The organism is Pseudonocardia ailaonensis, assembly GCF_039531635.1.
GTDB classification, from domain to species: domain Bacteria; phylum Actinomycetota; class Actinomycetes; order Mycobacteriales; family Pseudonocardiaceae; genus Pseudonocardia; species Pseudonocardia ailaonensis.
Genome location: NZ_BAAAQK010000018.1, coordinates 324158 through 438693 on the forward strand (window position 1 = coordinate 324158; position 114536 = coordinate 438693).

Consider the following 114536-nt stretch of genomic DNA (forward strand, 5'->3'; position numbering starts at 1 on the left):
TGAAACACACGTTCACGACGCGACGTGGTCCGGCCGGACCACGTCGCAGATGTGTGTTTCGGCCTACGGAAAGTGCCGACTCGCGGGTGGGTCAGAAGTCCATGGCGGGCGGTTCGGCGGTGGCCTTCTCGGGGCCGTCCGCGATCACCGCCTCCGTGGTCAGGAACAGCGCCGCGATCGAGGCGGCGTTCTGCAGGGCGGAGCGGGTGACCTTGGCCGGGTCGATGATGCCCGCGTCCACCAGGTCGACGTAGGTGCCGGTCGCGGCGTCGAGGCCATGGCCCGCGGGCAGCCCCCGCACCCGCTCGGCGACCACCCCGCCCTCCAGCCCGGCGTTGACCGCGATCTGCTTGAGCGGTGCCTCGCACGCGACCCGCACGAGCGCGGCACCGGTGGCCTCGTCCCCGGTCAGCCCCAGGTCGTCGAGCGAGGCGGCGGCCTGGATCAGCGCCACCCCGCCGCCGGCCACGATTCCCTCCTCGACGGCGGCCTTGGCGTTGCGCACGGCGTCCTCGATCCGGTGCTTGCGCTCCTTGAGCTCCACCTCGGTGGCCGCGCCCGCCTTGATCACCGCGACGCCGCCGGCCAGCTTGGCGAGCCGTTCCTGCAGCTTCTCGCGATCGTAGTCGGAGTCGGCCCGCTCGATCTCCGCCCGGATCTGCGCCACGCGCCCGGCGATCTGCTCGGGCGATCCGGCCCCGTCGACGATCGTCGACTCGTCCTTGGTGACGACGACCTTCCGCGCCCGCCCGAGCAGCGGCAGGTCCGCGGCCTCGACGGTCAGCCCGACCTTCTCCGAGACCACCTCGCCGCCGGTGAGGACGGCCATGTCCGCGAGCATCGCCTCCCTCCGGTCGCCGAAGCCCGGCGCCTTCACCGCGACCGAGGAGAACACCCCCTTCAGCTTGTTGACCAGCAGCGTCGCGAGCGCCTCGCCTTCGACGTCCTCGGCGACGACCACCAGCGGGCGGCCGGTCTGCATCACCTTCTCCAGCACCGGGACCAGCGCCGCGACCGAGGAGATCTTCGCGGCGACGAACAGCAGGTACGGATCGTCGAGCTCGACCTCCATCCGCTGCGTGTCGGTGACGAAGTGCGGCGCCAGGTACCCCTTGTCGAACCGCATGCCCTCGGTGTGCTCCAGCTCGAGGCCGAAGGTCTGCGACTCCTCGACCGTGATCACGCCCTCCTTGCCGACCTTGTCCATCGCCTCGGCGATGAGCGCGCCGATCTGCGGGTCCGCCGCGGAAATCGACGCCGTGGCCGCGATCTGCTCCCGGGTCTCCACCTCCCGGGCCGAGGCGAGCAGCCGGGCGGCCACGGCGGCGACGGCCTGCTCGATGCCGCGCTTGAGCGCGAGCGGGTTCGCGCCCGCCGCCACGTTGCGAAGGCCCTCACGGACCAGTGCCTGGGCCAGCACCGTTGCGGTCGTCGTACCGTCGCCTGCCACGTCGTCCGTCTTCTTCGCGACCTCCTTGACCAGCTCGGCGCCGATCCGCTCCCACGGATCGGACAGCTCGATCTCCTTCGCGATCGACACACCGTCGTTGGTGATGGTCGGCGCGCCCCACTTCTTCTCCAGGACGACGTTGCGCCCGCGCGGACCGAGCGTCACCTTCACGGCGTCGGCCAGGGTGTTCATGCCGCGCTCGAGCCCGCGGCGGGCGTCCTCGTCGAATGCGATCTGCTTAGCCATGCGACGCACGGTACACAAACTTGCGTGCACGCATCTATGCGTTCGCGCACTTTTCTCGTAGGCTCGGGTCCATGACCGGACGACGGGAACAGAAGAAGCAGGCCACGCGCGAGGCGCTGAGCGCGGCGGCACTGCGGCTCGCGCTGGACCAGGGGGTGGCGAACGTGCGCGTCGAGGAGATCGCGGACTCGGCGGGGGTGGCCCCGCGGACCTACAACAACTACTTCGCCAGCCGCGAGCAGGCCGTCGCGGCGGCGATCGCGGCCGAGCGGGCACTGCGCGTGGGGGCCGCCCTGCGCGGGCGGCCGGACGGGGAGGAGCTCGCCGCGGCCGTCACCGCCGCGGTGGTCACGCAGTACGTCGACCACGAGCCGGACCAGCGGGTCCTCGCGCTGCTCGCCGGTAGCGACGCCATCCGGGCGGAGTACCTCGACGCCGTCGCGGGTTTCGCCCAGCCGCTCACCGCCGCGCTGGCCGACCGGGCGGGCACGGACCCCGCCGACATCGCGCCCGAGGTGCTCGCGGCGGCGGTCGCCGCCGCGTGCCGGGTCGCGGTGTCCCGCTGGCTCGACCACACCCCGCGGGGCGGCGGCCTGGTGGCGGTCACCGGCCGGCCGCTCGAGGAGCTGCTCCGCGAGGCGCTCGCCCCGCTGGAGCCGGCGCTCACCAGGTGGGCAGGGACGTCGGGTACAGCGTCGTGACGATCTTGCCCCAGAGCTCCATCGCCGGGACCTGCTCGCCGTCCGCGGCGTTGACCATCACGACCACGGAGGCCTTCGCCGACGACAGATAGGTCACGACGTCGCTGTAGCCGAAGATCGACCCGTTGTGGCCGACCCAGTCGCCGAGCTGCGTGATCCCGAGGCCGTACTGGAAACGGACGCCGGTGTCGTTCAGCGGGCCCCAGGTCAGGCGCTCCCGGAAGGTCGCGGGCGACAGCCCCGCACCGGTGCCGAGCTGCGACGCGTACCGCAGCATGTCCGGCACCGTCGAGACGACCGCGCCGGCCGTGTACGGGTAGATCATGTTCGAGCGGGTGACGTCGCGGTCCGGCCCCGGGTCGGTGGGCAGCAGGTAGCCGTGGACGTAGGGCTTCGGCATGTCCGGCGTGGTCGGGAAGCTGGTGGAGGTCAGGCCGCTGCGGCGGGCGAGCCGCTCGATCGTGCGCGGCGCGGGCTCACCGGTCACCTTCTCCATGATCAGGCCCAGGAGCAGGTAGTTCGTGTTCGAGTAATGCGTGACCGTGTCCGGCGCGGCGAGCGGCGCGTGGTCCCGGATGACCTTCAGCGCGGTGTCGTTCGTGTAGCCGGGCAGCAGCGGGTCCTGCTGGTACGGGCCGTAGATCGACGGGTCGTCGGCGTAGTCGTAGAGACCGCTGCGCATGGCGAGCAGGTCGCGGACGGTGATCCGGTCGCCGTTCGGGATGCCGCGGACGTACCTCGACAGCCGGTCGTCGAGGGAGAGCCGGTGCCGGTCCACGAGCTGCAGGACGGCGGTCGCGGTGAACGTCTTGGTGACGCTCGCGATGCGGTAGTGCAGGTCGGGCGTCATCGGGGTGCCCTTGCGGTCCGACGTGCCGTACCCCGCCAGCAGGTTCCCGTTGACCGGGTCGCTGATCCCGACGATCACGCCGGTGACGCCGTTGCCGATGGCGGCCTTCGCGAGGGCGTCGATCCGGCTGCGCAGCGCCGGATCCATCGTGCCCGGTGCGGGCCGCTGCAGGGAGGTGGCGGAGGCCGGGGCGGTGCCGAGGAGCACCGCGCCCACGGCGACCAGCGCGGACAGGACGAGCTTCACACGCACAAGGGCCCCCAGCGAACAGCTCCGCCGATCAACTCCGACGACCACCGACTCGGCCGCGGGGACGCCGCCGTTACCCCGTTCCGGCGAGAACCGGTTCCGGACGAACCGGACCGGGATGCTTGCGCACGGAGAGCAGCACCACCCCGGTGGCCGTGACCAGCGCCCCGACGACCCCGAACACGAGTGCGAGCGGGGTGGCACCGAACGGCTCGCCGAGGACGAGGACGCCCATCGCCCCGGCCGTGACCGGGTCCATCAGGGTGAGCACCGCGAGGGGGGCACCGAGGCCGCCGTCGCGGTAGGCGTGCTGGGCCAGCAGCGTGCCGAGCAGCGCGGCGACGATCATCACGCCGAGCCGGATCGGCCCGAAGTGTCCGAGGAAGAGAGTCTTGGCCGTGGTCGAGGCGACGCCGAAGCACATCGCCGCGCCGAGGGCGTAGCAGATGACCTCGGCGCGCGGCCGGCTGCGGCCGAGGATCACCGCGGCGAGCGTGGCCAGCACGACCAGCCCGGCGACGATCGCGGTGACGGGGACGAACCCCAGCGCGTCCTCGGTCGGGTGGAGTGGGCCGCCCGCGTGGTGCGGCACGGCCGCCAGCACGGCGGGCAGGCCGAGGACCACGCACGCCGCCCCGATCCAGGACCGCCGGCCGACGGGCGTCCGGTGCACCCGGGAGCCGATCACCAGCGCGATCGCGAGGCAGGACACCCCCAGCGGCTGGACGACGACGAGCGGCCCCGCGGCCAGCGCGCACAGGTGCAGCGACGCCCCGACGAGGGTGGCGAGCACCGCGGCCCACCAGCCCCGGCGCCGGGCGAGCCGACCCAGGAGCGCGAGCCCGCCCGCGTCCTCCTGCTTCGACGCCTCCCGCTCCTGCAGCACCGCCGAGATCGCGTAGAACAACGCCGACGCGAGGGCGAGACAGATGGCGGCCGGGATCACAGGACCACGCTAGCCCGACGGAGGGGGTGTTCCACGGCCGCGCCCCTCCCACTTCGCCAAAAGCGATGATCCCGGGCCTAATGTCCTGTTCCATGACCGGCTACTCCGGCACTCCCCTGGCGAAGAAGCTCGGCATCCGGGCGGGCTTCGCGCTCATCGGCGCTCCCTCCGGCTGGGAGATCCCGGACCTGCCACCGGAGGCCGAGCCGGCCGAGGCCACGGACGCCGGGGTGGTGGTCGCCTTCTGCCCGGACCGCGCGGCCCTCGCCGGGGTCCTCGACGACCTCGCCGCCGCGGTCTTCCCCGATCGCGCCCTCTGGATCGCCTGGCCCCGCAAGGCCGGCGGCCACATCAGCGACCTGGACGAGAACGGGATCCGGGAACACGCCCTGCCGGTGGGCCTGGTCGACGTCAAGGTCGCTGCGCTCGACCAGGACTGGTCCGGCCTGAAACTCGTGTGGCGCAAAGAGCTCCGAGTGGTTGCGGCCACACGGAAGGCGTGACCGGGGTGCCGTCGGGGCGTTGGGTCCGTATGACGCGTCCTGTCGCCGGAGTCGGTTTCGCCCTGCTCACGGTCCTCCTGCTCGCCGGCTGCGGCGGCACCGCCTCCCCGGCCACCACGTCGACGACGGCGGTGGCCACCCCGCCCGTGACGACCGCCACCAAGCCCTCCGCGGCCGCGGGAGCGACCAGCTGGACGATGCCGAACCTGGTCGGGTCGAACCTCCAGGACGCGCAGAACGCGATCCAGCACCTGACCGGCTTCGCCATCTCCCTCACGCACTCCCACGACGCCACCGGCCGCGGCCGCCACCAGGTCCTCGACCGGAACTGGAAGGTGTGCGACCAGAACGTGCCCGCCGGCCGGACGATCACGACGGGGACGTCGATCGACTTCGGCGCGGTCCAGCTCGACGAGACCTGCCGAACGTCGTGAGTGCGGATAGTCGCTCCGGCGACTATCCGCCCTCACGGGGTGGGGTCAGCGGCGGCGGAGGGTGTCGAGGCTGTAGCGGCCCCCGCCGAAGGCGCAGAGCAGCAGGAAGATCCAGCTGTAGAGGGCGGCGGGCTCGCCCAGGTTGAGCAGCGGGTTCCAGCCCGCCGGGGCGTGCATCAGGAAGTAGGCGCCCGCCATCAGGCCGGAGAGCAGGAAGCCGGCGATCCGGGTGCAGAGGCCCACCGCGACGAGCACCGCGCCGGCCACCTGGAGCACGCTCACCCACCAGTACGCGGACCCCACCGGGAGCCCGGCACCGTGGCCGTCGACCCCGCCGAAGGCACCGAAGCCCATGACGGCGTGCAGCAGGTACAGGAACCCGACGACGACGCGGAACGCCAGCAGCACCACGTCCGGTGCGGCTCGACGAGCGGTGGCGGTGGTATCGGTACGGATGTCCAGTGCGGTCATGTCTGCCTCCCCGTGGGCGGAACATCGTCTCGGGAAGGTGGACCGGGCGGGAGCCCGGAAGTCATCGGGCGGCGGGAGAATCGCAGGTCAGACGGCGTAGGGCTCGGACCGCCGGGGGATCCGCGAGCGAGCCGAGGCGCGTCCGGGCGAGGGTGCCGGCGCCGGCCGGGCCCGCCGGGACCCGACGAGCGCGAGCCCCGCCCGCAGGGCGCTGGCGGCGTCGAACGTGGCGTCGTGCGCGGCGCGGCTGATCGCCGTGAAGGTGGCGTAGCCGTGGATCAGCCCCGCGAACCGGCGGGCGACGACCGGCACCCCGCACTCGCGCAAACGCTCGGCCAGCTCCTCGCCCTCGTCCCGCAGCGGGTCGAAGCCGGCGGTGGCCAGGTAGACGGGCGGCATGGCGGAGAGGTCCTCGGCACGCAGGATGGCGCCGCGGGCGTCGTCCGTGGGCACGCCCTCGGGCAGGTACATCGACTCCAGCTCGAGCAGGTACTCCGCGGTGATCCCGAACCCGGTGCCGAACGTGACGCGCGATCCCCCGCGGCGCTCGGCGTCCGTGGCCGGGTAGAGGGCCACGACGAAGGCCGGCGGCTGCTCGGTGGCCTCGTGCGCCACGACGAGGGCGAGATTGGCCCCCGCGCTGTCCCCGCCGACCGCGACCAGGCCCGGATCGGCGCCGAGGCCCTCGGCGTGCGCGCGGGCGTAGCGGTAGGCGGCGATGGCGTCGTCGAGCGCGGCAGGGTAGGGGTGTTCGGGGGCGAGCCGGTACTCCACCGAGAGCACCCGCACGCCCGCCTGCGCGGCGAGCAGCCGGCACAGCGGGTCGGCCGAGGCGATGCTGCCGAGCACGAACCCGCCGCCGTGGAAGTAGACGAGCAGGCCGGACGGCCCGTCCAGGCCCGGCGGGACGTACAGCCGGGCGGGGATCGCCCCGTCCGCGCCGGGCACGGTCAGGTCGCGGACCACGACGTCGTCGAACAGGCCCTCGGCCACCAGCTCGGCGGCGACGTCCGCCTGCCGGCGCTGCTCGTCGAGCGCGGCCTGGCCGACGGGCGCGGCCCGGGAGAGGAGCTCGCCGGCCCGGTTCAGCAGCTGGAGGTCCAGATCGAGCAGCTGCCCGTCGAGGCGCACCGCGCGCCCCGCGAGCAGGCGTTTGACCGGCCTCGGGAGGCCGAAGAGAGCCCGGAGCGCGAGCCGGAGGAGCCGGACCCGCAGGGAGCGCGCGATCACTCCCCCAGGTTACGCCCGAGTAGCTTTCACGAGAATGTGTAGCGCAACACCGGGAGCATGGCGTCCGGATCGGTGCGCGACTCCCCGTCCGCGACGCAGGCCGCGAGCTCCTTCCCCAGCCCCGCCGCGTCGATCCCGGAACCGATCAGCACCAGGCTCGTGCGCCGCGGCTCCCCAGCCGGCCAGCGCGTCTTCCGGAACCGGACGTACCGGCCCACCGTGTGCAGCACGTACCGCTCGCGATGCCCGGGCACCCCGAACGCGACGATCCCCTTGACCCGGTAGACCCCCGCCGGGCGCCCGTCGAGCAGGTCGCGCAGCCGCTGGGGGTCCATCGGCTCGTCGGAGGTGAAGGACACGCTGTCGTAGGCGGCGTGCAGATGGTCCGCGTGGTCGGTTCGCTCGCCCAACATCAGCTGCCGCCCCGGAACGACCTCGATGTCGAAGAGCAGCCGCGGATCGACGTCCCCGTGGGTGGCCGGCACGATCGGCGCCGTCGCGTTGGCCTCCCGCAGCAGCCGCCGCACCCGCCAGACCTTGCCCGGGTCGACCCGGTCCACCTTGTTCAGCACGAGCAGGTCGGCGAGACCCACGTGCTTCTCCAGCTGCGGGTGCCGGCGCGAGGTGGCCTCGTACTCGGCGGCGTCGATGACCTCGATCAGCCCGCCGAACACCAGGTGCGGGTTCGCGGCCTCGAGCACGAGCTGGACGAGCGTGCCCGGCTCGGCGATCCCGCTGGCCTCGATGACGATGACGTCGAGCTCGTCGCGGCGCCGCGACAGCCGCTCCAGCAGCGGCGCGACGCCCTCCTCGCCGACCGCGCAGCAGAGGCAGCCGTTGCCGAGCGACACCATCGCGTCCGCGCCACCGACCAGCATCGCGTCGATCCCGACGGCGCCGAAGTCGTTGACCACCACGCCGATCCGGGCGTCGAGGGAGTTGCCGAGGAGATGGTTGAGCAGCGTCGTCTTGCCGGAGCCGAGGAACCCGGCGACGACGACCACCGGGATCCTCCGCACCGCCTTAGAACTACCAGGCGGGACCGCTGCGGCAGGATGGGGGCATGGCACAGGTGACCGCGACCGCCGAACGTATCGTCCCCGCACCCGTCGACAAGGTCCTCGGGGCCGTCGCCGACTACGCGCAGACCCGTCCCAGGATCCTCACCGAGCAGTACAGCGACTACGCCGTGCTCTCCGGGGGGCAGGGCGAGGGCACCTCGGCCACGTGGAAGCTCGCCGCGACCTCGAAGCGCACCCGGCACGTGAAGGCCGACATCACCCAGCCGACCCCGGACACCGTCGTCGAGTCCGACGAGAACTCCTCCATGGTGACGACGTGGCGGGTCACCCCGGCCGGCGAGGGCGCCAGCACCGTCTCGATCACCACCACATGGAACGGCGCGGGCGGCATCGGGGGTTTCTTCGAGCGCACCTTCGCGCCGAAGGGGCTGGCCCGGATCCACAGCGGCGTGCTCGACAAGCTGGAGAGCGTGGTCCGTGGCTGAGTCCGTGGGTGACGGGGTGATCGCCGTCGCCGGCGAGGCACTGGTCGACGTCGTCCCCGCACCCGCCGAGGGCTACTTCGAGTTCGCGCCCGGGGGCAGCCCCGCCAACGTCGCCGTCGGGCTGGCCCGGCTCGGCGTTCCCGCGCGGATGCTCGCGCGGCTGGGCACGGACCTCCTCGGCCGCCGGCTGCGCGCCCACCTCGCGGACAACGGCGTCGACCTGACCCACGTGGTCGAGGCGACCGAGCAGTCGTCGCTCGCCCTGGTCGAGGTCGACGCGGCGGGGGTGGCGGACTACGACTTCCGGATCGACGGCACCGCGGACTGGCAGTGGACGGCGGCCGAGCTGGCCGGGGCGCTGGACGGCCCGGTCGTCGCCGTCCACTCGGGATCGCTGGCGCTCACCCAGGAGCCCGGGGCGGCCGCGCTGCGGGGTCTGCTGCGGTCGGCCACCGGCAGCGCGACGGTGAGCTACGACCCGAACTGCCGGCCGCGCCTGATGGGCTCCGCGGCCGACGTACTGCGCGGCGTGTACGAGATGCTCGAGGTCGCGGACGTCGTCAAGGTCGGGGACGAGGACCTGCGCTGGCTGCTGCCGGACCGGGAACCCGGCGAGGTGCTCGACGACTGGTCGTCCCGCGGGCCCGCGCTGGTCGCGATCACCCTCGGCGCCGAGGGCGTCATCGCCGCCACGGGCGCCGGGTTGCGGACCAGCCAGCCGGGGCGCGCGGTCGAGGTGATCGACACCGTCGGCGCCGGGGACAGCTTCTCCGCCGCGCTCCTCGCCGGTCTGCACTCGCGCGGCCTGCTCGGCGCGGCCAGCCGGAAGGCGTTGCGGGACATCGAGGCCCTCGTGCTCGACGAGGTGCTCGAGGAGGCCGTGACCGCCTCGGCGATCACGTGCTCGCGGCGGGGGGCGCAACCGCCCACCGCCGCGGACCTGCGGGACCTGCTCGGCTGAACGCCTCCCGTGGACGGCTCCTCCCGCGGACGGCTCCTCCCGTGGACGGCGACGAGGGCTCCCCAGTCATCGCCGCCGTCCACGAGGCCGCGGGCAGCGGGACGGCCCCAGTTCCTTAACGCCCCGCTGCCCACGAGTCCGTGGGGACTCAGGTCGTGCTGCCCGCCGTCCCCGCGCCGGACGCGGCAGGAGTGGACGCGGACGGGGTGGACGCGGACGGGCCCGTGGCCGGGACCGAGCCGGTCGGCGGGGTGACCGCGGGGTCCGGCGCCGGGTCGGAGCCGGCCGTCGCACCCTGGTCGCTCCCCGTCGCGGGTGCCGCCGGGTCGGCGGCAGGCGCGGTCGGGTCGGCGGGCGCCACCGGGTCAGTGGCCGTGGCCGGAGTCGGGGCCGGGTCCTGGATCTGGTCCAGCGGTCGCGGCGCGCGGTCCGGGTGGAGCTGCGACTGGCCGGTCGCCGGCTCGCCCGGGCCGAGGGACAGCTGCGCGGGCTCGCTCTCCGGCAGCGCCCACTGCTTGGCCCAGTCCATGTGCATCGCCGTGGGACCGCCCGCGGGTCGGAAGTAGTCGAGCTGCATGGTCATGTTCATCGCGCCGGGCGGGAAGTGGCTGGTGTCGGTGGAGGAGAACCACTCCTTGCCGTTGACGAACCCGGTGATCTTCTCCGGCGTCCACTCCAGCGCGTAGGCGGTCCACTCGGTGGAGTCCTGCTTCACCGAGCCGTACTCCTGGTCGTTGTTCGCGCCGTAGTGCAGGAAGAAGCTGGTCTCCTGCCGGTCGTCGGACATGATCTCCATCCAGTCGACCTCGCCGCCGACCGGCCAGTCCTCCTTGACCGGCCAGAGCAGGAAGAGCGCGTTGTAGCCGCCCGCGCCGGGATCGGCCTTCACGCAGCCCTCCCAGCGGCCGTACTTCTGGCCGGGGTGCCAGCTGATCGCGCCGGTGTTGCCCTCCTCGTCGCCCGAGATCGTGACCGCCCCGTCCTCGACCGTGACCGCGTCGGGCGAGCGGGTGCCGTCCTCCATGTGTCCCGGTTCGGGACCGTAGGCGTGCCAGTCGGGCGGGAGGGTGGTGCCGTCGAAGTCGGACTCACGGGTCGGCGGGCCCCATTTCAGCGAGTCGCCCGCGGTGGTGTCGCAGTGCGACTCCGTCTGTCCCGCAACGGCTTTCCCGGCCACGGCCTGACCTCCACCGGCCTGCGCCGCGCCGGCCCGGGCCGGCTGACCCGCACCTGCCTGCACCGGGGCGGTCTGGGTGCCGGGGGCGCTCCCGGTGGCCGCGAAGGCGGGGGTGGCGGTGAGCGCGACGAGCGCGCAGCCGCTCACCGCGACGGCCAGCGTTCGCGACAGAACGGTCTTTCGCATCGTTCGCACCTCTCGTCACATCAGCCTCAGGACTGCGCTCATTTCACCGCAGATCGTGAGCAATGCGAGCGCTGCCACCCCAACGAGTGGCCCCCGAACGTGCCGGAACCTGACGGAGACGGGTCACGCCGTCACGGCTCGTGACCACTTTCCGACTACGAGACGTGACAGCCACCGTGCCGGCCGGGAGACTGGGCCCGTGTCCCGACCCGCGCTCGCCACCGCCCACGACCTGGCTCCCCACCCCGAGGGCGGCTGGTACCGGCGCACCTGGACCTCCCCAGTCACGGTCGAGACCGACCACGGACCGCGACCGACCGCGACGGCGATCCTGTACCTGCTCGACGCGGAGTCACGATGGCACCGGGTTCGCTCGGCGGAGCTGTGGCTGTGGCACTCCGGCTCCCCGGTCGCGCTCCGCACCGGCGGGACGGGCCCCGCCCCCGCCGGCCCCCTGGAACGGTTCCTCGGCCCGGAGCTCCCCCAGATCGAGGTCCCCGCGCACCACTGGCAGGCCGCAACCCTCCTGGGTCCCGAACCCGCCCTGGTCTCCTGCGTGGTCTCCCCCGGCTTCGACTTCGCCGATTTCGAGCTCGCCTGAGCCGAGCGCGCCCGTCGTGATCGACCTCTGTGTCCGCCCAGCCGCCGTTCCCGGCGGCGTTCGGACACAGAGGTCGATCACCGACGTCCCTTTTGCCGCTTTCCTCGGGCCACTACGGTCGAGCCCATGACCGTCGACCCCGTACCCGAGGACCTCGACGACCGCCGCCGCGCCGCCCAGCAGCAGCTGGAACGCGCCGTGGGCGAGGGCCGCCTGACCCTCGACGAGTTCACCGACCGGGCCGGCACCGTCTGGGCCGCGGGATCGGGCGCCGAGATCGAGCGCACCCTCTCCGACCTGCCCGTCCCGGTCGTGGGCGGCACGCAGCCGGGCCGCTCCACGCTCATCGGCGTGATCGGCGACGTCACGCGCCGGGGCCGCTGGACCCTCCGCCGCCGCACCACGGCGGTCCTGCTCATCGGCGACGTCGACCTGGACCTGCGCACGGCCGTCGTCGAGCAGGGCGACGAGCCGGTGGTGATCGACACCTGGACGGTGATCGGCGACGTCACGGTCACCGTGCCGGACGGCGTGGAGGTCGAGACCGGCGGCTTCACCCTGCTCGGCGACCGCAAGCTCGACCTCGCGCCGGTCCCCCGGGTCCCCGGCACCCCCCTGGTCCGGGTCCGCGTCTGGTCCCTGATCGGCGACGTGTCGGTCCGAAGCGCCTGACCCGCCGCGCTGTCCCCCCGGCGCTGTCCCCCCGCCGCGTTATGGAGCCACAACTGTCGTTTTCGAGGCCCGGAACGACAGTTGTGGCTCCATAACGCCGGGTCAGGTGAGGAGGGACTCGGCCGCGCGGGTGTTGCGGACGCGGTCCGCGGGGACGCCGCACAGGGCGGCTCTCGTGCAGCCGTTGTCTAGCCAGTCCAGCTGGCCCGGGGCGTGGGCGTCCGTGTCGATCGTGAACTCGCAGCCCGCCTCCACCGCCAGGCGGAGCAGGCGTTTCGGCGGGTCCAGCCGCTCCGGCCGCGAGTTGATCTCCACCGCGGTGCCGTACTCGGCGCAGGCGGCGAACACCGCCTTCGCGTCGAACTCCGACTCCGGGCGCGACCGCTTGCCCGTGACCATCCGGCCCGTGCAGTGGCCGAGGACGTCGACGTGGGGGTTCGCGATCGCCGTCAGCATCCGCTCGGTCATCTCGGCGTGCGGCATCCGCAGCTTGGAGTGCACGCTCGCCACCACGACGTCGAGCTGCGAGAGCAGCTCCTCGTCCTGGTCCAGCGCGCCGTCGTCGAGGATGTCCACCTCGATGCCCGTGAGTACCCGGAAGCCCGTGAGCCCCTCGTTCAACGACGCGATCTGCTCCAGCTGCGCCCGCAGCCGTTCCGGTGACAACCCGTTGGCGACGGTCAGGCGCGGCGAGTGGTCCGTGATCACCAGGTACTCGTGGCCGAGGGTGATGGCGGTCTCGACCATCTCCCAGAGCGGGGAACCGCCGTCGGACTGGTCCGTGTGGCTGTGGCAGTCGCCGCGCAGCGCGGCCCGCAGGTCCGCCGCCTCCTGCCCGATCTCGACGCCCTCGGTCGCCTCGAGCCGCCGCAGGTAGACGGGCACCTCCCCGGCCAGGGACTCCTCGACGCAGCGCGCGGTGACCTCACCGACGCCCTTGACCTTCTTCAGGTCGAGCGTGGCGAGGTCCTTCCCGCGCCCCACCTCCGCACGCAGCGCGGCCGCGGCGGTGCGGAAGGCCCGGACCCGGTAGGTCGACTCATGGGCGCGTTCCAGCAGGAACGCGATCCGTCGCAGATCGGCCACCGGGTCTCTGACGTCCACGCCCCCATCCTGCCCCGTGAGTGGCGATAGTCGTCATAGCGACCATCAGCACTCACGAGTGCCGCTCACGGCGGGGTCAGAGTGCGGCGGAGATCCGGGCCGCCTCGGCGGAGATCCGGCCGTGCAGGAGGCCGAAGGTGAAGCCGTTCTCACCCTCCGCGTGGGCCCGGGCGCCGAGGTCCCGCAGCGCCCCGAGCGCGACGACGGCGTCCTGGTGGGCGCCGAGCTGCTTCTGCACCCTCTTGAGCCGGCCAGTCTTTCCGCCCGTCACCTCGAGCGCGTAGCGCAGCCGCTTGGCCGCCTTGCGGGCGTCGTGGATCCCCTCGCCCGATCGCGCGGCCCGCAGCCGCCGGTCGAAACGCCGGCGCGCCTTCCGCTCCAGGGCAGCGAGCCCGCCGCGCGCACGGGGGTTCGCGACCGGCGGGTCCTGCAGGAACCGCTCCAGCGCGCCGCGCAGCGCCGCGTACCGTGCCCCGTCGAGGGCCTCCAGCATCGCGGCCCGCGCCTCGGCCCGCGAGCGGGCGAAGTGCCGCGTGACCTGCGCCCGGACGGGCCCGAGCACCAGCTCCGGGGGCAGCCCGGCGATCTCGCGGCCGATCCGCTCCTCCAGCACCTCCAGGTCGCGGGAGGGGGCGAGCACCTGGCCGAGCCAGCGCAGCTCCGCGACCAGCCCGCCGGTCCGGACCGGGTCGAGGATCGGGCGGTAGGCCTGCAGGGCACTGCGGATCCGGCGGGCCGACACGCGCAGCTGGTGCACCGCGTCGTACTCGTCGCGGCGGGCCCGGATGTCCTCGGCGGCGAGGACGTCGACGTGGCGGGCCACGTAGGCCAGCACCGGACCGCCCGGGTGCTTCCTCCTCAGCGTCGCGCGCTCCGGGCGCGGCGCGGCGGCCTCCCGAAGGAGCCGGTCGAGCTCCGCCTCGGCGTCGCCGCCGGTGGGCGTCGCGCCGGTCTCGCCGAGCGCGTCCGCCAGGGCGCCGCCGAGGCCGGCGGGGGCCACGAGCGTGAGCCGGACGGCCGTCTCGGTCCAGTTCTCCAGGCGGGCCGCGGCCCCGAAGGTGGCGAGCTGGACCTCGTCGCGGGTCAGCGTCGCCGTCTCGCGTCGGCGGCCGTCGCGCAGTACCTGCTCGTGGCGGACCCGGCGGATCCGGCCCACGGGCCCCACCGGGGCTCCGCGCAGCACGCCGTGGACGACGTCGAGCAGCTCGGCGGGCAGGTCCGGGTCCACCCCGGGAGCAGGCCGCTCGAGCCGCTCGCCGTCGACGGCGTCGGGCAGGTCGAGGCGCCAGACCGCCCGCTCGTCCGTGCGGTGGATCGCGAGCACGATCCCGGAGGTGGCGAGCCGCAGGTCGGCGGTGTCGTACCGCTCGAGCTCGACGACCCGCGGCGCGGCGTCCTCGACGGTCGTGGCTCCCCGGATCCCGGTCAGGCGGGGCGCCCCCGCCTCGGCGGGTGCCCGGTAGGTCTCGGTGTTCTCGCGGACAGAGGTGTGAGTGGGGGCAGACATAGGGGGTGGGGTGCCCGCACCGGCGTGCCGTCAACCATCAGGGTGACAGGAGCTTCTTCTGCACCTTGCCCATCGCGTTGCGCGGCAACGACTCCACGAACCGGACCTCGCGCGGGCGCTTGTGCGGGGACAGCAGCGCCGCCACGTGGTCGATCAGCTCCTTCGGCTCCGGCGCCTCCCCCGCGGCGACCACGAAGGCGACGATCCGCTCACCGAGGTCCTCGTCCGGCGCCCCGATCACCGCGACCTCGGCCACCGCGGCGTGCTCCAGCAGGGCGTTCTCGATCTCGCCGGCGCCGATCTTGTAGCCGCCGGACTTGATGAGGTCCGTGGCCTGCCGGCCGACCAGCGCGAGCAGCCCGGACTCCGTCCAGCGGCCGATGTCGCCGGTGCGGAACCAGCCGTCCGCCGTCGCCGCGGCGGCCGTGGCCTCGGGCAGGTCGAGGTAGCCGGAGAACAGCTGCGGCCCGCGGACCTCGACGGAGCCGAGCCCGTCCCCGTCGGGCACCGGGACGAGCCGGACCTCGGTGTTCGCAAGCGGCCGCCCGACCGTCCCCACCTCGGGTTCCTCGTCCGCCCGCGCGGCGGTGAGGATGAGGGTCTCGGTGAGCCCGTAGCGCTCGCGGACGGCGAGCCCGGTCGTCTTCTCGATGCGCGCATGGTCGACGGCGGTGAGCGCGGCCGAGCCGGAGATCAGGAGCCGGGCCTGCCCGACGGCGCGGCCCGCCTCGGCGTCGGCCTCGAAGTCCGCGGCCAGGCGGTGGTAGTGCGTCGGCACCCCGAAGACCATGGTCGCGCCGCCGGTGACCGCCGCGGCCAGCCGTGCGCCGTCGATCCCGCCGAGGTGCAGCAGCGAGCCGCCGCGGCGCAGCGGGCCGATCGTGCCCAGCACCAGACCATGCACGTGGAAGATCGGCAGCGCGTGCGTGAGCCGGTCCGCGCCCGTCCACGCCCACGCGTCCGCGAGCGCGTCGAGGTCCGCGGCCAGCGCACCGCGCGAGAGCACCGCGCCCTTGGGCGGCCCGGTCGTCCCCGAGGTGTAGACGACCAGGGCCGGCGCCGCGTCGTCCGGCTCGGCCGGAAATCCTTGCGGCACAGGACGATCCGTGACATCGACGTCGAGACGCGGCAGCCCGCCGATCTCCGCCGGCAGGTCGGTCCCCGGTGCCGCGAGCACCACCTCCGGGCCCGAGTTGGCGACGATGTGCGCCAGCTCCTTGGAACCCGCCTTCGGGTTCACCGGCACGACCGGCACCCCCGCCATCAGCCCGGCGACGATCCCGGTGGCGGCGGCGAGCGTCGGCTGCGCCCACACCGCCACCCGGGTGCGCCCGGCGATCCGTGCGCCCAGGTCCGCCGCCAGGGCGGCGAGCTCGCGATAGGTCACCGCACCGTCGGGGAACTCCAGCGCGGGGGCGTCGGTCGGCGAGTGGAGGGCGGGCAGCAGCATTCAGAGCACCTTGCCGGGGTTGAGGATGTCGTCGGGGTCGAGTGCGGACTTGATCGCCTTCTGCAGCGCCAGCGATCCGGGATCGAGCTCGCGGCGCATGCCCGCGCGCTTGAGCAGCCCCACGCCGTGCTCGCCGGTCACGGTGCCGCCCAGCTCGATGGCGGCGTCGACGATGTCGTCGAAGGCCCGTTGCGCGCGCTCGCGGGCGGCGTCGTCGCCCTGCGGCACCATGATCAACGGGTGCAGGTTGCCGTCGCCGACGTGCGCGACGTTGGCGACGAGGGTGTCGCGGCGCGCCGCGATCTCCTGGATCCGGCCGAGCATCTCGGCGACCCTGGTGCGCGGCACGCACACGTCCTCGGTGAGCAGGGCGTCGCCGCGCTGCTCGAAGGCCGGGTAGGCGAGCCGGCGGGCGTCGAACAGCGCGTCCGCCTCGACGGGATCGGTGGACATCAGGGTGTCCCTGGCGCCGTGGGCCTCGAAGGCGGCGAGGATCCCCCGCGCCTCGATCTCCGCGGCGGGCTCGGGCAGGTCCGTCTGGGCCAGCAGCAACGCGGCCGCGTCCTCGGGCAGCCCGGCGTTGCGCCACTCGTTCACCGCGTGCAGGCAGTGGTGGTCCACCAGCTCGAAGATCGACGGCTGCAGGCCGGCGGCCGTCACGGCGGCGACCGCGGCCCCGCAGTCCGTGAGCGTGTCGAAGAAGCCGACGACGGTGCGCGGCGGGGTCGTGCGCAGGGGCCGCAGCCGCACGGTGATCTCCGTGATCACGGCCAGGGTGCCCTCGGAGCCGACCATCAGCGCCGCCAGGTCGTACCCGGTGACCCCCTTGGCGGTCCGCCGTCCGACCCGGACGATCTCCCCCGCCGCCGTCACGATCTCCAGCGCGAGCACGTAGTCCTTGGTCACGCCGTACTTCACGCAGCACAGGCCGCCGGCGTTGGTCGCGACGTTGCCGCCGATCGTCGACCACGGCGCGCTCGCCGGGTCCGGCGGGTACCAGAGGTCCTGCGCGGCGGCCGCCGCGCGCAGGTCGTCGTTCACCACCCCGGGCTGGACGACGGCGAGCCGCTCCCCGCCGTCGATCTCCAGGATCTCGCGCATGCGCTCCAGCGACAGCACGATCCCACCGTCGACGGCGTTCGCGCCACCGGAGAGCCCCGTCCCCGCCCCGCGCGGCACCACCGGGACCCGGTGCCGGGCCGAGGCTCGCACCACCGCCGCGACCTCGGCGGTCGACCGCGGCCGGACGACGGCGAGCGGCGATCCGTGCTCGGCCCACTCCGCCTCGTCGTGGAAGTAGGGACGGGCGGTGTCGGCGTCGGTCAGCACCCGGTCCGCCGGGAGCGCCGCCGCCAGCTCCGCCAGGAGCGCCCGCCCCGCGTCGTCCGGCTCCGCCATGCGTACCGCGGAGGTGCGGTCCCAGCCGAACGGCCGCGCCGCCGTCGGTGTCTCGCTCATGGGTCGACGGTAGCGCCCCGCTCGCTCGTGACGAGCCTCCGGGACACCTCGCGGCCGAGGAGCGTGCCGGAACGCCAGGCGGTCTCGATCCGCGAGCTGCCCCAGCCGTCGCCGGCCAGCCCGATGCCGTCCGCACCCAGGTGGAAGGCGACGTCGCGGTCCAGCTCCGGGGCGGCGTAGCGCCAGCGGTGGGCCGCGGTCCACAGCGGCGCGTCCTCCAGGCCGAGCAGCTCGCGCACGGCCGCCACGACCTGCGGGATCGCCGCGTCCGGGTCGCCGTCGTGGGCGCGGGCGACCTCGGGGGTCGTGTGCGCCACCAGGACCGGGACGCCGTCGCCGCGGCGGACCCCGTCGTCCGCGAGCAGGGTGAGCACCGGATGGTCGTTGACGAAGGCCGCGGACAGCTCCGGCCAGGCGCGGCGCGGGTAGCCCGCGGCGACGGTCAGCACCGGCCGCCACGGCCGCCCGGACGTGAGCGCGACGGCCCCCAGGCCGGGCGCCAGCACGCGCAGCGCCTGCGGGTCCGGCATCGCGAGGACGACGACGTCCGCGGGCTCGCCGTCGACCGTCGGCCCGGCGCCGACTCGCGTGACCTCGTGGTCGAGCCGCACGTCCAGCCCCTCGGCGAGCGCCGCGACCAGGCTCCGCAGCCCGCCCGGGGCGGCCCAGCGCATCGGGCCGGGCGAGCGGGTGCGTTCGCCCTTGCCGAGCACCGCGAGCTCGGCGGTCCAGGGCCGGGCCAGCCCCGCGGACCGCCACCCGGCCACGACCTCGGCGAACTCCGGGTCCCGCACGGTGAAGTACGCGGCGCCCATGTCGACGGGCCGCCCCGCGTGCTTGCTGCTGGCCATCCGCCCGCCCACCGAGTGGGCCCGGTCGAACACGGTCACGGGCAGCCCGGCGCGCGCGACCTCCCGGGCGCACGCCACGCCCGACAGCCCCGCCCCGACCACCACGACGCCCATGACCCGCGCAGCCTAGAACCGCCACACCCGAACCGCCGAACCCCCTCCCGCGAGTCGGCACTTCTCGCAGGCCGAAACACACGTCCACGACGTCGTGAACGTGTGTCTCGGGCTACCGAAAGTGCCGACTCGCGGGGGTCAGTAGCGGTTCTCGGCGGCGTCCTCGGCGAGCATCGCGTCGATGTCCGCGGCGGGGACGTCCAGGGACCTCATCGCCTTGGCCATGGCGCCCTGGCTGGGCACCGCCTTCGGGTCCGGCCAGGACTCCGGCTCCCACAGCCCCGCGCGCAGGAAGGCCTTGGCGCAGTGCAGGAACAGCTCCTCGACGGTGACGACGACCGCGAGCGCCGGCCGGGTGCCCTGCACCTCGAGCCGGTCGAACCACGGCGCGTCCCGCACGATCCGGGCGGTCCCGTTGACCCGCACCGTGTCCGGCCGCCCCGGGATCACGAACAGGAGCCCGACGTGCGGGTTCTCGAGGATGTTGCGGATCCCGTCGAGCCGCCGGTTGCCCCGGCGGTCCGCGATCACCAGGGTGTGCTCGTCGAGCACCAGGACGCTGCCCGCGGGGTCGCCGCGGGGTGTGACGTCGCAGGTGCCGTCCGGCGCCGACGTGGCCAGGAGCACGAACGGGGAGGCCTCGACGAACGTCCGGGCGGACTCGTCGATGCACCCGATGTCCTTCTCCCACAGCGACACGTGCGGCTCGGGGACGAGCTCGCGCAGCTCCTCCAGGGTGCGGACGACGTCCACGGCTACCTCGCAATTGCCTGCGCCAGCTGGGGCGCGATCAGGTCCGCCGCGTACGGCAGGCTCAGCGGGCTGGAGAAGCCGAGGGCACCGGCGAACGGGGTCTCGAACCCACCGGGGTAGATCACGTGCCGGGCCTTGGTGGCCTTCATGTTCGCGAACACCGGATCGGCCGTGAACTGCTGCTCGGTCTGCCCCATCGCGACCACGACGTCCTTGTCGATCGGCTCGAGGTTCTCCGGGGACAGTGCCGCGGACGTCGGGACGGGCACGAAGCCGAGCCCGGCGAAGAGCTGGGTGCGCAGGTCGTCGGCACCGATCGAGTAGAGGCCCTGGATCGGGAAGACCATCGACATCGACCTGCCGGCGAAGGCCGCGTTGGCGTCCTTCACCGCCTTGATCTTCGACTCCGCCTCGCCGATGACCTGTTCGGCCCGGTCGGAGCGGCCCAGCGCCTTGCCGGTGATCCGGGTCTGGTCCTGCCAGGTCGCGGCCGCGCCCTTGCCGCCGTCCGTGGGCGGGGCGATGGTCGGGGCGATCCCGCTGAGCCGGTCGTAGGTCGCCTTGTCGATGAACGAGTAGACGCCGAGGATCAGGTCCGGGCGCAGGGCCGCGACCTGCTCGATCGACAGGTCGCTGCCGGACAGGACCTGCGGCTGCTGCCCCTGCTTGGCGGCGGTCGCCCAGGGCCGGTTCTGCCAGTCGAAGTCGCCGATGACCTGGCGTTCCCCGACCGGGACGACACCGAGCGCGAGCGGGAAGTCGCCCTCGTTGTACCCGATGGTCACCACGCGCTTCGGCTCGGCCGGGATCGTGGTCTGCCCGTAGGCGTGGGTGATGCTGACGGGGAAGGCGGTCGTCGAGGCGCCCGGCGAGGGCGCTGCGGGGGCCGCGGTGGACGGCGCCTGGGAGGCCGCGGAGCAGCCCGCGAGGGCAACCAGCGTCACGGCCAGTGCGGGGAGCAACCGGCGAAAGTTCATGGAGACGTCCCGGGTCGAGGGTTAGGGTTGCCTCACCTTGTCACTCGGCCGCTGTTCGGGCAAACCGGGATGAATTACTCACCTCTCGGTGAGGCGCTCCAGCCGCTCCCGCCACCACGCGGCCCGGTCCGGACCCGCCGCGACCTCGGCCCGGCGCACCGGCTCGGGGGCCGTGCGCAGCACCGGGAGCGCCCCGTCCCGCGGGATCAGCCGCTCGTCCTCGGCCACGACGTCCGTGGTGAAGAGCCGTCCGGTACCCAGCCCGCAGGCATAGTCCAGCTCCGGGAGCGCCGCCGCCAGCGCGATCTCCGCCGCCAGCCCCACGCTCGACTCCAGCGCCGAGGACACCACGCAGGGCAGGCCCACCGCCTCCGCGACCCGCAGCGCGCGGCGCACCCCGCCCAGCGGCAGGCACTTGAGGATCGCGACGTCGGCGGCGTCCGCGACCGGCACCGCCAGCGGATCGACGGCGCGCCGGATGACCTCGTCCGCGGCGATCCGGACGTCGACCCGCCGCCGCACCGCGGCGAGCTCCTCCAGCGCCGCGCAGGGTTGCTCGACGTACTGCAGCCCACCGGCCGCGGCGTCGAGCGCGCGGATCTCCCGGACGGCGGTGTCGACGTCCCACGCGGTGTTGGCGTCGACCCGCACGAACCCGGACGGTCCCAGGGCGTCCCGGACGGCGGCGACCCGCTCCCGGTCCTCCCCTGCCGAGCCGGGATGGTCGGCGACCTTGACCTTCGCCGTCGCGCATCCGCTGGCGCGCACCATGTCCGCCGCGGTCGAGGGCGCCACGGCCGGGACGATGCAGTTGACCGGCACGCTGTCCCGCCGGGGCTCCGGCCAGCCGTCGAACGCCGCCTCCCGGGCCGCGGCCAGCCAGGTCGCGGCCTCCCGGTCGTCGTACTCGGGGAAGGGGCAGAACTCGCCCCAGCCCGCGGGCCCGCGGAACAGCAGGCCCTCGCGGGTGGTGATCCCGCGGAACCGGGTGGTCAGCGGGATCGAGTAGACGGCGACCTCGTCCATGCCGCGCAGGCTAACGGGCGGTGCGGTCCGGGTCGTCGGCGCGCGGTCCGGCGTCGTCACCGGCGGGTCGTGGGATCGCGGCGTCGACGAGGACGGCGGCGATGGCGGCGGCCGTGGGGAAGGCGTCGGCGTCGAGGACCCGGGTGCGGGCGGCGGCGCCGTCGAGGAGCAACGCCAGCTGCTCGCCGAGCCCCTCGGGATCGGTGGCGCCGGCCTCGCGGGCGGCCCCGGCGAACCGCACGGCGACGGCCCTCTTGTAGTCGCGTGCGTAGCGGGACGCCGGGTGGTCCGGGTCGTGGATCTCGACGGCCGCCGCGATGTACGGGCACATGGGCGGGGTGTCGCCCGACCCGGCCGCGGGCACCTCGAAGGCGGCGAGGAGCCGTTCGCGGGGCGTGAGGTCGGCGCGGTCGAACACCCCGGGCATGACGTCGGGATCGAAGCGGCGCAGGTACTCGGCGACCAGCTCGTCCTTCGTGGTGAAGTGCTGGTAGGCCGTCCGCTTCGACACCTGGGCCACCTCGCAGAGCTGGTCCATGCCGGTGCGGTGGATGCCCTGGTCGCGGAACAGCTGCAGGGACGCGCCGAGGATGCGCTCACGGGCGCCCCGGCCGCGCCGCCGGCCCTGGGGCCCCTTCTCCAGCTCCGTCACACCGCCAGCGTAGCGCGAGCGGGTAACGCTCGGTGTACATAGCTTGCGGCCCGGCGATCCCGTCGCTACGTTAAGAACACAGATCGGTTTACTTAAGACTCTCGACGGTGGGGCTCGTGGCCGGCGGCGGTCCGAGCGGAACCCGGCAAGAAGGAGCACATCCGCCTTGAGCAACATCAGCATCATCGGCACGGGGAACATGGCCCGCACCCTCGGCACGCTCGCGGTGGCGGGCGGCGACACCGTCGAGATCATGGGCCGGGACCGGTCGAGGGCGGCCGATCTGGCCGAGGCGATCGGCGCCTCGACCGGGGAGTGGGGCGCCGTGCCCGCCGGCGACATCGTCGTCCTGGCCCTGTTGGCGGAGGGGGTCGTCCCGGCCGTCACCCGGTACGGAGAGGCTCTCGCGGGGAAGGTCCTCGTCGACATCAGCAATCCGTTCACCGCCGCGGCCGACGGGCTGACCCACGGGGAGGAGACGTCCGTCGCGGAGCAGGTCGCCGCGGCCGCCCCGGAGGGTGCCCGGGTGGTCAAGGCGTTCAACACGATCTTCCGGCACGTCCTGGAGAGCGGCAGGCCGGACGTCTTCCTCGCCGGCGACGACGCGCAGGCCAAGGCGGGCGTCGAGGCCTTCGTGACCGGCATCGGCCTGCGGCCGTTCGACGTCGGCGGCCTGCGGATGGCGTACTGGCTGGAGGGAGCGGGCGTGCTCACGATGGGTCTCGCCCGCAACGGCGTGGGGCACTGGGACTTCGCCCTGGGCGTGACCGCGCTCCCGGCCGGGCCGAGCTAGGCGATCAGCTCGTGGTGCCCCGGGTCGATCCGGCGGGTGCGCCGGCGGAAGGCGACGGTGTAGCCGGGCCAGAGAGTGCGGTTACGACCCTGCTCGTCGAGGTACCAGCTGGCGCAGCCGCCCGTGGCCCAGACCGCGCGCGAGAGCCGGCGCTGGAGGTCGGCGTTGAACTCCGCCTGGGACTCCGCGCGGGTGTCGATCGCGAGCGCGCGCTCGGCGTCGACCGTCCGCATCGCGTCGATCATGTAGTTCACCTGGGACTCGACCATGAACACCATCGAGCTGTGCCCCAACCCGGTGTTCGGGCCGACGATCAGGAACAGGTTCGGGAAGCCCGCCACCGTGGTGCCGAGCAGCGCCTCGGGACCGTCCGCCCACGCGTCGGCCAGCTTGCGGCCGTCCCGCCCGGTGACGGTCATGGATGCCATGCCGTCGGCGACCCTGAAGCCGGTGCCGAAGACGATCACGTCCGCGGGATGCTCCACGCCGTCCGCGGTGACCACGCCGCCCTCGGTGACGCGCGAGATCGCGGCGGTCTCCACCGCCACGTTGTCCCGGCGCAGGGCGGGGTAGTAGTCGTTGGACATCAGGATTCGCTTGCAGCCCATGGTGAACGCGGGCGTGACCTTCCTCCGCAGCTCCGCGTCGCCCGCGAACGCCTTCCGCAGGTAGGCGAGCCCGAGCCGCTGCACCCCCTTCATGATCACCGGATGCAGGAAGCCCGCGACCAGGGCCTCGTGCCGCCAGTAGAGCGAGAACCGTTGCAGCCGCTGGAGAACCGGGAAGCGACGGAACAGGCGGCGCCGGCTCTCGGGGATGGGCCGGTCGGGCTTGGGCAACACCCAGGGCGCGGTGCGCTGGAACAGCGTGAGCGCCTCGACGTCCGGGGCGATCGCGGGCACGAACTGGATCGCGCTGGCCCCGGTGCCGATCACGGCGACCCGCTTGCCCGTCAGGTCCTCGTCGTGGTCCCACTGCGCTGAGTGGAAGGCCTTGCCGCGGAAGGAGTCCAGGCCCTCGATCTCCGGGACGGCCGGCTCGTGCAGCGCACCCGTGCCGAACACGACGTACCGCGCGCGCAGCGTCTCGCCCTCGGCGGTGCGGACCTCCCAGGCCCGCCCGTCCCACTCGGCGCCGGTGACCGTGACCCCGAAGCGGATCCGATCGCGCAGCCGGTAGCGGTCCGCCGTGGCCTCCAGGTAGGCGCGGATCTCCGGCTGGCGGGCGAAGGTACGGGTCCAGTCCGGGTTGGCGAAGAAGGAGAAGGAGTAGAGGTGGGACTCGACGTCGCAGGCGCAGCCCGGATACACGTTGTCCCGCCAGGTGCCGCCGAGCGAGTCGCCCTTCTCCAGGAGCAGGAAGTCCCGGCGGCCGGCCTCGTCGAGCTCCACGGCCGCGCCGAGGCCCGCGAACCCGCTGCCGACGATGATCGTGTCCAGCATCTCGCTCCCCTCCGGAAGTGTTACCGCTGGTAACGTTACCACGGGTAACCTCGTCGCGGGTAGGCTCGGCGCATGGAGACGGCAGCGCCACGCAAGCGCGTCTCCCGGGCCGAGCGCGAGCGCCAGATCCTCGAGGCCGCGATCGCCGTCTTCTCCGAACGCGGGTACGCCGCCGCGTCGATGGACGCCGTCGCCGAGCGCGTCGGCGTCACCAAACCGGTGGTGTACACGCACTACGGCTCGAAGGAAGGCCTGCTGCTGGCCTGCGTGTCGTGGATCCGCAGCGCGCTGCTGGAGGCCACCGCGACGGCGGCGTCGTCCACGGACGATCCCGAGGAGATGCTGCGCCGCGGCACGCTCGCGTTCTTCCGGTTCCTCGACGAGCGCTCGTCGACCTTCGCGCTGCTCTTCCACGAGACGGCGATCGCCGAGGAGGCGGTCGAGGCGATCCGGGCGCAGCAGACGGACTTCATCGCCGGGCTGCTCGCCGCCGCCGACCCCGCCGCCGATCCGGTCCGGCTCCAGGGCTGGGCGCAGGTGATCGTGGGGGCGTGCGAGCGGCTGGGCTACTGGCGCAAGCAGGACTCGCGGATCACGGCCGAGCAGGCCACCGAGTACCTGATGGACCTCGCCTGGCGCGGCCTGGCGAACCGCTGAGACCGCGCGACATTCGCGTTATGGATCCATAACGCGCTCGGGGCGGCCGCGAAATCGCGTTGTGGTTCCATAACGCGCGATGACGACGACCGCCCCCCGCCTCCTGCAGGTCCTGCGCCGCACCGCGGTGACCCCGAAGATGATCCGGGTGACCCTCGGCGGCGCGGAGCTCGCCGGCTTCCCCGGCACCGGCCCGGACCGGCGGATCAAGATGTTCTTCCCGGTCGAGGGCCAGGACCGGCCGGCCGTACCGCGGGCGAGCACGGGCGGCCCCGTCTGGCCCGCCGGCGAGGCCCGGCCGACGATCCGCACGTACACGGTGCGGCGCTTCGATCCACAGGCCGGCGAGTTGGACGTCGACTTCGTGGTGCACTCCGGCTACGGCCCCGCCGCGGCCTGGGCGCTGGAGGCCGAGCCGGGCTCGTGGGTGGGCGTCTCGGAGCCCGGCGGCCGCTGGGAGCCGGATCCCGCCGCGACGTTCCACCTGGTCATCGGCGACGAGTCCGCACTCCCGGCCGTCGCCACGGTGCTGGAGGCGGTCCCGGCCGGGGTCCCCGCCCACGCGGTCCTCGAGGTCGCCGACGCCACGGAGGAACAGGACCTCCCCGGCGACGCCCGCGTCACCTGGGTCCACCGCGGCGACGCCCCTCCCGGGGATCCCCTCGTCGCGGCGGTCAAGGCCGTCGGTCTCCCGGACGGGAGGGGCCAGGCGTGGCTCGCCGGCGAGTCCGCCGCCGTCAAGGAGATCCGCACCCACCTGCTCACGGAACGCACGTTCGACCGCCGCGCCGTGTACGCGACCGGCTACTGGCGGGCCCGCTGACCCCCTGAGCGCTCCTGCCCCTGGGGAGATCGTCACTCCCGACCGGGGTCGACCTGCACGTTCTCGCCGATCGGCGTGACGCGCACCTGGCGGCCGACGACGGCGGGTCCGGCCGGCGAGCCGGTGCCCTCCGGGAAGAGGCTCAGCGTGCGGGTGCTGGCGGCGTCCCCGGCGGGGGTGCAGCCGGCGAGGCGGCGGCCGTCCGCGGTGCGGCCGACGAGGAATCCCTGCCGGGGCAGGCCGTCCCGGTCGTACTCCACCGTGGCGGCCTCGACCGTCACCAGGTGCTCGCCCCGAGGGCACGGTGCCGGCCCCGGTTCGGCGACGTCGTGGGGTTCCGGATCGCCGACGTAGCCGTCGACGTGCGGCTCCGCGGCCAGAACGAGCGCGTGCTGGTGGGTGAGGTAGCCGCCGTTGGCATGGACGAGGGCGGTGCGCGGACCCGCCCGGATCCGCGCGGCACAGGCGGCGATCGCGTGCAGCGAGTAGCTCGACAGCGGCCCGCCGTACGCCGAGTGCCCACCCGTCGCGCCGGCCAGGCCCGCCACGTCCCGGCCCAGGTAGCGGGCCGCGAGCCGGGGGACGACCGGGAAGCACGAGTACAGGTCGACGACATCGATCTCGTCGGCGGTCAGGCCGGCGGAGGCGAGCGTGCGGTCGAACACGGAGCAGAGCGCCGGTGAGCCCGCGAGGGTCGCGCGGGCGAGCACGTCGGCGGCGTCCGTGGCACCGGCGCCGCCCCACACGTGCACCATCGCCGACTCCGGGATCCCGCGCTCGCGCGCCAGCCCCCGGGAGACGACGAGCACCGCCGCGGCCTGGTCCACCAGCGGCATCGCGTTGACGGCGAGCGGATAGGGCTCGCAGACCATCCGGTTCCCGGGCCCGACGTCGAGGATCTCGGCGACGGTCCGCTCCGCCGGGTTCCACGCGGTCGCCTGCGTGCTCGCGACCCGGCTCAGCGCGGCGAAGACCTCCGCGCCGCGGCTCATCGTCTCTGCCGGTGTCTCGCCGACGGCGTGCCCGTGCGCGAGGTCGACGAGCGGGTAGACCCGCGTCGGGAGCACCAGCCCGGCGGCCTGCATGGCCGGGCTGCCCAGGTCGTCCGGCCCGAAGCGGGCCGTGCCGCCGGGCTCCGCGGTCCAGCCGAGGTCCCCGCCCGGCTCGACGCCCGCCCGTTCCACCATGGTCACCGACGCCGACGCCTCGGCCCCCGCGACCAGCTCGATCCTCGTCTCCCCCGCCGCGATCCGGGCCGCGGCCGCGTCGACCAGGGCGGCCGGCCAGTGCCCGCCGACCGGCGCGGAGAACCGCCGCCGCGGCTCGGCGGCGAGCCGCTCGGCGAGCAGCGCGGGCAGGTCGTCGTAGGCCCAGCTGGCGGTGTGCGCGACGGAGATCGAGTCCAGCTCGCGGAGCAGCCGGACGCCGGGCTCGCCGGCGTCCGCCGCGGCGGCCTGCACGGCGTCGGCGGCCAGCCGCAGCGGCTCGCGCGCGCCGGCCACCGTGCGGTCCCGGTTCCCCAGGACGCGGCCCACGCCGACCAGGACCGGCGATCTGTCGTCGTGCACGCGCGGACGGTAGTACAGCGGGGGCATCGAAGATCGGCGGGGATGAGCGGCGGGGCCGTCAGGTGGCGGTGGCCTGGGCGGATACGGTCGAGCGGCTCCCGGTGCCCGACCCGGTCGCCCCGGAGCCGGTGGCTCCGGAGCCGCCGGTGCCACAGGCCGCCAGCACACCGGCGAGCAGCAGGCCGGAACCGGCGAGGGCCGGCCTGCGCAGGATGCGGTTCATGGGGGTTCCTTCCGGCTCGGGGTGAGGTGAAGGGGAGGTGAGGTCCGCGACCGACGCCCACCGTGTCGGCGTCCGATGTCCGCGAGCTGTGCGCGCGCCGTGGCGCCCGTGTGCCCTCGACGCACAGCCGACGCACAGGAAGCACTCAGAGCGGGCACAGCGCGCCGGGGCAGGCTTCCCTACCATGACCGAGGTGAGCGAGCAGTCCGCACCGCTGCGCCGGGCCGACGGCAGCCCGGTCCGGGTCCTCGTCGTCGACGACGAGGCGACCCTGTCCGACCTGCTGTCGATGGCGCTGCGCTACGAGGGCTGGGAGGTCCGCAGCGCGGGCGACGGCCTGTCGGCGGTCCGCACCGCGCGCGAGTTCAAGCCGGACGCCGTCGTCCTCGACATCATGCTGCCGGACCTGGACGGCCTGGAGGTGTTGCGCCGCATGCGCGCCGACGCCTCCGAGGTGCCCGTCCTGTTCCTCACCGCGAAGGACTCCGTGGAGGACCGGGTCGCGGGGCTGACCGCGGGCGGGGACGACTACGTCACCAAGCCGTTCAGCCTCGAGGAGCTGGTCGCGCGGCTGCGGGGGCTCCTGCGCCGGGCCGGGATGACGGCCGCGCGGCAGGGCTCCGAGCTCGTCGTCGGCGATCTGGTGCTCGACGAGGACAGCCACGAGGTCCGCCGCGCCGACGCCGACATCGAGCTCACCGCCACCGAGTTCGAGCTGCTCCGCTTCCTCATGCGCAACCCCAAGCGGGTGCTGTCGAAGGCGCAGATCCTGGACCGCGTGTGGCACTACGACTTCGGTGGCCAGTCCAACGTGGTCGAGCTGTACGTCTCCTACCTGCGCAAGAAGATCGACGCCGGGCGCTCGCCGATGATCCACACCGTGCGGGGAGCCGGGTACGTCCTCAAGCCCGCCGGCGGGCCATGATGGTGGTATGGCCGCCGGACGCGTGACGGACCGGGCGCGGACCCTGCGCGCCCGGCTCGTCGTCACCGTGCTCCTGCTGTTCGCGCTGGCCTGCGCGGTGATCGGGGTGGCGACGACGATCGCGCTCCGCTCGTTCCTCTACAACCGGCTCGACCAGGACGTGACGTCCGCGGCGGGCCGGTTCGCCCTGTCCCGCACGTTCAACCCCGGTGGGCCCGGCGGCCGGGAGGACGACTTCCTCGGGCCCGCCCAGAAGCCCCGCACGCTCGGCGTGGTGTTGCGCGACGGGGTGGTCCAGCAGGCGGCGGTCACGGACCGGCGGGGCTCGTCGGCGGCCGTGCCCGCCGCGGACGTCGCGGCGCTGGAGAAGCTGCGCCCGGGTGCACCGCCGCAGACCGTCTCGCTCTCGCTGGGCGAGTACAGGTCGTTCGCGTTCACGGGGCCCGACGGGGACGTCCTGGTGCTCGGCCAGCCCGCCGAGGAGGCCCAGGGCATCGTCGACGGCCTGGTGATCATCGAGCTGATCGTCATCGGCGTCGCGCTCGGCGGGGCGGCACTGGCGGCGACCGTCGTGGTGCGGCGCGAGCTCCGGCCGCTGGAGGAGGTCGCCGGGATCGCCGCGGCCGTGAGTGCCCTGCCGCTGGACCGCGGCGAGGTCGAGCTCGCCACCCGGGTGCCCTCGCCCGACCCGCGGACCGAGGTCGGGCAGGTCGGTGTCGCGCTCAACCGCATGCTGGACAACGTCGAGGGCGCGCTGGAGGCCCGTCAGGACAGCGAGACCCGGCTGCGCCAGTTCGTCGCGGACGCCAGCCACGAGCTGCGCACCCCGCTCGCCGCGATCCGGGGCTACGCCGAGCTGACCCGCCGCGACGGCGCCGCCTTGCCCGAGGGGACCGCGCACGCGCTCCACCGGATCTCCTCGCAGGCCGAGCGGATGAGCACGCTCGTCGAGGACCTGCTGCTCCTCGCCCGTCTCGACGCCGGCCGCCCGCTCGAACGCGCGCCTGTCGACCTCACCCGCCTGGTGCTCGACGCCGTCGGCGACGCCCACGTGGCCGGCCCCGGCCACCGCTGGCAGCTCGACCTGCCGGACGAGCCCGTCACGGTCCCGGGCGACCCCTCGCGCCTCACCCAGGTCCTCACGAACCTGCTGGCCAACGCCCGTACCCACACCCCGGCGGGCACCGAGGTCACCATCGGCCTGCGCGAGGCCGACGGCGTCGCGGAGCTCCGGGTCACCGACACGGGCCCCGGCATCCCGGCCGAGCTCCAGCCCCACGTCTTCGAGCGGTTCGCCCGCGGCGCGACGGGCCGGGCGCGGGCGGGCAACGACACCGCGAGCACCGGCCTGGGCCTGGCGATCGTGCACGCCGTGGTGGTCGCGCACGGCGGCACCGTGCAGCTGGTGAGCGGCCCCGGCCACACGCAGTTCACGGTCGCCCTCCCCCTGGCACACACTCCGGCGACCGTCCCCGCCTGAGCCGCACCCGGGTGGCCCGCGTGGCACGTGGGCGCCCCGAGCGTCCCCGGGCCGACCCACGCCCCGGCTGCTCGGGTGTCGTGGGCACCGTCCCTCCGGCCGCTCACAGGTCGCACACAGGTCCGGCACCGGGTCGGCACAGCGTGCTGCCCGAGTGTTCGGCAGCGTGACCAGCACCCTCACCGCACGCCCGGCCGATCCGCACGTCCCCGAGGATCCCCCGCGCCGGATCGGTCGGATCACCGAGCGGGCATCGCTCGCCGTGCTGCTCGCCGGGACCGCGGTCCTCTACCTGTGGAACCTCTCCGCCTCGGGCTGGGCCAACGCCTTCTACTCCGCCGCCGCACAGGCCGGCGGCACGGACTGGAAGGCCTGGTTCTTCGGCTCCTCCGACGCGGCGAACTCGATCACCGTGGACAAGACCCCGGCGGCGCTGTGGATCGACGGGCTCTCGGTCCGGATCTTCGGGCTCAACAGCTGGGCGGTGCTCGTCCCACAGGCACTGATCGGCGTCGCCTCGGTCTGGCTGCTGTACGTCACGGTCCGCCGGACCTCGGGGCACGCGGCCGGCCTGCTCGCCGGCGCCGTCCTCGCCCTGACCCCCGTGGCCGCCCTGATCTTCCGCTTCAACAACCCGGACGCCCTGCTGGTCCTGCTGCTCGTCGCCGCCGTCTGGGCGACGCTGCGGGGCCTGGAGAACGGCCGCGGCCGCTGGCTCGTGCTCGCCGGGGTGTTCCTCGGCCTCGGCTTCCTCACGAAGATGCTGCAGGCCTTCCTGATCGTCCCCCCGCTGGCCGTGATCTGGCTGGTGGCGGCACCGACGGGGATCGGGCGGCGGATCCGCGACGTGCTGGCGGCCGGTGTGGCGATGGTCGTCGCCGCGGGCTGGTGGGTGCTGGTGGTGGAGCTGTGGCCGGCCTCGTCGCGGCCCTACATCGGCGGTTCGCAGAACAACTCCGTGCTCGAACTGGTGTTGGGCTACAACGGTTTCGGCCGCATCACCGGTGACGAGACCGGCAGCGTCGGCGGCGGTGCCGGCGGCGGCTGGGGGCAGACGGGCATCACCCGCCTGTTCGGGTCGGAGATGGGCGGCGAGGCGTCCTGGCTGCTGCCCGCGGCCCTGATCCTGCTGGTCGGGCTGTTGTGGGTGACGTGGCGGCGCCCGCGCACCGACGCCCTGCGCGCCGCGACGGTCGTCTGGGGCGGCTGGCTGCTGATCACCGGACTGCTGTTCAGCTACATGGCCGGGATCATCCACCCGTACTACACGGTCGCCCTCGCCCCGGCGATCGGCGCGCTGGCCGGGATCGGCGCCGTCGAGATGTGGCGGGTGCGGTCCACAACCGCGGCGCGGGTGTACCTGGGGCTGGCGGTCGCGGCGAGCGCCGTCTGGGCCGCGGTGCTGCTGAACGGCTGGCACGCCTGGCTGCAGTGGACCGTGCTCGGCGTCGGGTTCGTGGCGGCGGGTGGGCTGCTCGGGGTGCACAGGCTGCCCCGGCTGCTGTCCGCGGGTGTGGTGACGGCGGCGGTGCTGGCATCCCTGGGCGGTACGGCCGCGTGGTCGGTCGCCACCGCGGCCGAGGCCCACACCGGCGCGATCCCGAGCGCGGGACCGGCGGGCGCCGGGCGCGGCGGGTTCGGCGGCGGGCCCGGCCGCGGCGGCTTCCCCGGCGGGACGGCGGGCGGCGGGTTCACCCGCGGCGCACAGGGCTTCGGCGGCACCGCAACGACCCCGAACGGCCTCGGCCAGAACGGTTCCGGCGCCGGCGGCTCGACCGCGGGCGGCACCGGCGGCTCGGCAACGGGCGGCACGGGTGGTTCGGCAACGGGCGGTGCAGGAGGCTCGGTGACCGGGGGCTCGGCGACGGGCGGGACCGGTGCGACCGGGCCGGGCACGACCGGGCAGGGCACCGGCGGGTTCGGCCGCGGCGGGCCGGGCGGCGGCATGGGTGGGATCGGTGGCCTCCTCGGTACCTCCACCCCGTCCGCCCAGGTCACGGCCCTCCTGAAGGAGGACGCGGCGAAGTACACGTGGGTCGCGGCGGCCGTCGGCTCCAACACCGCGGCGGGCTACCAGCTCGCGGCCGATGCCCCGGTGATGGCGGTCGGCGGTTTCAACGGCACCGATCCCTCCCCCACGCTCGTGCAGTTCCAGCAGGACGTCGCCGAGGGGAAGATCCACTGGTTCGTCGGCGGCGCCGGCGCGGACCGGGGCGGCAGCGACACCGGCGGCAGCGACGAGGCCGCCCGGATCGCCCAGTGGGTCCAGTCGACGTTCACCGCGACGACCGTCGACGGCGTGACCCTCTACGACCTCGCCTCCGGGACGACCGCGTGAGCGAGACCGACCCCGTCCGGCGTGCCCCGGGCGGGTCCGGGCCGGACTCCGGCGGCACGGCCGTCGAGCCCGCGGAGGGCCGCGACGTGAGCCGGCCGACACCCGACCGGGACGGCCCCACAGCCACCGCACAGGTCGACCACAAGACGGCGACAGCCCGCCCCGCGACCGTGATCGGTATGAGCCCCGTGCCCACGAACTCCGCGACCGCCACGCTCGCCCCCGGGGCGGGCGGCGGGCGCCACGAGCGCCCCGTGCTCGACATCGTCGTGCCGGTCCACAACGAGGAGGCCGATCTCGAGTCGTCGGTCCGCCGCCTGCGGGCGCACCTGCGCGAGACGTTCCCCTACTCGTTCCGGATCACCGTGGCGGACAACGCCTCCGTCGACGCCACCCCCGAGATCGGCCGCCGGCTCGCCGCCGAGCTGCCCGAGGTGCGGCTCGTCCGGCTCGAGCAGAAGGGGCGCGGCCGGGCGCTGCACACCGTGTGGTCCGCGTCCGACGCCCACGTCCTCGCCTACTGCGACGTCGACCTCTCGACGGACCTCAACGCCGTCCTCCCGCTCGTCGCCCCGCTGATCTCCGGGCACTCGGACCTCGCGATCGGGACCCGGCTCGGCCGGGGCTCGCGGGTGGTGCGCGGGGCCAAGCGCGAGTTCATCTCCCGCTGCTACAACCTGATCCTGCGCAGCACCCTCGCCGCCGGGTTCTCCGACGCGCAGTGCGGCTTCAAGGCGATCCGCGCCGACGTCGCCCGCCGGCTGCTCCCCCTGGTCGAGGACACCGGCTGGTTCTTCGACACCGAGCTCCTCGTCCTCGCCGAGCGGGCCGGCCTGCGGATCCACGAGGTGCCGGTCGACTGGGTCGACGACCCGAACTCCACGGTGGACATCGTCGCGACGGCCACCGCGGACCTCAAGGGCGTCTGGCGCGTCGGTCGCGCCCTCGCCTCCGGGGGGCTGCCGATCGCCGAGGTCCGCGCGCAGCTCGGCCGCGCGCCGCTGCAGGCGGACGTCGCCGGCGTCCCCACGGGGCTGCCGACCCAGCTGGTCCGGTTCGCCGCCATCGGGATCGCCAGCACGCTCGCGAACCTCCTGCTGTTCCTGCTGTTCCGCACGGTCATGGGCCCGATCGCGGCCAACATCGTCGCGCTGCTGCTCACCACGATCGCCAACACCGCGGCCAACCGCCGGCTCACCTTCGGCGTCCGCGGGCGCGACGGCGCGGCCAAGCACCAGTTCCAGGGCCTCATCGTGTTCGGCCTCGGGCTCGGCCTGACGACGGGTGCGCTCGCGCTGCTCGGCGTCCTCGTGCCCGGCGCGCACCCGAGCCTGGAGGTGGTCACGATCGTGGTCGCCAACCTGGTCGCGACCGTCCTGCGCTTCCTGTTGTTCCGCGCCTGGGTGTTCCGCGGCCGGGCGGCCGCGGTCACCCCCGTCCCCGACGTCCCCACCCGTCTCGCCGCCTGAAAGGCCCACGGTGACCACCACTCTCGACACCGGAACCGTGCACGGTTCCGGCCCGCTCCCCGCCGACTCACCGCCACGGGCCCCGCGCTGGCACCGGCCGGCGCTCGCCCTGTTGCTGGTCGGGACGGCCGCCGCCTACCTCCAGAACCTGGCCGCCTCGGGCTTCGCGAACTCCTTCTACGCCGCCGCCGTGCAGGCGGGGACGCAGAGCTGGACCGCGCTCTTCTTCGGCTCGCTGGACCCCGGCAACGCGATCACGGTGGACAAACCGCCGGCGTCGCTGTGGGTCATGGCGCTGTCCGGTCGGATCTTCGGGTTCGGCTCCTGGAGCATGCTGGTGCCGCAGGCGTTGATGATGGTGGCGTCGGTGGCGCTGCTGTACGCGGCGGTCAAGCGGGTCGCCGGGCCGGGTGCCGGGCTGCTCGCCGGGACCGTGCTCGCCCTGACTCCCGTTGCGGCCCTGATGTTCCGCTTCAACAACCCGGACGCCCTGCTGGTGCTCCTCATGGTCGCCGCCGCCTACGCGACGACCCGGGCGATCGAGAAGGCGAAGGCGCGCTGGCTGCTGCTGGCGGGGCTGCTCCTGGGCTTCGCGTTCCTCACGAAGATGCTGCAGGGGTTCCTCGTCCTGCCCGGGCTCGCGCTCGCGTACCTGTGGGCAGCGCCGACGACCGTCGGCAAGCGGATCCGCGATCTCCTGGGCGCCGGCGTGGCGGTGGTGGTCGGCGCGGGCTGGTGGCTGTTGGCGGTCGCCCTGTGGCCGGCGGACTCCCGGCCGTACATCGGCGGCTCGACGAACAACACGCCGCTCGAGCTGGCCTTCGGCTACAACGGCCTCGGCCGGATCTTCGGGGGCGACGGCAACGGCGGGGGCGGCGGCCGGGGCGGGTTCGGCGGCGGTGAGGCCCTCGGTGGTACGGCGGCCGGTGCGGCCGGTGGTGCCGGCTTCCCCGGCGCGACCGGCACCGCGGGGGACGCAGCCGGTCTCCCCGGCGGGGGCGGCGGTCCGGGCGGGGGCATGTTCGGTGGTGAGACCGGGCTCGGCCGGCTGTTCACCTCGTCGTTCGGCACCCAGATCTCCTGGCTGCTGCCCGCGGCGCTGATCCTGATGGTCGTCGGGTTCGTGCTGACCCGGCGCCTGGCGCGGACCGACACCGTGCGGGCCGGGCTGCTGTTGTGGGGCGGCTGGACCGTCGTCACCGCGCTGGTGTTCAGCTTCATGAGCGGGACCATCCACCCCTACTACACGGTCGCCCTTGCTCCCGGGATCGCCGCGCTCGTCGCGATCGGCGGCCGTGAGGCCTGGAAGGCCCGCGACACCTGGCTCGGCCGGATCACCCTGGCCGGCACCTCGATCGTGACGGTCGTGTGGGCCTTCGTGATGCTCGGCTGGTCGCCGGAGTTCCTCCCGTGGCTGCGCTGGGCGGTGCTCGTGGTCGGGGTGCTCGCCGGCCTCGCGTTCCTGGTGCCTGCCGGCCGGCGGCGCTGGGTGGCGGTCGCGGCCGGCGCGGCGGTCCTCTCGGGGATCGCCGCCCCGGCCGCCTCCGCCGCGGTCACCCTCGGGACGGCGCACACGGGCGCCATCCCCTCCGCGGGCCCCGCGGTCCAGGGCGGCGACGGCGGCTTCGGCGGGGCCGCCTTCCGCACAGGCGGCACAGGCGGCACAGGCCGCTTCGGCACCCGGGGGGGCCGGGACGACGGGACCGGACTCGGTGGAGCCGGTTCCGCCGAGGCCGGCGCTGCGCAGGGCGGCAGCGGCCTGACCGGCACGACGCAGGACGGCGACCAGGGCGGCACGACGGCAGACGGCGGGCAGAGCGGCACGACACCGGGCGGCGTCGGGCAGGGCGGCGTCGGGCAGGTGACCGGGCAGGGCAGCCGTGGTGAATTCGGCGGCGGGTTCGGTGGTCCCGGCGAGCAGTCCACGGATCCCGCCCTCGTGACGCTCCTGCAGAACGCCGGAGACATGCGCTGGGCCGCCGCGACCAGCGGCTCCCAGGGCGCGGCGTCCATGGAGCTGGCCTCGGGCGCGTCCGTCATGGCGATGGGTGGCTTCACCGGCTCCGACCCCTACCCGACGCTCCAGCAGTTCCAGGACTACGTGGCCGCCGGCGACATCCACTACTTCGTCAGCGGTGGCGCGGGCGGCGGTCCGGGCGGCCGCGGCGGGCTGAGCTCGGAGATCACCGGCTGGGTGGAGCAGCACTTCACGGCCCAGACCGTGGGCGGCGCCACCGTCTACGACCTGACCGCCCCGAAGAGCTGACTCCCGGCACCTGATCGCCCCCGGCGGTGCACGACAGCCATCCGCGGCCGTCGTGCACCGCTCCTGGCGATCACCCCGATCCATGATCACCGCAAGTGCGGAACATCGGCCGACGGTGGCCGGGATCCCGCACTCTCGGCGATCATCGCCCGGCCCGGTAGTCGCATCGGGGGCTGCAAGCTGGCGCCCGAGGCGGTTGGATGGGCCCGTGAGCGAGGACCGGACCGCTGATCTCGCCCGCTTCCTCGGGGGCGCCGCCACCGCCGTGCGCGACGGGGCGTCCACCGCCGTCGGCACCGGGCGGGCCCTCGTGGCCCTCGCGCGCTCCGGCGTCGTGCGGCCCCTGCGACCGGACCGGCTGGCCGGGATCGCGGCCGGGCTCGTCCGCTACCGGCTCTCGCTGGCCGGCGGCTACGCGGCGGGCGCGGCCCGGCATCCCGACCGCCCCGCGATCGTCGACGACGCGGGCACCCTCACCTACGCCGAGGTCCACGCCCGCACCGACGGCATCGCTCGCGGACTCGCCGGGCTCGGCGTCGAGCCCCGGACCCGCGTAGGGGTGTTGTGCCGCAACCATCGCGGTGCCATCGAGGCGATGGTCGCGGCCGGCAAGCTCGGCGCGGACGTCGTCCTCCTGAACACCGGGCTGCCCGCCGACCAGCTCGCCGAGATCGCGGACGAGCTGCGGCTGCACACGCTCGTCGTCGACGACGAGTTCGCCGACCTCGTGCCCGCGGGCCGCACCGTCGTCCCCTCCCGGACCGGGAAGGGCTCGCTCACCGAGCTCGCCGGCACGCCCGGCCCGGCCCCCGGCCGTCCCGCCCAGGAGGGCCGGATGATCGTCCTGACCTCGGGCACGACCGGCACCCCGAAGGGCGCCACCCGGCCGCCGATCTCGACCATCGCGCCCGCGGCGTCGATCCTCTCGGTCATCCCGTTGCGCGCCGGCGAACGCGTGCTGCTGGCCGCGCCGCTGTTCCACACCTGGGGCAACGCCGGGCTGCTCCTCGCCGTCCTGCACGGGGACACCGCCGTCCTGCGTCCGCGTTTCGATCCCGGCGACCTGCTCGACACCGTTGCGGCGCACCAGGTCCAGGTGATCATCGCGGTGCCGGTGATGATGCAGCGGCTGCACGAGACCAGCGAGCCGTGGCGGGACGGGCACCGGCCCCGGATCGTCGCGGTGAGCGGGTCGGCCCTTCCCGCGGGCCTCGCGGAGAAGTTCATGGACCGCTACGGCGACGTCCTCTACAACCTCTACGGCTCCACCGAGGTCTCCTGGGTGAGCATCGCCTCCCCCGCCGACCTCCGGGCCGCGCCGGGCACCGCCGGGCGGGCGCCGGTAGGCACGGTCCTGCGGATCCTCGACGACGAGGGCCGCGGCGTCCCGCCCGGCACGGACGGCCGCGTGTTCGTCGGCAACGACCTGCCGTTCGAGGGCTACACGCGGTCCGATGTGGACGTCGAGCGGCAGGACGGGCTGATCGGCACCGGTGACGTCGGACATCTGGACGACGCCGGCCGCCTCCACCTGACCGGCCGCGGCGACGACATGATCGTGTCGGGCGGGGAGAACGTGCACCCCGGACCCGTCGAGGAGCTGATCGCGGCGAGCGCGGCGGTCCGCGAGGTCGCGGTCGTCGGGGTGCCGGACGAGCAGTTCGGGCAGCGGCTCGCCGCGTACGTCGTGCGCGAGCCCGGCGCGACGCTCGACGAGGACGACGTCCGGGCGCTGGTGAAGGCGAAGGCGGCCCGGTTCGCGGTCCCCCGGGACGTCCATTTCCTGGACGAGCTGCCCCGCAACCCGACCGGGAAGGTACTCACCCGAGAGTTACCGGGTCGCGACTGAGTGCATCGTTCGAGGTCACCCGCCCGATTTAGGGCAGCCTAAGGTAGAGTCCCGTCATGGCCTCCGGGACGGACGCGCGCTGCACGGCCCTCGCGCGCGCCGCCGAGGAGCCGCTGCCCGGCACCGCTCCGGTCAGGTCCCGGCTGCTCCTGGTGGAGCACGTCGGGTCGTGGCCGCGCGCCGTCGACCGGCACCAGGACCCGGCGATCGCCGGCCTCGCCGACCGGGCCCGGGCCGCCGGGCGCAAGCTGCTGCTGATCCGCAGGCCGGGCCGTCGCCCCTCGTCGGAGGCGCCGCGCACCGTCTTCCTCGCCGACACCGGACCCGGCGAGTGCCGCGTCCGCCGGTTCGTGATCGACGGGCCGGACGAGCTCCCGGCCGTCCCGCTCGGCGACCCCCACGCGGGCGAGCGGATCGACCAGGCGCTGCTGATGGTGTGCACGCACGGCACGCGGGACCTGTGCTGCGCGGTCGAGGGCCGGTCGCTCGCGACCGCGGTCGTCGAGGCCGAACCGGAGCCGGACGTGGTGTGGGAGTGCTCACACCTCGGCGGCCATCGCTTCGCCCCGACCGCGCTGGTACTGCCCACCGGGTACCTCTACGGACGGCTGGACGTCGCCACGGCCGTCGCGGCCCGCAAGGCCGCGGCGCAGGGCGAGATGGAGCCCGGGCTCTGCCGCGGCCGGGCGGCCTGGGAGCCGGCCGGTCAGGTCGCCGAGCTCGCGGTGCGGGTCCGCACCGGCCTGCGGGACGCGGACGCCCTCACGATCGACCGGATCGACGAGGTCCGTCGTGGACGCGAGGTGCTCGTCCGCGGGCCCGAGGGCGCGGCCTGGGCGGTGCTCGTGGTCGAACGCCCCGGTCCTTCCCGCCCCCTGTCCTGCGGCGCGGCTCTCGAGCGCAGCGCCCCCCTCGTCGCCATGGCGGTCCGAGCGGTCGCCCACGCCTGACTCCCGTGAGTGGCGATGGTCGCCAGGGCGACTATCGCCACTCACGAGGGGTACGGCGGGAATGGCCCGGACGTCAGCGGCCGCCGGTCTGGCCTGCGCCGGTTCCCGCGCCGCCGGTTCCGCCGGCTCCCCCGGTGCCCCCCGTGCCGGTCGCCCCGCCCGTACCGCGGGTGGCGCCCTGCCCGGCGCCGGTCTGGCCGCCGCCCTGTCCTCCGCCGCCGAAGCCGCGCAGGCCCGCGGTGCCGGAGCTCGGGAGGGGCTGGGTGAGGTCGGCGAGGACGACCTCGTCGCCCGCCCGCAGGCCCGAGACGATCTGGGTGCGGGTGCCGCCGACCGCGCCGAGGGCGACCTTGACCGGGGTCGCCGTGCCGTCGCGCAGCACCGTGACGGTGCTGCCCGTGGCGTCCGTGCGCACGGCCGAGGTCGGAACGGTCAGGACGCCCGTGGCCGAGGCGACCGTCAGACCCACCGACGCACCGGAGCCGGCCGGCAGGGCGGGCGGGGTGCCCGTCAGGCCGATCGTCACCGGGTAGGTCACGGGGCTGCCCGTCCCGGTCGGGAGCAGGCCGACGGAGACGACCGTGCCCTGCAGGGGGGCGCCGGCACCGTCGGTGGTGACGGTCGCGGCGTCGCCGGGCCGGACCCGGCCGATGTCGGACTCCCCCACCTGCGTGACGATCTGGTCCGCGCCCTGGCCCAGCACCACGATCTGCGGGGTGCTCGACCGGCCCGCGACCTGCTGCCCCGAGGTCAGCGACACGGCCGCCACGGTCCCCGCCACGGGCGCGACGAGGCTGGCCTGGGCCAGGTTCTGCCGGGCCGAGGTGAGCGAGGCCTGCGCCGAGTCGACCGCCGCCTGGTCGGCGGCGAGCTGGGACGCCGAGGGAGCGGCGGTCTGGCGCGCCGCACCGGAGCTCCCCGACGCACCCGCCGCGGAACCCGCCCCCGAGGCGCCGGACCTGCCGGCCGCGGAACCAGCGGCGCCGCCTGCGGCACCAGCGCCCTGCCCCGCGGCGCGGGACGCTCCACCACCCCCGGCACCTGCGGCTCCACCGGATGCCGGGGCACCGGTGCCGCCTGCCCCGCCGGATCCGGAACCGGAGGTCCCGCCGGCCGGACCGCTCCCGGCCGACGCCGAGCCACCCGAGCCGGGGCTGCTCGCGCCACCACTGCCCGCGCCACCGGCGGCCGCGCCGGAGCCCGAGCCGCCCGCTCCGGAGCTCCCGACGCCGCCGGAACCGCCGGTGCCTGCGCCGCCCGGACCGCCCGTGGACGCACCGGAGCCGCCGGCCGGGGCACCGCCCTGGCCCGCACCGTGTCCGGTCGTCCCCGCCTGGCCCGCGCCGGCCGCGGTCGCGGCGGCGAGGGCGCGGTCGACGAGGTCGCCGAGGGTCGCGTCGAGGGCGCCCACGTCGGAGGCCAGGGTGTCCTGGGCCTTCGCCACCGCCTGCTGGTCGTCCATGACGGTCTTGATCGCGGCCTGGCAGGCCTTGAGGGCGTCGGCGGGGGACGTCGGCGGCGTGGCCTGGGTGAAGGACGCGGGCTGGACCGCATCCTTCCTGTGCCCGCCCGTTGCCGAGTTGCCCGATCCGGAACCACCCGAACCCGACTTGCCCGAGCCAGCCGTCCCCGAGCCGGCCGTGGCACCGTCCGAGGTCGATCCGTCCGCCGCCGAGCCGGAGCCCGCCGCACCGGATCCCGTGGACCCGGCGGCGGATCCCGTGGACCCGGAAGCGGCGTTCCCGCCGGCCGAACCCGACGCGGCAGAGCCGGTCGGCCCGCTCTTGCTGTCCGGTGTGGACGATGTCGCGAGCGCCGAGGGATCCAGGCCGAGGACCGGCGCGCAGGCCGTGATCTCGGCGTCGAGGTCGCGGCGGGCCGTCGCGACGGCGTCGTCGACCGCCTTCTGGTCCGCGACGACCTTGTCCTGGCCCTCCTTGAGCGCCTTCATCGCCGCGGAGATCTGGGTGGCCGCGTCCGCCGTGGTGGCGCCTGCCGGAGCGCCTCCCGGGGCGCCACCGCTCGCAGCGCCACCGTGATCGGCGCCCACGCCGGCGGCAGCCGAGCCGGTGGTTGCCCCGCCGTCCCCTGCGGCCGAACCAGCCGCGGGGGTTCCGGTCCCGGCCTCGGTGACCAGCGCGGCCGGGACAGCGTTCTCGCCCTCGGCGGCGGCCGACGGGCTCTGCGCCGCAGCCGGAACCGCTCCCGCCGCACCGGAGCCCCCCGCGGCGGCACCTGCGCCGGAGGAGCCGGCCCCACCACCGGCCGCCGAGGCGACAGAGCTCTGCCCGTCACGATCCGCGGCGAGCCTCGCCTGCGCGCTCGCGAGCTGCGAGTTCGCCTGGGCCACCTGCGCGTCGAGGGAGGTGGTGTCCAGCGTCGCGAGCACCGTGCCCGCCTCGACGTGCTGCCCCACCGCCGCCGTCACCGAGGTCACCTGTCCCGCGATCGGGAAGGAGAGGTTCGCCTGGGAGACCGGGGTGACCGTCCCCGTCGTCTCCAGCTGGGCGGCCACGTCGCCGGTGGCCGCCGCGACGGTCCGGTACCGCGGCGCGGAGTCCCGCCGCGCCACCACGATCGCGACCACCGCCGCGATCAGCACGACCACCGCCACGAGTGCGATCCACACGCGGCCCCGGCGGCGCCGGGTGGGAGGAATGTCGGAGAACTCGGCAGAGGTCATGGCTCACTCACTGCGCAGGGCGTCGATCGGGGCGAGCCGGGCGGCCCGGCTCGCGGGGTACACGCCGAAGACCAGCCCGATCCCGACGGAGACGACGATGGCGCCGAGGGTCGCGGTGGGCGACACGACGATCGGCTGCCCGATGGCCGTGGACAGCAGCGCCCCGGCCACGACGCCGAGGATCACCCCGGCGATCCCGCCGGCCAGCCCGAGCACGCCCGCCTCGACGAGGAACTGCCGGCGGATCACCCGCGGCGTCGCGCCGAGCGCCTTGCGCAGCCCGATCTCGCGGATCCGCTCGGTGATCGACACCAGCATGATGTTCATGACGCCGATCCCGCCGACGAGCAGCGAGATGCCGGCGATCCCCGCGAGCACGGCCGTCAGCGCCCCGGTGATCGTGGTCGCGGTGTCGAGGATGGCCTGCTGGCTGGTGATCGTGAAGTCCGCGTTGGCCGGGTCCGTGACGCGGTGCAGCGCGAGGAGCTCCGCGGTCACCTCCTGGTAGGCCGCGGGCAGCGCCTCGGTCGACACGGCCGTCAGGTAGATCGCCTGGACGGCGGTGCGCGCGGTGCCGCCGATGACCCGGTCCGCCGCGGTGGGCAGCGGCAGGATCGCCTGGTCGTCCTGGTTCTGCACGGCCGACGAGCCGGCCGGCGCGAGCACCCCGACCACCGTCATCGGCGTCCCGGACACGGCGACCGAGCGCCCGAGCGGGGACCGGGCGCCGAACAGCTCCGTCGCCGTCGTCGACCCGAGGACGACGACAGGGGCGTGCTCCGCGACGTCCTGCGCGGTGAGGAACCGTCCCTCCGCGAGGGTCCGCGCGCGCACGACGGCGTAGTCCGGGACCGTGCCGATGACCGTCGTCGTCCAGTTGGCGGTGCCGGCCGTCAGCGACGCGGAGCGCTGCACGGTCGGGGCCACCGCGGCGACGTCCGGGGCCACCGTGCGGTCCGCGAGTGCGGTGGCGTCCGCGGTGGTCAGGGTGGACGCGGTGCCCGCCCCGCCCCGCACACCGTTGCTGCCGGTGGTGCTGCCGGGCGTGACCACCAGCAGGTTGCTGCCGAGCGAGTTGATCTGGGACGTGATCGTGGCCTGCGCGCCCTGGCCGAGCCCGACCGTCAGCATCACCGCGGCGATGCCGATCAGGATGCCGAGCATGGTCAGCCCGGAGCGGAGCCGGTGGGCGCGGACGGCGTCCCAGCCGGTGCGGATCGTCTCGCGCCAGTTCACGACAGCGCCGCCAGGCTGTCGTGCTGGATGCCGCCGTCGAGGATGCGCAGCACCCGCTCGGCGGCCGCGGCGACGTCCTCCTCGTGCGTGATCAGCACGATCGTGCGGCCGCTGGCGTGCAGCTCGGCGAGCAGCCCGAGGACGTCCGCCGTCGACGCCGAGTCGAGGTTGCCGGTGGGCTCGTCGGCGAGCAGCAGGGCCGGCTCGGTCACCAGCGCCCGCGCGATCGCGACGCGCTGCTGCTGGCCGCCGGACAGCTGGCCCGGCCGGTGCTCGGCACGGTCCGCCAGCCCGACACGCTCCAGCGCGGCCAGCGCCCGGTCCTTGCGCTCGGCCCTGCCGACACCCGCATAGGTCAGGGGGAGCTCGACGTTGCGCCAGGCCGGCATGCTCGCGAGCAGGTTGAACTGCTGGAACACGAAGCCGATCCGCCGGTTGCGGATGGTGGCGAGCTGCTCCTCGTCCATCGCCCCGACGCTCATCCCGGCCAGGGTGTACGTGCCGGTGGTCGCGACGTCGAGGCACCCCAGGACGTGCATCAGCGTGGACTTGCCGGAGCCCGAGGGGCCCATGATCGCGACGAACTCGCCCTCGGCGATGTCCACGTCGACGTCGTGCAGGGCCTCGACCTCGAGCGCGCCCTGCTTGTAGGTCTTCCCGACCCCGCGCAGCGAGATGACGGGGCTCACGAGCCGCCCCTCGCGCCGCCGCCGCGGTTGCCGCCGAGCCCGCCGCCGGCGCCTCCGGCCCCGGCTCCCCCACCGCCGAAGCCGCCCGCACCACCACCGCCGCCGAAGCCGCCGAAGCGCGCCCCGCCGGTCGTCCCGGTCGTGCCCGTCGGCACCACGACCTGCGTCCCCGCCTCGATACCGCGGGTGATCTGGGTGCGCGCGCCGTCCGTGGCGCCCACGGTCACCGGCGTCTCCACCTGGGTCCCGTTGCGGTCCACCATCACCGACGCCTGCCCGCCCGCCTGGCGGACGGCCGCGGTCGGGACCAGCACCGCGTCCCGTACCTCGCTGGTGACGATCGCGACCTGCGCGCTCCCGCCCGCGTGCAGCGCGGACGCGTCCCCGGTGACCTTGAGGGTGACCGGGTAGCCCGCGACCCCGGAGGTCTGGGTGGCGACGAGCCCGACCGTGTCGACGGTCGCGGCGACCGCCTGGGTGGCCCCCGTCGGCGTGATCTGCGCCTGCTGACCCGCCTTGACGCGGGAGACCTCGGTGTCGTCGATCGAGGTGGTGACGACGAACGTGCCGGTGCTGATCACCGTGACGTCGGCCGAGCCGGCGGTCGAGGCCGAGGCGGCGCTCGCCGCACCGGACTGGCCCGACGCTCCCCCGGACTGCCCGGAGGACGACCCGCCGGAGCCCCCGCCGACCTGCTGCCCGGCCGTCACGTTGACGGCGGCGACGGTCCCGGCGAACGGCGCGGTCAGGGTGGCCTGCGACAGCGCCCGCTCCGCGACCGCCTGCTGGGCCTGCGCGGCCGAGAGCGCCGCCTGGTCGGCGTTGCGCTGCGCGCTGCTCGCGGAGCCGTCGGAGTCCACCTTGGCCTGGGCGTTCGCGACCGAGGCCTTCGCCTGGGCGAGCTGGCTGGGCAGGCTCGCGGCGTCCACCGTCGCGAGGGTCTGCCCCGCGGTGACCTGCTGGCCGACGGTGACCGGCACCGCCGTCACCTGCCCGGACACGGTGAACGAGAGGTCGGAGCGCTGGGCCGGGGCGATCGTCCCGGTGGCGGCGACGGTGGTGGTCAGCGTGCCGGTCGTCGCCCGGGCGAGCTGGGTCGCCGCGGCCGCGGACGAGCGCGGCACGAGGAACCACACGAGCAGGAACACGACGACGGCGAGCGCGAGCCCGATCAGCAACCAGCGCTTCCACGACCACCCGGCGAACCGGGAGCGGCGAGCCGCTTCCGGCGGGGCCGTCCGGTGCGCACCGGACGTTTCGGACACGGGGCCTCCAGCCGCTCGACCTGCACGGACACCGGGTCCCCGCGGCCGGCTGGCGAACCGTAACCGGCCGCGTGGCCGATGTCCCGCACCGGGCTGACAGTCCGCTGAGAGATCCGGACGTCGGGGGAGGAACGATCAGGAAAAGCGTTCGAGGACGGCGGCGAGGCCGTCCTCGGTGACCGCTCCGGTCACCTCGTCGGCCGCTTCCTTCACCTCCGGCGGCGCCTGCCCCATCGCGACCCCGTGGCCCGCCCAGCGGAGCATGGTGCAGTCGTTGTCGCCGTCGCCCACCGCGAGCACGTCCTGCTGCGCGACCCCGGCCCCGGCCGCCACCCCCGCGAGCGCCGACGCCTTCGACACCCCCGCGGCCACCATCGTCACCCAGGGGAACTCGTGGTCGAAGGTCACGGTCGCGCCGGGCACCTCGATCCCGGCGAACCGCTCGGCGACCTCGTCGACCGTCCCGCCGGGCCAGTAGGCGATCAGCTTCGGCGTGGCCGCGGCGAGCAGCTCGGCCTCGGAGACCTCCGTGACCTCACCGGCCAGGTGGACACCCGGGAAGGGCCCCGTGACCCGTTGCCCGACGCCGACGTGCTCGGTCCCGAACACGGCCTCCGGCAGGACGTCCTTCACCGTGGCGTGGGCCACTGCCGCGTCAAAGGTGACGACCTCGCGGACCACGCGGCTCGCCGTGTCCATGACGACCGCGCCGTTGGAGCAGACGGTCAGGCCCGAGTCGAGGCCCAGCTCGTCGAGCACCCTCCGCACCCCCAGCACGGTCCGGCCGGTGCAGAGCATCACCATCGCGTGGCGACCCACCGCGCGGATCGCCGCGAGCACGCGCGGCGACGGCGGCTGGTGCGCGTGGACGGTCGTGCCGTCGATGTCCAGGGCGATCAGGCGGGGCGTCCACACGTCCACACACCCTACGTGGGCACGGTTCGCGCGGTTTCGGCATTGTGAACCCATGCAGACCGGGTCCCCCGTGCCGACCGCGCTCCCGCTCCGCCCGCCCGCGCACCGCGTCGACCCGCGCGCGGTCGGCTGGTGGCGGTTGCGGGGACTCGCCGGCGCCGCCGCCGTCGCGCTGCCGCAGCTGGTCGTCGTGATCGTGCTCGGCGGGCCGTCGTGGCTGGTGGGGACCCTGATCGCGACGGTCGTCGCCGGCCTCGCCTACGCCGCCGTCGTCCCCCGGATCCTGTTCCGGATCCATCGCTGGGAGATCACCGACGAGGCGGTCTACACGCTGTCCGGCTGGCTCGTGCGGGAGTGGCGGATCGCACCGATCTCCCGGGTGCAGACCGTGGACACCGAGCACGGCCCCCTGCAGCAGCTGCTCGGGCTGGCCAGCGTGACCGTGACGACGGCGTCCGCGCGGGGTCCGGTGACGATCCGCGGCCTGGCCACGGCGGACGCCGCCGAGCTCGCCCGCCAGCTCACCGAGACGACGCAGGCGGCGCACGGCGATGCCACTTGACCTCACCCGACGCCCCGTGGCGGCGGCTCGACGCCCGGATGCTGGTGGTCGCGCCCGCCCGTGCCCTCATCCGGCTGGTCCCCGTGCTGGTGGTCCTGCTGATCACGGGGCGCAGCGACGACCCGATCCGGTTGTGGATCTCCGTCGGGATCACGGCGCTCGTGGTGTTGGCCGGGGTGGTGCGCTGGCGGACGACGCAGTACCGGATCACGCCCGAACGGGTGGAGCTGCACAGCGGCTGGGTCCGGCGGCAGCGCCGCTCGGTGCCACGGGACCGGATCCGGACCGTCGACCTCACGGCGACCCCGCTGCACCGCCTCTTCCGGCTGAACGTCGTCGTGGTGCGGGCCGCGGGGACGGGCACGGAGCACCGCCACGGCGGGCTGGAGCTCGACGCGGTCGGGGCGGCCGAGGGGGATTCCCTGCGGGCGGAGCTGCTGGACCGGGTGGAGGTCGCGCCGCCGCGGGTCGGGGGTGATGCGCCCGTCGCGCCGCACCTCCCCGCCCCGTCCCTCGCCTCGGACCCGTCCGACACCGCCGCGACGCCGGATGGTTCCGCGCCGCCGGACGGATCCGCGCAGACCGCCGCGGTCGGGCCTCCCGGCCCCGGCGCGGCGACGGGCACCGTGGGGACGGGCGCACCGGCGGCGCGCGAGCCGGTCGCCCGCCGAAGCGCCCCGTCCACCGTGGAGCTCGCGCGACTCCACTGGTCCTGGGTCCGCTTCGCGCCCTTGACCTTCTCCGCCCTCGCCGGTGTCGGTGCCATCGCCGCCGCGGCGTTCAACCTGCTCAACGAGCTCGGCCTGAGCCCCCGCCGGATCGGCGTCGAGGCCGCGGCGGAACGCCTCGCCCGCACCCCGCTGTGGGCCGCGATCGGGCTGGTCGGGGCGGTGCTGCTGCTCGTCGCGGTGGTCGGGTCGGTGGTGCTGTTCGTCGAACGCTGGTGGGGCTACCGGCTCACCCGCGAGAGCCAGGACGGCGCGCGCTGGGGCCGGCTGCAGGTCCGCCGCGGGCTGCTCACCACCCGATCGCTGTCGGTCGCCGAGGACCGCATCCGCGGGGTGGCGGTGCACGAGCCGCTGCTGCTGCGCGCCGGTCGGGGCGCGCAGGCCCGCGTCCTGTCCACCGGTCTCGGCCGCGACGCCCAGGGCGGGGCCTTGCAGCCGCCCGCCCCGCGGGCCGAGGCCCACCGGGTCGCGGCCGCTGCCCTGGCCCGCCTGCACCCGGATGTGCGGCCCGATCCCACCCGCACACCGCTCACCCGCCATCCTCCGGCCGCGACGCGCCGCCGCTTCACCCGCGCGCTCGTCCCGGCCGGGCTGCTGCTCGTCGCCACCGTGGTCGCCGGCGAGGTGTGGCCCGCCCTCGGCTGGCTCTGGCCCGTCGCGCTGTTCCTGGTCCCGCTCGCCGCGCTGCTGGCCCTGGACCGCGCCCGCGCGCTCGGGCACGCGCTGAGCCCGGTGTACCTCGTCAGCAGGCTCGGCGGGCTCTCCCGGCGCACGGTCGCGCTGCAGCGCTCCGGGGTGATCGGGTGGCGCGTGCGGCAGAGCCCGTTCCAGCGCCGTGCGGGCGTCGTCACCCTGGAGGCCGTGACCGCCGCCGGGCAGGGCGGCTACCCGGTCCTCGACATCGCCCCGGGCACCGCGGTGGCGTTGATCGACAAGGTCAGCCCCGGGCTGACCTCGTCGGGAGTGCCTCTCGAGGAACCGTCAGAAATCTGACCTTCCGCCCGTCGGACTCTCCGACGGTTCCGCTATCGGCGCCGCGTCCCGAACAGGCCGCGGGTGATCTCGCGCCCCAGCTGCGTGGCCATCGACCGCATGAACGACTTGGCGGCCGAGGACTGCAGGATCTGCGTGACCATGCCCGGCTCCTCGCGCTCCTGCCGGTGCCGCTCCGGGGCGGGGGCCTCCATCGGCGGCGCCTCGGCGGGAGGCGGGGGCGCGGCCTCGGCCATCTTCGCCGTGAGCCGCTCGTAGGCGGACTCGCGGTCGATCGTCTGGCCGTACTTGGCGTAGAGCGGCGAGGCGTGCGCGGCCTCGGTGACCGCCTGCTCCCCGATCGCCGCCATCAGCGAGCGCGGCGCCCGCATCCGGGACCAGGCCACCGGCGTCGGCGCCCCGCGCTCGGACAGCACCGTCACGATCGCCTCGCCCGTCCCCAGCGACTTCAGGGCTTCCTCGAGGTCGTAGACCTTCGACGTCGGGTAGGTCTTGACGGTCCGGGTGAGCGCCTTCTGGTCCTCGGGGGTGAAGGCGCGCAACGCGTGCTGCACCCGCGCGCCGAGCTGGGACAGGACGGCGTTCGGCACGTCCGTGGGCAGCTGCGTGCAGAAGAACACGCCGACGCCCTTGGAGCGGATCAGCTTCACGGTCTGCTCGATGCGCTCGAGGAACGCCTTCGACGCGTCCGCGAACAGCAGGTGCGCCTCGTCGAAGAAGAAGACGAGCTTCGGCTTGTCGAGGTCGCCGGCCTCCGGCAGGTCCTCGTACAGCTCGGCGAGCAGCCACATCAGGAAGGTGGAGAACAGCTTCGGGTTCGCCGCCTGGTCGGCCAGCTCGACGAGCGTGACGACGCCCTTGCCGTCGACCTGGCGCATGAGGTCGGTCGGCTCGAACTCGGGCTCGCCGAAGAAGTCCTCGCCGCCCTGCGCCTCGAGGTTCACCAACGCGCGCAGGATGACCCCGGCCGTCGCCGGCGAGACGCCGCCGATGCCCTTGAGGTCCGCCTTGCCCTCGTCGCTCGTCAGGTGCTGGATGACGGCGCGGAGGTCCTTGGTGTCCAGGAGCGGCAGGTTCTGCTGGTCCGCCCAGTGGAAGATCAGCCCGAGCGTGGACTCCTGCGTGTCGTTGAGGTCGAGGACCTTCGACAGGAGGATGGGCCCGAACTGGGTGATCGTGGCGCGGATCGGGACCGCGGAGGACTTCCCGCCCAGGGACAGGAACTCGACGGGGAAGCCGGTGGCCACCCAGTCGTCCCCGGTGTCCTTGGCCCGGGACTGGATCTTCGGGCCGTCCTCACCGGGCTTCGACATTCCGGAGAGGTCGCCCTTGACGTCCGCCAGCAGGACCGGGACGCCGGCGTTGGACAGCTGCTCGGCCAGGCCCTGCAGCGTCTTCGTCTTCCCGGTACCGGTGGCCCCCGCGACCAGCCCGTGCCGGTTCAGGGTCGCGAACGGGATGCGGACGCGCGCCGAGGGGTCCACCTGCCCGTCGACGAGGACGGTGCCGAGCTCGAGGGCATCGCCCTCCGTCGCGTAGCCGGCGGCGATCTCCTGGGCAGGGGTGTTCTCAGCCACGCGCGGAGCCTAGACCAGCACTACGACAAAAAGCCGAACAACGCCTACCCTGCGTTCCATGAACGACCGGTTGGTGTGGATCGACTGCGAGATGACGGGTCTCGATCTGCAGCGCGACGCGCTCATCGAGATCGCCGTACTCGTGACGGACGGGGAGCTGAACGTCCTGGGTGAGGGCGTCGACGTCGTCATCCATGCCGACGACGCCGCGCTCGCCGGGATGCCCGACGTCGTCCGCGAGATGCACGCGCACTCCGGCCTGACGGACGAGGTGCGGGCCTCCACGGTCACGCTGCGCGAGGCCGAGGAGAAGGCGCTGGCCTACATCCGCCAGTACGTGCCCGAGCCCGGCACCGCCCCGCTGGCCGGCAACTCGATCGCGACCGACCGCGGCTACCTCGCCCGGGACATGCCGGAGCTCGACGCCCACCTGCACTACCGCATGATCGACGTCAGCTCGGTCAAGGAGCTCGCCCGCCGCTGGTTCCCCCGGGTCTTCTACGCGAAGCCGGAGAAGGGCCTCGCCCACCGCGCCCTCGCGGACATCGAGGAGTCCATCCGGGAGCTCGAGTACTACCGCCGGACGCTGTTCGTGCAGCCCCCGGGCCCAACGTCCGACGAGGCCAGGGCCGCCGCGGCCGCACTCGCACCCCCCGCTTCCTAGCCCGTCCGGCCATCGCGTAGTCTTCACACGTCGCCGGGTCGCCCCGGCGGACGATGGTGGGTGTAGCTCAGCTGGTAGAGCACCTGGTTGTGGTCCAGGGGGCCGCGGGTTCAAGTCCCGTCACTCACCCGGGGTTCGCGGACCCCCCTCGCAAGGCGCTCGACGGGCCGGTGCTACACTGGATCTCGGTGCCGCGCAAGGGACACCGCCAAAATTTCACACATGCACCGCTAGCTCAATTGGCAGAGCAGCTGACTCTTAATCAGCGGGTTCACGGTTCAAGTCCGTGGCGGTGTACGCAAACTAGCAGGCCAGACCGGTTGTCGGTCTGACCTGCTAGCGTTTTCGGTGATCAAACTGACCGGAAACTCCGCTACCGCGATCTCGACGGGAAGACTCGCAAGATCCGTCGCCGAGGTCCCACCAAGACGGGCGCTTCGAAGGCACTCCAGGACGAGCTCCGCGACCGCCGAGGCGGCGCGCAGGCGATGCCGCTGGGCCCGCATTCCCGCTTCAGCGAGGCCGCCGATCTTTGGTTCGCCAAGATCAAGGAGCGCCGAGCCTCTTCTCTCTTGGCTCAACCCTGGTTGGTCTACGCCAGGGAGCCGCAGCTGAGGCGGGACACAGCCGTCAGGCCGCTCTCACCGCACATCAGCAGACGGCAGGCGAGATCCCGACCGCCGGCTCGGCGTTGACGCCGGTCTCCTCCAGCACCCTCCCGGCTCGCGGCTGCGGCCGGTGTCTCGCCCGGCTCGAAGCCCCCGCGTCCCAGCCGTCCAGCTGCCGAATACGTTCGGCCGATGCCGACGATGTTCGAGGGCGACATCTTCGTCAGCTCCGGTTAGACGACTATCGAGAATCCCGCCGCCTGGTACGTGGACCATGACCTCGGCCGCTCCTTCGCCGATCAGGTCAACGGACTGTGTGGCGCTGGGATGCCCCGCTCGTCTCTGGTTCCTCACGGGCCCGCCCACCGGATGGGTGCGGCTGACCGTCGAGAGCCACGACGCCTCATCTGCCGTCGATCCCCAGTGGGAGGAGGTCGCCGAGGCGTCGTTCACCCCCCGGCTCTCCCCCGCAGCTGGATTGCCTCGCAAACCTGAACGACCTCGCGCGATCACCTTGATCGTGCAACGGTCTTGCGCAGTAGTTCACGGCGCGGAATCGTCCGCGTGTGAAGGGGGACGAGATGGCGAAAGAGACGATGGGCCGCCACCTGTTCGAGGACTAGACCGGGAAGCTCGCCCCGTCGGCATCCTGCTCACCGCCCTGGCAGCGGGGGCTACGGAGGCGACCCCTCCGCCGGCGGGACACCTAGCCGAGGACCGTGCTGACGTTGTCGGCGGCAGTGGTGAGCTCGACGTAGAGCTTTGCCCACGTCCTGTCGGTGTCGGTGGCGGGCCCGCCACCGCAGAAGGGCAGCTTCCCGACGGCGGTGTAATAGGCGAGGAAGGTCAGCTGTTGTGGCGGCCGGGAGTCCGGTCCGCCCTCGTAGGCGCTGTTGGGCTGGTCGGTCTGGTGCATCAAGCAGGGCGGGGTGGCTCCCGGTTGGAAGTCGGCCTGTGTGACGAGCACTACCGGTGCCGCGGCCGGATCTGACGCCGCTCCGAAGCCACGTGTCAGGATGGCCGCTGTGGCGACGATCGCCCCGACCACCGCGAGGGCCAGGACGATCAAGACGACGCGGCGGTGATGACTGGGCGCGCCGGCAGGCGGAGTGGTGATCGAGTGCGTCATGGGTCAGACCGATCCGGACAGGGCGCGCAGCACAAGGCCGGCGCCGACGATGATGACGAGGACCGCGGTGAGGACGGGTAGGTAGGTCAGCGCCGTGGTGAACCGGTGGGCGATTCGTGCTGTGCGGCCACGGGAGAGCACGGCGGTGATGCGGTCCTGGAGTCGGACGAGCAGCAGCCCGGCGAGGGTCAGCGCCAGGGCCATACCCAAGCCGTATCCGAGGACGAGCACGATGCCCAGAAGCGTGCGGCCCAGGGCGATCGCGGCGAGCAGCACCAGCAGCGCCGACGGGCTGGGCACGAGACCGCCGGCCACACCCAACCCGATCAGGCCGCCACGGCCGAAACCGTGTCCATGTCCATGTCCATGTCCATGTCCATGTCCATGTCCGTGTCCGTGTCCATGTCCGTGTCCATGTCCATGTCCATGTCCGTGCCCGTCTCCGTGCCCAGTGGCCTGCCGCGGAGCGGCTTCCACGACCGCAACGACGCCACCGGGTCTCGTCGACGCTGCTCCCGGTGCGACGACAGGTTCGCCGACCAGGTCGACGAGCCACTCGCTCTGGTGCCGACGGCGGATGGCCGAGCGGAGCAGCCCGACCCCGACCCCGGCGACGAGGAGCCCTGAGACGATCGCCAGCACCTGTTCCACGGCGGTGGGTGCGAGCGCCGCGGACGCGGAGAGCACCACTCCGAGCACGAGCACGCCGACCGTGTGGGTAACGGTCACGGTCGCCCCAACCGTCACCACGTCACGCAGTCGGCCGCGCTTCCCGACGAGATAGGCGGCCATGATCGTCTTACCGTGGCCGGGGAGGAACGCGTGCCCTGCACCGAGCAGGACGGACAGGAGCACCGCGAGAAGCGCGATACCGACGCTCATCTGCTTCGTCCCGACCAGGTTGTTGAACGCCGCCGACAGGTCGTTGAGGGCGGAGACGAAGACATCGGCACCGGGGACGCCGCCGAGGACGGCATAGGTCGAGGTCCCGACGCCCGGGGTGGTGGTGATGGCCGCGGCACGGACGTCGAGCGGGGAGGACAGCAGGTCGTTGGGGTACTGACGCAGTTCAGCGCTGATGCTCGACGCCGGCACCGGCGACTGCTGCAGTGTCACACCGTCGCCGGTGGCGGTGATCTCGTGCCAGCCCCCGATCCCGGCCGAGTCGAACTGGTCGTCGACGCTGACGCGGGTCGGACGGGACAGGTCTGCGGGTGCGGTCAGGTGGCACTCGAGCCGTCCGACCGGCAACCCCGCGGCACCGGGCAGCTGGACGTAGCTGCCGCTGGTGAGGGTCAGCGGCACCCTGACGGTCCCGACGGAGATAACGACGGCTGCGGCGAGCGCGGGGCACCGCGCGCCGGCGTAGGCTGTCGCCTCAGCGGCGGAGACGGTGCCGTCCCGGTCGGTGTCGATCAACGGCAGGCGCTGCAGGGTCGGGATCTCCGCGGCGTCGACGACCGCGTTGTCGACGATGTGGTCGGCGAAGAGCTGCAGTCCGTCGTAGTGGTTGACAGTGGCGTTACCCAGCGGATGAGCACTCGCTGTGGGCGCCCCCACCACGGTCGAGGCGACGCCTATCGCCCCCACGATCATGGTCGTCGCCAGCAGCCGGCGTAGGACGGTGGTCATCGAGGACCGCCGAGCTGGGTGAGCGTGGCCCGGGCCACGGGCACCTGTAGAGGATCGAAGTGCGGGTTGATCGCCAGCGCCGCGGAGAGGTCGGTGCGGGCCGCGTCCTTCTGCCCGAGCGAGTTCTCGATCATTCCCTTGTGGAAGGCGAAGAGGGCGTTGCGCATCCCGGTGGCGGCGGCCTTGTTCGCCCACGTCAGCGCCTCGGCATCGCGACCGTTCGCGTGCAGCGCCCAGCCGTAGGCGTCATCCATCTCCACAAACGGGCGGATCCTGAGGCCGGCCTCGCCGAACGACAGGGCCTTCGCCGGGTCGCCGTGATCGGCGTAGAACAGCGTCGGGTCGGTGTCGAGCTGCACCCCGTTGCTGGTGAACAGTGAGTTCTCGGCGTCGAAGAGCGCGTAGGCCTGCTGCGCCTCGGTCATGTGCCCGATCGACTCCAGGTACTCACCGGCCTCGATCACGAACTGCGGTTGCGGCGTGCTCGCCAGGAGCTGGGCATAGTCGGCGACGGCGGCCGCTTCCTGGCCCAGAGCGGCCTCGGCCTTGGCCTGGCCCTCGAGGAGGTCGGGGTAGCGGGGGTCGGCCTGGGTGCCGAGCTGGACCTGACGCAGGGCCTCGGCGGGGTCGCCGCCGGTGAAGGCGAGCTCGGCGAGGTAGTAGCGGCAGAACGCGATGTCCGCCGGTGCGGTCGCCTCGTCGAGGGCCTGGTTCATGAGGACACGGGCCTGGTCAGGTTGCCCGGCGAGCTCGTAGACGTACTCGGCGCGGGTGTAGGCGGGAGTGCCTGGATGCAGGTTCAGCATCTGCTGCACGGCGCCGCGGGCGTCGTCATAGCGGCCGAGCTGGGTGTAGGCGTCGGCCAGCGTCCCGTAGATCATGGAGTTCTGCGGGTCGAGAGCTTGGGCCTGCTGCGCGAGGGTCAGCGAGTCGGCGAAGCGGTGCTGCGCCGCGCGCAGGGCAGCTTGGCCGGCGAGGGCGGCGGCGTTGCCCGTGGGCATGATCTGCAGCGAGCGGGCCAGCGCACCCTCGGCCTTCGGGTAGTACATCGGATTGACGGTGTTCTTGGCCTCCTGGACATAGTCCAGGCCCAGTGTCGCCCAGCCGTCGGCGTTGTTCGGGGTGATCTTCAGCTGCGCCTGGATGCCGGCGATGTCGGCACCCAACGGGTCCGCGGTCGGCGGAGGGTCGGCGGCGGCGCCGGAGACCGGTGCGGTGTCTTCCCGGTTCACGGCCACGACGACGACCAATGCGAGGACCGCGGCCATCGCCACGGCAGCCGACCACCAACGCCACCGCCTCGGCCGTGCGCCACCGGAGTGCGCGGGTGCCACGTCAGCGACCGTCGGGGTCTCGACCGGCGCCGAGTGGTCGTGGTGTGTGCGAGTCACGGCTCAGCCCCCGGTGGGAGGGCTGATCGTGGTGTGGGCATCCCAGCCGGTGAACATCAACGCTCCTGTGGGTCCCGGTCCGGTTGTGGTGGGTTCGGCGCCGCTCGAGCTGGTCTCGACCTTGAGGGGATAGGGGTGGGTGGCGTCGTCGGCGACGTAGAGGACCCCGGCCCCGTTGCCAGGGGTGACCTTCACCGCCGCCTGTCCGGCGACGGTGGCCGTTCCGGTGACCGCGACGGTGTCCCCGCCCTTGATCAGCTGATCGAACACGGCCTTCTTGTCCAACTGCGCGACGAGTGGAGCGGCCCGGGGGTCGGTGGTCGAGAGCTGTTGGTAGCCGGCTGTGGCACCGGCCGCGGAGAGACCCTTCACGTACAGTGTCGAGCCGACCTTGACCAGGTCGATGTCCTGACCGGCCCCCGTGATCCGTTCCCGTCCGTCGCCCGACGACGTCAGAACCAACTCGATGGTGGCGGTCGCCGCGCCCGTGCCGGCGGCGGTGGGGCGAGCGACGGTGCCGGCGATGGTGACCGAGTCGGCGGCCTGCGCCGCGGCCTGGGTGTCGGTGAGGATCTGTGCGGCCGGGCGGCCCGACTCCGAGCCGCCACCAGCACAACCGGCGGACACCAGGAGGATCAACGCCGTGGCGGCCATGGTTGGTCGGGTTCGCATTGCGGTTGTGCCTCTCCTCGACCCGGCTGGCGTCAGGTCATGTCGTCCTGCTCGGTCCGGCCCGCGCCCCCGGGGTGGGGACGGGGCCGGACCGAGCACGAACTCCGGTAGACGTCGCCTACTTGCTGCCGGCGGTGTTCACGCTCGCGTTGTAGGGCAGGCCGACGTAGGGGAAGTGGTCCCCGAAGCCCTTCGGGTTCACGTCCACCCCGTCGCCCGCGGCGAGCGGGGCGATGATCCTCGGCGGCAGGGTCTGGACCGCGCCCTCCAGAGCCTGGATCTCGATGTCGACCACGTCGTCGGTCAGGCGGCGACCGTTCGGGAAGCCCTGCAGGTCACCTCCGAGGACGCCGAGCCGGTTGGGCTTGTCGGCCACCGGGACGCCCATGTTCAGGCGCAGTTCCTCCGCCGGGGCGAACCTCCTCGGGTCGACGTCCTTGTTCAGGACCTGCGAGTTGAGGTCCGCCTGGATCGGCGCCTTGCTGCCGTCCAGGGTGGGGGCGTTCGTCGCGATGCCCGTCGCGAAGATCTCGACCAGGTCGTTGCGCGGGGTCTTCGGGGCCGGGATGCCGTAGATGGCCTGGATCAGCTGCGGCACCTCCGGCTTGAGAACGCGGCCGATGAACGCCGTGTTGGTGGCGTCCTGCGACGGGGTGGACCCGTTGAAGGCGTCCTTCATGCCCGAAGCGGACACGACCTCGTTGACCAGCGGGTTGCCCAGGCGCGAGACCTGGACGAAGGGGCCGGCGGAGACCGCCTTACCCGGGGTCAGGATCGTCGACTGCTTCTCGGTGTCGCTCCAGACCCCGATGACGGGGTTCTTGGCGGCGTTGCCGTTGAGCGCCAGGTAGTCCTTGGGGACCTGGATCGACAGGGTGTTGACGTTGTAGCCCTTGAGCGTGTTCTGCCCGGCCTCGGACAGGTTGCCGCCGTAGAGCAGGTCGAACACGCGCAGGTCGAGGAAGAACGAGTCCGCGGCCTGGCCGGCGAACACCTTGCCGCTGTTGCCCGGCAGTGTGGAGATTGCCTGGTTGCGGAGGCTCGCGTAGTCGGGCATGCCGGCGGGGCCGGTGTCCGACGGCGCGACCGGGGCGTCCTTGAGCAGGGTCTTCACGTCGTGACCGTTGCGGATCTCGGTCAGATCGTAGGTCTGGCGGAACAGCAGGTTCGGGTCGTCCAGGCTCGTGACCGGCCCGTTGTTGTAGAGGAACGTCGTGTTCCCCCGCAGGTCCTGGGTCTTGAACTGCCAGCGGAACGTCATGTCCGGCTTGCCGTTGCCGTCACTGTCGACGTTGATGTCGTAGTGCGCGTTGGTGGCCCAGGGGTAGAAGTTCGGGCCACCGTTCGGCTCCTGGAACGGGTACCAGTTCGCCGACAGCGTCACGGTGTCGGGCTTGTCGGGGCTGGTGAAGGCGTACACGTCGGTGTTGTCGACCGGCGGGTCGGCCGCGATCAGGGGTGCCTCGCGGTGCGAGGACGCCGATGCCACACCGGGCGCGAGCCCGGCGAGCGCGGCGGCGGCGACCACCACACCGACGGTGGCCATCGAGACCGTCGCCCGGCGGCGTAGGCGCCGACCGGGAACAGGGGGAGCGGACATGCGGTTCCTCTCGAGACACCTGAAACAGACATTCAGGTGAGACCGGATAAAGCGGCGAGAGACCCGAGCGATTCCACCGCTGAGCCCGCCCTGCACGGCGGTGCCCTCGAATGCATTCAGGTCACGCTCGTCATGACGGCACTCAAAGGGATCAGTTGCTGCCGAAAAACGCCGGTGCGGCGACCGGCAGCACGCCGTTGTCCGGCGGTTGAAATCTGTGCAGCAAGTTCATAGACATCGCGGGCAGAACGATACGAACTTTTTTCACGATCGCCCCGGCGCGACCTGGCCCGGCCCTCACCTGCTCCAGGACCCGACCATCACGGTACGTGAACACGAGCGCGCACGTGTGCGCCGCCCTGCCGCCCATCGGCTGAACGGCCGAGCGCGGCCCGCCGGTATTCACCTGATGCGACGAAGACCGCCTGCGGCCCAGGAATCGAATATCCACGGAAATGCCTGCAGCACCTCAGCCGCTGGAGCAACATCGATGCGCACCACTCCGCCGATTCAGGTGGACAAAATGGACATTGTTCAGCTGCGAAGCTGGGCCGGATCGCGAACCGATCGCCGGCTGGCCCAGCGCGCACGGATTGTCCTGCTGTCAGCCGACGGGCTGGGGCCCACAGCGGTCGCCCGGGAGCTGAGCTGCACTCGGCAGACGGTCATGAGCTGGCGGGAGAGGTACCGAACCCTCGGCGTCACGGGTCTCCTGGACGCAACGCGCTCGGGCCGCCCGACCTCGGTGAACCCGACCGACATCCTGCTGCGGACGTTGGACCCGCCACCAGTGGGCTTCCAGCGCTGGTCATCGCGGCTCCTCGGGGCGGAGCTCGGGATCAGCAACGCCTCTGTCGCGAGTGCCTGGCGGGAGTGGGGGATCAGGCCGACGACACACGGAGGTTGGCGCCTGGATACCGACCCGGCCCTTGACACCGACGTGACGCGGGTGCTCGGACTACACGTCGTCGCCGGGTCCGGCGCGATCGTGCTCGAACGTGGGCGGCCCGTGCCCGGTGATCGCATACCTGTGGCACGCCGCCAGGACGTGGGGGAACTCCCCGACCACGGCGACCCCTCGTGCTTCCCCGATTTCGAGGACGGCGCCATCGCCTTCCTGAGGTCGCTCCCCCCCGGTGGCGCGCGACACCCACGGGTGATCATCGTCGCAGGCGCATCCCCGTGGTGGCGGCGCCTGGACCGGAGGCGCGGCCAAACGATCCATGTGGCCGGTCCGGGCCGCCCGTGGGCCCGGCTGGTTCGCGTGACGTCCCTGATGGCCGGTGCTCATCCGCGCGGAACCACCTCGGTCGCGCACCTGTGCGCCGCGCTCCACGGGTGCGATCCGGATGCGGCGTTCTCCTGGTCTGAGCTGGAGCGGCGGCTGGAGCCGAACCCGCCTAGGTAGTGCCGCGGCCAGGAACGTTGGGGACGTAACCGAGTCCGGTTGATCCAGCTGGCGCGGCGCAGGAGGCTGTCCGCTCGAGGTGGTGGGCACGCCCTACAGCCCGAGGCATCGGTCCGAGCCCCGCCGAAGGCGCGTTCAGCCCACTCCGGGGCGGACGCACCAGCAATGCTGATCGCCGCCGGCCGGGTCGTCGCCCTGGAACGCCTCGCCGCGATCTGTCACGCCCACGGCGTCGAGCACCTCGAGCTGTTCGGCTCCGCTGCCAGCGACACCACCGGGCCCACGAGCGACATCGACATCCTCTACACGCTCCAGCCCGGCCGGACACTCGGCTGGGAGATCAACGACCTCGCCGATGAACTCAGCGAACTCTTCGGCCGACCCGTCGACCTCGTCTCCCGACGAGCCCTCCACGTGAAGCTCCGCGACCACGTCCTCGCCGAAACCCGCCCGCTCTTGCAGCGTGACCTACTGCTGCTCGGCGAGATGATCGCCGCCGCCGAACAGATCCCGCAGCTCGCCGCCGACATCACCCTCGACGAGCTCGACGAGAGGCGCGAACGGCGCGACGCGCTGCTGTGGAACAACACGGTGCTTGGTGAGGCAGCAGGCCAGGTCTCCAACGAGACCAAAGCCCGATTCCCAACCGCCGCGTGGCAACAGCCCGTACCGACCGCGCCAAAGCCGACCTCGTAGGCCAACAGGTCCGACGGGACCGTGGGACGATCGAGCCCGCCGGCGTCGCACGTGACGACGGCCGCATGATCGTCTCGTTCGGCGGGCGCTTCCCACCCTCCCCAGTGCCGGCGGTGTTGCGGGAGACGGGAGATCAGTGACGCGAGGGCACACATCGATCGTCGAGATGCAGCCCGACGGCAGGGTCGGGACCACAACGACGAGCCGGATACTCCACGTGCGACTCCTCAACACGACAGGCCCGAGAGTCGGGAAAGCGCGTCGAGGGCGCCTAGCGGTTCCGGCCGGACGAGGTGATCCGGCGGCCCGGCGGCACGCGGCCGAGGCTCACGTGTCTCGGCCGGCGTAGACCGATGACGCGACTGTCTCGAGCAGCAGGGTGGCGACGTGCGAGCCGGCCTCGAGCGACCCCTCCTCGATGCGCACCGCCAGATCGAGGATCCGGCGATTGACCGGAGCGGACAGGCCCAGGCGCTCCGCCTCGGTCGCCACGTACCCGTTGAGCTGGTGTACCTCGCTGCGGCGGCCCTTGAGCCAGTCCTGCAGCACCGTGGTCTTCTGGCCGTCGATACTGAAGGTGTCGTGCACCACATCAAGTAGTACGGTCGCGATCTGCTCGGGGTCCGCGACGGCGGCGGCGTCCAGCCCCAGGACCGGACGGATCGTCCGGCCGGCCGCAATGCCCGTCCGAACAGCCTCGTTCCCCGCCTCGATCATCAGCTCCCGCATGCCCGGGATCTCTGCCGCCGCACGCACGGTCGTGTTCAGCACGGCGGAGGTGACCAGCTCGGTGGCGTTGGCGACGAGCTTCATCCACTTCGAGGACAGAATGTCGTCCGAGACCTCGACCGTCCCGGAATGCCTCAGCAGCCCGGCCACCTCCGCTGCCCGCTCCTGGGCCATGGGGGTCAGGCCACCGACCGCGAACCACGACTGCGAACGCGGGGTGTCCCGTTGCACCACACCGGGATCGAACATCGTGGAGGCGACCTCGATGACTGCACCCAGGGCACGGTCCGCACCGACCACGTCGGCGATCGTCTCCAGGGTCATGCCGTTCTGGATTCCCACCACCACCCCGCCGGGGGCCAGGACGGACGAGATCAGCTCGCACGCCCACCGGGTGTCGTAGGCCTTCACCATCACCAGCACGACGTCGAAGCTCTCGCGCAGCGTGGCCACCTCGCACAGGTCGATCGCCCGGACCCGGGTGACCTCGCTGGCGTCCGGCATCTCGATGCGGATCCCGTGCTCTCGGATCGCGCGCACGTGCTCGGGCCACTGCTCCACGAAGGTGACGTCGAGGCCCGCTCGGGCCAGGTCGGCGCCGACCGAACCACCATTGGCGCCGGTGCCGAGTACCGCGATCCTGGTCATCGGGCCACCGCCGCCGCGGTCCGGGTGCCGGTGCGGGACGTGTGCATGGGTGCTCCCTGTGTCTCGTCGGTGAGGTTGCGGAGGGGTCAGGAGACCGGGGCGCGATGGCGCAGCCGGTGCGCACGGACCGCGACCGGCAGCGCGGCGACGATCCCGAGTGCCAGCGCGATGCCGCCCCATCCCGGGCCGGCGAAGCCCTCGAGCCCGAACGCTGCGTCCAGCGACAGCGCGCCCGGGCCGGAGAAGCCGAGCACCGTGGCGACGATCCCGTAGAGCAGCGGTACCTCGCAGCCGCCCGTGACGGCCCAGAGTCCCTTGTCCGCCAATGCGAGTGCAGCGACGGTCATCGTTCCGACGACGACGACCGAGCCGATCGGGGTAAGCAGGCCCAGCACCATCGACACCGCCCCCGTCAGCTCGGACAGGCCTGCCACAGCCGCCATCACCTTCCCGGGCCGGTGCCCCCAGGCGTCGAACATCGTGCCGGTACCGGTGAGCCCGCCACCCCCGAAGGAACCGGTGAGCTTCTGGAAGGCGTGGCCGGCCAGCAGCACGCCGACGAGCAGTCGCAGGATCAGCAGACCGACATCCATCGGGTTCGGGTCCTTCCGGGGGTGGAGGTGGCCGCCGGACCAGCAGCCGGGATCCGCAGCGGGTCAGCCCGCTCGCCTGTCGGGTGTCGGAGCCGGCGGGTTCGGCCGGATCGGCTCGTCGGTGGCCACGCTGATGAGCAACGACGCGGTGTGCGCGATGTGGTCGCGCACCAGCTGCGCGGCGAGATCGGCCTGCCGGCCGACCGAGGCCTCGAGGAGGGCGCGGTGTTCACCGGCGAGATCGCGGTCGGGCTCCTGCCCGAACGACACCGACCACTGCCGGTAGAGCTCCGCCTCCTCGCGCAGGGCACGGGCGACGTCGAGCAGTCGCCGGTTCGTGCAGCCGTCGATGAGGGCGAGGTGGAACTTCGCGTGCGCGGCGCTCCATTCGTCCGTCGGATGGTCCGGATCGTCGTCGCTCATGAAGACCGCACGTTCGAGGACGTGATGGGCGGCAACGGCGCGGGACTCCCATTCCACGTCACCTTCCAGCACCGACAGGCGCAGGACCAAGGACTCGATCTCGACCCGGGCACTGGTCAGGTCCGCCAGATCCTTGTGGGAGAGCGGGGTGACGACGTACCCCTGGTGGGCCTGCGTCTTGACCAGGCCCTCCGACGTGAGCCGGGTCAAAGCCTCGCGGGCGGCACCGACACTCACCCCGTAGTGCTCGCAGAGCTCGGGGAACTTCAGGCGCGACCCGGGCACCAGCCGGCCGCCGAGGATATCGCTACGCAGCCGGCGATGCACCTCGTCGGTCCGGGTCCCGGACCCTGCTTGTTTGGCCACGATTCGCACCCTACACGTTGATGCGAATGAGACAAGAACTTTCGAATCTGTCTTGACGCTTCGACTGCCAGGCGCGTAGAAATGTGCCACCGACACCGAAGCCGGTCTGGTCGTCCGCCCCGGACAAAGGGCCACGACCTTCAATCCGAGGAGCAGTTGCGTGCGATTCGCCAGCATCTCCGGTCGGCTCCACCAGGTCGTCAGCCCTGGTCGAGTCGTCGACCTGAACATCGCCAGCGGCGGGCGGCTGCCCGCCGACCCACAGGAGGCGTACCGACGCTGGGACGAGGTCCTCGAGTTCGCCGCCGCCGCGACCGGCGAGGTGCGCGAGATCGCGGAGGAGGAGTTCGGCAACCCGGTGCCGGCACCGCGGCAGGTCTTCGCCATCGGCCTGAACTACGCCGAGCACGCTGCTGAGTCGCACTTCGCGGTTCCTGAGCACCCACCGGTCTTCACCAAGTTCGTCAGCTCCCTGACCGGCCCGTTCGGCGAGATCACGCGCCCGCCGGGCCACGTCGACTGGGAGGTCGAACTCGTGGCGGTCATCGGCCGGCCCGCACACCGGGTCACCGCCGAGGTGGCCTGGTCCTACGTCGCGGGGGTCACGATCGGTCAGGACATCTCCGAGCGCATCCTGCAGGCGTCCGGGCCCGCCCCCCAGTTCAGCATGGGCAAGTCCCACCCCGGGTTCGGCCCGATCGGCCCGGTCCTGGTCACCCCCGACGAGCTCCCCGACCGGGAGGACCTCGAGCTCGGATGTCTGATCAATGGGGAGCAGATGCAGAAGGGTCGCACCCGGGACATGGTCTTCCCGGTGCCCGAGCTGATCGCCCGGCTCTCCGCGGTGACCCCGCTGCTGCCCGGCGATGTCATCTTCACCGGCACCCCCTCCGGAGTCGGCCTCGGCCGCACTCCGCAGCGTTGGCTCGAGGTCGGCGACGAGCTCGTGACCTACATCCGCGGGATCGGCGAGATGCGCCACCGCCTGGTCGCCCCCGCGGCCTGAGAGCCCGGCTCACCGGACGAGAGGGAGGGTCGATGCCGCTCCACCGACTGAACTCGATCACCATCGGGGTGCCCGACGTCGCCACGACGATCGCGTACTACACCGACTTCGGCCTGACCCCGGAGGCGGACGGCTGGCTGTCGAGCACCGACGGCGGCCGGCAGCTGCGGATCGTGCCCGCACCCACCCGCCGTCTGGTCGAGGTGTCGATCGGCGCCGAACACCTGGACGACATCGCCGGTGTGACCCACCGGCTGCGGGGCGCGGGCGTCCCGGTCGAGGAGGACGGGACCGGCGCGCGAACCGTCGAACCCGTCACGGGGACACGGGTGGAGGTCCGGATCGCCGATCCGATCCGGCAACCCCCGACCCCGGCGACCCCGTACAACGGGCCGGGCCGCATCGACCGCGGCACCGGCCGGGCCCCGGGGGTCCTGCGGGACACCCCGGTCCACCCGCGCAAGCTCGGCCACGTGGTACTCGGGTCCACCGACTACGAGGCCACCGTCCGGTTCTTCACCGACCTGGTCGGGTTCCGGGTGAGCGACCGGATCAGCGGGCACGGCGCCTTCCTGCGGTGCTCGACAGACCACCACAACCTGTTGGTCCTCAACGCGCCGGTCGCCTTCCTGCACCACAGCTCCTGGCAGGTCGACGACGTCGACGAGGTCGGCCGTGGTGCGTTCGCGATGCTGGAGGGCAACCCGGAGCGCCACGTCTGGGGCCTCGGTCGCCACCACGCGGGATCGAACTTCTTCTGGTACCTGAAGGACCCGGCCGGGAACTTCTCCGAGTACTACTCCGACATGGACAGCATCCTCGACGACCAGCTCTGGTCGCCGGAGACGCTCGAGGGCGCGCGCGGGCTCTTCAACTGGGGTCCGCCGCCGCCGCCGTCCTTCCTCGCGCCGGACGATCTCGCCGAGATCATGACCGGCGCCCACCAGTCTCGCTGACCCCACTCCTCGCGTGCCCTGCGGGCGGGCCCGGCACCTCCGGTGCCCGCCCCCGGACAGCCGCGGACTCAACGATGATCCGTAGGAGACCCGATGCCCACGAAGGCCCGACGGCTGCCGTCCTGGCTGGCCGCCACACTCGTCCTGTTCGGTGCCGTGCTGCTGGCCGCCTGCAGCACCACGACGACCACCGCCTCCGGGGCGAGCGGTACCGGGACCGTCACCCCGAAGCAGCAGAAGGTTCTCGACGACGGCTTCGCCGGCGTCTTCCAGCAGCCCCCGACGAGCGGGCCCGCCGCGGTCCGCGGCAAGACCGTCTGGTTCATCTCCTGCGGTGAGAACTTCGAGGCCTGCCACACCATGTCGGCCTCGTTCACCGACGCCGCGCAGAAGCTGGGCTGGAACGTCCAGGTCGTCGACACCAAGTACTCGGCGGCGAGCGCCAACACCGCCATCGGCCAGGCCATCGCGGCGCGGGCCGACGGCATCGTGACCGCCGCGTTCGACTGCCCGCAGATCAAGAGCGGGCTGATGGCCGCCAAGGCGGCGAACGTGCCGGTGGTCAACTACGCCGCGCTCGACTGCGACGACCCGAGCTTCGGCGGCGGCGAGAAGCTGTTCGCCGCGACGCTGAACACGATGGGATCGACCAACACCGGCGACTACTACGCCGCGCGTGGCAAGTACAACGCCGACTTCCTCGCCGCGACGCTGGCCCAGCGCGGGGTGGAGAACCCGAAGGTGCTGGTCGTGAAGAACGTCGACCAGGTTATCCACGCGACCGGGTGGGAGGCGTTCGCCAAGGAGATGGCGATCGCCTGCCCGAAGTGCCAGCTCGTCGACGTCGTCTGGAACATCACCGGGTTCCCGAACCCGGCCGGGCAGATCTTCAAGACCGCGCTCACCGCCAACCCGGACGCAGCCGCCGTCGCCTACGACTCCGACTCGTTCATGTCCGGTGCCTTCGCCTCCGCGGTCCGCCAGTCCGGGCGCACCGACATGGTCGTCTGCTGCGGCGACGGGCAGCTGTCGGGCAGCCAGCTGATCCGCGACGGCGTGGTCACCGCGACCAGCCTGATCCCCTACGAGTACGACGTCTGGGCCACGGCCGACACGCTCAACCGCATCTTCGCCGGGGCCGACCAGCCGAACCAGGGCGGTGGCTTCGTCTACGTCGACAAGGAGCACGGGCTGCCGGCCGAGGGGCAGCCGATCACGACCCCGGTCGACTTCAAGACCCTCCGCGAGAAGGTCTGGTCCGGGGGGACCTCGTGACCGCACTGGCCGTGCGGGGGGTCACCAAGACCTTCGGCGCCACCCGCGCGCTCGACGACGTGTCCTTCGACGTCCGGACCGGACAGATCCACGGCCTGCTGGGCGGCAACGGTTCCGGCAAGTCCACCCTGATCAAGATCATGGCCGGGGTCTACACCGCCGACGCCGGCGAGCTGCAGGTCGGCGACCGGCCGGTCGCGGCCGACGCCACCTCGCCGGCCCGGGCCCGGCAGAGCGGACTGCGGTTCGTGCACCAGAGCACCAGCACGTTCCCCGAGCTCACGCTGGCCGAGAACATCGCCATCGGCGACCGGTTCCCGACCAGCGCGGGCCGGGTGCGCTGGTCCGAGCTGCGCCGCCACACCGAGCAGCTGCTGGAGCGCTTCGAGATCGACGCCCACCCGCGGGACCGCCTCGGCGACCTGCGGCCGGCGGACCAGACGATGGTCGCGATCGCGCGGGCCCTGCAGGACGACAGCGCGGGGCTCTCGGTCCTCGTCCTCGACGAGCCGACCGCCTCGCTGCCCGAGCACGAGGTCTCGGTCCTGCTCGACGCCCTGCGGCGCTATGCCGCGGCGGGGCAGACGATCCTCTACGTCAGCCACCGCATGGACGAGGTGCTCTCGCTGACCGACGCGATGACGGTGCTGCGCGACGGGCAGCATGTGATCACCTGCTCGACAGAGGGCATGACCGAGGCGGAGATGGTGTCGCACATCGTGGGACGCCCGGTCGAGCGGGTCTTCGCCGAGACGGCGGCCGATCCCGACACGGTCGGCGAGCCGGTGCTGGAGGTCGACGGCCTGGTCGGCGGCCCGCTGCGCGGGATCGACCTGAGCGTGAGCGCCGGCGAGATCGTCGGCATCGCGGGCCTTCTCGGCAGCGGGCGCACCGAGCTGCTGCGGATGATCTTCGGGGACCATCCCGTGGAGGCCGGCACCATCCGGCTGGCGGGGAGCACGGTCCACCCGCGCACCCCCGGCGAGGCCATGAGGCTCGGCATCGCCCATGTCCCGGAGCACCGGGAGGCCGAGGCGGCGTTCCTCGACCTGTCGGTGCGGGAGAACCTCTCCGCCGCCGAGGTCGTGAAGTACTGGGTCGGCGGCCGGCTCGACCGGCGCCGCGAGCGCCAGGACGCCGAGCGGGCCATCACGGACTTCGCGGTCCGCACCGCCGGCCAGGACGCGCTGATGTCGTCGCTGTCCGGCGGCAACCAGCAGAAGGTGATCCTGGCCCGCTGGCTGCGCCGCCAGCCGCGGCTGCTGCTGCTCGACGAGCCCACCCAGGGCGTGGACGTCGGCGCCCGTGCCGACGTCTACGCCGCGATCCGGGCGGCCGTGAACGACGGCATGGCCGCGGTCGTCGTCAGCTCGGACTTCGACGAGCTGGCCCACGCCTGCGACCGAGTGCTCGTGCTGCGCGACGGCCGCATCACCGCCGAGGTGCGCGGCGACGACCTGCACCGCCACCGACTGACCGAGCTGGTCTACACCAAGGAGGGCACTCCGTGACCACCTCACGGACCGCGGAGGGGCCGACGGCCTCATCCGCGGCGACCCCGCCGCCCGCTCCGCGCACGCCGCGCCGCCGGACCACGTCCGGCCCGGGCGTCCTGCTCGAGCGGTTCGGCCTGCTGATCCTGTTCGTCGCCCTGATCGTGCTGTTCGTGGCGCTGCGCCCCGGCACCTTCGCGACCGGGGCGAACTTCCGCGCCATCGCCATCTCCCAGTCCGTGCTGGCGGTGGCGGCGCTGGCCCTGATGCTGCCGCTGGTGGGCGGCCGGTTCGACGTCTCGGTCGGGGCGAACCTGGGGCTGTGCTCGATCGTGACCGCCTCGCTCATGAGCCGGTTCGGGCTGCCCCTGCCGCTCGCGATCCTGGGCGCCCTCGTCGTCGGCGGCCTGATCGGGGCGCTCAACGGCGCGGTGGTCGCCTACCTCGGCGTCAACTCGATCATCGCGACCCTCGGGGTCGGGACGGTCATCGGCGGCCTCGTCACCGCCTACACCCAGGGCGTGCCGATCAGCTCCGGGCTCTCGCCCGCGCTGGCCCGGATCAGCACCCAGCTCGTCGCCGGGCTGCCCGTGCTGTTCGTCATCATGATCGTCATCGCGGTGGTCACGTGGTTCGTGCTCACCCAGACCCCGTTCGGCAGGCACCTCGCGGCGGTCGGCTCCAACGCCGCGGCCTCCCGGCTGACCGGGCTGCGGGTCAGCCGCCTGGTGCTGCTCAGCTTCGTCGGCTCGGGCCTGCTGGCCGGACTCGCCGGCGTGCTGCAGGTCGGCGCGCAGGGCAACGGCGACCCGACGATCGGCGGCCTGCCCTTCATCCTGCCCGCGCTGGCCGCCGTGTTCCTGGGCGCGACCACCTGGCACCCGGGGACGTACAACGTGCCCGGCACCATCCTGGGACTGTTCTTCCTGGGGACCACGATCAGCGGCCTGACGCTGCTGGGCGTGCAACCCTGGGTGACCGATGTGTTCAACGGCGGCGCCGTCGTCCTGGCGATCGTGTTCTCGGCGCAACTCAAACGCCGCCGGACCGGTTTCCTGGACATCGGCAGCTGACCGACGGGCGAGGGAGCCTCTCATGACCAAGTTGCTCATCACGGGCGCGGACGTGATCACCATGGATCCCGCCGCCGGCGAGCTGCGCGACGCCGACATCCTCGTCGAGGACGGCCGGATCGTCTCCGTCGGACCCGGCCTGGCGGACACCGGGATCGACGCCGAGGTGGTCGACGCCCGGGGCATGATCGCCATGCCCGGCATGGTGGACACCCACCGCCATCTCTGGCAGACCCCGCTGCGCGGCGTCGGTGCCGACTGGCTCGTGCCCGACTACATCCGGGGCATCCGCCTGCAGTTCTCCGAGCTCTACCGCCCGGAGGACATGTACGCGGGCAACTACCTCGGTGCCCTCGACGCGCTGAACTGCGGCGTCACCACGGTCGTGGACTACTGCCACAACATCGTGACCGGCGACCACGCCCACGGCGCCGTGACCGGCCTGCGCGACGCCGGCATCCGCGCGCTCTACGGCCACGCGCTGACCCCGGTCACCACCAACGGCTGGGACGAGACCCCATCCGACGGCATGCCCACCGGCGAGCTCGGCCACTACAAGGAGCGGCTGGCGCTGGCCACCGAGATCCGCGACCAGTACTTCTCCAGCCCGGACCAGCTGCTCACCTTCGGCATCTGCCCGCAGGAGCTGCCGATCGCACCGATGGACGAGATCGCCAAGGAGGTTCACGACTCCCGGGCCCTCGGCGCCCGGATCGTGGTGCACGCCAACCAGCACTGCGTGCGGCAGATGTACGCCGACGTCGCGCACTTCGGCAAGGCCGACATCCTCGGGGAGGACATGCTCTTCGTGCACTGCAGCTTCATGAGCCAGTACGAATGGCAGCTGCTCCACGACGCGGGCGCCTCCGTCTCGATCTGCACCCAGACGGAGATGCAGATGGGCATGGGCTTCCCGCAGATCGCCGAGGCCACCCGCTTCACCCACGGCCCGAGCATCGCCAACGACTGCGTGATCGGCATCGGTGGCGACATGATCGACATCGCCCGGACCACGCTGCAGGTCAGCCGCTGGAAGTCCGACGAGCCCGGCTACCAGCGCTGGCTCGCCCCGCAGACGATGTCGTGGACCGCCCGGGACGCGATGTCCTGGCTGACCGTGAACGGCGCGCACGCCGCCGGGCTCGGCGACCGCGTCGGTTCCCTGACACCCGGCAAGCAGGCCGACATCGTGCTGGTGGACATGCGCGGGATCAGCCAGGCCGGCTGGTACCGCAAGGACCCTATCGGCGCGGTCATCGGCCAGTCGAACTCCGGCAACGTCGACACCGTCGTCGTGGCCGGCGAGGTGGTCAAGCGCGGCGGCCGGCTGGTGCACGTGGACGTCGACGCCGCCCTCGCCACCATGGCCCGCACCCACGACCACCTCTACGAGCAGGCGGAGGCCAACGGCGGCGTGCTGCCGCAGCCCCCCGTCGAGATCCCGATGTACAAGGACCGCGCATGAGCTCTCCCCTTCAGGACCAACAGATCGCCGTCGGTGGTCTCCCGACGATCTTCCGCGCCCTCGGCGCGGACACCACCGGCACGATCAGCGTGGTCGAGCAGGTCGTCTCCCCGGGCGCACTGGTGTGGCCGCACGTGCACACCAACCACGACCAGGTCAACGTCGTGCTGTCCGGCGAGCTGGGAGTCCGCATCGGCGATCGGGAGTGGACAGCGGCCCCTGGCGAGACGATCGCGAAGCCGCGGCTCGTCCCGCACACCGTGTGGAACGCGACGGACGACCCGGTGCGCATCCTGGAGATCAGCTCGCCCTCCGACTTCGAGGACTACTTCCTCGCCCTGTCCGCCCTGAGCCCCGACGACGTGGCCGTCCGCACCGAGACCCAGCAGCGCTACGGCGTGTCGGGCGTGCCCGGCTGGGCCGAGGAGCTGTCCGAACGCTACGGCGTCCATCTCTAGGAAGGTCCCGCTCGTGAACGTCTGGTCCGTCGACATCGAAGCCGTGCCCGAGCACCTGGGCACCGCCAGCAGCAAGTACCTGATCCCCAAGGAGTCCCTGCAGGCGAAGACGGAGGGCACCTACCTGGCTCTCGTGTCGGTCTTCGAGGTCGCCGGCGGCAGTACCATGGCCGCCCACCACCACCCCACCCACGAGTTCTGGTTCGTCGTCCAGGGCGAGGCGGTCATGCAGGTCGCCGACGAGGCCCGGCGCATCAGGCCGGGCGACCTGATCTACACCGAACCCGGCACCCCGCACCAGATCCGCGTGGAGTCCGAGGAGACCTTCCGCGCCCTGGCCTTCGCCCTCGGCTACCCCGGACAGGGCTCCCAGCACGTCGATGTGCAACTGAGCAGTGTCGACGTCGGCTGACGTCCTGTTCCCCGGCTTCACCGCGCACCGGCTGCCGACCACGGGCGGGACCTCTTCGCCCGGGTCGGCGGGCCGGAGCAGGCTCCCCCACTCGTCGACCGCCGAGCGCCTGGTCCGCGTCCACACCGCCGACGGCACGCTCGACGCCTTCTCCCCCCACGGCTCTCGAGGCCTATCGCAGGACGTGGAGCCGGCCCGAGCACGTCCACGCCTTCTGCGAGGACTACCGCGCAGGCGCCACCACCGATCGGCGTGCCGACGAGGAGTTCCTCGCCACCGGCCGCACGATCGACTGCCCCACGACCGTCATCTGGGGCAGGGCCTTGGCCCGGCAACGACCGAGACCTCGTCGGCCATCGTCGGCGGCGGACCCGACCACCGGGCCGAAGCACGGGTGTCGGCGACACCCTGCCCGAGCCCACCTCACCTGATCGCGATTGCGTTGGCCGGGGAGCCCACACCACCGATCAGGTGCAACGGCTTGCACGTGACCAGGAAATCGTAGGTGCGGTCCGCGGCGCACGCCTCGGCCAGGGGATCGAGGTTCCACAGTTCGCCGAGCGCCATCCCGAGGAGCGCGATGAGCGGTCTGTGCAGCATCCCGCGGTGGTCCGGTCCGCGCGGCGCCCGTTCCTCGGACTCGACGTAGTAGTCGGACCGCGGGCCGGGCACCGGGAACGCCTCCACCCCCACGTTGTCGGCGGCGACGACGGCGACCTGGTGGTCCCACAGCCAACGGACCACGTCGACGGTGTGGGCGAGACCCGGGGAGCGGAAGTCGGCATTGAATCGCTCCCGGCCTGCGTGGTCGAGCTCCAGGTAGTGCCCGGCCCAGCCGGTGCGGACGAGCAGGATGTCCCCGCCCCGAAGCTCGACACCGTGAGCCCCCGCGGTGTCCTCGAGATCGTCGGTCGTGATGCCGTACGTGCTCCGCGGATCGAGGAACCGGCCGGTCTCCCTGAAGTGGCGCTCGACGTCGAGGAGCACACCCCGTCCGACGATTCCGGACTCGGACCAGTTCTGGATCCCGATCGCGGGTCCGTCGGGTGCCAGCTCGGCCCGGGTGCGCCCGCCGTAGAAGCCGTGCTGCGGGTCCCCGATGTGCCTCAGCCCGTCCACCTGGGTCGTCGCCTGCAGGTAGAAGCCGTCGAGATAGTCGTCGTGATGGTTGTCGGAATTGGAGAAGACGTGATGGCGCGCCGCTTCGCGGGTCCCCGACCAGTACGGGGTGAAGTGGTTGATCGGGTAGTCGAGCCCGTACACCGCCCCATGCCGGACCAGGGTGGTCGCGGCGTGGACCCGATCGGCGGTGAGAAAGTTGATCGTCCCCCGCTGGTCGTCGTCGCCGAACACGCCCCAGGACGATCCGGGCGGCGTGGCCCCGTCCGCCCCGAGCTCGTCGAACCGGGGCCAGGCATGGGGCACGGCGTTGTCCTCGGGTCCACGACCGTTCATCGGGGATCTCCCATCGTCAGCTCGAACACAACGGTCATCATTTCGCGAGCAGGTCCGTCCCCCGCGTCTCCGGCAGGCGACGGAGCGCGACGACGGCGACGACACTGGCCAGCACCATGAGACCGGCAACCGCCCACGGGGCTCCGCCGGAGGCGGCGGTGAGTGCGACGGCGATGATCGGGAGCGGCGCCGAGAGCACTGCGTTGCAGATCTCGCGGGACAGAGCGACGCCGGAGTAGCGGATCCGGGCCGGGAACAGCTCGGTCAGGTAGGCGGCTTGGGCCCCCGTGATCGACCACGTGGTCGGGGCGACGAGCAAGTGGGCGAAGAGAATTGCCCAGGTGTGGCCATCGAGCAGGAGCAGGAAGAAGGGGACCGGCCAGATCGCCGAGGCGATCGCGAGCGTGAGGTAGACCGGGCGACGACCGTAGCGGTCCGAGAGCGCCCCGGCGACCGGCACCGCCACCACACCCACAGCCGCCCCTACGAGGCTGGCGATCAGCACCGTCTGCCTCGACGACCCCACGCCCACGCTGAACGACAGCGAGTAGGTCAGGACGATCGTCGAGGTCACCGACACCGGTGCGGTGAGGAGGACGGCGTAGAACAGACGGGTCCCGGCACTGCGGAAGACATCGACGACGGGGAGCCGGCGCTGCGCCTTCTTCGCCTCGAGGTCGGCGAAGACGGGCGACTCCCCGATACGCAGGCGCAGGAAGATGCCGACGACGACGAGCGCGATGCTGACGAGGAACGGAATGCGCCACGTCCAGGTCTGCGCGATGTCGGCCGCGGAGAACGTGAGCGCGCCCACCGCGGACGACAGGATGATCCCGACGTAGATCCCGATCCCGGGCAGGGAGGTGAAGAACCCCCTCCGGGACCGCGGCGCGGCCTCGGCGAGCATGACCAGCGAGCCGGCGTACTCGGCACCGGCGGCAAGCCCCTGCAGCAGCCGGAGCAGGACCAGGAGGATCGGTGCGGCGATGCCGATCGTGGCGTACGACGGCAGGCATCCCACCAGTGCGGTCGCGACCCCCATGAGGATCAGCGTGGACACGAGCGCGAGCCTGCGGCCGTACCGGTCGCCGATGTGTCCGAAGACGATCGCACCGAGAGGGCGTGCTGCATAGCCGACCCCGAAGGTCGCGAACGACGCGACCAGTCCGACGACGGGGGAGACCTGCGGGAAGAACAGCGATCCGAAGATCAGGGCCGAGGCCTGCGCATAGAGGTACATGTCGTACCACTCGAGGGCGCTGCCGATGAGCATCGCCGGGATGAGCCGGCTCTTGGCTTCTCGCCAGTCCAGGGTCTCGGATGTGGTATCAGTGGCCGTGACGTCCATGTGACGCTCCTTTGCGGATGGAGTCAGTGCGTCCGGGTCTTACGGTCGGTGATCGGTGTCCGGCACCTGACCGGCCCGTGAACGGCGCAGCCAGGCGTGCACGGACAGGACATGCGAGGTGGCGATCGCCTGGGCCCAGTCGCCGTCGTGCTGGCACACGGCGTCGACCAGCTCGGCGTGGTGCTGGAGGCTGCGCTCCCAGGCCGGGTCGGTGTAGGTGCGGACGGTCTGACGGACGAAGGGGAGTTCGATCAACCCGGCCCTCATACGGGCGAGCCGGGGGCTGCCCGACAGCTCGCCTACGAGCAGGTGGAACTCGAGGTTCAGTGCGGTGAGCCGCTCCCGGTTCTCCGGCACGAAGGGGATCCGGACCATCGCGTCCAGGGCGGCGTTGAGCTGTTCGCGTTGCGGCTCGCTCGCGCGCAGCGCCGCGAGGCGGGCGACCTTGCCGTCGAGATCCACCCGGAGGGCGAAGATCTCGTCGACGTCGTCGTCGCTGTACCTGGCGACCTCGGTCCCGACGTTCGGCGAGAAGCTCACGAAGCCCTCGACGTGCAACCGGCGCAGCGCCTCGCGGATCGGGGTGCGGCTGATGCCGAGCACGTCCACCAGCTCGCCCTCGCGCAGTTTCGCGCCCGGCGGGAGTTCGTCCTCGAGGATGCGCTTCTTGATCAGTTCGTACGCGGCCTGCGCATTGCTACCGTGCTTCGCCACGACCTGTCCCCTCTCCGCCGGCTCGTGGGGTGACGAGCGCCCCTAGATGATCGCGACGGGGGTCACCGGTGACCCCGTCGCCCCCTTGACGTCCAACGGGGCGCAGCAGAGCAGGAACTCCCACACCCCGTGCTCCCGACAGACGTCCAGCAGCTCGTCGAGCCCGGCGTTGTCGAGCAGCCAGAGTCCCATGGCGACGATGCCCACCCCGTGCACGGGCGTCGGGATGTCCGGATAGCCCGATGGCATCGCGTCCTGCCCGGTGTCCGAGACGAGCACCGCGACGTCGCGCTCGCGCAACCACGGCAGGCAGGAGGCGTCCAGACCGGGCGAGCCCTCCTTCCAGAAGTCGTGGGCACCACGCTCCCGTCGTCGCGAGTCCCGGCCCGTACTGATCACCAGCGCGTCCCCGGCGTCCACGCGGATCCCCGACCAGGCCTCCCACGCATCGAGGTCACCAGGGCGGACCCGGTCCCCGAGGTCGAGCCAGGGCAGCCCGCGCAGGGCCGGGACGTCGACGAGGAGCCCGCGGGTGGCGATCCGGGCCCCGGCCCTGCCCACCGCGCCCGCCCGTCCGCCGTGCCGAGTGGTGACGGACGACGCCGCGCGGCCGTTGTACATCTTCCCGTTCCAGGCCGCGTGGTTGAGCCCGTCGAGGTGCGTGACGGCGAAGCCGTGACAGGCGAGCCCGAACCAGTCGGTCATGCCGACAAAGCCCTCGTGGGCACCGGCACCCGACTCGATCATGTGGTGCAGCGCGGGCCACGGATTGTCCACCGCGAAGGTCGGGGAGATGGCGCGGCCGAGGGAGACGGCCCTCCCTTCCCGCACGAGCGCCGCCGCCCGCCGGCGGTGCTCCGCCGTGATGAGGTTGAGCGTGCCGAGGTCGTCGTCCTCACCCCACCGGCCCCAGTTGCTCAGGGTCTCGAACATCCGGCCAACCTGTTCGCGGGTGAGGTGCTCCTCGTCCGTCCCGGCGCTCACGCACCGTCCATCCTCTTGACCCCCAGGATCGCGTGCACCGGATCGGTCGCGTCGTGGGTACCCCGAACGTAGGCGTCGGTCAGGTTCCACTGCCGGTCGACCTGGTCGACCCGCCCCCACTCGTACACCACGGTCCGGGACGCGATCAGCCACGGACCACCGTCGCGGCGCTCGAAGGTGTCGATGTAGCGCACCCAGATGTTGTGGTCAGCCCAGCCGCCTCCCTTGCTGCTCGCCACCCGGTGGCAGGCGACGGCATAGGTCTCCCCGGACGCGCGGTTCGCGGCGTGGACGTCGATGAGGGACTGCCACAGACAGTGCATCGTGCGCTCCATCGTCCGGAGACCCCGCAGCGCGTACTCGGCGAACTCGGCGCCGGTCCCGCGGAACATCCCGTGCTCGTGGACTGCGTCGGGGTGGTAGACGCTTGCCACCATCCGTTCGTCGCGGCGGTCCAGACCGCGGGTGTACGTGGTCAGCAGGCGATGGATCTCGTCACGATCGAGCAGAGCCCGGACCGCCTCGTCCTGGTCACTCATGCGTCCACCCTTCTCCGTTGTCCGCACGCCTCGGTGCGCTCCGACATGTTGTACATAATCAGCAGCAGATATCCTTCCGTCAAGCCTTGACTGCTCACTTCCTGGGTCAGATTGTGTACTAAGTTGTTTTTCGCCGAGGCTGGGGACCAAGGGAGTACTCGATGCACGAGGACCATCTCGACACGATCGTCGGGCGCATCCGACCGGGGGACGTCATCTGCACCTCCGGCGCCGGAAGCTTCCCGGCGCGCTTCTTCGCCGCTCTCGGTGCGCGGACGGACCTCCACGATGTGACGATCGGGCATCCCATGCGCCAGCACGAGATCCCCTACGCAGTCGACTACGCCGGGGGCCGGGCAGCCGACCTCCACCACATCTCGGACTTCACCTGGGACGCGCCGATCCGGGACGCGATCCGCGCCGGACGGGCGAGCTACCGGCCCGAGAACCCGCACCGGCAACCGGCCTCGTGGCAGCGGGCCTACCCGACCGATGTCTTCGTCACCTCCGTCTCACCACCCGACCGGCACGGCTACGTCTCGCTCGGCGCCTTCGGCGGCCTGGCCCGTTCCTTTCTGGACGCCACGGCGCCGCCGACCGTGATCTTCGAGATCAACCGGCACCAACCTCGGGTCCTCGGCCAGGTGAGCGTGCCGTTGTCGGCGGCGACCGCCAGCTACGAGGCCCACTACGAGCTCCCGCAGATCGTTCTGGGCACCGAGACGTCGGACGCCGACCGGGCGATCGCGGAGCACGTCGCGGACCTCATCCCGGACGGGGCCACGATCCAGATCGGGGTGGGTGCCATCCCCGACACCGTCGCCCGGCTGCTCGTCGCCGCCGGCAAGCGGCACCTGGGGATCCACTCCGAGAACATCTCGGACAGCCTGGTCGAGCTGGTCGAGGCCGGCGTCGTCGACAACTCCCGCAAGCAGGAGTTCCGCGGCGTGACGGTGTGCACCCTCGCGGTGGCCACGGACCGGACCTACCGCTTCCTCGACGACAACCCGGGCGTCCACATGCTGCCGATGACCTATGTGAACGACCCCTTCGTCATCGCCGCCAACCCCGCACCGGTGTCCGTCAACGCCGCCGTCACCGTCGACCTCATGGGCCAGTGTGCCTCGGAGAGCATCGGCCCCGCGCACTACAGCGGCACCGGCGGTCAGTGGGAGTTCGTCCACGGGGCGGGCCGCGCTGACGACGGCCGCGCCATCGTGACGCTGGCCTCGACGGCGCGCAACGGGACACTCTCCACCATCGTCGCCCAGCTCCCCCAGGGCACTCCGGTCACGATCCCGCGGAACGAGGGACCGACGGTCGTCACCGAGTACGGGGTCGCGGACCTGCGCGGGAAGTCGGTCCGCGACCGTGCCAGGAGCCTGCTGGCGATCACGCACCCGGACTTCACCGACAAGCTCCGGCACGAAGCCGTCGAGGCGGGCCTGCTGTGAGCGCGCCGCGCCAGAGCATGGGTGTGGCGTCCGCCGACCGCATCGTCGTCCGGGGCCACGACCTCTGCCGCGACCTGGCCGGGGTCGTGCCGTTCGGCGACGTCGTCTTCCTCCAGATCGTCGGCCGACTGCCGAGCACGCCGGAGTCCACGATCGGCAACGCGGTGCTGACGTGCCTCATGGAGCACGGCATGACGGCCGGCGCGCTGGCGGCCCGGCTCACCGCCGCGGGGTCCCCGGAGGCGGTCCAGGCCGCGGTGGCCGCCGGTGTGCTCGGAGCGGGATCGGTGTTCCTCGGTGCCCTCGAGGACTGCGCCGTCCTCCTCGGGACGCTGCATGACGGCCACGTCCGCACAAAGGCTCCGCTGCCGGAGATCGTGCGGACGTGGGTTCGGCGGACCGTGTGCGACGGCGGCCGCGTCCCCGGGCTCGGACACCCCATTCATCGGGATCAGGATCCCCGGACCATACGTCTGTTCGAGCTGGCGACCGAACTCGGCGCCGCCGGTGACGCCCTCCACACCATCACACTGCTCCGCGACACCGTCGAGGAGGAGACGGGCAGGTCCCTGCCGATCAATGCCGACGGCGCCTGCGCCGCGGTGCTCCTCGACCTCGGCTTCCCGCCGCAGCTGCTGCGCTGCTACGCCGCCGTCGCCCGCGCGGCGGGGGCCGCGGGCCATGTCGCGGAGGAGATCACCCGACCCACGACCCCCCTGTTGCTGTCCCGGATCGACGAGCTCGTGCCCTACGAGGACCCCTCTCCCCTGTTCGAGGAGCAACGATGAGCCCACGCATCGCCCACCTGATCGACCTGCTGGACCACGCCGTGGACATCGACGCCGAACGCGTCGCGGTGACCGTGGACGGCGAGGATATGACCTACACCGAGCTCGCCGCGGCGAGCACCACCATCGCCCGGGGCCTGCGCGCACTCGGCGTCGAACGGGGCGACCGGGTCGCGGTCTGGCTGCCCAACAGCCCACAGTGGATCGCGATCCTCCTCGGGTGCGCGCGGCTAGAAGCCGTCGCCGTTCCGATCAACACCTGGTACCGGTCCCGCGAGCTGGGGCACGTCCTCGCCCGCAGCGGCGCTCGCGTGCTGTTCACGCAGGAACGGTTCCTCAGACAGGACTACGGGCAGATGCTCAGCGAAGTGGCGGAGGCCTCGACGAACCCGCTGGGCCGGCTCGACCACATCGTCTGCCTCTCGGGGCACATCGACCGAGCGATGCCGTTCGGCGAGCTGACTGCGCTCAGCGGCCCGCTCCCCGCGGACCAGCCAGATCCCGACGCCGCGTTCCTGATGAGCTTCACCTCGGGGACCACCTCCTCTCCCAAGGGCGCCCTGCTCACGCAGCGGGGGATCACCACGAACGCCGTCGCGTTCGCCGAGCGGCTCGAGGTCGGGCCCGGGGCCGCCGTGTACTGCGCAGTGCCGTTCTTCCACGTCGCGGGTCTGGCGTTCGCGACACTGTGCGCCATGTCGGTCGGCGGGACGCTGGTGGCGAACGGACGCTTCACAGGCTCAGCGGCGTGGAAGGCGATCGCGGAGCACGGCTGCGCCCACACCGGCGGTTTCGAGGCGATCTACCATGCCTTGCTCGACGCCCAGCCCCCAGTTCCCGTGCGCACCCTCCGGTCCGCCTGGTGGGGTGGTGGCCCGCCGGCCCTGTTCACACGCGTCGAGCAGGCCCTGGGTGCCCGCCTGATGAACCTCTACGGGCTGACCGAGGCGTCCGGCAATGTCACCTCGACCCCGCTGAGCTGGACCGCGGAGCAGCGCGCTGGTTCTGAGGGCGTCGGACTCAACGGCGCGTCCGTCCGGATCGTCGACAACAACCACCGCTCCGTCCCGACCGGAGTGACCGGGGAGATCTGCGTTTCCAGCGCGACCATCATGCTCGGCTATCACGACGACCCGGACGCGACGAGGCAGGCCCTCCTGCCGGTGGGCCACCTGATGACCGGTGATCTCGGGCATCTCGACCCAGACGGGAACCTGCACTTCTCCGGCCGACGCAAGGACATGATCAAGGTCGGCGGGGAGAACGTCTCGCCCCAGGAGATCGAAGCCGCCCTGGGTGAGTTCCCCGAGATCATCGAGGTCGCCGTCATCGGAATCCCGGACACGAAGTACGGGGAGGTTCCCGTGGCGTTCGCCCGCACCATCGACGGCGTGACAGCGGACGAGGTGCTCGACCGTCTACGCGGGACGATCGCCTCGTTCAAGATGCCTCGTCGACTCACCATCGTCGACGAGTTTCCCCGCTCCTCCACGGGCAAGATCCAGAAGACCCGGCTTCGCTCATCACCGCCGGACGGACTTGCCAGGTGACAGTCTCGGCGCGGCTTGTTCCGGCCTCGGTGGTCGAACCGGTCAACGTGGTCGAGCGGAGCAATCTCACCGCGCTGTCACGAGCGGCGCTTGCCTTGGACAGGTGACATGACACCGGTCTGGCCTGTTAGCGTTTTCGGTGATCAAACTGACCGGGCCCGGCCAGCGGCGAACCGGCCACGACCCAGCCCGCGGTGTCGGGGAAACCGCCGCCCGGAGCCAGGCTGCGCAGGCGCACCGCGTCGCCGACGGACACCGGGTCGCCCTCCTTGCGGTCGCCGGAGCCGGGGACGATCTGCCAGCGGACCTTGTCCCAGTTCGCCCGCCCGGGATCGGACCACGTGGTGACGAGGGAGTTCTCGGGTGAGCGCGCGAAGGCCGGGCGGGAGCGCACGGGCGCCGAGATGCCGAGGAACCCGGCGTTGCCGCACTGCAGGGTGACGACGGAGCCGTAGGACAGGTCCGGGGCCATCGCGCGAGCACTCCCGGGATCGGCTACGCCGACTGGCGGCAGACGGTCACAGCGTCCGTACGAGCTGTGAGCGGGGGATCGACGGGGGTCGTGACATCCGGCGGCCGAGGTCGGCGGGTGGTGATTCGTAACGCCACGCAAGCGCTGCGCGACTGCTGAACCGCGGACAGTCACGAACGGCTCTGGAGGAACACGTGGTCGATCGGGAACGCGGCGCGTCGACGGGCCGGGGTGCTCGGTGACGGCTGGTCTGCGTCCGCCGGAGAACGGCCTGACATGCACGCACTGCAGCCACGTCAACGAGGTCGGCGACCGGTTCTGCGCGAGCTGCGGGGAGCCGATGGGCGGTCCGCCGCCACCGCCCCCGTCCGCGCGACCGGCGCCCGTCGACGAGCCGGACGCCGCGCCCTCGACCGACGACTCCGTGACCCGTTACCTCTGCGCCGCAGCGCATCTGGACGCATCGTTCGCCGACCAGGTGATCGCGGAGTATCTCGTCGAGCCCGCCCGGGCGGTCCCGCCCTCGCCCGGGGTGGACGCCGGGGCCGTCCTGCGGGAGGCACTCGCCGCGCGCAGCCGCCGAAAGACCCGTGACGCCGTCCTGCTCCTGCTGCTGCTCGTCATGGCCGTGTTCTCGTTCCTGTGGCTGCTGATCTGGGCGCTCATCGGGTTCGGCGTCGCCTTCCTGAGCGCGCTGCTCCCGGACCGGGTACGGGGGCTCCTGGCCGGGGTCGGCGTCCTCGCCGGGCTCGCCCTCGCGTTGGGCAACTGGCGCTACCTCGGCACGTCGCTGACGTTCGTGGCCTTCCTCTTCAGCGGTCGGGCCGATCCCCAGGTGGGCGCGATCGTCGGCCTGATCGCGAGCGTCGCCATCGCGGCGATCGTGGCGGCCGACGAGGGCGCGGTGTGGCACGTGACCCGCGCCCAGTTCCGCCACAGCATGTTCCTCGCGGACGCCCGCCGCGCGCCGAAGGGCTGGGTCCGCCAGTTCCGGACCTTCGGCCACGCCAACCACCAGCGCGAGCTGGATCGCGCGGCGGCGGCCGATGCGCGCAGCCGGGTGCCGGACGGTTCCGCGGGGGTGACGGTGCACCGCGGCCGGGTTCCCTTCGTCGGGGCGGGGAACGTCGTCCTCAACGAGGTCCTCGCACTGCCGCTGGTGCCCGACGACGACGCCACGGAGAAGCCGGAGCCCTTCACCGCGGCCGAGCTGCAGGCCCACGTCGCCGAGGTCCTCGGGAAGCTCCGCTCGTCCGGATCCCTGTCGCCCGGGGGCCGGCTCGCGTCCCTGCAGATCACGGAGGAGGTGTTCGTCCCCGCCGAGCAGCTGCTGCGCCGCACCGGGACGAGCCTGGGCCCCACCATCCTGCCGAACGACCGGCGGCCGCCGGTCCGCCACATCCCGCTCGAGACCGCCCGGGACCTCGCGGACCGGCCGCAGGAGGCGGCCCGCTACTACCGCTGCTACCGGGTCGAGTCCTGGGACCGCGAGCTGACGACCTCGAGCTACTTCACGGCGGGCACCGACTCGCGGACGCTCTACGTCGAGTGGACCCACTGCGTCCTGCCGCCGCTGCGGGAGCAGTTCCGGTCCATCGACCGGCACACGGACAACGGTCCCTTCACGACGTTCCTCGAGACGCTCAACGCTCTCCCGCTGACCGTCCCGGTCCGCGTCGTGGGCGTCTTCCGGACCCTGGAACCCCTGCCGCACGACCCGGACGCGATCGAGCCCGCCCGCTACGGCGCGGGTCGGAGCCTGCGGGAACTCGCTGCCGCGCAACGTCCGGGCGTGTTCTTCCAGGAGGCCGACGCGGTCCGGTACATGACGATCCTCGAGCAGGCCTTCTTCGCCGCCGTCCAGTCCTTCCTGGAGAGCCGGCACTACTCGGTGGACGACGTCCTCGGTGCGGCCAAGGCGAAGATCAGCAACAGCATCACCATCCAGAACGGCACCTTCCACAACTCCGCGATCGGCATCGGCTCGGTGCGCCAGGAGCGGAAGGGCCCGACCATCACGCTTCCCGGACGCAAGGAGGAATCATGAGCAAGGACGACGGCGGCCGGATCACGATCAGCGGTGGGACGTTCGCCGGGAGCGCCATCGGGATCGGGAAGGTCACCGTGAACAACGGGGACGTCCAGCAGGTGACCGTGGACGACCTGCGGTCGGCGCTGGCCGGCGGGCGCCAGAAGCTGCTCGACGCCGCCCCCGACGAGACCTCGCGCGCCCGCGTCGCCACCGCCGTCGAGGAACTGCAGGAAGAGCTCGAGGTTCCCGAGCCGGACGGCGACGTGGTCCGCGGGGGATGGAAGCGGGTCCTGCGGCTGCTGGACGGCGGGGCGAAGGCGGCCGAGAGCATCGCGACGATCACCGAGCTCGTCAGCTCGCTGTTCGGAAGCTGAGCATGCACTGCACGGGGTGCGGGCAGGCTCTCCGGGAAGGCGCGAGCTTCTGCACGAAGTGCGGCACGGCGGTCCGGAGCGGGGAGCCGACGCAGGTGGGGCCGGTGGCTCCGCCGCCAGCTCGGCCGCCCGCGCCGCCGCCTGCTCGGCCGCCCGCGCCGCCGGTCGCACCGCCGTGGTCCCCGCCGCCACCGTCCGCGGCGCCACGGGAGCCCGTCCGGCCCCATGCCGTCATCGCCGTCGTGCTGGCGGTGCTCGTGCTCGCGGGGGCGGGCGTGGGCGCCTACTACCTGTTCCGCGGCTCGCCCACCCCCGTCGCCGGCCCGGCGACGAGCACGACCACCGCACCGGCTCCGCTGTCCCGCGTCGCCTCCCGACCCGCCACCTCCCCGCCGAGCTCGCAGACCGCCCCACCGGGCACGCTGCTCACGCAGGAGGTGCTGGCGGACCGCCCCGCCGTCGAGTCCCTCGTCGGGACATGGATCCCCCAGCTCGGTTCCAAACAGGTCGGGCTGGTCGTGAACGGGGTGCGGTTCGACGAGGCGGCGATCTGGGGCGACTTCCAGAACATCCGCACCCGGTTCCCGCAGGCCCTGCTCCTGCGCTCGGACGACTACCGCAGCTTCCGGTCCGCCGGGTTCTGGGTGACGGTCATGCCACTGAGGTTCTCGACGCCCCAGGACGCCAACCGGTGGTGCGCCTCCGTCACCCTGTCGGCCGACGACTGCTTCGCGAAACGGCTGTCGCACACCGAGGGGCCGGAGGGGAACAGCCAGCCCCGCTGAGATCGCTTGCTCCCGTGCCCAGGCACCCGGGACGATCCTCCGGTGTTGACCGAGCTCGCCCAGTCACCTGCTCCTGGCGCCCCGCCGGTCGGTGGAGCTCGCGAACGACGTGCGGCTCGGCCTGGAGCGCCTGAGCGCCGGGATCAGTGAGGGGGCGACGGTCGGGGAGTACGAGCGGCTCCGGGGCGACATCAGCGCGGCGCGGGAGAGGCTGATCGGCGTCGCGAAGAAGGACATGGCGCTGCCGGACCAGGCGGGCGCCCGGACGGTCAGGCGAAGCGCTCTTCCTGATCGTCGAGGACCAGCAACGCGTCGACATCCTCGGGATTGCCTGGCTCCACCGACGACGATCACGTGGTCCGATACGCGACCGACCGCCCGCGCCGGCACTGCGACGGACCGCGGCTCGCCTACCTCCGGGCCGAGTCCACCGGATGTCGCACGCCGGTGGTCGAGGCAGAGTCGTCCGTGGCGGAGGAGGCGCGCGGGCGGCGACGCCGGGATCGTCGGGCCTCGACCCCTGGCGAGACCTCGGAGGACCGGATGCCTGACCCGTCGGAGCCACGCCCGCCGATCCGCACCTACCTGCCGATCGTGACGCCGGACGTTCCGCGAGAGATGCCGGTCGACGCCCGTGACGCGGCACCCCCGCCCGCGGCGCGTCCCTTGCGACCGCCGGCGGGCGCGCCCAACGTTCTGGTGATCCTGATCGACGACATGGGGTTCGGAGCGAGCAGCGCCTACGGCGGTCCGTGTGAGATGCCGGTGGCGGAGCGGCTGGCCGGGGAGGGGCTGAGCTTCAGCCGATTCCACACGACGGCGCTGTGCTCGCCGACCCGGCAGGCGCTGCTGACCGGCCGCAACCACCACACCGTCAACATGGGGATCATCGCCGAGCTGGCCACCTCGATCCCCGGCTACACGGGGGTGCGCCCGGACTCGTGCGCCACGGTCGCGCAGATCCTGCGGATGAACGGCTACAGCACGGGCGCGTTCGGGAAGATGCACCAGACGCCGCCGTGGGAGACCAGCCCGGCGGGCCCCTTCGACCGGTGGCCCACCGGCGAGGGCTTCGAGCGGTTCTACGGGTTCCTCGGCGGCGACTGCCACCAGTTCTCCCCGCCGCTCTACGAGGGCACGACCCCGATCGACCCGCCGCGCACACCGGAGGAGGGCTACCACCTCACCGAGGACCTGGTCGACCAGGTGATCGACTGGACCGGCTACCTGCACGCACTGACCCCGGACGAGCCGTGGTTCACCTACCTGTCCTTCGGCGCCACGCACGCCCCGCACCACGCCCCCAAGGAGTGGCTGGAGCGCTACCGGGGCGCGTTCGACCATGGCCACGACGTGCAGCGCGAACGGACCTTCGCCCGGCAGAAGGAGCTCGGGAGCAGGAGCTCGGGAGCAGGCAGACCGTCGCCGGTCGCCGTTCCGGTCACCGCTTCCGACAGAACACCCTGGCTGGCGGCCACCACGAGAGCACGGGGATGGCGCCCCGCGAACGCGCGATCCCCGTGAGGCTCTTCACAGCGGGAGCTTGTGTCGGAGGACGCCCGGGCCTTCGGCGCGCTCGGCCAGGACCCGGCAGAACTCGATCGCGTCCATCGCGACGTGCTCGCCTCCCGAACCCGAGGCACCCGCTCCCGATGTGAAGGTCCCGCCCGCGGGGCCGGACAGCTCCAGAGTGCAGGGCTCGCCGTGGCGCAGCGCCCACTCGGCGACGATGTCGGCGACGATCCGGCCGTCGTGCGCCGCGTCGTGGATGGCGGGCCTGCCGGTGGCGCGGGCGAGGTCGATTCGGTGCATCCAGACGTCCCGGGTGAAGCCGACGTCGAACAGATAGCCGACCGGCTGCCGTCCGACGGGCGCGGGGAGACCGAGCAGCGGCAGCCCCGCAACCAGCCGCGGGAGCGTGGTCCGCGACCGGATCGCCTTGGGCGACACCACGTCCCACTCGGCCCGCAGCGCGTCCGGCGAGAGCGCAGACCGCTCTCGGACCTGCAGCTCGTTCATCCCGTCCCACCAGAAGGCGCCGCCGATCTCGGCCCGCAGCGGGCGCCCGGCTACGACCTGGCGCACGAACTCCCGCGGCGAGGCCTGCCCCGCGGCCGACCCGACGACGTGGGCGGCGACGCCCTTGACGTCCCACAGCGCGCAGTCGGTCGGCTTCGCCCAGTCCTCGGCGGCGAAGCCCGCCAGCTGCTCGGCGAACCGCCGGTTCTCGACGGCGGCGACGGCCATGGCCTCCGCGTGCCCGATCCGTTCGACGGCGTCGACCCTGGTCACGCTCTCGATCTCCATTCCCCGATCCTGGCCGGACGCGGCACGGGTGGACATCCGTGGAGGACTACCCAACTAGCGCCGCGAGCTGCCCACGGTCTCGGACACCGGTCCGGCGCAGCAGGCTCGCGATGTGGTGTTCCACGGTGCGCACCGAGAGCACCAGGCGGTCGGCGATCTCGCGGTTCGTGCTGCCCGCGGCGACGAGTGCCAGCACCTCGTGCTCCCGCTCCGTCACCCCGAAGGCGCGCAGGGCGGGAGGCACCGGTGCGGAACCGCGCCGTCGGCGAGGTGGGGGTGCGCCCGCCGCGCCGATCAGCATCCGGCAGTCGCGGGCGAGCCGCTCCTGACCGCGGTCGAAGAAGAAGCCCTCGCCCTCGCGCAGCCACGCCACCGGATCGCCCCACCCGTCCCGCAGCGCGGCCTCGGCCACGAGCAGGCGGGCGAGGTGGACGGTGCCCGACGCCCGCGTGGCCGGGGTGAGCAGCTCCTCGCCCCGGGCGTAGTGGCTCGCCGCCTCGACAGAGCAACCAGTGCCGCCGGCCCGGCCCGCGGCGACCGCCTCTGCCCAGCTCCGCACCGCCGCGAGGACCGGGACGGCGTCGAGGTAGCCCGCGGCGGCGACCTCGGCGCGGGCCGCGGCGCCCAGGTCCGCGTCGGCGGCGCTGTGCACGATCGCCCACACCACGCGTCCGGAGAAGACCGCGCCGGTCGCGGGCGCCACCCGGACGTACTCCATCGACCGGTCCAGCACCTCGGCCAGCTCCGCGCGATCGCCGCGCAGCAGGGCCCGGGTGGCGCGGACCCGCCCCAGGGCGTCCGCCGCGATCCGCGGGTCGCCCGGCGCGACCTCAGCGGCCTCCGCCAGTGCCGCCTCCATCTCGGCGTCCCGGCCCGCGAGCGCGTGGGCCCCGGCGAGCCAGAGCAGCCCGACGGGGAGGGTGGCGTGCCCGAACCGCCGGCCCGCCTCCACACACCGGGTGGCGGCGGCCAGGCAGGTGTCGTGGTCCAGCGCGCTGAACGCCAGGTCGGCGAGCAGCAGATCCGCCGACGCGGCCGTCGCCGCGGCGCCCGCGGCCTGGGCCGTCTCCCGGATCCCGACGAGGTCGGCAGGGTCGCCGAGGACTGCCGTGAGGATCGCGCACTCGTGCTCCAGCGCCAACCTGCGAACCGCCAGGCCGGCGCGGTCGGCGATGTCCGCGGCCTCCCGGAACGCCGCGAGCTTCCCCCCGAAGTCCTCCGTCACCCTCCCCACCACCCAGAGTGCGTCGCACTCGACGTCGGCGGTGACGGCACCCGTGCGGGCGGCGCGCGCGAGGTCGGCGGCCTCCGTGGTCCGGCCCGCGGCGAGGGCGACGTGGGCGGCGACCACCGCCGCGCGGGCCTGGGCACCGGGGCTGCCCGAACCGGTCTCCTTGATCGCGGTCTCGGCCGCGTCGGTGTCCCCTGCCGCCAGCGCCGCGGTCGCGACGAGGCCCAGGAGGGCGAGCCGGTCGTCCGCGGTGGCGTTCACGGGCATCCTGGTCGTCAAGGCCTGCGCCAACGAGAGGGCGCGCGGCGCGGCGCCGATCTGGACCCACACCTCCACCAGCTCCCGCTCGACCCGGAACCGCACGCCGTCGGCGGTGTCGAGGTCCCTGGCCCGGAGCAGCGTGGCCTCCGCCGCGGCGAGCGCACCCCGGTCGGACGCCCGCCGTCCACACTCGACCAGCAGCTCGGCCGCCCGGTCGAGGTCCCCCGCGGTCTCCGCGAGCGCGGCGGCGAGCTCGCACGTGTCGCGCGGGAACCCGGGGTGGGCGCGTTCGACGGCGGCCAGCGCCCGGGCCGCCAGCGCGGCCCGCTCGGGCGGCAGCAGCGACTCGACGACCGCCTGCCGGATCAGCGCGTGCCGGAACCGGAACCCGTTGCCCTCGACGACGAGGACCTGCTCGTCGACCGCGCGGCGCAGTGCCTGGGCGACAGGCTCGCCGACCGCCGCCACCCCGCCGGCCGCCACCCCGCTCGCCTCCGCCACCAGCCGCCAGTCGAACTCCCTGCCCAGCACTGCGGCCGCCGACAGCACCCGACGCTCCTCGGGCGACATCGACCGCAGCCGCACACCCACCGACTCCGCCACGCTCCGGGTCACGATCGGGATCAGGGGCCCGCGGACGGTCCAGTGCGGGTCGCTCACCAGGGCGCCGGTGGCGATCAGGTCCGCGAGCAGCTCCTCGACGAGGAACGGCGATCCCTCGGTCAGCGTGCGCAGGAACGGACCCACCCCTTCGGGGACCGTGTCCACACCCAGGCAGGCCGCCGCCATCGCGTCGATCTCGGGCGCGGCGAGCGGGCCGAGGTCGATCACGGTGGCGCCACGCCTGCGCAGCCGCGCGGTGGGCCCGTCCGCCCCGCTCCGCACCGTGACCACGCACAGCACGGCCTCGGACCGCAGCGCACCGACGAGGAACTCGACCACCGCGATCGTGTCCTCGTCCGCCCACTGCAGGTCCTCCAGCACCAGCACCCACCCGGGCCCGCTCGCCCGCAGCAGCCGGACGACGGCCTCCCCGACCAGCAGCGGGGAGGACTCCGCGCTCCCCGTCCCCCACTCCGGGACCAGCCGGCCGAGGTGCGGGGCGAACCCCGCCAGGGCCGCCGCCGGCGGACGCCCGATGCTGCGGAACCCCGCCAGCAGGGCCTCGGTGACTGCCCCGAACGGCACCGGGCTGCCCCCGGCGCCGGCGTGCCCCGTGGCCGCGCGGAACCCGCGGCCGGTCGCCGCCGCCGCCGTCTCGCGGGCCAGCCGGGACTTGCCGTGCCCCGCGTCGCCGACGAGCACGACCACCCCGCCGGCTCCCGCCGCGAGCTCGTCGAGCCGGTGCGCGAGCGCGGCCCGCTCCTCGGCCCGGCCGATCAGGTCGGGGCAGAGGGTCGAGTGCACGGATCCAGTATCGACGCACCGTGTGGGCGGAGGCCAGAGCGTCAGGCTCCTCAGCCGATGGGGTGCCCGAGCCGGAACAGGTCGGTGGGGTCCGCCGTGGACTTGGCGGCGGCGAGCCGGGCGAGCGCCGCGGGTGCGCGGGACCCGGTCAGCGGGGCGTCGTCCGTGGCCCGGCCGTGCAGGTTCAGCAGCGAGGTCCCGTCGGCCCAGGACCGCACGGCGTCGAGCAGGGTCGTGAGGGCGCCAGGCAGCAGCGCGGCCACCGGCGGGACGCCGAGACCCACCGCGTGCAGGGAGTAGGCGGCGGACCGTCCGTTGAGGACGGACCCGCCGAACGGCAGGTCCGCCGCCGGCGTGCGTGACAGTGCCCCGCCGAGCCGCCGCAGCTCGACGGCGAGCAGTGGGCTGTCCGAGCCGGGCCCGGCCAGCGCGACCAGCCGGTCGACGGCCGCGGGGGGCAGCTCCGCGAGCAGGCATCCGGCGTCCCGGAACGGGACGGGCTGGTCGGGGTCCATGTGGACGAGGTCGAGGTCTCCGTAGGGGTGCTCCCCGACCGTGTCCAGCACGGTCGGCACCGACAGCGCCCGGAGCGGTGCAAGCAGCGCCTCGCAGCGGTCCGCGTCCCCGGCGTAGGCGACCCGCACGTGCACCACGAGGCGTCCCGCCAGCGGCTCGGGGACCCCCGGCATCGCGGGCAGCCGCAGCAGCGCGAGCGAGGTGGACATCGCGTCGGGCAGGTCCCGGCTCCACTCGGCCCAGACCGGCAGCACCTCCGCCGCGGACTCCCCGGGGAAGAACAGCCCGCCCCCGTGGAAGGTGGCGAGCCGGGGCAGCGTCATCTCGAGCGCGGTGACGACCCCGAGCAGGCCACCTCCCCCGCCGCGAACCGCCCAGAACAGCTCCGGATCGGAGTCCGCCGTGACCCTGCGGAGGTCCCCGGAGGCCGTGACCATCTCGACAGCGGTCACCCGGTCCGCCGCGAACCCGAAGGCCCGGCCCAGGACCGGCAGCCCGCCACCGAGCGTGTACCCCACGACCCCGACGTCCGACGAGCTGCCGCAGGGCGCTGCCCAGCCCGAGGCCGCCCCGGCATCGAGGACGCTGCGCCACCGCACGCCGGCCCCGACCCGGAGCAACCCGGTCCCCGCGTCGAGGTCGAGCTCCTGCATCCGCCCGGTGGTGATCAGCAGGCCGCCCGATCCCGCCGCCCAGCCGTGCCCGGTGGCCTGCACCCCGACCGGCATCCCCCGCTCCGCCGCCCACCGGACGGCGGCGACGACGTCCGCCGCGCACGTCGCCCCGACGACGATCTCCGGGCTGCGGGCGGCCAGCGGGTTGAACGCCGCGAGCTCCTCCGCGAACCCGGGGTCACCGCTGGTCAGGACGGGCCCCCGCACCTCACGGGCGAGCCCGGGGGCGGTCAGGACGGTCGGTGTGGACATCGTTGCTCCTCCTGCGACGGGGTGACCCCGCAAGGATGTGCCGGGCGGGCGGGCGGCCGGATCGGTGCGGGACACCCATCCACGACCACTCCGCCACCCACGTAAGGGCCGCGTCAGGCAGTTGGTCGGGGCACGACGCCGCGGAGTGGCCGCCCGCGTTCGTCGGCTCCTTCGCCAGCGGCCGCACCGACCTCGCCGCGAGCAACGCCGACCTCCTCGCCGGCGCCGACGCCGGGCCGGCGAGCGGCGTCGACCTCCTCCACACCCTGCGACCCTGCCGGATGCTCGGCCTGGGAGATCGACGCCGCGGCCGCCGCGCCAGCCCGCAGGCGCGGACCGTCCCACTCACCGTCGTCGCGACCGGAGAGGGATGGATACCGTCGTCATCAGTCACCGTTCTGGTCCCGCTCACCGGAGATGACCGAGACGAACGGCCATCGTCGGTGATGGTCGACCTGACCCGCGCGCCGGGATCCTGACCAGCACGAACGAGGATCGGACCCGGTGGTCAGAATCCGTAGACCCAGGTGACCGTCACGGAACCATCGCTGGCCGAGCTGCCGCCCGCCTTCGTGACGTCGGTGGCCGAGGGGCTCGCGTAGGAGCCGCCCGCGGAACCGCCCGCACCACCGCCCCCGCCGAACCCACCGCCGTTGCCGCCCTGGCCGCCGCCCCAGCCGGCGCCACCACCGCCCCCACAGCCGCCACCGTCCGAGGCGCCGCCGCCCACGGTCCCGGCCGTCAGAGCGGAACCGGAAAGGCCGGAGTTGGCGCCTCCGTGGCCCGGGCCGGTGCCGTTGTCTCCGCTGTTGCCCATCGAGCCACCCCACCCACCGTTGTCGCTGCCGGGGAACAAGCCCTGTGCGGCGCCGCCGCCGCCCCCGCCGGCGACGACCACCGGCGCCCCGTCGAGGGTGACCTGGGAGGCGCCGCCCCCGCCGCCGGCGTCGGTGCATCCGGCAGCGCCACCGGCCGCGGCCCCGCCGCCCCCGAGACCGTCGCCGGGCGTGTTGCCGCCGCCGGCTCCCTGCGCGCCGACGAAGACGCCCAACGTCTGCCCACCGCTGACCGGCCAGGTACCGGTGATCGAGGTCGCGTCACCGCCGTGTGCCGGGTTCGACTGGCCGCCCGAGCCGCCGGTGATCGCGATCTTCATGCCGGTCGCCCCTTGCGGCACGGTGTAGCTGATGGCGGAACCGGTGTAGCGGCAGCTCAGCGCGAGCGGCTGGGTCCAGCTGGTACCGCTTCCCGAACAGCCGGTGGGGAGGTATGCCGCAGGCGCAGCCACGGCGGGCTGACCGCCGGCGATGTCGAGGCTGTCGCTCGCGGCGCCACCGGCGCACGCGGTCAGGAGCGCGGCACCGGTCGCGAGGCCCGCGACGGCGAGCAGCATGCGGGCGGAGGTACGGGTGCTGGTCATGGGTGTGTCCCCTCGGTCGTCCGGCCGGTCGGCCGGTTCGTGAGGAGACTCTGCGTGGCGGGCCTTCAAGGAGGCAGCAAGTCCGGCGGGCGGCGGCGACGCATCTCGTGAAGCCGTGTTGAAGGCGAGCGACGTAGGTACCGGACGCCCCTCGGCCACTGCGTGGGCAGCCGGTTGCCGTGCGGGGCAACGGCACCGTCACTTCCGCACGGCAGTACCGATCACCAGCGCCACCGGCGCATCGGCCGAGCCGGCGTCCGTCGGGAGGGAAGTCCGCGCTTCAGCACGGGCGCAGGTCGGTCCGTCCGTGGCCAGGGTGGCCGACGATCGGCCGGTCGGTCATACCGCCGGCGGCGCGAACAGTGCCTCGACCTGCGTCTGGTCGTAGTAACCGACGACCTCGGTGATCTCGTCTCCGACGACCCGGAGCACCCAGCAGTACTGCAGGGAGTAGTCCAGCCCGTTGACGCCGAGCCCGCCGACGCCGCGGAACTCCACGGTCGCCCACTCGCCGTCGGCGAGGATGCGCAGGACCTCGGCCCGGGGCCACCGCTGCAGGTGCTGGTCGAGGGGGCGCCAGACACCGTCGACGTAGGCCTGTTTGCCGCGGAAGGTCCCTGACACCGGCGAGGTCCCGGTGGCCGTCCAGACGAGGTCGTCGGACAGGGCGCCGAGGAACACGCCACCGTCGAAGCCGGTCGCCGCGAGGCGGTCGAACCACTCGACGAGGAAGGCGCGGGTGGCCCCGGTCGTGGAAGCGCTGGTGCTCATGGCTTCCTCCTCCCCGGTCAGGGACCCGGACGGCGAACCGGAACCGTCGGTCGGATCCTCCGTCTGCTTCCTCTCCCGCAGCCGGTCGAGGGGTCGCGGCATCGAAGGTACCGCGGGCCTCGGCCGGCGTGCACTGTGGATGATGCCGATCTCGCCGAGGAGCATCTCGACCTTCGGGCCCTTCAAACCGGGTTCACGACGAGTGTGAAGCCGGCTTGAAGCCACCGCGCCGACGCTGCGTCCCATGACCTCGAAGAACACGATCCTCGGCATCACGGCCTCGGCCGCACTCGGCGCGGCCCTGCTCGCCGGCTGCGGCACGGCGCAGGCGGCCGGCCTCGGCGACGACCTCGCCGACTCGGCTCCGCAGACCTACTCCTACACGGGCGCCCCGGTCACCGTGACCGTTCCGGCGGGCGCCACCGGCGTGACGGTCACCGCGACGGGCGGCAGCGGCGGCGTCGGGCAGGGCGAGACCTCCGCGGGCCATGCCGCCTGCACCGCCGCCACCGGCGCGGCCGCGGGCGGCACGGGCGGCGTCGTCACCGGCACCGTGCCCGTCACGGCGGGCCAGACGCTCACCGTGTCGGTCGGCGGGGCGGGCTCCACCGACGGGTGCGATGGCGCGACGAGCTCCGCGGGCGGATGGGGCGGCGGGGGCGGCACCGGCGGTGCGGGCCTCACCGGCTACAGCACCGACGAGTGGACCAGCGGTGGGGGCGGCGGTGCCAGCACCGTGGCCGTCGCCGGCACCACGATCTGGGCGGGCGGCGGCGGGGGCGGCGGTGCCAAGGGCATCGAGAGCGGCGGCGCGGGAGGCTCGGGCGCCCAGACGGGCAATGCCGGTACGGCGGGTCACGGTCCCGGCGGCGGGACCGAGGGCCCGTCGGAGGACATGCCCGGGCCCGCGGGCGGCTCCGGTGGCCACGGCGGTTGGGACGGCGGCGACGGCGGTGGGGGTGGCGGCGGGAACGTCGGCGGCCGCTACGGCGACGGCGGCCAGTTCGGCGGCGGCGGGGGCGGGGGCGGCGGTGCCGGTGGCACCTGGGCCGACGACGGCGTCGTCTCCGGGCTCTCCTACGGCACCGCCACCGTGGCCGGAAACGGGTCGATCACCCTCACCTGGCAGTACTAGGGCGCTACCAGCGCCGTACTAGAGTCGTCGCGGGGCGGTACCCACGACACGGGCGGAGCGTGTGAGCGAGCTGCGGGTGCACGATCTCGGGCCGCTCGAGGTCTCCGTCGATGGGCGCCGCGAGCCGATCCGCGGCCGGGTCCCGGCCGCGATCCTCGGACTCCTCGCAGTCCACGCGAACGAGCTCGTCCCCGTCGACACCGTGGTCGACGCGGTCTGGGGCGAGTCGGCGTCCGAGGGCGCCTGGCGCACGGTGGACTCCCACGTCTTCCGGCTCCGCAAGCAGCTCGAACCGGGCCGCGCGACCGGTGCCCCGCCCGCCGTCCTGCTCAAACAGGGCGACGGGCTGCGGCTGCGCGTCGCGCCCGAGGAGCTCGACTCGCTGCGGTTCGCCGCGCTGGTCGACGAGGCCGACCCGGCCCGTCCCACGGAGTGCCTCGCCCGCTGCGACGAGGCGCTCGGGCTGTGGCGGGGCACGCCTCCCGGGGTCCCGGCGTGGGTCGCCCGGATGACCGAGCTGAAGGCCCAGGCCACCGAGCGTCGGCTGGACGCGCTGATCCGCTCCGGCCACCCCGAGCGCGCGCTCCCGGAGTTCGACGTCCTCGTCCGGGAGTGGCCGTTCCGCGAGCACCTGCAGGCGCTGCGGATGACGGCGCTGCACCGCTGCGGCCGCACCGACCAGGCCCTCGCCGTCTACGAGGAGGTCCGCCGCACCCTGCGCGACGAGCTGGGGATCACCCCCGGCGCCGAGCTGCGCGAGGTCCAGCGGCAGGTCCTGGAGGGCGGCTCCGGGCCCGTCCCGGAGGCAGCGCCGGAAACCCGGCCCCAGGCGCAGGAGATCCGCCTGCCCGCGACGATGACCGGGCTGCTGGGGCGCGAGTCCGAACTGGGTGCGGTGACCGGCCTGCTGGGCGACCACCGGCTCGTCACGCTCACGGGGACCGCGGGCACCGGGAAGACCCGGCTGGCGGTGGAGGTCGCCCGGCAGGTGGCGCCCGGGTACCCGGACGGCGTGTGGTTCGTCGACCTGGCCGCGGTGGAGGCCGGCGGACCGGTCGCCGAGGTCGTCGGCGCGACGATCGGCGGCACCGCGGCCACGGCGGGCTCGGCCGAGGAGGCCCTGCGCACCGCGGTCCGCGGGCGGCGCATGCTCCTGGTCGTCGACAACTGCGAGCACGTGCTGGCCGAGGCGGCCAGGGCCGTGACGACGGTGCTCGGTGCGGGCACGGCGGTGACGGTGCTGGCGACCAGCCGCGAGCCGCTCGACCTCGACGGCGAGGCGCTCTACCCGGTCGCCCCGCTCGCCGCGGCCGGGGTGGACCTGTTCCTCGAGAGGCTGCACACGGCCGCGCCGGCGCTCGCGATCACCGGCGAGGTCCGGGAGCGGACGGCCGAGATCTGCGCGGCCCTCGACGGGCTCCCGCTGGCCATCGAGCTCGCCGCCGCCCGCGCCCGCGTCTACGGCCTGGAGGAGATCCGCGACCAGATCCGCGCCGATCCCGTCCGGCTGTCCCGGATCGGGCGCCCCGGCACGGAGCGACGGCAGTCCCTGCAGTCCGCACTGGACTGGGGGCACCGCCTGCTCACCCCGGACGAGCAGCGCGTGCACCGCAGGCTGGCCGTGCTGCCCGGGCCGTTCGGGCTGCGGGCCGCCGCCGCGACCGCGGGGCTGCCCGTCGACGAGACCGCGGACCTGCTCGCCATGCTGGTCAACCGCTCGCTGCTCACCGCCGCACCGGGGCGCGGCGGGCCGACGCTGTTCCGGCAGCTCGTCGTCGTCCGGGCGCACGCCGCGCACGAACTGGCCGGGGAGACCGAGCAGACCCTCGACCGTCGCGACGCCTGGGTGGAGGCGCTGGCGACCGTCGGGTCCCGCACCGACCGGCTCGACCTGCGCCGCCGTTACCGCACGGTCGACGACGACTACGCCACCGTCCGCGCCATGCTCGCCCGCGGGCTGGTGGAGCGGCCCGGGCCCGCGGCGGCACGCACGGCGGGCTGGCTGCACGGCTACTGGTACTACCGCGGGCAGCTGGTCGAGGCGGTGCGCTGGCTGGAGCTCGCGTGCGTCGCCGTGGACCCGGACGACGCCCTCGCCGTCGCGTGGGTCCACCTCGGACTGGCCAAGATGCTCGCCCACCAGGGCCGGCTCGACCGCAGCCGCGCGCACAGCGAGCTCGGGCTGGCCGTGGCCGACCGGATCGCGCCCGCCGAGACGGGGGCGTTCGGCCTCGACGTCGCCATCCAGGCCGGGAACCTGTGGTCGGCGGGCGACCCCGACTCCGGACGGCGGCTCCTCGACCGCATCCCGGGCGGCGACCCGGTGCTGGAGGTGCTCGCCGACGCGACCCGCAGCCTCGTCGAGAGCGATCTCGTCGACCCGACGACGACGCTGGAGCGCGCCGAGGCCGTGTACCCGCGGGCCCGGGCGTCGGACCTGGACGTCGCGGCGTGGATGGTCGCCCGCGCCGGCAGCTACGCCGCGCTCGCCGCGGGCGCGGCCGAGGTCGGGATGACCTGGTCGGAGCGGGTCATCGAGCTGCACCTGGCCGAGGGCGGGGAGCTGGGCGGGGCGTTCGTGGAGATGCGGGCGAACTTCCTCGCCCTCGCCGGCGACCACTCGGCCGCGGTGCGCCTCTACTCGGCCGCCCGCGCCCAGCGCAACCGCGAGGGCCTCGAGTGGCGCTCGGCGCCGGAGACCGACGGGCTGCGCGCCCGCGCCCGGGCCGCGTTGTCGCCGTCGGACTACGAGAAGGCGTGGCGGGCGGGCGCGGACCTGACCCTGGCCCAGATCATCGCGGGGTGAAGGGCAGGGCGAAGCGGAAGCGGTTCTGCGGGTCCCACTCCTTCTTCACCAGGCGGAGCCGGTCGAGGATCGGCGGTTCGAACGCCCCGCACGCGTCGGCGGGCGTGTTGTCCGGGTGGGCCGTGAAGTTGTAGAGCGACCGGCCACCGCTCCACGGCTCCAGCCGCCGGTAGAAGGACGTCTGCACCTCCGCCGGACCGCCCGGGTAGGCCGAGGTGAACACCGAGTACAGGGCCGACCGGTGACCGACCGACGTGTCGGCCGGCTCTGCGAGCGCGCCGCCGAGGTGGCGCAGCTCCAGCATGTGCGGGGTCGCCGGCCCGATCTCCGTGAGCAGGACGGTGATGGCCGCCTCGTCCCACCGCGGCAGGATCGCGCCGCCGCAGCTCACGGGCATGGGTGCGACGGGGTCGGCGTGGATGGTGCCGATCTCGTCGATCCCCAGCGGCCGGACGGTGTCGAGCACCGGTTCCGCGACCGCGCGCAGCGGGGCGAGCAGGGCCTCGGCCTCGCGGGGATCGCCCAGGTGGGCCACCCGCAGGTGGGCGAGGAAGCGCCCGCGCAGCGGCGCGGGGGCGGCCGGCGGGAACGTCACGAAGGCCACCGAGAGGCTCAGGGCGTCCGGGGCCGCGGCCGTCACCTGCCCGAAGGCCGCGAGCAGCTCGCCCGCGCACTCCCCCGGCAGGAACAGCCCGCCGCCGTAGAGCTGCTCGACGCGCACCAGGTCCGTCTCCAGCTCGGTGACCACGCCGAAGTTCCCGCCGCCCCCGCGCACCGCCCAGAACAGGTCCGGCTCCGACGCGTCGACCGTGCGGACCTCGCCGTCGGCGGTGACGAGACGGAGCCGCCGGACGTGATCGGCGGCCCAGCCGTGCGCGCGGCCGAGCGGGCCGAGGCCACCCCCGAGGCTGTAGGAGACGGCACCGACGTCCGGCGCCGATCCACACAGCGGCGCCAGCCCGAGCGGCGCGCAGCGGGCCAGGACGTCCGTCCACGTCGTGCCGGCTCCCAGGACCGCGGACCGACCCTGGATCCGGACCGAGCGCATCGCCCGGGTGTCGACGAGGACGCCGCCGGTCACGCCGCGGACCGGGCCGTGCCCGGTCGCCCGGACGGCGACCGGGAGGTCCCGCTGCGCGGCGTACCCGACCGCGGCGGCGACGTCGGCCTCGCAGGTCGCGGACACGGCGAGGTCCGGCTCGGGGATCGCGGAGAGGTCGAAGCCCGCACGGGCGGCGTCGTAGGCCGGGGTGCCGGGGCGGTGGAGGGTGAGGGACATGGCGTGCTCCTTTCGCGGATGAGCCCACCGTCCCGGAGCCGCCTTCAACCCGCCTTCACCCGCGGTTGAAGTGAGCGCGAGCCGCGCGGGCCACGGTGCGAGGCATCAAGCGCCGGATCGCCGTGGCAACCGCCCGGAGGTCTTCGCCGCGGACGCACACCAGGCCCGGACGAGCGTTGCGGCAGCACTGCCGGTGCGGACTCCTCAGACCGGACGGGACAGCCGCATCCGGTCGAGCAGGTCGAGCAGCACCCGGCGCTCCGGCGGGGTCAGCCGGTCGAGCAGCACCGCGTCGTGCAGACGATCACGCAGCGCGTCACCGAGCTGTCGGCCGCGCTCCGTCAGGACCAGGACCCGCTTGCGGCCGTCGGTGGGGTGCGGGTTCCGGGCCACCAGGCCGGCCTGTTCGAGCTTGTCCGCGAGCAGGCTGGCCGTGGACGGGTCGCGATCGAGGCCACGCGCCAGGTCCCGCGGCGTGACGGGAACGTCGCTGGTCGCGAGGATCCGCAGCGCCTCCCCGGCCGATGCCGGGGCGGCGAACTCGCGCAGGGTCGCCGCGATCGCCACGTTCGCGATCCCGGCGATCTCAATCATCAGCTGGATGATCCTCGCCTTGTCGTCGGCCCCGTCGGTGCTCACGTGGCCATGATACTGTGAGAAAGTCAGTGAGTTCACTCAATGAGTTAGGAGAACGACATGGCCGGCAGCAGCCCCTCGGGCACCGTTCTGGTCACCGGCGCCACCGGCTACCTCGCGGGGTGGGTGATCGTCGAGCTCCTCGACCGCGGGTACCGCGTGCGAGGCACGGTGCGCGACGTCGACCGCGCGGAACCGGCCCGCCGCGCGATCGTGTCCCGCAGCACCGGACCCGGCGAGCTGGAGCTCGTGCGCGCCGACCTGCTCGACGACGAGGGCTGGGCCGACGCGGTCCGTGGCGTCGACGCCGTCCTCCACACCGCGTCGCCGATGCCCTTCGACGCCACTGCCGACCTGATCGTCTCGGCCCGTGAGGGCACCCGGCGCGTGCTCACGGCCGCGGCCCGGGCCGACGTTCGGCGCGTCGTGTTCACCTCGTCCGGCGTCACGGCCAATCCCGCCGATCCGGCGGACACCGCGACCGAGGAGATGTGGGCGGAGCCCTCCGGGCGACCCGCGCACGCCTACCCCGACTCGAAGATCCACGCCGAGAAGCTCGCCTGGGAGCTCGCCGACGAGCTCGGCCTGCAGCTCACCGCGGTCCTCCCGTCCTTCATGCAGGGCCCACCCGTGGGCGAACCCGGCCGGGCGGGGACCATCGACGTCGTCCGCAGGCTCCTCGACGGGGCGATGCCCGCGCTGCCCCGCCTCGGCTGGAACATCGTCGACGTGCGCGACGAGGCCCGGCTCCACGTCCTGGCCCTCGAGAACCCGATCTCGATCGGCCGGCGCTACCACGGCTCCGGCACGTTCCTCTGGTACCGCGACGTCGCCGACATCCTGCGCGCCCGCCTCCCCGAGCACTCCCGGAAGGTCCCGACACGGCAGCTGCCCGACACCGTCGTCCGGGTCATGGCCCGCTTCAACCCCCACCTGAGGATGATCGTCGACGAGCTCGGCATCACCCGCGACGTCGACAACGGCAAGGCGCGCACCGAGCTCGGCTGGACCACCCGCGACGTCGGCACCACGATCGTCGACACGGCGGACGCCCTGGTCGGAGTGAGCGCCGCTGCCCCGTGAACGGGTCGGCGTGCTCAGCCGGCGCGGAATGCGGGGGCTCGTTTGTCCAGGAACGCTCGCACACCCTCGGCGAAGTCGTCGGTGTGGGCGGTGAAGCCACTCGCGATGCCTTCCAGGACGGCGGCAGGGGCACCGGCGACGGCGGCGTCGATGAGCTGCTTGGTCACCTGCTGGGCGATCGGGGCGGAGCCGAGCATGTCCGCGACGTACCCGTCGACCTCCTCGTCGAGAGCGCCGAACGTGACCCTGTTGACCATGCCCCAGGCCTCCGCGGTGTGGGCATCGACCTGGCGACGGGTGAAGATCAGCTCCTTCGCGCGGGCGGCGCCGACCGCGGCGGTGAGCCGAGCCGTGCCGCCCCAGCCGGGGACCGTGCCCAGGCCGTTCTCGGGCAGCCCGAAGGTGGCGTTCTGGTCGGCGATGCGCAGGTCGCAGGCCAGTGCGAGTTCCAGCCCGCCGCCGACCGCGAGGCCGTCCAGGACCGCGATCGTGGGCTGGGGCAGGCGGGCGAGGCGGTCGAACACGCGGTGCCCGACGCTGATCCAGCGGCGCCACATGTCGGAGGCGGCGAGCTGGGAGAACACCCCGATGTCGGCCCCGACGCAGAAGACCCTGCTCCCGGCGGTCCGCACGACCACGACGCGGGCCGTGGACGCGGCGACCTGATCGAGGCAGGCGTCGAGGTCGGCGAGCAGCTCCAGGGTGAGCGCGTTGAGCTTGGCCGCACGATCGATCAGGATCGTCGTGACCAGGCCTTGATGGCTGTGGCTGAGAGTGATCTCGCCGCGGACGGTCGGACGTGTGGTGGGCTCGGTGCTGGTCATCGGTCCGCCTTCGCGGTCATGGCGGCGAGTGCGGCGATCCGGGCGTGCGGCGCGGCGGGGCTCAGGGTCAGCCCGAGCGGCGCCGGATCGAACAGCGCGGCGTCCATCGTGGTCAGCTCGTCGCCGACCTGCAGCGGGAACTCCGAGCGGGCGAGCACGTCCCGCTCGAGGTCCACGCCGGGCGCGATCTCGGTGACGGTCAGGCCCTCGGGACGCAGGCTCAGCACGGCCCGTTCCGTCACGTAGGTGACCTTCTGCCCCCGCTCGAGCGCCCGGCGTCCGGAGAACGTCGGCGAGGCGACCTTCTTGACGAGCTTCGTGTGGGCCCCGTCCCGGGTGATCGTGAGCCCGCCGCCGGCGAGGGAGACGTCCCGGCGCCCGGCGGTGAACGAGCCGACGAACACGATCTCCGGCGCGGCCGAGACGATGTCGGCGAACCCGCCCACCCCCGCGGTGACGTGGCGGCACCGGGCGAGGTGGTGGACGTTGACCGAGCCGTGCTCGTCGATCTCGAGGAAGGACAGCATGGCGCGGTGGAAGCCGCCGCCCTGCAACAGCGTGAACTGGTCGCTGCTCTGCATGATGGCGTCGGGATTCTGGGCGACCCCGAACACGAAGTCCCGCAGCGGGACCCCGCCGACGGCGCCCTGCTCGATGACCCAGCTGACCGCGCCGGCGAGACCCTCCTCGACGAGCACGTGGGGCACGAGGGCGGACACCCCGAAGCCGAGGTTGACGATCTCGCCGGAGTGCAGCTCGCGGGTCGCCCGGCGCGCGATGACCTTCTCCAGACCGAACGGCACCGGCTCCAAGACCGACAGCGGACGGCGCAGCTGCCCGGAGAGGGCGGGGTCGTACAGCGTCTGGGTGGTCTGGAGCTGCTCCGGCGCGACGACCACCGCGTCGACCAGGACGCCCGGGACGCGCACCGCCTGCGGGTCGAGGCTGCCCGCCTCGGCGGTGCGCTTGACCTGGGCGATCACGACGCCGCCGGTGTTGTGGGCGGCGTAGGCCTGGTCGAGTGCGCCGAGGGGGGAGGCCTCGTCCTCGAAGGTGAGGTTGCCGTTCTCGTCGGCGGTGGTGGCGCGGATGATCGCCACGTCCGGGGTGATGGCCGGGAAGTAGAGCCACTCCTGGCCGTCGAGCTGCTCGCGGCGCACGTAGGCGGCGGGAGTGGCGTCGTTCATCCGGCCGCCGGTCTCGTCGGGGTCGACGAAGGACCCGAGCCCGACCTTCGTGAAGACCCCGGGCTGCCTGGCCGCGGCGGCCCGGTGCATCTGGTGGAGGACCCCGGATGGGAAGTTGTAGGCCTCCACCTCACCCGCGTCGATCATCTGCCAGATCCTCGGCGCCTCGGCGGACGACGGGCCCGAGGGATAGGACCCCGCCACCACCCGGGACAGCAGGCCCGGCCGCGCGAGGTGGTCGATGCCCTTGATCCCCGACATGTCACCGGCGGCGATCGGGTGCAGCGTGGTCAGCCCGCGCGGGCCCGCGGTCTCGGCGAAGCGCTCGCCGATGCCCGCCAGCACGGCGTCGGGGCAGCCGAGGCCGGAGGACGAGCTGACGGAGACGATGTCGCCGTCCGCGATCAGGTCGGCGGCGCGCCGGGCGGTGAGGATCTCGGGACGATGCATGTCGGTGTGGCCCTTCGCAGGAGACGGCGGTGTCAGGACGGGAGGGAGGCGGGCTCGGGGATGCGGCGCAGCGCCTCGGCGGCGGCCCGGGCGGCCTCGGAGGGCGGCCGGGCCCACCAGTGGTCGCTGAGGATCTCGACCTCGACGAGCCCGCGGTAGCCCACCGTGCGGGCGAGCTCCACGAACCCGGCCATGTCGACGTGCCCGTCGCCGGGCATCCCGCGGCTGGACAGCTGGCCGTGGACGGGCAGCACCCAGTCCGCCACCTGCACGGAGTGCAGCGCGGCACCCGCCCGGGCCATCAGCTCGGGCAGCGCGACGTCCCACCAGACGTGGTACGTGTCGACCGCCAGCCCCACCCACGGCGAGGCGAAGCGCTCGACGAGCTCGACGGCCTCGCCGAGCGACGTGATGGCCGAGCGGTCGGCGGCCATCATCGGGTGCAGGGGCTCGACGGCCAGCGGGACGCCCGCGGCCTCGGCCTGGTCGAGCAACGCGGCGATCCCGTCCGCGATCTGGGTGCGCGCCCCGGCGAGGTCCCGGTCGTGTGCGGGGCCGCAGACCAGGACCAGGCAGTCGGCGCCCAGGACGGACGCCTCCTCGATCGCCCGCAGGTTGTCCTCGTGGATCCGGGTCCGCAGCTCGGCCGTGGGCTGCGGGAACATCCCGCCCCGGCAGACGCTCGTCACCCGCAGGCCGCTGTCCGCGGCCCGCCGCGCCGCATCCGCCACGCCGAGGTCGGCATAGGCGTCGCGCCAGAACCCGACCCCGCCGAACCCGTGGCCCGCGGCGAGGTCGACCAGCTCGGGCAGCGACGCCGAGCGGACGGTGACCGAGTTGAGGCTGCAGCCAGCGAGGTCCATCAGCCGATCCCGTGCGCGGAGAAGTAGCGCGCCGCCCGCGTGGCCGTCGCCCCGGGATCGGTGAACAGGCCGATCGCGTCCGCGGCGCGGACGAGGTCACCGAGGTGGCCCAGGCTGCGGCCGGTCTCGAACCCGCCGACCATCCGGAAGTGGTCCTGGGCGCCGTCGAGGTAGGCGAGCCAGGCGACGCCGACCTTGTAGAACCGCGTCGGGGCGGCGAACACCAGCCGGGACAGCGGCTCGGTCGGGGCCAGGATCGCGCGGAAGCCGGCCTCGTCGCCCTCGTCGAGACGGGCGAGCGCGGCGGCGGCGTAGCGCCCGACCACGGCGAACGCGCCGAGCAGCGCGTCGCTGTGGCGCACGCCGTCCCCGGCGACGAGGTCGGTGTAGTGGTGGTCGTCCCCGGTGAACAGGTGCACGCCCGCCGGCAGCCTGCGGCGCAGCTCGCGCTCCAGGTCCGCGTCGAGCAGCGAGACCTTGATCCCGCGCACCGCGTCGGTGTGCGCGGCGACGAGGTCGGTGACCACGGTCATCGCCTTGTCCGGGTCGTCGTGGCCCCAGTAGCCGGCCAGCGCCGGGTCGAACACCTCCCCGAGCCAGTGCAGGACGACCGGGCGAGCTGCCTCACGCAGCACGGTGTCGTAGACGGACAGGTAGTCGTCGGCGTCCCGGGCGGCCCGCACGAGGTGCCGGCTCGCCATCAGGACGACCTCGCCACCCGCGCCCTCGATCTCGGCGAGCTGCTCGAGGTAGGCGTCCCGGACCGCGGCGAGCTCGACCGTCCCCGGGCCGAGCTGGTCGGTGGCGATGCCGACGACGACCTTCGCGTCGCGGGTGCGGGCCTCCGCGAGCGACCGGTGCGCGAGCTCCCGCGCGGCGGGCCAGTCCAGGCCCATCCCGCGCTGCGAGGTGTCCATGGCCTCGGCCACGCCCAGGCCGAGGTCCCAGAGGCAGTGGCGCAGGCGCAGCGTGGCGTCCCAGTCGATCTGGTCCGGGCCACCGGCGGCGGACGCCCGCAGCGGATCGGCGACCAGGTGCGCCGCGGCGTAGGCGAGCCGCGAGGTGGCGGGTGCGGCGTGCGCCGGCAGGTCGGCGGCCGGTCCGAAGGTGTGCCGACGCAGGGACCCATCAGCGGCGGGCAGGTCGGTCGCCCTCATTGGCTCTCCCAGTAACCGGTTTCTTGTGTGGACCGGCAGGACGGTATACGGTCCTGCCCCAGCAGGACAAGGACCTGTTGCCGGAAGGCTAGATGCGCGAGTATCCGGTTACCGACATCGGGTCCGGGACACCGACGCCGCCGAGCCGGCCCGCGCCACGCACCAAGGAAGGTGTGACGAGATGACCTCGAGCCAGGACACCGCCCGGGACGGAGGGCTCCGGTCCACCCGGAGCGCACTCGACGGCCGCACCGCCGTGGTGACCGGCGGGTCGGGCGGGATCGGGTCCGCGATCGTGACCGCGTTCGCGGCCCGGGGCGCGACCGTCGCCGTCGTGGACACCGACGACCGGGCACGGGCCGTGGCGGCCGAGGTCGGCGGGCTCGCCGTGATCGGCGACCTCACCGATCCGGAGGTGCCGGGCCGGATCGTCGAGCAGGTCACCGACGCCACCGGCAGGCTGGACATCCTGGTCAACGCGGCCGGGATCCAGGTCCGCACCGCCGCCGTCGACATCACCCCCGAGGACTGGGACCGACTGCTCGCGGTCAACCTGACCGCCGCCTACCGGCTCGTCCAGGCCGCCGTGCAACCGCTCGCCGCCCACCACGGGTCGATCACCAACATCGTGTCGCTGTCCTCGGACCGCGCGGTCGCTGGGATCGTGCCCTACGGCGCCACCAAGGCCGGGCTGCTGCAGCTCACCAAGGGCCTGGCCGTCGAGCTCGGCCCGCTGGGCGTCCGGGTCAACGCCGTCGCCCCCGGGTACGTGGTCACCCCGATGACGGCCGCGGTGCTCGACCGGCAGGAGCTCCGGGACCGGGTCATGACCCGGATCCCGCTCGGCAGGCTCGCCGACGGCGGGGACATCGCCGACGTCGTGTCGTTCCTGTCCTGCGACGCGGCCCGCTACGTGACCGGAGCGGTCCTGCCGGTCGACGGCGGTTACTCGATCACATGAGCCGGCCGCTACGGGTGCTGGTCGCACCGGACTCCTTCAAGGGCACCGCCACCGCCGCCGAGGTGGCGGACGCGCTGGCCCGCGGCTGGCATCGGGAGCGCCCCCGCGACGAGCTCGTTCTCCTCCCCCAGGCCGACGGCGGTGAGGGCACCGCGGACGCGATCGCCGCGGCGGTGCCCGGCGCGACCTGGCGGGACGCCGGTCCGGTCACCGGCCCCGTCGGCACTCCGGTGCCCGGCCGCTGGGTGCAGCTTCCCGACGGGACGGCCGTCGTGGAGCTCGCCCAGAGCAGCGGGCTGCCGCTGCTCGACCGCTTCGACCCGATGAACGCCGGCACCCGGGGCCTCGGCGAGGTCGTTCGGGCCGCGCTCGCCGCGGGCGCCGGCGCGCTGTGCGTCACGCTCGGCGGGTCGGCCTCGACCGACGGCGGCGCGGGGGCGTTGACCGGCCTCGGCGCGCTCCTGCTCGACTCGGAGGGGTCCCCGCTGCCGCCCGGCGGCGCCGCGCTCGCCGCGCTGGACCGGATCGATCTCGACAACCTGGTGGCGGCTCCGGAGGGCGGCGTGGAGCTGCTCGTCGACACCCGCGCCGTGCTCACCGGGCCGGCCGGGGCGGCTCAGGTGTTCGGCCCGCAGAAGGGTGCCGACGCGGCGCAGATCGAGGCGCTCGACGCCGCCCTCGGCCACTTCGCCGAGGTGGTCGGCGCCGCGCTGCCCCACGACCCGGACCGGCCGGGCACCGGCGCGGCGGGCGGAGCCGGGTACGGGCTCGGCGCCTGGGGCGGCCGCATCGTCGACGGCGCCGCCCGGATCGCCGATCTCACCGGCCTCACCGCGACCCTGCCCACCTGCGACGTCCTCGTCACCGGCGAGGGCTGCTACGACCGCACCTCCGCCACCGGCAAGGTCGTCGGATCGCTGCTGGACCGCGCCCGGGAGCACGGCCTGCGCACCGTCGTCGTCGCCGGACGGCTGGAGGACAGGCCCCCGGACCTCGGGCTCGACCTCACCGCGATCGCCGGGTCCCGGCACAGCGCAACCCGACGTCCGCGCTGGTGGCTCCGGCAGGCCGCGGCCGCCGCAGCACGCGGGCTCGGCGCCGCGCGGGCCTGACCCGGCCCCTCGCCCGTCCCCGATCACCCGATCGCGGGCAGCACGTCCCGTTCGACCGCACCTCGTCCACACTGCTCCACGACTGCCTGACACAGAGAGATCGATGACGATGACGAAGCCCGTTCAGGCCGACACCCCCACCCCGCCGCCCGACGACGCCCAGGTCACGACCGCCGACCTGCGTCGCGCGGCCTGGGCCAGCTCGATCGGCAGCGCGCTGGAGTACTACGACTTCGCGCTCTACAGCCTGGCCTCCGCGCTGATCTTCGGTCCGCTGTTCTTCCCCGGCGCGGATCCCACCACCGGATTGATCCTCAGCTTCAGCACCTACTTCATCGGCTTCCTCGTGCGGCCGATCGGCGGGATCGTGTTCGGGCGCCTCGGCGACCGGCTCGGCCGCAAGTTCGTGCTGATGGCCACGGTCGCCATGATGGGCGCGGCCAGCACCCTGATCGGCCTGCTGCCGACGTACGACGGTGCCGAGGGCGACTGGTACGGCGCGGGCGGGGTGGGCATCCTCGCCCCGGTCCTGCTGATCCTGCTGCGGGTCGTGCAGGGTCTCGGCGCGGGCGCGGAGATGGCCGGGGCGTCGATCCTCATGACCGAGTACGCGCCGCGGCGGCGCCGCGGGTTCTTCGCATCGCTGCCGTTCATGGGCGTGCAGGTGGGCACGGTCGCCGCCGCCCTGATCTACTTCCTGCTCTACTCGGCGGGCAAGGACGCCATCACCTCCACCTGGCACTGGCGCATCCCGTTCCTGGCCAGCATCGTGATCATCGCCGTCGCGGTCTGGCTGCGGCTGCGGCTCAAGGAGTCCCCCACCTTCCGCAAGCTCGAGGCGCGCGACCAGATCGCCGAGCACCCGCTGCGCGAGCTGCTGTCGAACTCCCGACCGACCCTGCTGCGCGGCATCGGCCTGCGGCTGGCGGAGAACGGCTCGTCGTCGATCTACCAGGCCCTCGCCGTCGCCTACGTGACCTCGGCGGCCGTCGGGGTCAAGGGCCCCATCGGCGCCCTCTCACTGGTGTTCGCGGCAACGCTCGGCGCCGTCATGGTCCCGATCGCGGGACGGCTGACCGACCGGTTCGGCAGGGTGAAGGTCTACCGCGGGTTCGCGACCTTCCAACTGGTCGCCGCGTTCCCGGTCTGGTGGGCGCTGAGCCGGGGCAGCACCGTGATCACCATCGTGGTGATCTCGCTGGCCCTCGGCATCGGCACCTGGGGCATGTTCGGCTCGCAGAGCGCATTCATGACCGAACTCTTCGGCTCCCGGCACCGCTACCTCGGGGTGTCCGTCGCCCGTGAGGTCTCCGCGGTCCTCTCCGGCGGGCTCGCCCCGCTGCTCGGCGCCGCGATCATCGCGGCCGTCGTCGCCGCGGACGGCGGATCGGGCACCCCGGGCGCCGGGCTCGGCTCCTGGGTCTGGCTCGCCGGCTACACCGCGCTGCTGTGCGCGATCACGGTCGCGACGACCTTCGTCACCCCCGACCCCACGGACCGGGACCTGGAGGACCCGCGCGACGCCGTCGACGCCCTGCGGCAGCCCGCGTGACACCGTGCGGGCGGGACCGGTCGGGCCCCGCCCGCACACCCCCTCGCTCCACCGCTCCCCGGCCCGCACCCCGCCGGCACCGCGCCGGCGGGGTGCTCGCCCTCCCCGCGACCTCGCGTCGCCCGGCTCGGAGGTGAACCATGGCCACGACCGCCTACGATCGCGACGTGGCGGACACCGGGTCGCGCCCGGAGCAGGGGGGCCGACGCGTGTCGAGCGAGGCCACGCCGCCCCCCGCGTCGCGCAAGGCGACCATCCGGACCGTCGCCGCCGCCGCCGGTGTCTCGACCGCCACCGTCTCCCGCGTGATGAGCGGGGTCTCGACGGTCAGTCCCGCACTGGCGCAACGGGTGCGCGAGGTCGCCGAGCAGCTGTCCTACCGGCCCTCCGAGGCCGCCCGCGGGCTCGCCCTCGGTGGGCTGCGCAACATCGGCGTCCTGATGCCCGATCTGGGCAACGCCTACTTCCACGACGTCGTCAAGGGCATGCACCGCGCCGCGGCGGACACCGGGTTCCGGCTGCTCATCGCCGACCACGCCGGCGACCCCGCGAACGAGTTCGCCACGGCCTGGGACCTGATGGGGCACGTCGACGGGCTCGCGCTGCTGTCCTCCCGCCTGGACCTGCCGCGGCTGCGCGACCTCGCCCGCCAGACCGTCCCGGTCGTGCTGGTCAACCGTGTCGAGCCCGGAGTCGACCTGCCCATGGTCGGGGTCGACAGCTTCACGGCCACGCTCGAGATCTGCGCCCACCTCGCCGGACTCGGACACCGCCGCGTCGTCTACGTCTCCGGCTCCGAGCTCGCCTGGCAGGACCGCGAGCGCTGGCGCGCCGTGCGGACGAGCGGCCGCGTCCTGGGCATCGACGCCGCCCGGGTCGAGGCGGAGGGGACCCTCGAGACCGGGTATGCCGCCGTGGACGCCGCCCTCGCCCACGAGCCCACCGCTCTGGTCTGCTTCAACGACCTGGCCGCGATCGGCGTGATCTCCCGGCTGCGCGAGCTGGGCCTCGACGTCCCCGGCGACATCTCGGTCACCGGGTTCGACGACATCGCCATCGGCAGCCACGTCTCCCCCACCCTCACCACGGCCAGCAGCCCCCGCGACGCTCTCGGGCGGCAGGCCTGGCAGCTGCTGCAGGAGGCGCTGGAGAAGGCGAACCCGAGCGAGACGACCACCCTCCTCACCGCGACCCTGATCACCCGGGAGTCGAGCGGCCCTGCCCGCTGACCAGCCGTGGGCGGCCGGTCCGGGCCCGGTCCGCGCTGCTCAGCTCACCGCCGTGAGCGCGGTGCGGATGATGTCCGCGACCTCCTTGGGGTGCGACAGCATGACCAGGTGCGAGGAGTCGATCTCGGTCACCGTGGCGCCGGCGCGCTCGTAGCCGAAGCGCTCGACGTCCGGGTTGATGGTGGTGTCGGACGAGGAGACGACGCCCCAGCTGGGCTTGGTCTTCCACGCGGCGGCCGGTGCCGCCTCGCCGAAGGCGGCGTAGGCGAGGGGCCGCTGCCCGACGGCGAGGACCTTCGCCAGCTCGGGATCGACGTCCGCGGCGAAGATCGACGGGAACTTCTCGATGTCGACGGTGATGTCGACGCCGCCCGGGTAGGGGGTCTGCACGAGCGCGGTACCGAGCGGGGAGTCGGGGAAGCGGCCCTGCAGCTCGCCGAGGCTCTCCCCCACCTCCAGGACGTACCCGGCGAGGTAGACCAGGCCGACGACGTTGTCCTCGGCGCCGGCGACGGTGATCACCGCGCCGCCGTAGGAGTGGCCGACGAGCAGGACGGGGCCGTCGATCGCGCGGACGACCGAGGCGATGTACTCGGAGTCACCGATCAGGCTGCGGTTGGGCACGGCGGGCACCCGCACGGTCACGCCCGAGGACAGCAGCTCGGTGACGACGGGCGCGTAGCTGGCGGCGTCGGCGAAGGCGCCGTGCACGAGGACCACGGTGGGCTGAGGCATGGGGGGCTTCCTGTCAGGGGTGGAGGGTGCGGTGGAGGAACTGGCCGGCCAGCGACGTGGCGGTGCGGGCTGCGTGGGTGTCGCGCAGGGCGTCGAGCATCACGAAGTCGTGGATGATCCCCTGGAAGCGCAGCGCGGTGACCGGCACGCCGGCGGACCGCAGCTTCGCGGCGTACGCCTCGCCCTCGTCGCGCAGGACGTCCGCCTCCCCGACGAGGACCAGGGCCTCGGGGAGCCCGGCGAGGTCGTCGAGGGTGGCGCGCAGCGGGGACGCGGTGATCTCGGCGCGCTGGGCGGGATCGGTCGTGTACTGGTCCCAGAACCAGTGCATGCCGTCGCGGGAGAGGAAGTAGCCGGTGGCGAACTCCTCGTAGGACGCGGTGTCGAACGCGGCGTTCGTGACCGGGTAGAACAGCACCTGCCCGGCCAGCGCGGGCCCGCCGCGCTGCTTGGCCAGCAGAGTGATCGCGGCGGTCATGTTCCCGCCGACGGAGTCGCCGGCCACGGCGATCCGGGTGGGGTCGAGGCCCTGCTCGGCGCCGCTCGCGGCCACCCACTGCAGCGCCGCGTAGATCTCCTCGATCGCGGTGGGGTAGCGCGCCTCCGGGGAGAGGCTGTAGTTCGTGAACACCACGGCGGCGTCCGCGCGCACGGCGAGCTCGCGGATCAGCCGGTCGTGGGTGTGGGCGTTGCCGAAGACCCAGCCCGCGCCGTGGGTGTAGAACACCACCGGCAGCGGGCCGGTCGCGCCGGCCGGCCTGAGGATCCGGATCGAGACCTCGCCGGACGGGCCGCCGGGCACCGTCAGGTCGGTGACCTCGGCGTCCGGTCGGTCGACGCCGTCCCCGGCCTGGACCTGGTCGACCGTCGTGCGGCCCTCGACGGGGCCGAGGTCGTAGAGGAAGGGCGGTTTGCTCGTCGCGTCGGCGAAGTCCTGGGCAGCGGGCTCCAGCACGGGTTTGTCGGTCACCGGGCCAGCGTTGCGTGCCGTACTCGTCCGAGCATCGGTCGAACGACGTAGACCCCGCAGGTTGCGTCGGTCGCCCCTCAGCTCAGGACGCGGCGGAGGAACTCCCCGCCCTGCGCGATCGCGGCGGTCGCCGCGGCGGTCGCCTCCAGGGGACGCAGGGTCACGAAGTCGTGCACGGTCCCCGCGTAGCGGGTCGAGCTCGCCGCGACCCCGGCCGACCGCAGCAGGTCCGCGTAGCGCTCGCCCTCGTCCCGCAGCACGTCCGCCTCGGCCGCCACCACGAGCGTCTCGGGCATGTCCGCGAGGTCGGCCGCGGTCGCCCGGGCGGGGACGGCGACGGGATCGGCACGGTCGCCGTCGCGCAGGTACGCCTGCCAGTAGCGGCGCACCTGGCCGCTGGTCAGCAGGTACCCGTCGCCGAGGAGCCGGTGCGACGCGGTGTCGCACCGGTCGTCGAGGAACGGGTAGTAGAGCAGCTGGGCCCGCAGCCCGGGACCGCCCCGGCGGGGGCTGAGCATGGCCAGCCCGGTGGCCAGCGTCGCTCCGGCACAGTCGCCCGCCACGACGAGCCGGTCCGGGTCGAACCCGAGGTCCCGGGCGTGTTCGGCGACCCATTCCAGCAGGGCGTAGCTCTCCTCGAGCGCCACCGGGAACCGGGCCTCCGGGGTGCGGGTGTACTCCGGCACCACGAACGCCGCGCCCGACGCCGTGACGAGGTCGCGGATCGCCCGCGCGTGCGTGTGCGCGTCCCCGATCATGAACCGGCCGCCGTGCAGGTAGACCACGACCGGCAGCGGGGCGCCACCGGAGCCGGGCGGACGGACCGTCCAGAAGCCCACCAGGCCGGTGGGGCCGATCTCGGCGACCGAGAACTGCCCGGGCAGCGCGTCGTGGTCCATCGAGTAGCCCTGCGACTCGACGAGGGCGAGCCTGCCGTCGTGCGGACCGAGGTCACCGAGGAACGGCGGCGTGGCCGACGACCGGACGAGCCGCGCCACCACCGGGTCCAGCTCGGGTGACGAGCCGGTCTCCTCCGTCGCCATCGGCCCCGTCCTCTCGACGGCGTCCAGTGTAGATCCACCGGACGACACGTCGTCCTCACTCACGATCTGTCGCCGCCGAGCGCGATCCGCCACACTGGGTGTTCGGTCGCCGGCGCACATGAGGAGAACACATGGATCTCGTCGGTCGCGACGACGAGATCCGCCGGGTCCGTGCCGCGGTCGACGGCGTGCGCACCGGCCCGCAGTCCCTCCTGCTGCTCGGTGAGGCGGGCACCGGCAAGACCAGCCTCCTGAAGGTGGGTGCGGGGGCCGCCGCGGCGGCGGGCCACGCCGTGCTCCGTGGCCAGGGCTGCGAGGCCGAGGCGGACCAGCCCTTCGCCGTCCTCAACCAGCTGCTCAGACCCCTGCTCCCGCAGATCGACGCCCTCCCGCCGCAGGCGGGGAGCGCGCTGCGCACGGCCGTCGGGCTGCTGCACGAACCGGCACCGACGGAGGCCGTCGCGATCCGGACCGGTGTGCTGGGCCTGCTCGAGGCGGTGTCCTCCCGACAGCCCCTCGTCGTGGTCGTCGACGACCTGCAGCTCGTCGACCGGGACACCAGCGAGGTGCTCACCTTCGTCCTGCGGAGGCTGACGACCGAACGCATCGCGCTGCTCCTCGCCGCCCGCTCCACCGTCCGCCCGGCCCAGATCGAGGCGGGTGTCCCGCTGCTCGAGCTCGGGCCGCTGTCCGACGTGGCCGCCGCCCGCCTCGTCGACGACCTCCCCGATCCCCCGACCGGGAGCACCCGGGTCGACGTCCTCCACCAGGCGGCGGGCAATCCCCTCGCCCTGGTGGAGTTCGCCGCGGTGGCCGCGCGCGAGGGTGGGCTGGGCGAGGCCGGGACCGCGCCCGCGGCCCGGCTGCAGGACATGTTCGCCGCGCAGCTGGCCCGGCTCCCGGAGACCACCCGCACCCTGCTGCTCTACGCCGCGGCCGCCCAGCACGAGGACCTCGCCACGATCATGGGCGCGGCCGGGCGCGGCGACGACCTGTCCGGGTGGCGGCCCGCCGAGGAGGCCGGCCTCGTCGCCGTCGGGCGGCGGGCGGTCGCCTTCCGCCACCCCCTCGTGCGTGCCGCCGCCTACGAGTCGGCCCCCGCCGGCCTGCGCCTGCAGGCTCATCGCGACTTCGCCGCCCTCCTGGTCGACGATCCGGTCCGGCACGCCGGTCACCTCGCCGAGGCGAGCATCGCCCCCGACGAGGAGGTGGCGGCCGCACTCGAACGGACCGCCTCGGTCGCCCGGCTGCGCGGTGGCGTGCACACCGCCGCGAAGGCCTTCCAGCGCGCGGCGGAACGCACCCCGGACCGCGGTGAACGTGCCCGGCGGTACGTCCTGGCCATCGCCGCGGCCGACGACTACGGCGACCCCGCCTGGATCCGTGAGCTCCACGACAGGGTCGTCGAGCTCACCACCGACCCCGATCTCCGCGGCGCCGCCGCCACCGCCGCGGGCCACGGGCTGTCGCTCTCGGGCCATCAACGCGAGGCGTTCGCCCTGCTCGACCACTCGCTCGCCCACGCCCTCCCGCCCCACCCCGGAACGGCGATCTCGCTCACCGGCGTGCTGACCGCCGTCGCGGTCCAGTCCGGGCTCCCCGAGCACGCCGCCGCGGCGGCCGAGCACATCCGGCAGCTCACCGCCGGTCAGCCGGACCATCCCGACGGACCGCTGCCCGCCGTGACCCATCCGGCGATGATCGAGAGCATCCGGGTCCAGAACCGGCCGGAGCGGTACGCGCGGGCGGTTCTCGAGAGCCCCGGCTCCGCCGTCAACCGGCCGCTGCGCGGCCCGGCCGAGATCGTCAGGCTTCTCTGCCTCGGCTCCACCGCCTGGTTCGCCGACGCCTCCGATCTCGCCGTCGACGCCTTCCGCCGCGCGCGGTCCGCGCTCGGCCCCGGTGGCCCGCTCGGCTCCGTCGTCATGACCCTCCCCGCGCTCGGCTCCGCGCTCATCGACACCGGCCGCTGGACCGACGCCACCGCGATCCTCGACGAGCTCGCCGACCTCGCCGTCGTCCACCGCCACCGCTACCTCGAGGCCGACGTCGCCGCCCTGCGCACCGAGCTCGCCGTCCTCCGGGGAACCTGCGACCACTCCCCCGAGCCGTCCGCCTGGACGGCGGTCGAACTGGACGAGAACCGCATCACCCACGCCCGGCTGCTCCGCGCCGCGGGTCTCGCCGCGGGCCTGGCCGGCGATCACGAGGCCTCGTTCCGCCACCTCCGCGCCCTCTTCGACCGGTCCGGCCGGCCCCTGCACTACTTCCTGTCGGCCCGCTCGATCGCCGAGCTCGCCGTCGCGGCCCGGGCCGTCGGCGCCCAGGACCAGGCCGGCCCGCTCGTCGCCGCGGTCCGCGCCGCGCACGGCGAGCACCCCACCACCCGCATGCGCCTGCAGCTGCACCGGGCCGAGGCGCTCCTCGCCGAGGGACACGCCCCGGACGACGTCGTCGAACGCAGCCACCGCCTCGCCGTCATCGACCCGGCCGGGCAGCAGTGGCCCCTCGAGCGAGCCCTCGCCCGCCTGCACTACGCCCGGTGGCTGCGCCGGCACCGCAGCCCCACCGAGGCCCGCCCGCTGCTCAGCTCCGCCCACGACACCTTCACCCAGCTCGGCGCGGCTGCCCTCGCCGAGACCGCGAGGAGCGAGCTCCGCGCCAGCGGCGGATCCGCCCGGAGCTCGCCCGCCGTCTCCGACCCCCTCGCCGCGCTCACCCCTCAGCAGCGCGAGGTCGTCCTGCTCGCCGCACGAGGCCTGCGCAACAAGGAGATCGCCGACCAGCTCTACCTGTCTCCCCGAACGGTCGGATCCCACCTCCACGCCGCCTACCCGAAGCTCGGCGTCACCGGTCGCCACCAGCTGCGTGAGCTCATCGGTGACCTGCCCGAGGCCTGAGCCGCGGGCTGCTCGTCCCCGGCCGGGACCGCGGTCCCGGCTCAGGGTGCACGTCCGGCGGGTGGCCGGATGCCCGCGACCTCTGAGTCCATAATGGACACCATCCCGGCCGGACCAGCGGGCCAGGAGGTCCGGGGCGTCGTCGGTGCCGCCCGGCAGCGAGTGGGTGCGGCACGCCCTGGGTGGCGCCGCCGGATCTCCCTCCCGTCGACGAGGCCGGAAGCGCGGGCCGTACGCCGCGACCTCTCGGCCCGCCCCGGGCTCGCCCGGGCCCGGCGGGCCGAGACGGACAACCCGTTCGAGACCCTCTACGGGCCGGCCCGATGCGGCCTAGTCTGCTCGGATGCTGGTGGGCCGCGACGCGGAGCTGCGCGAGCTCGAGGCCGTGGCGGCCGAGCTGGGACGGTCCGGGTGCGCCCGGACCGTCCTGCTCGCCGGCGAGGCCGGGATCGGGAAGACCACCCTCGCGGCGGAGTTCGTCGCCCGCATGCGTGCCACCGGGCTGCGGACGGCCTGGGCCGCCTGCCGGGCCGAGGGGGGCACGCCGCCCTACTGGCCCTGGGCGCAGCTGCTGTCGCGGCTCGGTCGCGGCGGGGCGCTGACCCCGTCCGACGCCGATCCCGAGCAGGCGCGATTCCTGCTGTTCGACTCCGTGTCCTCAGCCCTGCGCGAGGCCGGGCCCGTGCTGCTCGTGATCGACGACCTGCACTGGGCCGATCCCGACTCGGTGCGGCTGCTCGCTGCGCTGCCCGCCCATCTCGGCGACGCCCCGGTCCTGGTGCTCGGGACGTACCGGGACTCCGAGCCGGGCGGGATGGCGACGATGGCGGCGGAGCGCCGGATCGTCCTGTCCGGCTTGACCTCCGCCGAGCTCGGGGCGGCCGTGCGGGAGTCCACCGGCGAGACCGTCGACGAGCACGCCGCGCGCGCCCTGCACGACCGGACCGGCGGCAACCCGTTCTTCGCCGCGGAGATCGTCCGGATGGGACGGTCCGACGCGGCCGACGCGCTCCCCGGCGGGGTGCGGGCCGTCCTGGAGCGGCGGCTCGCCGCGCTCGACCCACGATCCCTCGCGG

Annotated in this window: 100 protein-coding genes, 2 tRNA genes and 1 pseudogene (1 of these 103 cut by a window edge); 49 read left to right on the plus strand and 54 right to left on the minus strand. The window is 73.5% G+C overall.

The window, feature by feature from the left end:
• Window positions 1-91: 91 nt before the first annotated feature.
• Entirely contained in the window at window positions 92-1696 is a 1605-nt protein-coding gene (gene groL, locus ABD324_RS23790; RefSeq protein WP_344421130.1) for a chaperonin GroEL, read from the minus strand.
• A gap of 71 nt (window positions 1697-1767) precedes the next feature.
• Between groL and ABD324_RS23795 the strand changes: the two genes are divergently transcribed.
• A complete protein-coding gene (locus tag ABD324_RS23795; RefSeq protein ID WP_344421132.1) occupies window positions 1768-2397 on the plus strand; it encodes an acyl-CoA-like ligand-binding transcription factor in 630 nt (209 codons plus the stop codon).
• On the opposite strand, the gene ABD324_RS23800 is transcribed toward ABD324_RS23795, so the two are convergent.
• Together ABD324_RS23800 and ABD324_RS23805 are read right to left on the minus strand one after the other, a co-directional pair.
• Entirely contained in the window at window positions 2360-3493 is a 1134-nt protein-coding gene (locus ABD324_RS23800; protein ID WP_344421135.1) for a serine hydrolase domain-containing protein, read from the minus strand. The genes ABD324_RS23795 and ABD324_RS23800 overlap by 38 nt on opposite strands.
• A gap of 76 nt (window positions 3494-3569) precedes the next feature.
• On the minus strand, window positions 3570-4442 hold the full coding sequence (locus ABD324_RS23805; protein ID WP_344421138.1) for a DMT family transporter: 873 nt from the start codon (window positions 4440-4442) through the stop codon (window positions 3570-3572).
• Window positions 4443-4534: 92 nt separating this feature from the next.
• Between ABD324_RS23805 and ABD324_RS23810 the strand changes: the two genes are divergently transcribed.
• Both ABD324_RS23810 and ABD324_RS23815 read left to right on the plus strand, forming a co-directional pair.
• Entirely contained in the window at window positions 4535-4945 is a 411-nt protein-coding gene (locus tag ABD324_RS23810) for a DUF3052 domain-containing protein (protein WP_344421141.1), read from the plus strand.
• Between the two features lie 29 nt (window positions 4946-4974).
• Window positions 4975-5379, plus strand: a complete 405-nt coding sequence (locus ABD324_RS23815; protein ID WP_344421144.1) for a PASTA domain-containing protein — start codon at window positions 4975-4977, stop codon at window positions 5377-5379.
• A gap of 45 nt (window positions 5380-5424) precedes the next feature.
• Here the strand turns inward: ABD324_RS23815 and ABD324_RS23820 are convergent, their stop codons facing one another.
• The 3 genes from ABD324_RS23820 to ABD324_RS23830 all read right to left on the minus strand — a co-directional run bounded on the left by ABD324_RS23820 (window position 5425) and on the right by ABD324_RS23830 (window position 8084).
• Entirely contained in the window at window positions 5425-5850 is a 426-nt protein-coding gene (locus tag ABD324_RS23820) for a DoxX family protein (protein ID WP_344421146.1), read from the minus strand.
• An 87-nt stretch (window positions 5851-5937) separates the two neighbouring features.
• Entirely contained in the window at window positions 5938-7080 is a 1143-nt protein-coding gene (locus ABD324_RS23825) for an alpha/beta hydrolase (protein ID WP_344421149.1), read from the minus strand.
• Between the two features lie 26 nt (window positions 7081-7106).
• A complete protein-coding gene (locus ABD324_RS23830; RefSeq protein WP_344421152.1) occupies window positions 7107-8084 on the minus strand; it encodes a CobW family GTP-binding protein in 978 nt (325 codons plus the stop codon).
• Between the two features lie 59 nt (window positions 8085-8143).
• Here ABD324_RS23830 and ABD324_RS23835 point away from each other — a divergent pair, with 59 nt between their 5' ends.
• Window positions 8144-8587 (plus strand): SRPBCC family protein, encoded by a 444-nt coding sequence (locus tag ABD324_RS23835; RefSeq protein ID WP_344421155.1) that lies wholly within the window; start codon window positions 8144-8146, stop codon window positions 8585-8587.
• Window positions 8580-9548 (plus strand): carbohydrate kinase family protein, encoded by a 969-nt coding sequence (locus tag ABD324_RS23840; RefSeq protein WP_344421158.1) that lies wholly within the window; start codon window positions 8580-8582, stop codon window positions 9546-9548. The genes ABD324_RS23835 and ABD324_RS23840 overlap by 8 nt, the downstream gene beginning before the upstream one ends.
• A 148-nt stretch (window positions 9549-9696) precedes the next feature.
• On the opposite strand, the gene ABD324_RS23845 is transcribed toward ABD324_RS23840, so the two are convergent.
• Window positions 9697-10911 carry a glycoside hydrolase family 16 protein gene (locus ABD324_RS23845; protein ID WP_344421161.1) on the minus strand — a complete coding sequence of 405 codons (1215 nt, stop codon included), beginning with the start codon at window positions 10909-10911 and terminating at the stop codon, window positions 9697-9699.
• A 199-nt stretch (window positions 10912-11110) separates the two neighbouring features.
• On the opposite strand from ABD324_RS23845, the gene ABD324_RS23850 reads away from it, so the two are divergent.
• Window positions 11111-11512, plus strand: coding sequence for a cupin domain-containing protein (locus ABD324_RS23850; protein ID WP_344421164.1), 402 nt, complete (start codon window positions 11111-11113; stop codon window positions 11510-11512).
• 126 nt (window positions 11513-11638) lie between these two features.
• Complete coding sequence (locus ABD324_RS23855) at window positions 11639-12184, plus strand: DUF1707 SHOCT-like domain-containing protein (RefSeq protein ID WP_344421167.1); 546 nt, start codon at window positions 11639-11641, stop codon at window positions 12182-12184.
• Window positions 12185-12286: 102 nt separating this feature from the next.
• Here ABD324_RS23855 and ABD324_RS23860 read toward each other — a convergent pair whose 3' ends face one another.
• From ABD324_RS23860 to ABD324_RS23900, 9 genes are all read right to left on the minus strand, one after another.
• The gene (locus ABD324_RS23860) at window positions 12287-13288 is read right to left on the minus strand and encodes a PHP domain-containing protein (protein WP_344421170.1); all 1002 of its coding nucleotides are present in this window, start codon (window positions 13286-13288) and stop codon (window positions 12287-12289) included.
• A gap of 76 nt (window positions 13289-13364) precedes the next feature.
• A complete protein-coding gene (locus tag ABD324_RS23865) occupies window positions 13365-14795 on the minus strand; it encodes a CYTH and CHAD domain-containing protein (RefSeq protein WP_344421172.1) in 1431 nt (476 codons plus the stop codon).
• Window positions 14796-14832: 37 nt separating this feature from the next.
• Window positions 14833-16245 carry an AMP-binding protein gene (locus ABD324_RS23870; RefSeq protein WP_344421175.1) on the minus strand — a complete coding sequence of 471 codons (1413 nt, stop codon included), beginning with the start codon at window positions 16243-16245 and terminating at the stop codon, window positions 14833-14835.
• Window positions 16246-17643 (minus strand): FAD-binding oxidoreductase, encoded by a 1398-nt coding sequence (locus ABD324_RS23875; RefSeq protein ID WP_344421840.1) that lies wholly within the window; start codon window positions 17641-17643, stop codon window positions 16246-16248. It abuts the gene before it with no gap.
• Window positions 17644-17699: 56 nt separating this feature from the next.
• Window positions 17700-18668 (minus strand): NAD(P)/FAD-dependent oxidoreductase, encoded by a 969-nt coding sequence (locus ABD324_RS23880; RefSeq protein ID WP_344421177.1) that lies wholly within the window; start codon window positions 18666-18668, stop codon window positions 17700-17702.
• A gap of 138 nt (window positions 18669-18806) precedes the next feature.
• Window positions 18807-19421 carry a pyridoxamine 5'-phosphate oxidase family protein gene (locus tag ABD324_RS23885; protein ID WP_344421179.1) on the minus strand — a complete coding sequence of 205 codons (615 nt, stop codon included), beginning with the start codon at window positions 19419-19421 and terminating at the stop codon, window positions 18807-18809.
• A 2-nt stretch (window positions 19422-19423) separates the two neighbouring features.
• On the minus strand, window positions 19424-20398 hold the full coding sequence (locus ABD324_RS23890) for an ABC transporter substrate-binding protein (protein WP_344421182.1): 975 nt from the start codon (window positions 20396-20398) through the stop codon (window positions 19424-19426).
• A 78-nt stretch (window positions 20399-20476) separates the two neighbouring features.
• Window positions 20477-21424 (minus strand): o-succinylbenzoate synthase, encoded by a 948-nt coding sequence (locus ABD324_RS23895; protein WP_344421186.1) that lies wholly within the window; start codon window positions 21422-21424, stop codon window positions 20477-20479.
• A 10-nt stretch (window positions 21425-21434) separates the two neighbouring features.
• A complete protein-coding gene (locus ABD324_RS23900) occupies window positions 21435-22076 on the minus strand; it encodes a TetR/AcrR family transcriptional regulator (RefSeq protein WP_344421189.1) in 642 nt (213 codons plus the stop codon).
• 166 nt (window positions 22077-22242) lie between these two features.
• On the opposite strand from ABD324_RS23900, the gene ABD324_RS23905 reads away from it, so the two are divergent.
• Complete coding sequence (locus tag ABD324_RS23905; protein ID WP_344421191.1) at window positions 22243-22869, plus strand: NADPH-dependent F420 reductase; 627 nt, start codon at window positions 22243-22245, stop codon at window positions 22867-22869.
• Here ABD324_RS23905 and ABD324_RS23910 read toward each other — a convergent pair.
• Window positions 22866-24311 (minus strand): flavin-containing monooxygenase, encoded by a 1446-nt coding sequence (locus ABD324_RS23910; RefSeq protein ID WP_344421194.1) that lies wholly within the window; start codon window positions 24309-24311, stop codon window positions 22866-22868. The genes ABD324_RS23905 and ABD324_RS23910 overlap by 4 nt on opposite strands.
• A 72-nt stretch (window positions 24312-24383) precedes the next feature.
• Here ABD324_RS23910 and ABD324_RS23915 point away from each other — a divergent pair, with 72 nt between their 5' ends.
• Entirely contained in the window at window positions 24384-24968 is a 585-nt protein-coding gene (locus ABD324_RS23915) for a TetR/AcrR family transcriptional regulator (RefSeq protein WP_344421197.1), read from the plus strand.
• Window positions 24969-25047: 79 nt separating this feature from the next.
• Window positions 25048-25791 (plus strand): siderophore-interacting protein, encoded by a 744-nt coding sequence (locus ABD324_RS23920; protein ID WP_344421200.1) that lies wholly within the window; start codon window positions 25048-25050, stop codon window positions 25789-25791.
• Window positions 25792-25823: 32 nt separating this feature from the next.
• Here ABD324_RS23920 and ABD324_RS23925 read toward each other — a convergent pair whose 3' ends face one another.
• Both ABD324_RS23925 and ABD324_RS23930 read right to left on the minus strand, forming a co-directional pair.
• A complete protein-coding gene (locus ABD324_RS23925; protein ID WP_344421203.1) occupies window positions 25824-27359 on the minus strand; it encodes an acetyl-CoA acetyltransferase in 1536 nt (511 codons plus the stop codon).
• Window positions 27360-27417: 58 nt separating this feature from the next.
• Window positions 27418-27582, minus strand: coding sequence for a hypothetical protein (locus ABD324_RS23930; RefSeq protein ID WP_344421206.1), 165 nt, complete (start codon window positions 27580-27582; stop codon window positions 27418-27420).
• A gap of 184 nt (window positions 27583-27766) precedes the next feature.
• Between ABD324_RS23930 and ABD324_RS23935 the strand changes: the two genes are divergently transcribed.
• From ABD324_RS23935 to ABD324_RS23965, 7 genes are all read left to right on the plus strand, one after another.
• Window positions 27767-28507: a response regulator transcription factor gene (locus ABD324_RS23935; protein ID WP_344421209.1), complete on the plus strand. Its 741-nt coding sequence runs from the start codon at window positions 27767-27769 to the stop codon at window positions 28505-28507.
• A gap of 7 nt (window positions 28508-28514) precedes the next feature.
• On the plus strand, window positions 28515-29987 hold the full coding sequence (locus ABD324_RS23940) for a sensor histidine kinase (RefSeq protein ID WP_344421211.1): 1473 nt from the start codon (window positions 28515-28517) through the stop codon (window positions 29985-29987).
• Between the two features lie 166 nt (window positions 29988-30153).
• Window positions 30154-32325, plus strand: coding sequence for a glycosyltransferase family 39 protein (locus ABD324_RS23945; RefSeq protein WP_425565890.1), 2172 nt, complete (start codon window positions 30154-30156; stop codon window positions 32323-32325).
• Window positions 32326-32504: 179 nt separating this feature from the next.
• Complete coding sequence (locus ABD324_RS23950; RefSeq protein WP_425565896.1) at window positions 32505-33794, plus strand: bifunctional glycosyltransferase family 2/GtrA family protein; 1290 nt, start codon at window positions 32505-32507, stop codon at window positions 33792-33794.
• A 10-nt stretch (window positions 33795-33804) separates the two neighbouring features.
• Window positions 33805-36060: an ArnT family glycosyltransferase gene (locus ABD324_RS23955; protein ID WP_425565891.1), complete on the plus strand. Its 2256-nt coding sequence runs from the start codon at window positions 33805-33807 to the stop codon at window positions 36058-36060.
• Window positions 36061-36268: 208 nt separating this feature from the next.
• Window positions 36269-37909, plus strand: a complete 1641-nt coding sequence (locus tag ABD324_RS23960) for an AMP-binding protein (protein ID WP_344421217.1) — start codon at window positions 36269-36271, stop codon at window positions 37907-37909.
• Between the two features lie 56 nt (window positions 37910-37965).
• Window positions 37966-38859 carry a ferredoxin family protein gene (locus tag ABD324_RS23965; RefSeq protein ID WP_344421220.1) on the plus strand — a complete coding sequence of 298 codons (894 nt, stop codon included), beginning with the start codon at window positions 37966-37968 and terminating at the stop codon, window positions 38857-38859.
• A gap of 73 nt (window positions 38860-38932) precedes the next feature.
• Here the strand turns inward: ABD324_RS23965 and ABD324_RS23970 are convergent, their stop codons facing one another.
• From ABD324_RS23970 to ABD324_RS23990, 5 genes are all read right to left on the minus strand, one after another.
• Window positions 38933-41542 carry a permuted SH3 domain-containing protein gene (locus ABD324_RS23970; protein WP_344421223.1) on the minus strand — a complete coding sequence of 870 codons (2610 nt, stop codon included), beginning with the start codon at window positions 41540-41542 and terminating at the stop codon, window positions 38933-38935.
• A gap of 3 nt (window positions 41543-41545) precedes the next feature.
• Complete coding sequence (locus tag ABD324_RS23975) at window positions 41546-42778, minus strand: ABC transporter permease (RefSeq protein ID WP_344421225.1); 1233 nt, start codon at window positions 42776-42778, stop codon at window positions 41546-41548.
• Complete coding sequence (locus ABD324_RS23980; protein WP_344421228.1) at window positions 42775-43467, minus strand: ABC transporter ATP-binding protein; 693 nt, start codon at window positions 43465-43467, stop codon at window positions 42775-42777. The genes ABD324_RS23975 and ABD324_RS23980 overlap by 4 nt, the downstream gene beginning before the upstream one ends.
• Entirely contained in the window at window positions 43464-44732 is a 1269-nt protein-coding gene (locus ABD324_RS23985; protein WP_344421231.1) for an efflux RND transporter periplasmic adaptor subunit, read from the minus strand. The genes ABD324_RS23980 and ABD324_RS23985 overlap by 4 nt, the downstream gene beginning before the upstream one ends.
• Window positions 44733-44867: 135 nt before the next feature.
• Window positions 44868-45647 carry an HAD family hydrolase gene (locus tag ABD324_RS23990; RefSeq protein WP_344421234.1) on the minus strand — a complete coding sequence of 260 codons (780 nt, stop codon included), beginning with the start codon at window positions 45645-45647 and terminating at the stop codon, window positions 44868-44870.
• Window positions 45648-45699: 52 nt separating this feature from the next.
• Between ABD324_RS23990 and ABD324_RS23995 the strand changes: the two genes are divergently transcribed.
• Together ABD324_RS23995 and ABD324_RS24000 are read left to right on the plus strand one after the other, a co-directional pair.
• The gene (locus ABD324_RS23995) at window positions 45700-46209 is read left to right on the plus strand and encodes a PH domain-containing protein (RefSeq protein ID WP_344421237.1); all 510 of its coding nucleotides are present in this window, start codon (window positions 45700-45702) and stop codon (window positions 46207-46209) included.
• Window positions 46206-47930 carry a PH domain-containing protein gene (locus ABD324_RS24000; RefSeq protein ID WP_344421240.1) on the plus strand — a complete coding sequence of 575 codons (1725 nt, stop codon included), beginning with the start codon at window positions 46206-46208 and terminating at the stop codon, window positions 47928-47930. The genes ABD324_RS23995 and ABD324_RS24000 overlap by 4 nt, the downstream gene beginning before the upstream one ends.
• Window positions 47931-47962: 32 nt before the next feature.
• Here ABD324_RS24000 and ABD324_RS24005 read toward each other — a convergent pair whose 3' ends face one another.
• Window positions 47963-49507: a helicase HerA-like domain-containing protein gene (locus ABD324_RS24005; protein ID WP_344421243.1), complete on the minus strand. Its 1545-nt coding sequence runs from the start codon at window positions 49505-49507 to the stop codon at window positions 47963-47965.
• A 58-nt stretch (window positions 49508-49565) separates the two neighbouring features.
• On the opposite strand from ABD324_RS24005, the gene orn reads away from it, so the two are divergent.
• From orn to ABD324_RS24020, 3 genes are all read left to right on the plus strand, one after another.
• On the plus strand, window positions 49566-50171 hold the full coding sequence (orn, locus tag ABD324_RS24010) for an oligoribonuclease (protein ID WP_344421246.1): 606 nt from the start codon (window positions 49566-49568) through the stop codon (window positions 50169-50171).
• A 56-nt stretch (window positions 50172-50227) separates the two neighbouring features.
• Window positions 50228-50300 (plus strand) — tRNA-His (locus tag ABD324_RS24015).
• A gap of 95 nt (window positions 50301-50395) precedes the next feature.
• A tRNA-Lys gene (locus ABD324_RS24020) sits at window positions 50396-50468 on the plus strand.
• Window positions 50469-51485: 1017 nt separating this feature from the next.
• Here ABD324_RS24020 and ABD324_RS24025 read toward each other — a convergent pair.
• The 6 genes from ABD324_RS24025 to ABD324_RS24050 form a co-directional block, all read right to left on the minus strand.
• Complete coding sequence (locus tag ABD324_RS24025; protein WP_344421249.1) at window positions 51486-51698, minus strand: hypothetical protein; 213 nt, start codon at window positions 51696-51698, stop codon at window positions 51486-51488.
• Between the two features lie 213 nt (window positions 51699-51911).
• Complete coding sequence (locus ABD324_RS24030; RefSeq protein WP_344421252.1) at window positions 51912-53540, minus strand: High-affinity nickel-transporter; 1629 nt, start codon at window positions 53538-53540, stop codon at window positions 51912-51914.
• On the minus strand, window positions 53537-54808 hold the full coding sequence (locus ABD324_RS24035) for a tetratricopeptide repeat protein (RefSeq protein ID WP_344421254.1): 1272 nt from the start codon (window positions 54806-54808) through the stop codon (window positions 53537-53539). The genes ABD324_RS24030 and ABD324_RS24035 overlap by 4 nt, the downstream gene beginning before the upstream one ends.
• Window positions 54809-54934: 126 nt before the next feature.
• Complete coding sequence (locus tag ABD324_RS24040) at window positions 54935-55603, minus strand: hypothetical protein (RefSeq protein WP_344421257.1); 669 nt, start codon at window positions 55601-55603, stop codon at window positions 54935-54937.
• Between the two features lie 118 nt (window positions 55604-55721).
• The gene (locus ABD324_RS24045; protein ID WP_344421260.1) at window positions 55722-57149 is read right to left on the minus strand and encodes a DUF4331 domain-containing protein; all 1428 of its coding nucleotides are present in this window, start codon (window positions 57147-57149) and stop codon (window positions 55722-55724) included.
• Between the two features lie 205 nt (window positions 57150-57354).
• Window positions 57355-57654 (minus strand): hypothetical protein, encoded by a 300-nt coding sequence (locus tag ABD324_RS24050; protein WP_344421262.1) that lies wholly within the window; start codon window positions 57652-57654, stop codon window positions 57355-57357.
• 39 nt (window positions 57655-57693) lie between these two features.
• On the opposite strand from ABD324_RS24050, the gene ABD324_RS24055 reads away from it, so the two are divergent.
• On the plus strand, window positions 57694-58611 hold the full coding sequence (locus ABD324_RS24055) for a helix-turn-helix domain-containing protein (protein WP_344421265.1): 918 nt from the start codon (window positions 57694-57696) through the stop codon (window positions 58609-58611).
• Between the two features lie 165 nt (window positions 58612-58776).
• On the plus strand, window positions 58777-59307 hold the full coding sequence (locus ABD324_RS24060; protein WP_344421268.1) for a nucleotidyltransferase domain-containing protein: 531 nt from the start codon (window positions 58777-58779) through the stop codon (window positions 59305-59307).
• Window positions 59308-59634: 327 nt separating this feature from the next.
• Here the strand turns inward: ABD324_RS24060 and ABD324_RS24065 are convergent, their stop codons facing one another.
• From ABD324_RS24065 to ABD324_RS24075, 3 genes are all read right to left on the minus strand, one after another.
• Entirely contained in the window at window positions 59635-60684 is a 1050-nt protein-coding gene (locus ABD324_RS24065) for a ketopantoate reductase family protein (protein ID WP_344421271.1), read from the minus strand.
• A gap of 86 nt (window positions 60685-60770) precedes the next feature.
• Window positions 60771-61277, minus strand: coding sequence for a DoxX family protein (locus ABD324_RS24070; RefSeq protein WP_344421274.1), 507 nt, complete (start codon window positions 61275-61277; stop codon window positions 60771-60773).
• A gap of 63 nt (window positions 61278-61340) precedes the next feature.
• On the minus strand, window positions 61341-62066 hold the full coding sequence (locus ABD324_RS24075) for a GntR family transcriptional regulator (protein ID WP_344421276.1): 726 nt from the start codon (window positions 62064-62066) through the stop codon (window positions 61341-61343).
• Window positions 62067-62226: 160 nt separating this feature from the next.
• Between ABD324_RS24075 and ABD324_RS24080 the strand changes: the two genes are divergently transcribed.
• From ABD324_RS24080 to ABD324_RS24115, 8 genes are all read left to right on the plus strand, one after another.
• On the plus strand, window positions 62227-63072 hold the full coding sequence (locus ABD324_RS24080) for a fumarylacetoacetate hydrolase family protein (protein WP_344421280.1): 846 nt from the start codon (window positions 62227-62229) through the stop codon (window positions 63070-63072).
• 32 nt (window positions 63073-63104) lie between these two features.
• A complete protein-coding gene (locus ABD324_RS24085; protein WP_344421284.1) occupies window positions 63105-64028 on the plus strand; it encodes a VOC family protein in 924 nt (307 codons plus the stop codon).
• A gap of 93 nt (window positions 64029-64121) precedes the next feature.
• Entirely contained in the window at window positions 64122-65303 is a 1182-nt protein-coding gene (locus tag ABD324_RS24090; protein WP_344421287.1) for a sugar ABC transporter substrate-binding protein, read from the plus strand.
• Window positions 65300-66814 carry a sugar ABC transporter ATP-binding protein gene (locus ABD324_RS24095; RefSeq protein WP_344421290.1) on the plus strand — a complete coding sequence of 505 codons (1515 nt, stop codon included), beginning with the start codon at window positions 65300-65302 and terminating at the stop codon, window positions 66812-66814. The genes ABD324_RS24090 and ABD324_RS24095 overlap by 4 nt, the downstream gene beginning before the upstream one ends.
• Window positions 66811-67869, plus strand: coding sequence for an ABC transporter permease (locus tag ABD324_RS24100; RefSeq protein WP_344421293.1), 1059 nt, complete (start codon window positions 66811-66813; stop codon window positions 67867-67869). Before ABD324_RS24095 ends, ABD324_RS24100 begins: the two co-directional genes overlap by 4 nt.
• Window positions 67870-67891: 22 nt before the next feature.
• A complete protein-coding gene (locus ABD324_RS24105) occupies window positions 67892-69334 on the plus strand; it encodes an amidohydrolase family protein (RefSeq protein WP_344421296.1) in 1443 nt (480 codons plus the stop codon).
• Window positions 69331-69792 carry a cupin domain-containing protein gene (locus ABD324_RS24110; protein WP_344421299.1) on the plus strand — a complete coding sequence of 154 codons (462 nt, stop codon included), beginning with the start codon at window positions 69331-69333 and terminating at the stop codon, window positions 69790-69792. Before ABD324_RS24105 ends, ABD324_RS24110 begins: the two co-directional genes overlap by 4 nt.
• A gap of 13 nt (window positions 69793-69805) precedes the next feature.
• The gene (locus tag ABD324_RS24115) at window positions 69806-70204 is read left to right on the plus strand and encodes a cupin domain-containing protein (RefSeq protein ID WP_344421302.1); all 399 of its coding nucleotides are present in this window, start codon (window positions 69806-69808) and stop codon (window positions 70202-70204) included.
• Between the two features lie 423 nt (window positions 70205-70627).
• On the opposite strand, the gene ABD324_RS24120 is transcribed toward ABD324_RS24115, so the two are convergent.
• From ABD324_RS24120 to ABD324_RS24140, 5 genes are read right to left on the minus strand one after another with little or no spacing between them, the layout of a single operon-like run.
• Window positions 70628-71659: a cyclase family protein gene (locus tag ABD324_RS24120; protein WP_344421304.1), complete on the minus strand. Its 1032-nt coding sequence runs from the start codon at window positions 71657-71659 to the stop codon at window positions 70628-70630.
• Window positions 71660-71696: 37 nt separating this feature from the next.
• On the minus strand, window positions 71697-73007 hold the full coding sequence (locus ABD324_RS24125; RefSeq protein ID WP_344421308.1) for an MFS transporter: 1311 nt from the start codon (window positions 73005-73007) through the stop codon (window positions 71697-71699).
• A gap of 39 nt (window positions 73008-73046) precedes the next feature.
• Window positions 73047-73721 (minus strand): GntR family transcriptional regulator, encoded by a 675-nt coding sequence (locus ABD324_RS24130; RefSeq protein WP_344421311.1) that lies wholly within the window; start codon window positions 73719-73721, stop codon window positions 73047-73049.
• A 42-nt stretch (window positions 73722-73763) separates the two neighbouring features.
• Window positions 73764-74705 carry a cyclase family protein gene (locus tag ABD324_RS24135; protein WP_344421314.1) on the minus strand — a complete coding sequence of 314 codons (942 nt, stop codon included), beginning with the start codon at window positions 74703-74705 and terminating at the stop codon, window positions 73764-73766.
• Entirely contained in the window at window positions 74702-75244 is a 543-nt protein-coding gene (locus ABD324_RS24140) for a nuclear transport factor 2 family protein (RefSeq protein ID WP_344421316.1), read from the minus strand. The genes ABD324_RS24135 and ABD324_RS24140 overlap by 4 nt, the downstream gene beginning before the upstream one ends.
• A gap of 161 nt (window positions 75245-75405) precedes the next feature.
• On the opposite strand from ABD324_RS24140, the gene ABD324_RS24145 reads away from it, so the two are divergent.
• From ABD324_RS24145 to ABD324_RS24155, 3 genes are read left to right on the plus strand one after another with little or no spacing between them, the layout of a single operon-like run.
• A complete protein-coding gene (locus ABD324_RS24145; protein WP_344421318.1) occupies window positions 75406-76698 on the plus strand; it encodes an acetyl-CoA hydrolase/transferase family protein in 1293 nt (430 codons plus the stop codon).
• Entirely contained in the window at window positions 76695-77486 is a 792-nt protein-coding gene (locus ABD324_RS24150) for a citryl-CoA lyase (RefSeq protein ID WP_344421321.1), read from the plus strand. Before ABD324_RS24145 ends, ABD324_RS24150 begins: the two co-directional genes overlap by 4 nt.
• Entirely contained in the window at window positions 77483-79036 is a 1554-nt protein-coding gene (locus ABD324_RS24155; RefSeq protein WP_344421323.1) for a class I adenylate-forming enzyme family protein, read from the plus strand. The genes ABD324_RS24150 and ABD324_RS24155 overlap by 4 nt, the downstream gene beginning before the upstream one ends.
• Window positions 79037-79163: 127 nt before the next feature.
• On the opposite strand, the gene ABD324_RS24160 is transcribed toward ABD324_RS24155, so the two are convergent.
• Window positions 79164-79508 carry a hypothetical protein gene (locus tag ABD324_RS24160; RefSeq protein ID WP_344421326.1) on the minus strand — a complete coding sequence of 115 codons (345 nt, stop codon included), beginning with the start codon at window positions 79506-79508 and terminating at the stop codon, window positions 79164-79166.
• A 424-nt stretch (window positions 79509-79932) separates the two neighbouring features.
• Between ABD324_RS24160 and ABD324_RS24165 the strand changes: the two genes are divergently transcribed.
• From ABD324_RS24165 to ABD324_RS24180, 5 genes and pseudogenes are all read left to right on the plus strand, one after another.
• A complete protein-coding gene (locus ABD324_RS24165) occupies window positions 79933-81555 on the plus strand; it encodes a hypothetical protein (protein ID WP_344421329.1) in 1623 nt (540 codons plus the stop codon).
• Window positions 81552-81914 (plus strand): hypothetical protein, encoded by a 363-nt coding sequence (locus ABD324_RS24170; protein ID WP_344421333.1) that lies wholly within the window; start codon window positions 81552-81554, stop codon window positions 81912-81914. The genes ABD324_RS24165 and ABD324_RS24170 overlap by 4 nt, the downstream gene beginning before the upstream one ends.
• Before the next feature lie 2 nt (window positions 81915-81916).
• Window positions 81917-81979 (plus strand): annotated as a pseudogene (locus tag ABD324_RS37480) (zinc-ribbon domain-containing protein); the annotation flags it as partial.
• 177 nt (window positions 81980-82156) lie between these two features.
• Entirely contained in the window at window positions 82157-82699 is a 543-nt protein-coding gene (locus tag ABD324_RS24175) for an RAD23 family protein (RefSeq protein ID WP_344421336.1), read from the plus strand.
• 543 nt (window positions 82700-83242) lie between these two features.
• Entirely contained in the window at window positions 83243-84223 is a 981-nt protein-coding gene (locus tag ABD324_RS24180) for a sulfatase-like hydrolase/transferase (protein ID WP_344421338.1), read from the plus strand.
• A gap of 6 nt (window positions 84224-84229) precedes the next feature.
• Here ABD324_RS24180 and ABD324_RS24185 read toward each other — a convergent pair whose 3' ends face one another.
• The 5 genes from ABD324_RS24185 to ABD324_RS24205 all read right to left on the minus strand — a co-directional run bounded on the left by ABD324_RS24185 (window position 84230) and on the right by ABD324_RS24205 (window position 91538).
• On the minus strand, window positions 84230-85006 hold the full coding sequence (locus ABD324_RS24185; RefSeq protein ID WP_344421342.1) for a maleylpyruvate isomerase family mycothiol-dependent enzyme: 777 nt from the start codon (window positions 85004-85006) through the stop codon (window positions 84230-84232).
• Window positions 85007-85052: 46 nt separating this feature from the next.
• Window positions 85053-87905, minus strand: coding sequence for an ATP-binding protein (locus tag ABD324_RS24190; RefSeq protein ID WP_344421346.1), 2853 nt, complete (start codon window positions 87903-87905; stop codon window positions 85053-85055).
• A 50-nt stretch (window positions 87906-87955) separates the two neighbouring features.
• Entirely contained in the window at window positions 87956-89347 is a 1392-nt protein-coding gene (locus ABD324_RS24195; protein WP_344421349.1) for an FAD-binding oxidoreductase, read from the minus strand.
• Between the two features lie 508 nt (window positions 89348-89855).
• Window positions 89856-90767 carry a hypothetical protein gene (locus ABD324_RS24200; RefSeq protein WP_344421352.1) on the minus strand — a complete coding sequence of 304 codons (912 nt, stop codon included), beginning with the start codon at window positions 90765-90767 and terminating at the stop codon, window positions 89856-89858.
• 339 nt (window positions 90768-91106) lie between these two features.
• Window positions 91107-91538, minus strand: coding sequence for a nuclear transport factor 2 family protein (locus ABD324_RS24205; protein WP_344421355.1), 432 nt, complete (start codon window positions 91536-91538; stop codon window positions 91107-91109).
• A 244-nt stretch (window positions 91539-91782) separates the two neighbouring features.
• Here ABD324_RS24205 and ABD324_RS24210 point away from each other — a divergent pair, with 244 nt between their 5' ends.
• On the plus strand, window positions 91783-92673 hold the full coding sequence (locus ABD324_RS24210) for a hypothetical protein (protein WP_344421357.1): 891 nt from the start codon (window positions 91783-91785) through the stop codon (window positions 92671-92673).
• A 61-nt stretch (window positions 92674-92734) separates the two neighbouring features.
• A complete protein-coding gene (locus ABD324_RS24215; RefSeq protein WP_344421360.1) occupies window positions 92735-95479 on the plus strand; it encodes an AfsR/SARP family transcriptional regulator in 2745 nt (914 codons plus the stop codon).
• Here ABD324_RS24215 and ABD324_RS24220 read toward each other — a convergent pair.
• Together ABD324_RS24220 and ABD324_RS24225 are read right to left on the minus strand one after the other, a co-directional pair.
• Window positions 95466-96758: an FAD-binding oxidoreductase gene (locus tag ABD324_RS24220; RefSeq protein WP_344421363.1), complete on the minus strand. Its 1293-nt coding sequence runs from the start codon at window positions 96756-96758 to the stop codon at window positions 95466-95468. The two genes, ABD324_RS24215 and ABD324_RS24220, sit on opposite strands and share 14 nt — an antisense overlap.
• Before the next feature lie 204 nt (window positions 96759-96962).
• Window positions 96963-97397 (minus strand): MarR family winged helix-turn-helix transcriptional regulator, encoded by a 435-nt coding sequence (locus tag ABD324_RS24225; RefSeq protein WP_344421365.1) that lies wholly within the window; start codon window positions 97395-97397, stop codon window positions 96963-96965.
• 57 nt (window positions 97398-97454) lie between these two features.
• On the opposite strand from ABD324_RS24225, the gene ABD324_RS24230 reads away from it, so the two are divergent.
• Window positions 97455-98477 (plus strand): NAD-dependent epimerase/dehydratase family protein, encoded by a 1023-nt coding sequence (locus ABD324_RS24230; protein WP_344421367.1) that lies wholly within the window; start codon window positions 97455-97457, stop codon window positions 98475-98477.
• Window positions 98478-98491: 14 nt separating this feature from the next.
• Here ABD324_RS24230 and ABD324_RS24235 read toward each other — a convergent pair whose 3' ends face one another.
• The 4 genes from ABD324_RS24235 to ABD324_RS24250 are packed head-to-tail and all read right to left on the minus strand — an operon-like array spanning window position 98492 to window position 102958.
• On the minus strand, window positions 98492-99301 hold the full coding sequence (locus ABD324_RS24235) for an enoyl-CoA hydratase/isomerase family protein (RefSeq protein ID WP_344421369.1): 810 nt from the start codon (window positions 99299-99301) through the stop codon (window positions 98492-98494).
• A complete protein-coding gene (locus tag ABD324_RS24240) occupies window positions 99298-100938 on the minus strand; it encodes an acyl CoA:acetate/3-ketoacid CoA transferase (protein ID WP_344421372.1) in 1641 nt (546 codons plus the stop codon). Before ABD324_RS24240 ends, ABD324_RS24235 begins: the two co-directional genes overlap by 4 nt.
• A gap of 32 nt (window positions 100939-100970) precedes the next feature.
• Complete coding sequence (locus tag ABD324_RS24245) at window positions 100971-101801, minus strand: sugar phosphate isomerase/epimerase family protein (protein ID WP_344421375.1); 831 nt, start codon at window positions 101799-101801, stop codon at window positions 100971-100973.
• Complete coding sequence (locus tag ABD324_RS24250) at window positions 101801-102958, minus strand: DUF993 family protein (RefSeq protein ID WP_344421378.1); 1158 nt, start codon at window positions 102956-102958, stop codon at window positions 101801-101803. The genes ABD324_RS24245 and ABD324_RS24250 overlap by 1 nt, the downstream gene beginning before the upstream one ends.
• A 181-nt stretch (window positions 102959-103139) precedes the next feature.
• Between ABD324_RS24250 and ABD324_RS24255 the strand changes: the two genes are divergently transcribed.
• The 4 genes from ABD324_RS24255 (at window position 103140) to ABD324_RS24270 (ending at window position 107812) form a co-directional block, all read left to right on the plus strand.
• A complete protein-coding gene (locus tag ABD324_RS24255; protein WP_344421381.1) occupies window positions 103140-103919 on the plus strand; it encodes an SDR family NAD(P)-dependent oxidoreductase in 780 nt (259 codons plus the stop codon).
• Window positions 103916-105031 carry a glycerate kinase gene (locus tag ABD324_RS24260; RefSeq protein ID WP_344421383.1) on the plus strand — a complete coding sequence of 372 codons (1116 nt, stop codon included), beginning with the start codon at window positions 103916-103918 and terminating at the stop codon, window positions 105029-105031. The genes ABD324_RS24255 and ABD324_RS24260 overlap by 4 nt, the downstream gene beginning before the upstream one ends.
• Before the next feature lie 109 nt (window positions 105032-105140).
• On the plus strand, window positions 105141-106583 hold the full coding sequence (locus ABD324_RS24265; RefSeq protein ID WP_344421386.1) for an MFS transporter: 1443 nt from the start codon (window positions 105141-105143) through the stop codon (window positions 106581-106583).
• A 140-nt stretch (window positions 106584-106723) separates the two neighbouring features.
• Window positions 106724-107812, plus strand: coding sequence for a LacI family DNA-binding transcriptional regulator (locus ABD324_RS24270; protein WP_344421389.1), 1089 nt, complete (start codon window positions 106724-106726; stop codon window positions 107810-107812).
• A 39-nt stretch (window positions 107813-107851) separates the two neighbouring features.
• On the opposite strand, the gene ABD324_RS24275 is transcribed toward ABD324_RS24270, so the two are convergent.
• The 3 genes from ABD324_RS24275 to ABD324_RS24285 form a co-directional block, all read right to left on the minus strand.
• Window positions 107852-108547: an alpha/beta fold hydrolase gene (locus tag ABD324_RS24275; protein ID WP_344421392.1), complete on the minus strand. Its 696-nt coding sequence runs from the start codon at window positions 108545-108547 to the stop codon at window positions 107852-107854.
• A gap of 13 nt (window positions 108548-108560) precedes the next feature.
• The gene (locus ABD324_RS24280) at window positions 108561-109517 is read right to left on the minus strand and encodes an alpha/beta hydrolase (RefSeq protein WP_344421396.1); all 957 of its coding nucleotides are present in this window, start codon (window positions 109515-109517) and stop codon (window positions 108561-108563) included.
• A 77-nt stretch (window positions 109518-109594) separates the two neighbouring features.
• Window positions 109595-110560, minus strand: a complete 966-nt coding sequence (locus ABD324_RS24285; protein ID WP_344421399.1) for an alpha/beta hydrolase — start codon at window positions 110558-110560, stop codon at window positions 109595-109597.
• Window positions 110561-110691: 131 nt separating this feature from the next.
• On the opposite strand from ABD324_RS24285, the gene ABD324_RS24290 reads away from it, so the two are divergent.
• Window positions 110692-113460 (plus strand): helix-turn-helix transcriptional regulator, encoded by a 2769-nt coding sequence (locus ABD324_RS24290; protein WP_344421402.1) that lies wholly within the window; start codon window positions 110692-110694, stop codon window positions 113458-113460.
• A 343-nt stretch (window positions 113461-113803) separates the two neighbouring features.
• Window positions 113804-114536, plus strand: partial view of an ATP-binding protein gene (locus ABD324_RS24295; RefSeq protein WP_344421405.1) — the beginning only. Its footprint extends 2255 nt past the window's final position; the window shows 733 of its 2988 coding nt (coding positions 1-733); the start codon lies at window positions 113804-113806; the stop codon falls past the right edge of the window.

Bases quoted from the DNA above. Each gene is read 5' to 3' on its own strand.
- ABD324_RS24120 (WP_344421304.1), bottom strand. From the start codon at position 71,659: ATGAACGGTCGTGGACCCGAGGACAACGCCGTGCCCCATGCCTGGCCC.
- ABD324_RS24090 (WP_344421287.1), top strand. From the start codon at position 64,122: ATGCCCACGAAGGCCCGACGGCTGCCGTCCTGGCTGGCCGCCACACTC.
- ABD324_RS24035 (WP_344421254.1), bottom strand. From the start codon at position 54,808: ATGGCCGCGGTCCTCGCATTGGTCGTCGTCGTGGCCGTGAACCGGGAA.
- ABD324_RS23930 (WP_344421206.1), bottom strand. From the start codon at position 27,582: ATGAACCGCATCCTGCGCAGGCCGGCCCTCGCCGGTTCCGGCCTGCTG.
- ABD324_RS24070 (WP_344421274.1), bottom strand. From the start codon at position 61,277: ATGGATGTCGGTCTGCTGATCCTGCGACTGCTCGTCGGCGTGCTGCTG.
- ABD324_RS24290 (WP_344421402.1), top strand. From the start codon at position 110,692: ATGGATCTCGTCGGTCGCGACGACGAGATCCGCCGGGTCCGTGCCGCG.
- ABD324_RS24160 (WP_344421326.1), bottom strand. From the start codon at position 79,508: ATGGCCCCGGACCTGTCCTACGGCTCCGTCGTCACCCTGCAGTGCGGC.
- ABD324_RS24270 (WP_344421389.1), top strand. From the start codon at position 106,724: ATGGCCACGACCGCCTACGATCGCGACGTGGCGGACACCGGGTCGCGC.
- ABD324_RS24170 (WP_344421333.1), top strand. From the start codon at position 81,552: ATGAGCAAGGACGACGGCGGCCGGATCACGATCAGCGGTGGGACGTTC.
- ABD324_RS24265 (WP_344421386.1), top strand. From the start codon at position 105,141: ATGACGAAGCCCGTTCAGGCCGACACCCCCACCCCGCCGCCCGACGAC.
- ABD324_RS24065 (WP_344421271.1), bottom strand. From the start codon at position 60,684: ATGACCAGGATCGCGGTACTCGGCACCGGCGCCAATGGTGGTTCGGTC.
- ABD324_RS23870 (WP_344421175.1), bottom strand. From the start codon at position 16,245: ATGCTGCTGCCCGCCCTCCACTCGCCGACCGACGCCCCCGCGCTGGAG.
- groL (WP_344421130.1), bottom strand. From the start codon at position 1,696: ATGGCTAAGCAGATCGCATTCGACGAGGACGCCCGCCGCGGGCTCGAG.
- orn (WP_344421246.1), top strand. From the start codon at position 49,566: ATGAACGACCGGTTGGTGTGGATCGACTGCGAGATGACGGGTCTCGAT.
- ABD324_RS23855 (WP_344421167.1), top strand. From the start codon at position 11,639: ATGACCGTCGACCCCGTACCCGAGGACCTCGACGACCGCCGCCGCGCC.
- ABD324_RS23845 (WP_344421161.1), bottom strand. From the start codon at position 10,911: ATGCGAAAGACCGTTCTGTCGCGAACGCTGGCCGTCGCGGTGAGCGGC.
- ABD324_RS24060 (WP_344421268.1), top strand. From the start codon at position 58,777: ATGCTGATCGCCGCCGGCCGGGTCGTCGCCCTGGAACGCCTCGCCGCG.
- ABD324_RS24180 (WP_344421338.1), top strand. From the start codon at position 83,243: ATGCCTGACCCGTCGGAGCCACGCCCGCCGATCCGCACCTACCTGCCG.
- ABD324_RS24155 (WP_344421323.1), top strand. From the start codon at position 77,483: ATGAGCCCACGCATCGCCCACCTGATCGACCTGCTGGACCACGCCGTG.
- ABD324_RS24275 (WP_344421392.1), bottom strand. From the start codon at position 108,547: ATGCCTCAGCCCACCGTGGTCCTCGTGCACGGCGCCTTCGCCGACGCC.
- ABD324_RS24030 (WP_344421252.1), bottom strand. From the start codon at position 53,540: ATGACCACCGTCCTACGCCGGCTGCTGGCGACGACCATGATCGTGGGG.
- ABD324_RS24105 (WP_344421296.1), top strand. From the start codon at position 67,892: ATGACCAAGTTGCTCATCACGGGCGCGGACGTGATCACCATGGATCCC.
- ABD324_RS23995 (WP_344421237.1), top strand. From the start codon at position 45,700: ATGCAGACCGGGTCCCCCGTGCCGACCGCGCTCCCGCTCCGCCCGCCC.
- ABD324_RS23865 (WP_344421172.1), bottom strand. From the start codon at position 14,795: ATGTCTGCCCCCACTCACACCTCTGTCCGCGAGAACACCGAGACCTAC.
- ABD324_RS23875 (WP_344421840.1), bottom strand. From the start codon at position 17,643: ATGGCGGAGCCGGACGACGCGGGGCGGGCGCTCCTGGCGGAGCTGGCG.
- ABD324_RS23890 (WP_344421182.1), bottom strand. From the start codon at position 20,398: ATGAACTTTCGCCGGTTGCTCCCCGCACTGGCCGTGACGCTGGTTGCC.
- ABD324_RS24200 (WP_344421352.1), bottom strand. From the start codon at position 90,767: ATGACCAGCACCCGTACCTCCGCCCGCATGCTGCTCGCCGTCGCGGGC.
- ABD324_RS24045 (WP_344421260.1), bottom strand. From the start codon at position 57,149: ATGGCCACCGTCGGTGTGGTGGTCGCCGCCGCCGCGCTCGCCGGGCTC.
- ABD324_RS23940 (WP_344421211.1), top strand. From the start codon at position 28,515: ATGGCCGCCGGACGCGTGACGGACCGGGCGCGGACCCTGCGCGCCCGG.
- ABD324_RS24125 (WP_344421308.1), bottom strand. From the start codon at position 73,007: ATGGACGTCACGGCCACTGATACCACATCCGAGACCCTGGACTGGCGA.
- ABD324_RS24145 (WP_344421318.1), top strand. From the start codon at position 75,406: ATGCACGAGGACCATCTCGACACGATCGTCGGGCGCATCCGACCGGGG.
- ABD324_RS24195 (WP_344421349.1), bottom strand. From the start codon at position 89,347: ATGTCCACACCGACCGTCCTGACCGCCCCCGGGCTCGCCCGTGAGGTG.
- ABD324_RS24245 (WP_344421375.1), bottom strand. From the start codon at position 101,801: ATGGACCTCGCTGGCTGCAGCCTCAACTCGGTCACCGTCCGCTCGGCG.
- ABD324_RS24210 (WP_344421357.1), top strand. From the start codon at position 91,783: ATGACCTCGAAGAACACGATCCTCGGCATCACGGCCTCGGCCGCACTC.
- ABD324_RS24255 (WP_344421381.1), top strand. From the start codon at position 103,140: ATGACCTCGAGCCAGGACACCGCCCGGGACGGAGGGCTCCGGTCCACC.
- ABD324_RS24205 (WP_344421355.1), bottom strand. From the start codon at position 91,538: ATGAGCACCAGCGCTTCCACGACCGGGGCCACCCGCGCCTTCCTCGTC.
- ABD324_RS24240 (WP_344421372.1), bottom strand. From the start codon at position 100,938: ATGCATCGTCCCGAGATCCTCACCGCCCGGCGCGCCGCCGACCTGATC.
- ABD324_RS23970 (WP_344421223.1), bottom strand. From the start codon at position 41,542: ATGACCTCTGCCGAGTTCTCCGACATTCCTCCCACCCGGCGCCGCCGG.
- ABD324_RS23835 (WP_344421155.1), top strand. From the start codon at position 8,144: ATGGCACAGGTGACCGCGACCGCCGAACGTATCGTCCCCGCACCCGTC.
- ABD324_RS24140 (WP_344421316.1), bottom strand. From the start codon at position 75,244: ATGAGTGACCAGGACGAGGCGGTCCGGGCTCTGCTCGATCGTGACGAG.
- ABD324_RS24110 (WP_344421299.1), top strand. From the start codon at position 69,331: ATGAGCTCTCCCCTTCAGGACCAACAGATCGCCGTCGGTGGTCTCCCG.
- ABD324_RS23950 (WP_425565896.1), top strand. From the start codon at position 32,505: ATGAGCCCCGTGCCCACGAACTCCGCGACCGCCACGCTCGCCCCCGGG.
- ABD324_RS24220 (WP_344421363.1), bottom strand. From the start codon at position 96,758: ATGTCCCTCACCCTCCACCGCCCCGGCACCCCGGCCTACGACGCCGCC.
- ABD324_RS24285 (WP_344421399.1), bottom strand. From the start codon at position 110,560: ATGGCGACGGAGGAGACCGGCTCGTCACCCGAGCTGGACCCGGTGGTG.
- ABD324_RS24250 (WP_344421378.1), bottom strand. From the start codon at position 102,958: ATGAGGGCGACCGACCTGCCCGCCGCTGATGGGTCCCTGCGTCGGCAC.
- ABD324_RS23915 (WP_344421197.1), top strand. From the start codon at position 24,384: ATGGAGACGGCAGCGCCACGCAAGCGCGTCTCCCGGGCCGAGCGCGAG.
- ABD324_RS23795 (WP_344421132.1), top strand. From the start codon at position 1,768: ATGACCGGACGACGGGAACAGAAGAAGCAGGCCACGCGCGAGGCGCTG.
- ABD324_RS23820 (WP_344421146.1), bottom strand. From the start codon at position 5,850: ATGACCGCACTGGACATCCGTACCGATACCACCGCCACCGCTCGTCGA.
- ABD324_RS23880 (WP_344421177.1), bottom strand. From the start codon at position 18,668: ATGGGCGTCGTGGTGGTCGGGGCGGGGCTGTCGGGCGTGGCGTGCGCC.
- ABD324_RS24040 (WP_344421257.1), bottom strand. From the start codon at position 55,603: ATGCGAACCCGACCAACCATGGCCGCCACGGCGTTGATCCTCCTGGTG.
- ABD324_RS24230 (WP_344421367.1), top strand. From the start codon at position 97,455: ATGGCCGGCAGCAGCCCCTCGGGCACCGTTCTGGTCACCGGCGCCACC.
- ABD324_RS23910 (WP_344421194.1), bottom strand. From the start codon at position 24,311: ATGCTGGACACGATCATCGTCGGCAGCGGGTTCGCGGGCCTCGGCGCG.
- ABD324_RS24260 (WP_344421383.1), top strand. From the start codon at position 103,916: ATGAGCCGGCCGCTACGGGTGCTGGTCGCACCGGACTCCTTCAAGGGC.
- ABD324_RS24185 (WP_344421342.1), bottom strand. From the start codon at position 85,006: ATGGAGATCGAGAGCGTGACCAGGGTCGACGCCGTCGAACGGATCGGG.
- ABD324_RS23895 (WP_344421186.1), bottom strand. From the start codon at position 21,424: ATGGACGAGGTCGCCGTCTACTCGATCCCGCTGACCACCCGGTTCCGC.
- ABD324_RS23920 (WP_344421200.1), top strand. From the start codon at position 25,048: ATGACGACGACCGCCCCCCGCCTCCTGCAGGTCCTGCGCCGCACCGCG.
- ABD324_RS23810 (WP_344421141.1), top strand. From the start codon at position 4,535: ATGACCGGCTACTCCGGCACTCCCCTGGCGAAGAAGCTCGGCATCCGG.
- ABD324_RS23965 (WP_344421220.1), top strand. From the start codon at position 37,966: ATGGCCTCCGGGACGGACGCGCGCTGCACGGCCCTCGCGCGCGCCGCC.
- ABD324_RS23815 (WP_344421144.1), top strand. From the start codon at position 4,975: ATGACGCGTCCTGTCGCCGGAGTCGGTTTCGCCCTGCTCACGGTCCTC.
- ABD324_RS24055 (WP_344421265.1), top strand. From the start codon at position 57,694: ATGCGCACCACTCCGCCGATTCAGGTGGACAAAATGGACATTGTTCAG.
- ABD324_RS23935 (WP_344421209.1), top strand. From the start codon at position 27,767: ATGACCGAGGTGAGCGAGCAGTCCGCACCGCTGCGCCGGGCCGACGGC.
- ABD324_RS24235 (WP_344421369.1), bottom strand. From the start codon at position 99,301: ATGACCAGCACCGAGCCCACCACACGTCCGACCGTCCGCGGCGAGATC.
- ABD324_RS24085 (WP_344421284.1), top strand. From the start codon at position 63,105: ATGCCGCTCCACCGACTGAACTCGATCACCATCGGGGTGCCCGACGTC.